89 protein-coding genes and 2 pseudogenes (1 of these 91 running past the window's edge) are annotated in these 115,343 nt (G+C 65.3%); 48 read left to right on the top strand and 43 right to left on the bottom strand.

The window, feature by feature from the left end:
• The 5 genes from A5634_RS22990 to A5634_RS22970 form a co-directional block, all read left to right on the top strand.
• On the top strand, positions 1–425 hold the 3' end of the coding sequence (locus tag A5634_RS22990; protein ID WP_065146331.1) for a mechanosensitive ion channel domain-containing protein. 979 nt of this gene lie to the left of the window's left edge; the window shows 425 of its 1,404 coding nt (coding positions 980–1,404); the start codon falls outside the window, past its left edge; its stop codon occupies positions 423–425.
• 250 nt (positions 426–675) lie between these two features.
• Entirely contained in the window at positions 676–1,071 is a 396-nt protein-coding gene (locus A5634_RS22985) for a hypothetical protein (RefSeq protein WP_155769673.1), read from the top strand.
• A gap of 42 nt (positions 1,072–1,113) precedes the next feature.
• A complete protein-coding gene (locus A5634_RS22980) occupies positions 1,114–2,373 on the top strand; it encodes a glutamate-5-semialdehyde dehydrogenase (RefSeq protein WP_065146329.1) in 1,260 nt (419 codons plus the stop codon).
• Positions 2,374–2,406: 33 nt separating this feature from the next.
• Entirely contained in the window at positions 2,407–3,282 is an 876-nt protein-coding gene (locus A5634_RS22975) for an AAA family ATPase (RefSeq protein WP_065146328.1), read from the top strand.
• Positions 3,282–4,727, top strand: a complete 1,446-nt coding sequence (locus tag A5634_RS22970) for a vWA domain-containing protein (protein WP_065146327.1) — start codon at positions 3,282–3,284, stop codon at positions 4,725–4,727. Before A5634_RS22975 ends, A5634_RS22970 begins: the two co-directional genes overlap by 1 nt.
• 36 nt (positions 4,728–4,763) lie before the next feature.
• Here A5634_RS22970 and A5634_RS22965 read toward each other — a convergent pair whose 3' ends face one another.
• A complete protein-coding gene (locus tag A5634_RS22965) occupies positions 4,764–5,756 on the bottom strand; it encodes a class I SAM-dependent methyltransferase (protein ID WP_155769678.1) in 993 nt (330 codons plus the stop codon).
• A gap of 252 nt (positions 5,757–6,008) precedes the next feature.
• Between A5634_RS22965 and nadD the strand changes: the two genes are divergently transcribed.
• From nadD to A5634_RS22940, 5 genes are read left to right on the top strand one after another with little or no spacing between them, the layout of a single operon-like run.
• Positions 6,009–6,671: a nicotinate-nucleotide adenylyltransferase gene (gene nadD / locus A5634_RS22960; protein ID WP_081290605.1), complete on the top strand. Its 663-nt coding sequence runs from the start codon at positions 6,009–6,011 to the stop codon at positions 6,669–6,671.
• Positions 6,668–7,051: a ribosome silencing factor gene (gene rsfS / locus A5634_RS22955; protein ID WP_065146325.1), complete on the top strand. Its 384-nt coding sequence runs from the start codon at positions 6,668–6,670 to the stop codon at positions 7,049–7,051. Before nadD ends, rsfS begins: the two co-directional genes overlap by 4 nt.
• Complete coding sequence (gene gpgP, locus A5634_RS22950; RefSeq protein ID WP_065146324.1) at positions 7,048–7,731, top strand: glucosyl-3-phosphoglycerate phosphatase; 684 nt, start codon at positions 7,048–7,050, stop codon at positions 7,729–7,731. The genes rsfS and gpgP overlap by 4 nt, the downstream gene beginning before the upstream one ends.
• Positions 7,721–8,479 carry a diglucosylglycerate octanoyltransferase gene (gene octT, locus A5634_RS22945; RefSeq protein WP_065146323.1) on the top strand — a complete coding sequence of 253 codons (759 nt, stop codon included), beginning with the start codon at positions 7,721–7,723 and terminating at the stop codon, positions 8,477–8,479. The genes gpgP and octT overlap by 11 nt, the downstream gene beginning before the upstream one ends.
• Positions 8,480–8,481: 2 nt before the next feature.
• Complete coding sequence (locus A5634_RS22940) at positions 8,482–9,312, top strand: DegV family protein (protein WP_065146322.1); 831 nt, start codon at positions 8,482–8,484, stop codon at positions 9,310–9,312.
• Between the two features lie 13 nt (positions 9,313–9,325).
• On the opposite strand, the gene A5634_RS30045 is transcribed toward A5634_RS22940, so the two are convergent.
• From A5634_RS30045 to A5634_RS22905, 7 genes are all read right to left on the bottom strand, one after another.
• Positions 9,326–10,852, bottom strand: a complete 1,527-nt coding sequence (locus A5634_RS30045; RefSeq protein WP_065146321.1) for a PecA family PE domain-processing aspartic protease — start codon at positions 10,850–10,852, stop codon at positions 9,326–9,328.
• 177 nt (positions 10,853–11,029) lie between these two features.
• Positions 11,030–13,936, bottom strand: a complete 2,907-nt coding sequence (locus A5634_RS22930) for an RND family transporter (protein ID WP_065146320.1) — start codon at positions 13,934–13,936, stop codon at positions 11,030–11,032.
• Positions 13,933–14,388, bottom strand: coding sequence for an MmpS family transport accessory protein (locus tag A5634_RS22925; protein WP_081290604.1), 456 nt, complete (start codon positions 14,386–14,388; stop codon positions 13,933–13,935). The genes A5634_RS22930 and A5634_RS22925 overlap by 4 nt, the downstream gene beginning before the upstream one ends.
• A 159-nt stretch (positions 14,389–14,547) precedes the next feature.
• A complete protein-coding gene (locus tag A5634_RS22920) occupies positions 14,548–15,618 on the bottom strand; it encodes an NAD(P)H-dependent amine dehydrogenase family protein (RefSeq protein WP_065146319.1) in 1,071 nt (356 codons plus the stop codon).
• 88 nt (positions 15,619–15,706) lie between these two features.
• Positions 15,707–16,807 (bottom strand): acyltransferase PE, encoded by a 1,101-nt coding sequence (gene pe, locus A5634_RS22915; protein WP_065146318.1) that lies wholly within the window; start codon positions 16,805–16,807, stop codon positions 15,707–15,709.
• A 44-nt stretch (positions 16,808–16,851) separates the two neighbouring features.
• Positions 16,852–19,842: an RND family transporter gene (locus tag A5634_RS22910; protein ID WP_301337125.1), complete on the bottom strand. Its 2,991-nt coding sequence runs from the start codon at positions 19,840–19,842 to the stop codon at positions 16,852–16,854.
• Between the two features lie 106 nt (positions 19,843–19,948).
• The gene (locus A5634_RS22905) at positions 19,949–21,370 is read right to left on the bottom strand and encodes a condensation domain-containing protein (protein WP_065146317.1); all 1,422 of its coding nucleotides are present in this window, start codon (positions 21,368–21,370) and stop codon (positions 19,949–19,951) included.
• Positions 21,371–21,746: 376 nt separating this feature from the next.
• Between A5634_RS22905 and A5634_RS22900 the strand changes: the two genes are divergently transcribed.
• Entirely contained in the window at positions 21,747–32,768 is an 11,022-nt protein-coding gene (locus tag A5634_RS22900) for a type I polyketide synthase (protein WP_065146316.1), read from the top strand.
• 4 nt (positions 32,769–32,772) lie between these two features.
• Here A5634_RS22900 and A5634_RS22895 read toward each other — a convergent pair whose 3' ends face one another.
• The 5 genes and pseudogenes from A5634_RS22895 to A5634_RS22875 form a co-directional block, all read right to left on the bottom strand.
• Positions 32,773–33,888, bottom strand: a complete 1,116-nt coding sequence (locus tag A5634_RS22895) for an acyl-CoA dehydrogenase family protein (RefSeq protein WP_065146315.1) — start codon at positions 33,886–33,888, stop codon at positions 32,773–32,775.
• Positions 33,889–33,895: 7 nt separating this feature from the next.
• Entirely contained in the window at positions 33,896–35,053 is a 1,158-nt protein-coding gene (locus tag A5634_RS22890) for an acyl-CoA dehydrogenase family protein (protein ID WP_065146314.1), read from the bottom strand.
• Positions 35,054–35,168: 115 nt separating this feature from the next.
• On the bottom strand, positions 35,169–35,426 hold the full coding sequence (locus A5634_RS22885; RefSeq protein ID WP_065146313.1) for a DUF3618 domain-containing protein: 258 nt from the start codon (positions 35,424–35,426) through the stop codon (positions 35,169–35,171).
• The gene (locus A5634_RS22880; protein ID WP_065146312.1) at positions 35,413–35,826 is read right to left on the bottom strand and encodes a phage holin family protein; all 414 of its coding nucleotides are present in this window, start codon (positions 35,824–35,826) and stop codon (positions 35,413–35,415) included. The genes A5634_RS22885 and A5634_RS22880 overlap by 14 nt, the downstream gene beginning before the upstream one ends.
• A 13-nt stretch (positions 35,827–35,839) precedes the next feature.
• A pseudogene (locus A5634_RS22875) lies at positions 35,840–36,618 on the bottom strand (SDR family NAD(P)-dependent oxidoreductase).
• Between the two features lie 144 nt (positions 36,619–36,762).
• Here A5634_RS22875 and A5634_RS22870 point away from each other — a divergent pair.
• The 3 genes from A5634_RS22870 to holA all read left to right on the top strand — a co-directional run bounded on the left by A5634_RS22870 (position 36,763) and on the right by holA (position 40,160).
• Positions 36,763–37,590 carry a ComEA family DNA-binding protein gene (locus tag A5634_RS22870; RefSeq protein ID WP_065146311.1) on the top strand — a complete coding sequence of 276 codons (828 nt, stop codon included), beginning with the start codon at positions 36,763–36,765 and terminating at the stop codon, positions 37,588–37,590.
• A gap of 40 nt (positions 37,591–37,630) precedes the next feature.
• Positions 37,631–39,067 carry a ComEC/Rec2 family competence protein gene (locus A5634_RS22865; RefSeq protein ID WP_081290603.1) on the top strand — a complete coding sequence of 479 codons (1,437 nt, stop codon included), beginning with the start codon at positions 37,631–37,633 and terminating at the stop codon, positions 39,065–39,067.
• A 127-nt stretch (positions 39,068–39,194) separates the two neighbouring features.
• Positions 39,195–40,160, top strand: coding sequence for a DNA polymerase III subunit delta (gene holA / locus A5634_RS22860; protein WP_155769677.1), 966 nt, complete (start codon positions 39,195–39,197; stop codon positions 40,158–40,160).
• Between the two features lie 18 nt (positions 40,161–40,178).
• On the opposite strand, the gene rpsT is transcribed toward holA, so the two are convergent.
• The gene (rpsT, locus tag A5634_RS22855) at positions 40,179–40,442 is read right to left on the bottom strand and encodes a 30S ribosomal protein S20 (protein WP_065146308.1); all 264 of its coding nucleotides are present in this window, start codon (positions 40,440–40,442) and stop codon (positions 40,179–40,181) included.
• A 144-nt stretch (positions 40,443–40,586) separates the two neighbouring features.
• On the opposite strand from rpsT, the gene A5634_RS22850 reads away from it, so the two are divergent.
• Genes A5634_RS22850 through A5634_RS22840 form a run of 3 tightly spaced genes read left to right on the top strand, consistent with a single transcriptional unit; the run spans position 40,587 to position 44,100 of the window.
• A complete protein-coding gene (locus A5634_RS22850; protein WP_065146307.1) occupies positions 40,587–42,275 on the top strand; it encodes a circularly permuted type 2 ATP-grasp protein in 1,689 nt (562 codons plus the stop codon).
• A complete protein-coding gene (locus A5634_RS22845) occupies positions 42,275–43,261 on the top strand; it encodes an alpha-E domain-containing protein (protein ID WP_065146306.1) in 987 nt (328 codons plus the stop codon). Before A5634_RS22850 ends, A5634_RS22845 begins: the two co-directional genes overlap by 1 nt.
• Entirely contained in the window at positions 43,261–44,100 is an 840-nt protein-coding gene (locus A5634_RS22840) for a transglutaminase family protein (protein WP_065146305.1), read from the top strand. Before A5634_RS22845 ends, A5634_RS22840 begins: the two co-directional genes overlap by 1 nt.
• Before the next feature lie 24 nt (positions 44,101–44,124).
• Here A5634_RS22840 and A5634_RS22835 read toward each other — a convergent pair whose 3' ends face one another.
• The 3 genes from A5634_RS22835 to A5634_RS22825 form a co-directional block, all read right to left on the bottom strand.
• Entirely contained in the window at positions 44,125–44,475 is a 351-nt protein-coding gene (locus A5634_RS22835; RefSeq protein WP_065146304.1) for a PE family protein, read from the bottom strand.
• Positions 44,476–44,592: 117 nt separating this feature from the next.
• Positions 44,593–45,951 (bottom strand): PE family protein, encoded by a 1,359-nt coding sequence (locus A5634_RS22830; protein WP_065146303.1) that lies wholly within the window; start codon positions 45,949–45,951, stop codon positions 44,593–44,595.
• A gap of 112 nt (positions 45,952–46,063) precedes the next feature.
• Complete coding sequence (locus A5634_RS22825; protein ID WP_065146302.1) at positions 46,064–46,906, bottom strand: ribonuclease Z; 843 nt, start codon at positions 46,904–46,906, stop codon at positions 46,064–46,066.
• 140 nt (positions 46,907–47,046) lie between these two features.
• Between A5634_RS22825 and A5634_RS22820 the strand changes: the two genes are divergently transcribed.
• Entirely contained in the window at positions 47,047–47,475 is a 429-nt protein-coding gene (locus A5634_RS22820; RefSeq protein WP_065146301.1) for a CBS domain-containing protein, read from the top strand.
• A gap of 85 nt (positions 47,476–47,560) precedes the next feature.
• Here the strand turns inward: A5634_RS22820 and A5634_RS22815 are convergent, their stop codons facing one another.
• Positions 47,561–48,172 carry a type II toxin-antitoxin system PemK/MazF family toxin gene (locus tag A5634_RS22815; RefSeq protein WP_065146355.1) on the bottom strand — a complete coding sequence of 204 codons (612 nt, stop codon included), beginning with the start codon at positions 48,170–48,172 and terminating at the stop codon, positions 47,561–47,563.
• Here A5634_RS22815 and lepA point away from each other — a divergent pair.
• From lepA to A5634_RS22800, 3 genes and pseudogenes are all read left to right on the top strand, one after another.
• Positions 48,166–50,125, top strand: a pseudogene (lepA, locus tag A5634_RS22810) (translation elongation factor 4). The gene A5634_RS22815 and the pseudogene lepA sit on opposite strands and share 7 nt — an antisense overlap.
• Before the next feature lie 14 nt (positions 50,126–50,139).
• Entirely contained in the window at positions 50,140–50,871 is a 732-nt protein-coding gene (locus A5634_RS22805) for a sensor domain-containing protein (protein WP_065146299.1), read from the top strand.
• Positions 50,872–50,899: 28 nt separating this feature from the next.
• Complete coding sequence (locus tag A5634_RS22800) at positions 50,900–51,664, top strand: sensor domain-containing protein (protein ID WP_065146298.1); 765 nt, start codon at positions 50,900–50,902, stop codon at positions 51,662–51,664.
• Positions 51,665–51,666: 2 nt separating this feature from the next.
• On the opposite strand, the gene A5634_RS22795 is transcribed toward A5634_RS22800, so the two are convergent.
• Positions 51,667–53,724 carry a glycoside hydrolase family 15 protein gene (locus tag A5634_RS22795; RefSeq protein ID WP_065146297.1) on the bottom strand — a complete coding sequence of 686 codons (2,058 nt, stop codon included), beginning with the start codon at positions 53,722–53,724 and terminating at the stop codon, positions 51,667–51,669.
• A 104-nt stretch (positions 53,725–53,828) separates the two neighbouring features.
• On the opposite strand from A5634_RS22795, the gene A5634_RS22790 reads away from it, so the two are divergent.
• The 5 genes from A5634_RS22790 to A5634_RS22770 all read left to right on the top strand — a co-directional run bounded on the left by A5634_RS22790 (position 53,829) and on the right by A5634_RS22770 (position 58,203).
• Positions 53,829–54,032, top strand: a complete 204-nt coding sequence (locus A5634_RS22790; protein ID WP_155769672.1) for a hypothetical protein — start codon at positions 53,829–53,831, stop codon at positions 54,030–54,032.
• Between the two features lie 418 nt (positions 54,033–54,450).
• Positions 54,451–55,446: a sulfate ABC transporter substrate-binding protein gene (locus A5634_RS22785; RefSeq protein ID WP_065146296.1), complete on the top strand. Its 996-nt coding sequence runs from the start codon at positions 54,451–54,453 to the stop codon at positions 55,444–55,446.
• On the top strand, positions 55,443–56,324 hold the full coding sequence (gene cysT / locus A5634_RS22780) for a sulfate ABC transporter permease subunit CysT (protein WP_065146295.1): 882 nt from the start codon (positions 55,443–55,445) through the stop codon (positions 56,322–56,324). Before A5634_RS22785 ends, cysT begins: the two co-directional genes overlap by 4 nt.
• Positions 56,321–57,133, top strand: coding sequence for a sulfate ABC transporter permease subunit CysW (gene cysW / locus A5634_RS22775; RefSeq protein WP_065146294.1), 813 nt, complete (start codon positions 56,321–56,323; stop codon positions 57,131–57,133). Before cysT ends, cysW begins: the two co-directional genes overlap by 4 nt.
• A gap of 26 nt (positions 57,134–57,159) precedes the next feature.
• Positions 57,160–58,203, top strand: coding sequence for a sulfate/molybdate ABC transporter ATP-binding protein (locus A5634_RS22770; RefSeq protein ID WP_155769676.1), 1,044 nt, complete (start codon positions 57,160–57,162; stop codon positions 58,201–58,203).
• 128 nt (positions 58,204–58,331) lie between these two features.
• On the opposite strand, the gene A5634_RS27700 is transcribed toward A5634_RS22770, so the two are convergent.
• The 4 genes from A5634_RS27700 to A5634_RS22755 are packed head-to-tail and all read right to left on the bottom strand — an operon-like array spanning position 58,332 to position 61,719.
• Positions 58,332–58,568 carry a DUF6480 family protein gene (locus tag A5634_RS27700; protein WP_081290602.1) on the bottom strand — a complete coding sequence of 79 codons (237 nt, stop codon included), beginning with the start codon at positions 58,566–58,568 and terminating at the stop codon, positions 58,332–58,334.
• Between the two features lie 36 nt (positions 58,569–58,604).
• The gene (locus A5634_RS22765) at positions 58,605–59,333 is read right to left on the bottom strand and encodes a sirohydrochlorin chelatase (protein WP_081290601.1); all 729 of its coding nucleotides are present in this window, start codon (positions 59,331–59,333) and stop codon (positions 58,605–58,607) included.
• Positions 59,312–60,052 (bottom strand): phosphoadenylyl-sulfate reductase, encoded by a 741-nt coding sequence (locus A5634_RS22760; RefSeq protein ID WP_065146291.1) that lies wholly within the window; start codon positions 60,050–60,052, stop codon positions 59,312–59,314. The genes A5634_RS22765 and A5634_RS22760 overlap by 22 nt, the downstream gene beginning before the upstream one ends.
• Positions 60,049–61,719, bottom strand: a complete 1,671-nt coding sequence (locus A5634_RS22755; protein WP_065146290.1) for a nitrite/sulfite reductase — start codon at positions 61,717–61,719, stop codon at positions 60,049–60,051. Before A5634_RS22755 ends, A5634_RS22760 begins: the two co-directional genes overlap by 4 nt.
• Positions 61,720–62,087: 368 nt before the next feature.
• On the opposite strand from A5634_RS22755, the gene hemW reads away from it, so the two are divergent.
• On the top strand, positions 62,088–63,260 hold the full coding sequence (gene hemW / locus A5634_RS22750; RefSeq protein WP_065146289.1) for a radical SAM family heme chaperone HemW: 1,173 nt from the start codon (positions 62,088–62,090) through the stop codon (positions 63,258–63,260).
• Between the two features lie 38 nt (positions 63,261–63,298).
• Here the strand turns inward: hemW and A5634_RS22745 are convergent, their stop codons facing one another.
• Positions 63,299–63,508 carry a hypothetical protein gene (locus tag A5634_RS22745; RefSeq protein ID WP_065146288.1) on the bottom strand — a complete coding sequence of 70 codons (210 nt, stop codon included), beginning with the start codon at positions 63,506–63,508 and terminating at the stop codon, positions 63,299–63,301.
• A 317-nt stretch (positions 63,509–63,825) separates the two neighbouring features.
• Here A5634_RS22745 and A5634_RS22740 point away from each other — a divergent pair, with 317 nt between their 5' ends.
• Both A5634_RS22740 and A5634_RS22735 read left to right on the top strand, forming a co-directional pair.
• Entirely contained in the window at positions 63,826–65,175 is a 1,350-nt protein-coding gene (locus tag A5634_RS22740; RefSeq protein ID WP_155769670.1) for a salicylate synthase, read from the top strand.
• A 210-nt stretch (positions 65,176–65,385) separates the two neighbouring features.
• Entirely contained in the window at positions 65,386–66,402 is a 1,017-nt protein-coding gene (locus tag A5634_RS22735) for an acyl-ACP desaturase (protein ID WP_065146353.1), read from the top strand.
• A gap of 1 nt (position 66,403) precedes the next feature.
• Here the strand turns inward: A5634_RS22735 and A5634_RS22730 are convergent, their stop codons facing one another.
• The 5 genes from A5634_RS22730 to A5634_RS22710 all read right to left on the bottom strand — a co-directional run bounded on the left by A5634_RS22730 (position 66,404) and on the right by A5634_RS22710 (position 71,877).
• Positions 66,404–67,318, bottom strand: coding sequence for a MerR family transcriptional regulator (locus tag A5634_RS22730; RefSeq protein ID WP_065146286.1), 915 nt, complete (start codon positions 67,316–67,318; stop codon positions 66,404–66,406).
• Positions 67,315–68,805: a flavin-containing monooxygenase gene (locus A5634_RS22725; protein ID WP_065146352.1), complete on the bottom strand. Its 1,491-nt coding sequence runs from the start codon at positions 68,803–68,805 to the stop codon at positions 67,315–67,317. The genes A5634_RS22730 and A5634_RS22725 overlap by 4 nt, the downstream gene beginning before the upstream one ends.
• Before the next feature lie 14 nt (positions 68,806–68,819).
• Entirely contained in the window at positions 68,820–69,728 is a 909-nt protein-coding gene (locus tag A5634_RS22720; RefSeq protein ID WP_065146285.1) for a reductase, read from the bottom strand.
• A gap of 51 nt (positions 69,729–69,779) precedes the next feature.
• A complete protein-coding gene (locus A5634_RS22715) occupies positions 69,780–70,637 on the bottom strand; it encodes an SDR family NAD(P)-dependent oxidoreductase (protein WP_065146284.1) in 858 nt (285 codons plus the stop codon).
• A 163-nt stretch (positions 70,638–70,800) separates the two neighbouring features.
• Complete coding sequence (locus tag A5634_RS22710) at positions 70,801–71,877, bottom strand: WD40 repeat domain-containing protein (RefSeq protein ID WP_081290600.1); 1,077 nt, start codon at positions 71,875–71,877, stop codon at positions 70,801–70,803.
• A gap of 54 nt (positions 71,878–71,931) precedes the next feature.
• On the opposite strand from A5634_RS22710, the gene A5634_RS22705 reads away from it, so the two are divergent.
• Positions 71,932–72,951, top strand: a complete 1,020-nt coding sequence (locus A5634_RS22705) for a serine/threonine-protein kinase (RefSeq protein ID WP_172831760.1) — start codon at positions 71,932–71,934, stop codon at positions 72,949–72,951.
• 4 nt (positions 72,952–72,955) lie between these two features.
• Here the strand turns inward: A5634_RS22705 and A5634_RS22700 are convergent, their stop codons facing one another.
• From A5634_RS22700 to A5634_RS22680, 5 genes are all read right to left on the bottom strand, one after another.
• Positions 72,956–73,555: a hypothetical protein gene (locus tag A5634_RS22700; RefSeq protein WP_155769669.1), complete on the bottom strand. Its 600-nt coding sequence runs from the start codon at positions 73,553–73,555 to the stop codon at positions 72,956–72,958.
• Positions 73,556–73,616: 61 nt separating this feature from the next.
• A complete protein-coding gene (locus A5634_RS22695; RefSeq protein WP_065146280.1) occupies positions 73,617–76,460 on the bottom strand; it encodes an RND family transporter in 2,844 nt (947 codons plus the stop codon).
• Positions 76,457–76,855 (bottom strand): MmpS family transport accessory protein, encoded by a 399-nt coding sequence (locus A5634_RS22690; RefSeq protein ID WP_065146279.1) that lies wholly within the window; start codon positions 76,853–76,855, stop codon positions 76,457–76,459. The genes A5634_RS22695 and A5634_RS22690 overlap by 4 nt, the downstream gene beginning before the upstream one ends.
• Before the next feature lie 41 nt (positions 76,856–76,896).
• Positions 76,897–77,325 carry a hypothetical protein gene (locus tag A5634_RS22685; RefSeq protein ID WP_065146278.1) on the bottom strand — a complete coding sequence of 143 codons (429 nt, stop codon included), beginning with the start codon at positions 77,323–77,325 and terminating at the stop codon, positions 76,897–76,899.
• Positions 77,326–77,527: 202 nt separating this feature from the next.
• The gene (locus A5634_RS22680; RefSeq protein ID WP_253861835.1) at positions 77,528–79,162 is read right to left on the bottom strand and encodes a (2,3-dihydroxybenzoyl)adenylate synthase; all 1,635 of its coding nucleotides are present in this window, start codon (positions 79,160–79,162) and stop codon (positions 77,528–77,530) included.
• Positions 79,163–79,350: 188 nt separating this feature from the next.
• On the opposite strand from A5634_RS22680, the gene mbtG reads away from it, so the two are divergent.
• Together mbtG and A5634_RS22670 are read left to right on the top strand one after the other, a co-directional pair.
• A complete protein-coding gene (mbtG, locus tag A5634_RS22675; RefSeq protein ID WP_065146276.1) occupies positions 79,351–80,634 on the top strand; it encodes an NADPH-dependent L-lysine N(6)-monooxygenase MbtG in 1,284 nt (427 codons plus the stop codon).
• Positions 80,615–80,818: an MbtH family protein gene (locus A5634_RS22670; protein WP_065146275.1), complete on the top strand. Its 204-nt coding sequence runs from the start codon at positions 80,615–80,617 to the stop codon at positions 80,816–80,818. Before mbtG ends, A5634_RS22670 begins: the two co-directional genes overlap by 20 nt.
• Positions 80,819–80,843: 25 nt before the next feature.
• Here A5634_RS22670 and nbtC read toward each other — a convergent pair whose 3' ends face one another.
• The 4 genes from nbtC to A5634_RS22650 all read right to left on the bottom strand — a co-directional run bounded on the left by nbtC (position 80,844) and on the right by A5634_RS22650 (position 86,718).
• Positions 80,844–83,903 (bottom strand): nocobactin polyketide synthase NbtC, encoded by a 3,060-nt coding sequence (nbtC, locus tag A5634_RS22665; RefSeq protein WP_301337126.1) that lies wholly within the window; start codon positions 83,901–83,903, stop codon positions 80,844–80,846.
• Positions 83,904–83,920: 17 nt separating this feature from the next.
• Positions 83,921–85,231: a polyketide synthase gene (locus A5634_RS22660; RefSeq protein ID WP_065146350.1), complete on the bottom strand. Its 1,311-nt coding sequence runs from the start codon at positions 85,229–85,231 to the stop codon at positions 83,921–83,923.
• 2 nt (positions 85,232–85,233) lie between these two features.
• Complete coding sequence (locus tag A5634_RS22655; protein WP_065146274.1) at positions 85,234–85,992, bottom strand: thioesterase II family protein; 759 nt, start codon at positions 85,990–85,992, stop codon at positions 85,234–85,236.
• A gap of 138 nt (positions 85,993–86,130) precedes the next feature.
• Complete coding sequence (locus A5634_RS22650) at positions 86,131–86,718, bottom strand: GNAT family N-acetyltransferase (RefSeq protein WP_253861832.1); 588 nt, start codon at positions 86,716–86,718, stop codon at positions 86,131–86,133.
• Between the two features lie 212 nt (positions 86,719–86,930).
• Here A5634_RS22650 and A5634_RS22645 point away from each other — a divergent pair, with 212 nt between their 5' ends.
• From A5634_RS22645 to A5634_RS22625, 5 genes are all read left to right on the top strand, one after another.
• The gene (locus A5634_RS22645) at positions 86,931–87,890 is read left to right on the top strand and encodes a methionyl-tRNA formyltransferase (protein ID WP_065146273.1); all 960 of its coding nucleotides are present in this window, start codon (positions 86,931–86,933) and stop codon (positions 87,888–87,890) included.
• Between the two features lie 43 nt (positions 87,891–87,933).
• On the top strand, positions 87,934–92,937 hold the full coding sequence (locus A5634_RS22640; RefSeq protein WP_065146272.1) for a non-ribosomal peptide synthetase: 5,004 nt from the start codon (positions 87,934–87,936) through the stop codon (positions 92,935–92,937).
• 9 nt (positions 92,938–92,946) lie between these two features.
• Entirely contained in the window at positions 92,947–97,506 is a 4,560-nt protein-coding gene (locus tag A5634_RS22635; RefSeq protein WP_065146271.1) for a non-ribosomal peptide synthetase, read from the top strand.
• Positions 97,503–100,976, top strand: coding sequence for a non-ribosomal peptide synthetase (locus A5634_RS22630; RefSeq protein WP_065146270.1), 3,474 nt, complete (start codon positions 97,503–97,505; stop codon positions 100,974–100,976). Before A5634_RS22635 ends, A5634_RS22630 begins: the two co-directional genes overlap by 4 nt.
• Before the next feature lie 171 nt (positions 100,977–101,147).
• A complete protein-coding gene (locus A5634_RS22625) occupies positions 101,148–101,648 on the top strand; it encodes a hypothetical protein (RefSeq protein WP_065146269.1) in 501 nt (166 codons plus the stop codon).
• A 46-nt stretch (positions 101,649–101,694) separates the two neighbouring features.
• Here the strand turns inward: A5634_RS22625 and A5634_RS22620 are convergent, their stop codons facing one another.
• Positions 101,695–102,027, bottom strand: a complete 333-nt coding sequence (locus A5634_RS22620) for a type II toxin-antitoxin system VapB family antitoxin (RefSeq protein WP_065146268.1) — start codon at positions 102,025–102,027, stop codon at positions 101,695–101,697.
• Between the two features lie 307 nt (positions 102,028–102,334).
• On the opposite strand from A5634_RS22620, the gene hrcA reads away from it, so the two are divergent.
• From hrcA to era, 7 genes are all read left to right on the top strand, one after another.
• On the top strand, positions 102,335–103,366 hold the full coding sequence (gene hrcA, locus A5634_RS22615; RefSeq protein ID WP_065146267.1) for a heat-inducible transcriptional repressor HrcA: 1,032 nt from the start codon (positions 102,335–102,337) through the stop codon (positions 103,364–103,366).
• 83 nt (positions 103,367–103,449) lie between these two features.
• On the top strand, positions 103,450–104,598 hold the full coding sequence (gene dnaJ / locus A5634_RS22610) for a molecular chaperone DnaJ (protein WP_065146266.1): 1,149 nt from the start codon (positions 103,450–103,452) through the stop codon (positions 104,596–104,598).
• Between the two features lie 13 nt (positions 104,599–104,611).
• Positions 104,612–105,397: a 16S rRNA (uracil(1498)-N(3))-methyltransferase gene (locus tag A5634_RS22605; protein WP_065146265.1), complete on the top strand. Its 786-nt coding sequence runs from the start codon at positions 104,612–104,614 to the stop codon at positions 105,395–105,397.
• A 119-nt stretch (positions 105,398–105,516) separates the two neighbouring features.
• Positions 105,517–106,575 carry a PhoH family protein gene (locus A5634_RS22600; RefSeq protein ID WP_065146264.1) on the top strand — a complete coding sequence of 353 codons (1,059 nt, stop codon included), beginning with the start codon at positions 105,517–105,519 and terminating at the stop codon, positions 106,573–106,575.
• Between the two features lie 18 nt (positions 106,576–106,593).
• On the top strand, positions 106,594–107,130 hold the full coding sequence (gene ybeY, locus A5634_RS22595) for an rRNA maturation RNase YbeY (RefSeq protein ID WP_065146263.1): 537 nt from the start codon (positions 106,594–106,596) through the stop codon (positions 107,128–107,130).
• Positions 107,127–108,419: a hemolysin family protein gene (locus tag A5634_RS22590; RefSeq protein ID WP_065146262.1), complete on the top strand. Its 1,293-nt coding sequence runs from the start codon at positions 107,127–107,129 to the stop codon at positions 108,417–108,419. Before ybeY ends, A5634_RS22590 begins: the two co-directional genes overlap by 4 nt.
• Positions 108,412–109,311, top strand: coding sequence for a GTPase Era (era, locus tag A5634_RS22585; protein ID WP_065146261.1), 900 nt, complete (start codon positions 108,412–108,414; stop codon positions 109,309–109,311). Before A5634_RS22590 ends, era begins: the two co-directional genes overlap by 8 nt.
• Here era and A5634_RS22580 read toward each other — a convergent pair.
• On the bottom strand, positions 109,308–109,622 hold the full coding sequence (locus A5634_RS22580; protein WP_065146260.1) for a hypothetical protein: 315 nt from the start codon (positions 109,620–109,622) through the stop codon (positions 109,308–109,310). The genes era and A5634_RS22580 overlap by 4 nt on opposite strands.
• A 3-nt stretch (positions 109,623–109,625) precedes the next feature.
• Entirely contained in the window at positions 109,626–110,282 is a 657-nt protein-coding gene (locus A5634_RS22575) for a DJ-1/PfpI family protein (RefSeq protein WP_065146259.1), read from the bottom strand.
• Positions 110,283–110,358: 76 nt separating this feature from the next.
• Between A5634_RS22575 and A5634_RS22570 the strand changes: the two genes are divergently transcribed.
• Positions 110,359–111,303, top strand: coding sequence for a GlxA family transcriptional regulator (locus tag A5634_RS22570; RefSeq protein WP_065146258.1), 945 nt, complete (start codon positions 110,359–110,361; stop codon positions 111,301–111,303).
• Here A5634_RS22570 and A5634_RS22565 read toward each other — a convergent pair.
• Positions 111,300–112,808 carry an amidase gene (locus A5634_RS22565; RefSeq protein ID WP_065146257.1) on the bottom strand — a complete coding sequence of 503 codons (1,509 nt, stop codon included), beginning with the start codon at positions 112,806–112,808 and terminating at the stop codon, positions 111,300–111,302. The genes A5634_RS22570 and A5634_RS22565 overlap by 4 nt on opposite strands.
• A gap of 61 nt (positions 112,809–112,869) precedes the next feature.
• On the opposite strand from A5634_RS22565, the gene recO reads away from it, so the two are divergent.
• From recO to A5634_RS22550, 3 genes are read left to right on the top strand one after another with little or no spacing between them, the layout of a single operon-like run.
• Positions 112,870–113,676 (top strand): DNA repair protein RecO, encoded by an 807-nt coding sequence (gene recO / locus A5634_RS22560; RefSeq protein ID WP_065146256.1) that lies wholly within the window; start codon positions 112,870–112,872, stop codon positions 113,674–113,676.
• Entirely contained in the window at positions 113,669–114,559 is an 891-nt protein-coding gene (locus A5634_RS22555; protein ID WP_065146255.1) for a decaprenyl diphosphate synthase, read from the top strand. Before recO ends, A5634_RS22555 begins: the two co-directional genes overlap by 8 nt.
• Positions 114,559–114,957 carry a hypothetical protein gene (locus A5634_RS22550; RefSeq protein WP_065146254.1) on the top strand — a complete coding sequence of 133 codons (399 nt, stop codon included), beginning with the start codon at positions 114,559–114,561 and terminating at the stop codon, positions 114,955–114,957. Before A5634_RS22555 ends, A5634_RS22550 begins: the two co-directional genes overlap by 1 nt.
• Positions 114,958–115,000: 43 nt before the next feature.
• Here A5634_RS22550 and A5634_RS22545 read toward each other — a convergent pair whose 3' ends face one another.
• Positions 115,001–115,339 (bottom strand): Fur family transcriptional regulator, encoded by a 339-nt coding sequence (locus tag A5634_RS22545; protein ID WP_065146348.1) that lies wholly within the window; start codon positions 115,337–115,339, stop codon positions 115,001–115,003.
• Positions 115,340–115,343: the final 4 nt, after the last annotated feature.

Raw genomic sequence — 115,343 nt, 5'->3', positions numbered from 1 at the left:
CGTTGCGCACCGTGGTCGCCCCAGAACTGCGACTGACGCTGGCCGACCAACAGCTGCTGTCGCCCTACGCGCGGATCGTGCGGTACGGCGCCGGGGAAGTCGTGCAATACGCGGGCGCGGTGCCCACCGCGATGACATTTTTGGTGTCGGGCAAGGTGGAGATGACCGTGACCGACGAGGCCGGGGCCACGGTTCCCCTTGCCACCCTCAACGAGGGTTCGTTCATCGGGATCACCGCACTGACCCGGCAGCGCAACGTGGCCGGCGCCTATGCGCTCGAGGAAGTGACCGCGCTGGAAATCGAGCGCGAGCATCTCGAGAAGATCGTGATGGACAAGCCGATGCTGCTCCAAGACCTCGGACGCCTGATCGAGGAGCGTCAGAGCAAGGCGCGAAGCATCACCCGCCGGGAGCGCGTCAGCTAATCTCGCCAGGAGTCGTCCGGAGAACTTTTTCCGCGAAAGTATCGCGTTCCTCCGGCAGCGCGCGCTACCGTTTGCTGCAGACGTCAGCGGCCCAGGATGTGGCCTGATGTCCGCTTGCGCCTGAGTTAGGAGGCGGTTAGCCATGTCTATTTTCACATGCGTCACAAGAACGTTGTTTATTGCCGCGACCCTAGGTGCCGGAGTGGGTGTTTCCCCTGCGGCGACGGCCGCCCCCGGCAAACTGATGGGCATGCTGCCCGAGGGCTTCTCGTCGAGCAATTGCGAAACGAAGACGCCGAAGCCACCCGCGATCGAGAAGGTGGCGTGCGGCCAGAGCACCGTGTCAGGAGGACCGGCTGTGGCCTCGTTCGGGCTGTTTCAAAATGTCACCGACTTGGAAACGGGGTTTGGCAACGTCCCCGACGGGGTGACCAGCGTGGCCTGTCCGGGCAACAAACCGTCGCCGGGTCCGTGGACGTATTCGAACGGTAATACCGGTGGCCAAGTGCAGTGCGCCACGGGGACTGCCGATTCGGGCAAGTTCGCAATGATTGTCTGGACGAACAGAAACAAGCTCAGAATTGGCGCAGTCCGGAGCACCGACGGTGCGGGCCTTTATCGATGGTGGCAGTCCAACGCCGGCTGACCCAAGCCGACTGAGCGGCTTCAAGCCCGATACCCTGGGCTAATGAGTCTGCAAGCTCCGGCGCTGCCTGATCTGCGTCAAGCGGTGCACGACGCCGCCCGGCGCGCCCGGGTCGCGGCCCGCGTCCTGGCGACGCTGCCGACGGCGGTCAAAGACCGCGCGCTGCACGCCGCCGCCGACGCGCTGTTGACCCAGGCGGGACAGATACTGGCTGCCAATGCCGAGGACCTCACCGCGGCACGCGCCGCTGACACTCCCGAGGCCATGCTCGACCGGCTGGCACTGAACCCGCAGCGCATCGACGGCATTGCCGCCGGCCTGCGCCAGGTCGCCGGACTGCCCGACCCGGTCGGCGAGGTGCTGCGCGGCGCCACCCTGCCCAACGGGTTGCAGCTGCGACAGCAGCGCGTTCCGCTCGGCGTGGTTGGAATGATCTACGAGGGTCGTCCCAACGTCACGGTCGACGCGTTCGGGCTGACGCTCAAATCGGGAAATGCGGCGTTGTTGCGCGGCAGCTCCTCGGCCGCGCGGTCCAACGAAGCGCTGGTCGCGGTGCTGCGCGGCGCGCTGATCGAACAGGGGTTGCCCGCCGACGCGGTCCAACTGCTGTCCTCGGCCGACCGCTCCACCGTCATCCATCTGATCCAGGCTCGCGGCCTGGTGGACGTCGCGATCCCGCGCGGGGGAGCAGGCTTGATCGAGGCCGTCGTGCGGGATGCGCAGATACCCACGATCGAGACCGGTGTCGGGAACTGTCACGTCTACGTCCACGAGGCCGCCGATCTCGACGTCGCCGAGCGCATCCTGCTGAACTCCAAGACCCGGCGGCCCAGTGTCTGCAACGCTGCCGAGACTCTCCTGGTCGACGCGGCGATTGCCGGCCAGGCGATGCCCAGGTTGCTCAACGCGTTGCAGCAGGCCGGTGTTGCCGTACACGGTGCCATCGGGAAAGACGCCGACGAAGACGATCTGCGCCGCGAATACCTGGCCATGGACATCGCGGTGGCGGTGGTGGACGGGGTGGACGCCGCCATCGCACACGTCAACGAGTACGGCACCGGCCACACCGAAGCCATCGTGACCACCAACCTTGCTGCGGCCCAACGGTTTACCGAACAGGTGGACGCCGCCGCGGTGATGGTCAACGCGTCCACCGCGTTCACCGACGGCGAGCAGTTCGGCTTCGGCGCCGAGATCGGGATCTCCACCCAGAAGCTGCACGCCCGCGGTCCGATGGGGCTGCCGGAACTGACCTCGTCCAAGTGGATCGTGTGGGGTGACGGCCACACCCGTCCGGCCTAACCCCTCCCTCCTGCCATCCAAGGAGTAGTTGCCATGAGCGTTCCCGCGCGGCCCGCGCCGTTGTTCGCCGACATCGCCGACGTTTCGCGACGTCTGGCCGAGACCGGCTATCTGCCCGACACCGCCACCGCAACCGCGGTGTTCCTGGCCGACCGGCTCGGCAAGCCGCTACTGGTCGAGGGGCCCGCCGGGGTCGGCAAGACCGAACTGGCCCGCGCGATTGCCCAGGCCACCGGTTCCGGGCTGGTCAGGCTGCAGTGCTACGAGGGCGTCGACGAAGCCCGTGCGCTCTACGAGTGGAACCACGCCAAGCAGATACTTCGTATTCAGTCCGGCTCCGGCGACTGGGAGGCGACCAAAGACGACGTGTTCAGTGAGGAGTTCCTGCTGCAGCGCCCGTTGCTGACGGCGATCCGGCGCACCGAGCCGACGGTGCTACTGATCGACGAGACCGACAAGGCCGACATCGAGATCGAAGGCCTGCTGCTGGAGGTGCTGTCGGACTTCGCGGTGACCGTCCCGGAACTGGGCACCATCACCGCCACCCGCACACCGTTGGTCGTGCTGACTTCCAACGCCACCCGCGAACTGTCCGAGGCGCTCAAGCGTCGCTGCCTGTTCCTGCACATCGACTTCCCGAGCCCCGATCTGGAGCGGCGCATCCTGCTGTCGCGCGTCCCCGAACTGCCCGAGCACCTGGCCGAGGAATTGGTACGCATCATCGCCGTCTTGCGCGGGATGCAGTTGAAGAAGGTGCCGTCCATCGCCGAAACCATCGACTGGGGACGCACCTTGCTCGCGCTGGGCATGGACACCATCGACGACGCCGTCGTCGCCGCCACCCTCGGCGTGGTGCTCAAACATCAGTCCGATCAGCAACGCGCCACCGGTGAGTTAAGGCTGAACTGATGGCCTCCCGGCGCATCCGTCCCTCCCGGCCGCTCGCCCCCCACGGTCTGCCCGGGCACCTGGTCGGATTCGTGGAAGCCCTTCGGGCAAGCGGGATTTCGGTCGGTCCATCAGAGACGGTGGACGCCGGGCGGGTGATGGCGACTCTGGGCCTGGGTGATCGCACGGTGCTGCGCGAAGGCCTGGCCTGCGCGGTGTTGCGCCGCCCCGACCACCGGGACACCTACGACGCCATGTTCGACCTGTGGTTCCCGGCGGCACTGGGCGCACGGGCGGTCGTGTCGGAGGACGGCGACGGCGAGGCCGATCCGGACGCTCTGCCGCCCGACGACGTCGAGGCGATGCGCCAGATGCTGCTGGACCTGCTTGCCGACAACCCCGACCTGGCCGACATGGACGAGCGATTGGTCCGGATGATCGCCCGAATCGTGGAGGCATACGGCAAATACAACTCCAGCCGCGGCCCGTCGTTTTCCTCCTACCAGGCGCTCAAAGCGATGGCGCTGGACGAGCTGGAAGGCAAGCTGCTGGCAGGACTACTCGCGCCCTACGGCGACGAGCCCTCGCCGAGTCAGGAACAGATCGCCAAAGCCATGGCAGCGCAGAAGATTTCGCAGCTGCGCAGGATGGTCGATGCCGAAACCAAGCGGCGCACCGCCGAGCAACTGGGCCGCGAGCACGTCCAGATGTACGGCATCCCACAGCTTTCCGAGAACGTCGAATTCCTGCGCGCGTCCGGTGACCAGCTGCGCCAGATGCGCCGCGTAGTGGCCCCGTTGGCGCGCACGCTGGCCACCCGGCTGGCGGCCCGACGGCGTCGGTCCCGGGCCGGCACCATCGACTTGCGCAAGACGCTGCGCAAGTCCATGTCCACCGGCGGGGTGCCGATCGACGTGGTGTTGAAAAAGCCGCGCCCGGCACGCCCGGAGCTGGTGGTGCTGTGCGACGTGTCCGGCTCGGTCGCCGGCTTCAGTCATTTCACGCTGCTACTGGTTCATGCACTGCGCCAACAATTTTCGCGCGTGCGGGTGTTCGCCTTCATCGATACCACCGACGAGGTGACGCACATGTTCGGGCCGGAAGCAGATCTGGCCGTAGCTATCCAGCGGATCACCCGGGAAGCCGGCGTCTTTTCCCGCGACGGTCACTCCGACTACGGCAATGCGTTCGTCTCGTTCGTGCAAGCCCACCCGAACGTGCTGTCGCCCCGCAGTTCGCTGCTGGTGCTCGGCGACGGGCGCACCAACTACCGCAACCCGGCCACCGACGTGCTCGAAGACATGGTGAAAGCCGCCCGGCACGCGCACTGGCTGAATCCCGAGCCTAAACACCTATGGGGCAGTGGGGATTCGGCGGTGCCGCGCTATGAAGAGGTCATCACGATGCACGAATGCCGGTCGGCCAAGCAGCTTGCCGCGGTGATCGACCAGTTGCTGCCGGTATAGCCCGGCTTGCGTCTGCTCGCCTCCAAACTCGCGCCGCTAGCCGGTCTTGCGAAAGACCAACCACCGCAATTCGATCGGACTCTTGTCGCGCCCCACCGGGAACACATCGAGACCACTGACCCAGTCGGCGTACCAACTGGTCGGAGGCCACCCGCCGGGCGGCAGATTCGTCTTCTCGAAGTCGTACACCGAGTCGTCGGCGACGAGTTCCAGCGGCAATCCGGCTGCGGCCGTATTCATTTCCTCCCAGGTGAACGTCCCGGTGTAGGCCTGCTGCCCGAATTCGCGTGCGGCGCCGTCGAGTTCGTAGCCGTGCCGGGGCAGGAAGGTGTTGAACACCAGTTTCGCGCCAGGGGCCAAGCAGCTGGCGGCCAGCTCGAACAGGTTGCGCAGTTGCCGCGTCGTCCGGAAGTCGGGCACCACCTCCGACAGCAGGATCAGTTGATAGTCCTGCCGCAGATCGTCGGTGGTCTCGAAGACGTTGCGCACGATGACGCGCAGGTCCAGGCCTTCTTGCCGGGCCTGCGAGCGGATGATCTCGGCGAACTTCGGGGTCAGCTCGACCACGTCGACGGGATGTCCGCGTCGGGCCAGCGGCAGCGCGTTGCGCCCGGTGCCCGCGCCGATGTCGAGCACCCGGTAAGTGGCCGGATCAGCGGCCTCGTTGGCCAGCGTCCACACCCTGGCGTCGGGTTCGGTGCCGAACAGCGGTGGTTCGCGGGTCGCGATCCAGTTCTCGTAGGCCTCGGCGATGGTGAACCACCGGGCATTGACCTGGTAGTGCAGCGTCGGGCCAACCGGAGCGTTGTAGGAGATGACGATGTTGGACCGCTGGGAGATCGAGTACGCCTCGGCCAACTGGGATTCCAGCACCGACCGCAGGTGGGTGAGTTCCTCGTCGTTGAACTTCCTGCCCACTCCGGCAAATATGTTGCTACACATCTCCACGTACTCGTCGAGCAGGCTCGGCACGGCCGGCAGCGAAATCTCGCCGGTGACCACGGATCGGCTGTAGAACCGCCGAACCATGGCGTCTTTCCACTCTTGCGTCTGGTCTAGCGAGGCGGGCAGCGAATTTTCCACAGAACTCCTTCTACACGATCGACCCGGTTATTTCGGAGCATTCAGCCAACGGCATTGCATCTTTAATAAGTCGGAACGTCGCGAAACCACCACGTGCCGCCTGCTGCATACGGACCTGCCGCGTCCGCCCGGCTTGTGGCCATGCCCACAGTAGCGCGTTTACGCTGGTCGACAGCCCCTCCAGTAAGCTGGCAAACCATGCAAAAGCAGCCGCGCAGGTTGGGAGTGATGGGTGGGACGTTCGATCCCATCCACTACGGCCACCTGGTTGCTGCCAGCGAGGTGGCCCACAACTTCGAGCTCGACGAAGTGGTGTTCGTGCCCAGCGGCCAGCCGTGGCAGAAGGACCGCAATGTATCGGCCGCCGAAGATCGGTACCTGATGACGGTGATCGCCACGGCCTCCAATCCCCGCTTCTCGGTGAGCCGGGTCGACATCGACCGCGGTGGGCCTACCTACACCAAAGACACCCTGCGTGACCTGCGCACGCTCAACCCAGACGCCGAGCTGTACTTCATCACCGGCGCCGACGCGCTGGCGTCCATCCTGACGTGGCAGGGGTGGGAAGAATTGTTCGAGTCGGCGCGTTTTATCGGTGTCAGCCGGCCCGGCTACGAGCTTCGTCGCGATCACGTCGCAGATGTGCTTGCGGACCTGCCGGATCACGCGCTGACCCTGGTCGAGATCCCGGCGTTGGCCATCTCCTCGACCGACTGCCGCGAGCGCGCCGCCAAGCACCGGCCGCTGTGGTACCTGATGCCCGACGGTGTCGTGCAGTACGTCTCCAAGCGACACCTCTACCGACCTCCCGAGAGGAGCGAAAGCCCGGCCCCCAGTGCCACCGCCGGGAAGAGCACATGAGCGCAAACCAGGAAGCGATCGAGATGGCAACGGTGGCCGCCGCCGCCGCTGCCGCCAAGCTGGCCGACGACGTCCTCGTCATCGATGTGTCCGGACAGTTGGTCATCACGGACTGCTTCGTCATCGCCTCGGCGTCCAACGAGCGGCAGGTCAACGCGATTGTCGACGAGGTCGAGGAGAAGATGCGCCGGGCCGGTTACAAGCCCGCTCGTCGCGAGGGCGCCCGGGAAGGGCGCTGGACGTTGCTCGACTACCGCGACATCGTGGTGCACATCCAGCACCAGGACGACCGCAATTTCTACGCGTTGGACCGACTGTGGAGCGACTGCCCGGTGGTGCCGGTGGACCTCGATACCGCAGCAGAGGCGGACGGGCCATGAGGACGCGCCGGTTGGTGATGCTCCGGCACGGTCAGACCGACTACAACCTGGGCAGCCGGATGCAGGGACAGCTCGACACCGATCTGAGCGAGCTGGGCCGCGCCCAGGCCGTGGCCGCCGCCGAGGTGCTGGGCAAGCTGCAGCCGGTGTTGATCGTGTCCTCGGATCTGCGGCGCGCGTTTGACACCGCCACCAAGCTGGGCGAGCAGACCGGGCTGTCGGTGCAGGTCGACGCGCGGCTTCGGGAGACCCATCTGGGTGAGTGGCAAGGCATGACGCACGCCCAGATCGACGCCGACGTCCCGGGGGCAAGGCTGGCGTGGCGTGAGGACGCCAGCTGGGCACCGCACGGAGGCGAGAGCAGGGTCGACGTGGCCGCTCGTAGCGTGCCGCTGGTCGCCGAGCTGGTCGCGGGCGTACCGGAATGGGGCGATGCGGACGCACCGGAGCGACCGATCGTGTTGGTGGCGCACGGCGGACTGATCGCCGCGCTGTCGGCCGCCCTGCTGAAGTTGCCGGTGGCCAACTGGCCGATCCTGGGCGGTATGCGCAACTGCAGTTGGGTGCAGTTGAGTGGCCATTCGAAGGATCCGGCGGGCTGCACGGCCAGTTTTGAGGACATCCGCTGGCGGCTGGACGTGTGGAACGCTTCGGCGCAGGTGTCCAACGATGTCCTCTAAATCTGAACAGTCCTCGGAGAACCCCAAGCCGACGCTGCTGATCTTCGCCGATTCACTGTCCTACTACGGCCCCACCGGCGGCCTGCCCGCCGACGATCCCCGAATCTGGCCCAATATCGTTGCCAGCCAATTGAATTGGGATGTAGAACTGATCGGCCGGATCGGATGGACCTGCCGCGACGTGTGGTGGGCGGCGACCCAGGACCCGCGGTCATGGGCGGCCCTGCCCCGAGCGGGGGCGGTGATCTTCGCGACCAGCGGAATGGACTCGCTGCCCTCGGTGTGGCCGACCGCTGTCCGAGAACTCATCCGCTACGTGCGCCCGCCACGGCTGCGGCGCTGGGTCCGCGACGGTTACGGCTGGTTGCAGCCGCGGTTTTCACCGGTCGCCAGGGCGGCACTGCCTCCGCACCTGACCGCGCATTATCTCGAGAAGACGCGCGGCGCAATCGATTTCAACCGGCCGGGCATCCCGATCGTGGCGTCACTGCCCTCGGTGCACATCGCCGAGACATACGGAAAAGCGCACCATGGCCGCGAGGGCACCGTGGCGGCGATCACCGCATGGGCACAGGAGCACAACGTCCCGTTGGTGGATCTCAAAGCCGCTGTCGCCGAACAGGTGATGAGTGGACGCGGAAATCCCGACGGGATCCACTGGAACTTCGAGGCGCATCAGGGAGTCGCGGACCTGATGCTCAAGGCGCTAGCCGAAGCCGGAGTGACGCCGAACGAGAAGTCCCACTGACCGTGCCAGTCGTGGTGGTCACCGATACCTCGTCGCGGGTGCCGGCCGAGTTACGGGACAAATGGGCGATTCGTGAAGTCCCGCTGCACATCCTGCTCGATAGCGCCGACCTGCGCGACGGCGTGGACGACGTCCCGGAGGACATCCACAAGCGGCACGCCACCACCGCGGCGGCTACCCCCGCCGAACTATGCGCCGCCTATCAACAGGCGTTGACCGATAGTGACGGCGATGGCGTTGTGGCCGTTCATATTTCGTCAGGACTATCGGGAACCTGTCGTGCCGCCGAACTCACCGCCGCCAACCTCGGGCCCGCGGTGCGGGTAATCGATTCCAAGTCCACGGCGATGGGCACCGGATTCATGGCGCTGGCCGCCGCCCGAGCCGCTGCCGCCGGGCAGGATCTTGATGCCGTCGCCCGCGCCGCGACCTCCGGAATCGACCGCACCCACGCCTACATGGTCGTGCACCGATTGGACAACCTGCGCCGCAGCGGACGCATCGGCGGCGCCAAGGCATGGCTGGGCACCGCGCTGGCACTCAAGCCGCTGCTGCACATCGACGACGGCAAACTCGTACTGGCGCAACGGATCCGGACCGCCAAGGGCGCCGTCACGGCGATGGTCGACCAGGTTTGCGAGATTGTGGGGGAGCATCCGGCCGAACTTGCGGTGCACCACGTCGCCAACCCCGACGGCGCGCAGGATGTCGCGGCCGCGCTGGCCGACCGGCTACCCGCGTGTGAACCTGCGATCGTGACGCCGCTCGGACCGGTGCTTGCGTTGCACGTCGGCGACGGCGCGCTCGCAGTGTGCCTGCAGCTGGCCGACTGAGTTTCGGCGCGCCTCAGATCTGTCGCACGAAGACGGTGGTGCCCACTGCATCGTTGTTCCAGAAGTAGATAGGCATTTGCGAGAAGGGGTAGGACCCCGTATTGAACACGTAGAAGTTGTTGGCCGTCGCCGATGACACAACAAAAGGCGTGTGATCGGCGGTGACAACCTGCGTGTAGAGCGGCACACCATTGATCGTGGTGACGGTGATGACCGTGCCCGCCGGCAGGTGGTTACCTAGCGCCAGGCCCGGCACCAATGACTGCGGGACGGCTCCCAGCTCACCGCCGGAGTCGATGAAGGCGCCCACGGTTTGCGGCAATCCATTGTTGATCTGCACTTGCACAACGGTTCTCGGGGCCCCGTCCATTTCCACAATGGGTGGCAGCGGGTTGGGCCCGAACTGCGCGATGCCGCGCGGCAGGTTGACCAACGTTCCCTCACTCATGTTGCCCGGCAACGTCGCAGTTACCGGCGAGCCGAATGGGAAATCGTTGTTCTGTCCCACACCCAGATAAGGCGTTAGCGAGTTGACCGGGATATTGGCACCCGAGCTCACTAAGAATGCGTTCTTCGCGACGCCGACCGTGGTCGGCCCCGAGACGATTCCATTCCCGAAGTTCAACGTCGTCTGATAGGTGTCGAAATCAACGTGAACCGCGCCCCCGTAGACGATGCTGCCCGACCCATTGGGCACACCGAGGGTCGCGAAATCGACGTAGCTCGGCGGGACCACAAGGCCGCTGGCGCCGGAGTCGAGAGTGACGGGCAGCCGTGGTCCGCTGCCAACCGAGATATCCAATATCGGGCTGCCCCACTGACCGGGATGAATAAGCGTTTGGTTCGGGCCCAGGGCCGTGCTGATCCCTGCGGTGCCCGGCAGTCCCAGCAGGCCACCGCGACCGCCCGCGCCGCCCACACCGCCGGGTCCACTGGCCCCGCCGGTACCGCCGATGCCGATCAGGCCGGCTGATCCGCCGGCGCCCCCGGGCATGCCGCCGTACAGGTTGTCACCGCCGGTGCCGCCGAGACCCAGCAAGAATCCGCCGGCCCCGCCGGCGCCGCCGGCGGCTCCGTATCGGACGCTGGTTCCGCCGGTACCACCCCTGCCGATCAACCAGCCACCGGGCTCGCCGGGCGTTCCCACGCCGTCAGCGGTGGTGTAGCCGTTAGCGCCGTCACCGAACAGTGGGCGCCCGGTCACGTCCACGAATGGGTCGTTGACCAGGTGTGACGCGGTCGAGGTGAGGTGCTGGGCGATGGCGATCTCGGCGAGGACAAACTCGCGGGCACTCTCGAGCATCCTGAGCTGGAATTGCTCGTAGGACGTGGCGAACTGCTTGGCGACGGTTTGATATTGCAGCCCATGCTCGGCAAAGAACGTCGCGACCGCGGTCGAGATTTCGTCGGCGGCGGCCGGAATCAGAGCACCGGTAGGAAAGGCGGCGGCTCTGTTGACCGCGTTCAGTCCCGCGCCAAGATTTTCCAAATCCGTTGTCGCCGAAGCCAACACCTCGGGACGCACGAGCACCAACGACATGTAAGCCCTCTCCCGTACCTGCCGCTTTCAGCGGCACCCGACACCGACTGTTAACGGAGTCGAGACGCGGTCAAAGCATACCGTCGAGCAAATGCTCTGGGATGCGAATTGAAAAGCTACCCGGTGACGGCGCCCATGTATATGCCGCCGTATATGCCGCTCAAATTTCGGTGGCGGTCAGGCTCTTGTTCGCGCCCCGACACGTAGTGCGTTGTCGCCCCTGGGATGCACAACTTGCGGCCACCAGAACCAACGGCCGAGCAACGTGGCGATCGACGGCATCAACAACGTGCGCACGATCAGCGTGTCCAGCAGCAGACCGATACAGACCGTGGACCCAAACTGGCCCAGGACGCGCAGATCGCTGCCGAGCATCGAGGCCATGGTGAATGCGAACACCAGTCCCGCGGCGGTCACCACGCCACCGGTTCCGGCCATGGAACGAATGATTCCCGTCTTGAGACCGGCATGGATCTCCTCCCTGAATCGGGAGACCAGCAGCAGGTTGTAGTCGGATCCGACAGCTAACAGGATGATCACCGACAGTGCCATCACGATCCAGTGGATCCTGATGCCGAAAAGGTCCTGCCAGATCAGCACCGAGAGCCCGAACGACGCCGCGATCGAGCTGGCCGCTGTGCCGACGATGACCAGCGCGGCGACCACGCTTCGGGTGAGCAACAGCATGATCATGAAGATCAGCGTCAGCGCCGACACCACCGCAATCATCAGGTCGTACTTTGCGCCGTCGTGCATGTCCTTGAACGTGGCTGCCGTTCCGCCCAGATAGACCTTGGCATCGGCCAGCGAGGACTGTTTGAGCCCCTCCTGCGCGGCGAGCCGTTCTGAGTCGACGCGCGAAATCCCTTCCGGCGTCATCGGATCGCCCTGGTGGGTGATGAAGAAGCGGGCCGACTTCCCGTCTGGTGACAGGAACATCCGCAGACCGGTCTGAAAGTCCGGGTTGTCGAAGGCTTCCGGTGGCAGGTAGAAGAAGTCGTCGTTCTTCGACGCATCGAAGCTCTGCCCCATAACGATCGCGGTATTGCTCAGCTCGTCCATCTGGTCGAGCATCGCCGAGAAGGTCGCCTGCATCGTCAGTGTCAGGGCCTTGGTCGTTTTCATCGTGGTGATCATCGGTGGGATCAACACCAACATCTGATGGGTGGCCGCCGCGGTGCGCTGAATGTCTTTGGTGAGTTCGTCGAATTGGCCGGCCAATTGGTCAAACCCATCCAACGACTCGAACAGCGATCGCAACGACCAGCAAATCGGGATGTCGAAACAGTGTCGCTCCCAATAGAAATAGCTGCGTATCGGGCGCCAGAAGTCGTCGAAGTCGGCGATGTGGTCGCGCAGTCGGTTGGTGATCTCGGCGGTGTCGGCCGTCGTCTTGGCGCTGTCGTCGGCGGCGCTGGAAAGTTCCTTCGTCACCGTGTACATGCGCTCCATGGTCTCGATCATGAACTGCATTTGGTCGGCCATCGTGGTGATGTCGGCCATCCGGTCCTTCAGGAACTTCATGTTCTGCATGGTCGTCTGGCTTTGCATGCTGTTCTGAAATGGTATGGAGCTGTGCTGAATTGGAATGCCCAGCGGACGGGTGATGTCCTGCACCATGGCAATGCCGACGGTGCGCATCACGTTCTTGGCCACCCGGTCCAGCACCAGCATGTCGGCCGGGTTGCGCATGTCGTGGTCGGCTTCAACCATCAACATGTCCGGATTCATCCGCGCCTGGGAGAAGTGCCGGTCGGCGGCCTCCTGACCGAGGTTGGACGGCGCGGACGTCGGCAGGTAATAGCGGTCGTTGTAGCTGGTGTGGAAGCTGGGCAGCGCCACCATGCCGATCAGCACGATTGCGGTGCTTACCGCCAAAACCGGTGCGGGCCAACGCACCACCGCGGTGCCCACCCGCCGCCACAGTCGCCCTTGCTTGCGTGCCCGCTTGGACTCGAACAGGTGCAACTTGCTGCCCAGGAAGACCACCGCGGGGCCCAGCGTGAGGCCGGCCAGCACCACGACCAGCATGCCGATCGCCACCGGCGCGCCCATGGTGTTGAACCAGGGCAGGCGCGCGAAGCTCAGGCAGTAGGTAGCGCCCGCGATGGTCAGTCCCGACCCCAGGACGACGGGGGCCACCCCACGAAATGTGGTGTAGTAGGCCGTTTCTCGGTCCTCGCCGGCTCGCAGCGCCTCTTGATATCGGCCGACAAGGAAGATTCCGTAATCGGTTCCGGCCGCGATCGCCAGCATGGTCAGGATGTTGGCCGCGAACGTGGTCAGTCCGAATGCGTTGTTTTCGGCGAGAAACGCGACCAGCCCGCGCGCTGATGCCAACGCGATGAACGTCATGAACAACTGCACCAGGGTGGTGACGATCGATCGGTAGACCAACAGCAGCATGATCGCGATCGCGCCCAGGGTGAACAGGGTGATCTTGGCCAGACTGGCATTGCCGATGACGTGCATGTCGTCACTGAGCGCGGCCGGACCCGTGACGTAGACCTTCAGCCCGTTCGGTGGCGGGTTCTTGTCGATGACCTTTCGCACGGCCTCCACCGAGTCGTTGGCTTCGGTAGTGCCCTGGTTGCCGGCCAGGTTCAACATGACGTAAGCGCCCTTGCCGTCGGCGCTCTGGGCTCCGGCCGCCGTCAGCCGGTCGCCCCAGAAATCCTGGATGTGCTGAATGTGCTTGGGCTGTTCGCGCAGTTGACGGATCAGGTCGTCGTAATACCGGTGGGCGGCATCACCGAGTGGTCCCTGACTTTCCAGCACAATCATCACCGTGCTGTTGGAGTCGAATTCCTTGAAGTTGTGACCCAGCCGCATCATCGCCACCATGGACGGCGCGTCCACGGGAGTCATCGGCGCGGAATGCTGTTCGCCGACGGCTTCCAACGATGGAACGAAGACGTTGAGCACCACGGTGATCAACACCCAGCCCAGGATGATCGGCACCGCCAGGATGCGGATCAGGTGCGGGATTAAAGGCCGGTGGTGCTTGGCCGCGGGGCCGTCGGCGACCTGGATCGGCGCCGTGTCGTCAGTGCTCGCGCGCGTCGTGCTGTTGAGGTCGCTCATGCCGATTTCACCAGGCAGAAGGTCTGCGGGTTGACGCCGTCGGACTTCTTTTCTTCACGAACCACCCCGTCGACGGTGATCCGGCAACCAATGCGGCTGCCGTCGGTTTGCGCCATGATGTTGGCGCTCACCGACGGCAGTGTCGTCGAGACGGTGAACGACCAGGGCAGCGGCGCGTTGTTGACCTGGTGGGTGTTGGCATCGGCGTCCCAGTAGTTGATGTTGGCGGTGGCGCCGGCCGAACCGTAGATCTCGTAGAGCACCACTTTCGGGTTGAACTGCACGATCTCGATGCCGGCACCGGCGTTGGCATTGAGGTCCTCGGAGCCGAAGATTTTGTGCAGCCGCGACACGACAAGCGCGGAAATGGGGAGAACCACCACCAGAACCAGCGGTATCCAAAGCTTTTTCAGGAAACGAAGAGTGGGACCCGCGACCGGAACAGTCCTCATCGCCACCTCGCTAACGGTTTGCACATACCGACCCCGGACACAACGCGAGATCGCGGAGCTTGCTTCCCGCGCGGCGGGATACTAGCTCGGCTAAGTATGCTAGCCCGGTAGTGGACGATAGCGTTCCTCGGGGTGGCTGCAATGTGCCGAACGACACTGTTAGCGCGCGACCCTGCCGGTGACCGGCGGTAGGTCGGCCAGTGTCACGATGCCGGGGCGGGCGGCCACTACCGCAGGCACCGCATTGGTGACCGGCAGCGCGGTGTAAATCATGCCGAGTCCCATGAACCCGGGTTCTTTCCAATCCCGCGGCGGGAGACAGTGCAACACCGTGCGCATGTTGGGCAGGCCGAAGACCTGGATGACATGGCCGTGCTCGAGCGGTTTGGGTGGGATCACGTGATCGCCCATGGTCCAGTTGAATCCGACGCTGACGACGTTGCGGTCGCCCTCCCAGCCGCGGTGGTAACCGTGCACGGCGCCAACGGTTCCGGCCGGGATCTTCATGAAACCCAGGTCCGTGTCGCCGGTGGCGGCGGTGAAGGTGACGTCGAAGGTCATCCGGTCCAGTCGGGCGCCGATCGCGTCGGCCATCATCGCGGCGGACTCGGCGAATACCTCACTTTCGCGCCGCACGCTCTCGGCCAGACCCGGCGTCTCGGGATCCTGCGAAAAGCCCATCGCCGTCTGGGTTCCCGCGGATTCGTAGGTCGAACAGTCCACTGATTCGGTGATGCGGATCTCGTCGACGCGCTCGCAGCAGCCGCTGAGCACCATGCCGACCATGTTCGTTATGCCCGGGTGGGCGCCGCTGCCGAAAATAGAGGAGTTGCCTTTCGCGCAAGCCTGCAGAATGCGCTCGCGGTCCTGCGGCGTCTGCTTGCCGCCGGTGATCCACGCCGCGCTGGAGCACACGTTGACCCCGGACTCCAGCAGCCGCACCAACTCGTCGATGTTGGGCCACAACGGGTTATAGCAACACGCATCCGCGCCCAAGGCGATCAGCGCGTCGATGTCGCTGGTGGCCTGCACACCCGTCGGCTCCGGCCAGCCCGCCAGATCGGCGGCGTCGACACCGACCTTGTCCGCGCCGTGCGCATACACCCCGACGAGTTCCATGTCTGGCCGGCCGATGATCGCGTGCAACGAGCGTTGTCCGATGTTGCCCGTCGTCCATTGGATGACACGCAGCGGACGGTCTGGGCTGGCCGTGCTCGTGGGGGAGCTCATCGGGTACTCCTTGCTGCCAGCGCCGAACGTGCGGCCAGTCGCACCCTCGGCGTCGAACGTGCGGCCAGCCGCACACTCGGCGGGACTATCAGTGACCGGCCCGGTTCAACACCGACATCGCACCGGACAGAATCTGCGAAAACGGATCGGCGCCGCCACCGAAGGTGGCCTGCGTGGCCGGCGCGGTGACGGCCGCCGGGTCGTAGCCGTTGACCGGATCCACCTGGACCGGAGCGGTCAGCGGGTCGTCGTTGCGGGAGTAGCCCGCGTTGACCGACGGCAGCATCACCGCGTCGAGCTTGTTCAACGTTTCCTCATCGACCCCGAGGTATTGGAAAGCAAGTGTCAGTGGCAGATGCCGTTCGGGAATCAGGAATGTGGTGGTCTTCGCGCCGCGGGAGTTGACCGTCGTACGGATGTTCTGCGGCGGCACCATGCTCGCGTTGGTGAAGGCGACCGCGGTGTGCCCGGTCATCAGCCCCACCAACGTATTGGCGAGCGACATCAGGTTGTCCGGCCGGTCGGGGAAGTCGGCGATCGAGTCGTAGGCGGAGATGAACATCCTGGTGTCGTACTGACTCTCGACCGGCGGCGGCACCTCATAGTCGAGTGCGGGGACGATGCTGCCGACCGGGAACATGGCGGTCAGGAAACTCTCGCCGAACGCATGTCGGGCTACCGGATCGCCAAATGTGTTGAAGGTCAAGTGCTCTGGCGGCGGAGCGTTCGGATCGGTGGCGAGCCTGGCCTGAAGTTCGTCGAGCACCAACGCACCTTCGGACAAGCCGATGACGGTGCCGGGACCGCCCGCGCTGATCGCCGCGGCGAGATTGTCCGCACCGACGACGACCGACTCGCCGACACTCGGGCCGTCCGCGCCCAACCCGGGCAACATTTCGTCCAGCCTGGCGATGCCGGGGAACAGCCGTCCCAGTACGTGCCCCTGGACCTGCCCTGCGGGGTAGTCGACGATCTGCCGGCGACGGGTGGGCAGCCATTCGGCGCCTTCGCGGCGAATGTACTCGTCATAGGGAATGCCCAGGACGTGCGCGCCGCCCAGCGCGTAGGCCATCTCGTCGGTCGGCGACGGGACCAGCGGCGATTCGTCGGCTTTCGCGACCCCGGTGCCGAAACAACCTGTGGTGCTAGCCATTACCAGCGCGAAAGCCGCCGCGAGTAGTTTCTTCATCCCTACACCTCGCCTGCTCGACTCGATTCGTAGTCTGTCACACGTCATCCACCCGCGCCGACCCGGCGCTCTCGCGGCCGCGACGGCCACCAACTGGCCTGCCCCACCAGGGCGGCCACCGCCGGGACCAGGATGGTGCGGACCACGAAGGTGTCGAGCAGTATGCCGACACCGATGATGAAGCCGCCCTGTACCACGGTGCTGATGCTGGAGAACAGCAGACCGCACATCGAGGCGGCGAAGATCAATCCCGCCGCCGTGATCACACCGCCGGTCGAGCCCAGCGCGCGTATGACGCCGTAGCGCATGCTGCGCGGAGATTCGTCACGCATGCGCGAGACGAAAAGCATGTTGTAATCGGCACCCACCGCGACCAACACTACGAATGCCAAAGGCGCCACGCTCCAATGCAATTGCTGATGCAGCAGGTACTGGAAAAACAGGACGCCGATACCCAGCGCGGACAGGTACGAGATCACTACGGAGCCAACGAGGTAGAGCGGCGCGATCACCGCACGCAGCAGCACCATCAGGGTCAGCAGCACGACGAGGATGGTCACGGCGATGATGAAGCGGATGTCGTGGTCGTAGTAGGCGCGGGTGTCGCGCAGCGTCACGGTGTATCCCGCCATCGAGACCGTGGCGTCCGCGAGCGCGGTATTCGGTTGGGCCCCCTGGGCGGTGGCGGTGATGGCGTTGATCTGATCCATCGCTTCGGCACTGAACGGGTTGAGTTTGGTTTGCACCAGGTACCGCACCGTGTGGCCGTCCGGGGAGACAAACATCTTGGCGGCCTTCTTGAACTCGTCCAACTGCAGCAGCTGAGCCGGGATGTTGAAGCCCGCCATAGACGGTTGTGCCGCTTCGTCTTTCATCGCCAAGAGAAACGCTGACGCCTCACCGAGTCCGGCACCCAGTTGTTTGACTTGGTCGACGAGCTGTTCTACTCCGTCAGCCAGTTGCTGGCTGCCGCCCGCGGAGCGATCGGCTCCCTGTTGGAGTCTGGTCAGGCCGCCCTGCAGGCCGCCGGGCTGATCGAGGCCCACCGCATGCAGCGCCTTGGTCAGCTGAGCGAACGTCGCGCGCAACCGGTTCACGGTCGCCTCCAGGGTCTGCCGGTCCTGGAAGGTCTGCATCTGTTGGGCCAGCTCGTTGATTCGCTCGATGCTGCCGTCGCCGCTTACGTTGACCATTCGCTCGAACTGGGCCCGGGTGTTGCTGCAGGACGGATCGGCGTTGCACACCATATTGTTCTGCAGGGCCGCCAGCACCGGACCGATCCAGCCGAACATGTCTTTGACGGCCGTGAAGTTCATCCCCATGGCTCTGCCCAGCGCATTGACGCTGTTGACGAGCTTGGTCGCGGTCTCGACTTCCGCGACCAGCCTGTCGCCGCCGTATTGGCTTCGCATCGAGGTGAAAGCGTCGATCACCCCTTGGAAACTCGACACGATCTGGCTGACCTGTCCGCGCGCCTCCCGGAGGTTGGTTGCCAGTAGGTCGGCGCCGTTCACCAGGCGGTTGAGGTCGTCGGTGTGATCGCTGATCAAGTCAGACGCGCCACCTAGCCGGGCCCCGATGGCGCCGGCCTGGTAGGTGGCCCGCAACTCTTCGGGCACCACACCGGTGGGTCGGGTGATGCCGGTGACCGCGGCGACATTCGGTAGTTGGCTGACCCGCTCAGCGAGTTGTTCGAGATCGGCCAAGGCGCGCGGGGTGCGCAGGTCATGCGGTGACCGAATCAGGATGAACTGGGGAATGGACTGATTGACCGGGAAGTGGTTTTCCAAGGCGGCATAGCCGATCGAGCTGGGCGCTGATGCCGGCACGGCCTTGCGGTCGTCGTAGTTGTAGCGCACCAATCCCGCACAGGCGGCCAGGATCGCCAGGACCAGCAGGCTGGCCACCAGATGCGCAGTCGGACGGCGCACGATGCGAACGCCGGACCGCCGCCACAGCCGGGCGGTGAGCTCACGACGGGGCTTGACCCAGCCGCGGGGACCCGCAATCACCAGGATCGCGGGCAGCAGGGTCAACGCCGCCAGGAATGCGACGCCGATTCCGATCGCCGACGCCACACCGACGGTCGAGAAGATCCCCATCCGCGAGAAGCTGATCCCGAGGAAGGTGATTCCCACCGTGGCGGCGGATGCCGTGATCACCTTGCCTATCGAAAGCAGCGCGTTGCGGACGGCTTCGTCGAAGTCCGCGCCCGATCGCACGTAGTCGTGATAGCGGCTGATCAGGAACACCGCGTAGTCGGTTCCCGCGCCGGCGATTATCGCGCTGAGAAACACGATCGACTGATTCGATACGCCCAGGCCGGTCAACTGGGAGACGCCGGCCACCACGGCTTGGGCGATCACGAGCGAACCGCCGATTGCGATCAATGGCAGCAGCATGGTCACCGGATTGCGGTAGACGAGCAGCAGCACAAGCAGGACCAGGACGCCGATGGCAATCTCGATCGGCAGCCGGTCGTGTTGACCGGCGGCGGTCAGGTCGGCGACGGTGGCCGCGGGTCCGGTGAGATGTGCTTTCAGCGGCGTTCCGCTCGTCTGGTTCACGGTGTGCTCGACGATGTCAGCGACGCGGTTGAACGCGGCGTAGGACTTCGGAGTGCCCAGTTCGCCGGCCAGGCCGACCGGCAGCACCCACGACTTGTGGTCCTTGCTGGTCAGCGCGGGACGTAAGGCCGGGGTGGTCACGAAATCCTGCACCATCACGACATTGCGGGTGTCCTGACGCAGCGCGTCGACCAGCTTTCGGTAGACGGCTTCGTGGGTGGGTCCGAGACCGTGCTCGTCGGTTAGGACCACCAACAGCAGGTCTTCTGAACCCGATTCGCGGAACGCCTCGGTCATCTGTCGGGCGGCGACGCTCGACGGGGCATTGGGGGGCAGGATGGTTATCGGATGCCGCTGGGCCATCTCGTTGAGGGAAGGAAATGTCAGCGGAAGCGTCACCGCGATCGCGGCCCACAGCCCGATCACCAGCCAGGGCCACCGCACCACTACATCGGCTAGCCGTCGCAACTCGTCCCCACCTCCGGTACTCGCAGTCGTGCGCCACCGCCCGCGACACCGACCCGGACGCGAATCGCGCGAGTGCGAGAAACCGCAGTCTTCGAGTCACCCCACACTATGCAACGCGTCCCCAGTTTCCACTGTCGGCGACTTGGGCACACACCGCTTTCATCGCCTCCATGTAGCGGGCAACGGATTTCTGGGCGACCGGGTTGTCCGGATGCATCACCGCCATCGCGGTGCCCTCGCCGTATTTGAAGATGTAAACCGTGAGCTGGTACGAATACCTGCCGTCCCCATAGATACCGATGCTGTCCGCATAACCCATGTCGGCGGCGGCGAGGACGGCGTTGAGCGGGGCGGCGTCTGCGTGCAGGAAGTTCGTCACGGGAAAGTTGGGGCGAGGCCAACTCAGCGACGGCACCAACTCCAACGCGCGGTAGTAGGGCACCCTGGCCATGTCCAGACCGGAATCGAAGGACGCCTGTGCTGCCCACGCCGCTTCCGCGAACGAAGTCGCGGCTATCGGCACGGTGATCGGCACCAGGCCGGTAAACCAGCCCTGGGTCATGAAGTTGTCCGAACTGGTGCGGGAGTCGCGTGGGGTGAGTCCGTAATAGGTGGTAGCACCGGTGAACTCGTGTTCGACCTGAGCGATGCACGCGAACAGGCCCCCGACGAAGCGGGCACCGGCGGCGGTGCAGGCCGAGTCGAACCGGGCGGTCTGGTCGGGGTCCATCAGGATCTCGGTGACCATGTCGCTGTTGCTGGGGGTCGACGGGTCGCCCAGCGGCAGCGGGAAGTCGGGAAGGCTGCCGTCGTTGTTCTCGGCGAAGTCGATCCACGCTTTGATTTGCGGTGTATCGACCGTCAGCGTCGAGGTGTATTCGCGTTCCCGGACGCAGAAATCGTCGTAGCTGCCGGCTTCGGGCAGGGCGAGGGCTTGGCCGCTTGCCGTCAGTGTGGTGTACATGCCGTGCGATTCGAGCATGGTGATGCCGATGAGCGTCGCATCGCCGTGGACGTGGTCGATGCACGCGTAGAAGGTGAAATGGCTTTCGCTCTGCACGATTCCGAACGTGAAGCAACCCCATTCGAATGCATTCGGGGTAGCCACGACATGGTCATGTATCTGTGGGACGGTCATAGCACCGTGGTCGATCGGCATGAATTCGATATCGTCGGGATCGCTGATGGTTCGCCTGACGATGTCGCCGTCCGGTCTGTATTCGAACCAACTTCGGTAGGTGTCATGCCGGCGCAGATATGCGTTGAGCGCACGATCCATCACGCTGATGTCGCATTCACCCGGAACTTCACAGGTGGCGATGATCTGCCGTGAATAGTCGAGTCCGGCTGCGGGACGGTCATGGCAACCACGAAGATGCTGAGCCTGCATGTAGCTGACCGGCACCGAACTGACCGGCGCGTGCCGGGCCTTCTCGCGTGCCTCGGCCGTCGGATGCCAGGAGATGACTGTGCCTGGGCGCACCGTCCAATCGTTGATTGAGCCGATCGTAATTTTCCCGATACGCAAGATTTCTCCTCGACGTGGACCGCCCTGGTGAGGTCCGCTGCTAGCGCCATCAAGATAACCCGCGGCCATACACCGTCGGCGAAGTGCGTGATCGGGACACAGCCGCTCGGGTAGGCGGCGGATGGTTAAAGTGGACCAGCGGCTTGGTGTGGGGACCGGGGCGGCACCGCTTTGGTGACCAATACCCCATGTCAGCCCCGAGCAGGGTTCTTCCTTGCAATACTTGCGTCAAAGATAATTTTGCGGCGCAACCGGGCGGTGGGTGATGCTGCCGGCTAGGGCTCGGTTGGAGCCACGGCGGGGGCCGCCCGACGCGCCATATTGGCCAGCCCAGGGCGATCGAGCGTTTGCGGTCGAGTCAGAGAGGACACGCGCAATGGCAACAGCCGACGACCGGTCGGAGCAGACGTCGCGGTTTGCGGTCGTCGGTTACGCGGTGCGCTTTCCGGGCGCTGCCAATGCCGATCAGTTCTGGGACGTGTTGCGCCAGGGACGCGAAGGCATATCGGAGGTACCCGGAGACCGCTGGGATGCCGACGAATTCTTCGACCCGGATCCCGACGCGCCCGGCAAGGTTGTCACTCGCCGCGCAGGTTTCGTCGACGACGTCACGGGCTTCGACGCGCCGTTCTTTGGTCTGTCGGCCCGCGAAGTCAGGTTGATGGACCCTCAGCACCGATTGCTGTTGGAGACGGCGTGGCACGCGGTGGAGCATTCGGGCACCGCACCAACGGCTCTGGCGAACACCAACACCGGGGTGTTCATCGGTCTGTCCACCCATGACTACCTGGGGATGGCTTCCGACGAGCTGGATTATCCCGAAATCGAAGCCTATATGGCGATCGGGACGGCGGCGGCCGCGGCGGCGGGCCGGATCAGCTACCGGTTGGGACTGCAGGGCCCGGCGGTCACCGTGGACACCGCATGTAGTTCGTCGCTGGTGGCGATTCATCAGGCGTGCCAGGCGTTGCGGTTGGGGGAGTGCGATTTGGCACTGGCCGGGGGCGCGAATGTGCTGCTCAGTCCGGCGACCATGATCACGTTCTCGCACGCGCACATGCTCGCTCCGGACGGCCGCTGCAAGACGTTCGACGCCGCCGCGGACGGCTATGTGCGCGGCGAGGGCTGCGGTGTGATCGTGGTGAAGCGACTCGAGGACGCGGTCCGCGACGGTGACCACATCCGGGCGGTGATCCGGGGCAGCGCGGTGAACCAAGACGGCGCATCGGGCGGCTTGACGGTGCCCAACGGGATCGCTCAGCAGCGGGTGATCACCGAAGCCATGCAACGGGCCGGTGTCGCGCCCAGCGAAGTCGGATATTTGGAGGCCCACGGCACCGGGACATCGTTGGGCGACCCGATCGAGGTCCAAGCCGCGGGTGCCGTACTCGGCGCGGGCCGCGATGCCGACCGGCCACTGTTGATCGGTTCGGTCAAGACCAACATCGGTCACCTGGAAGCGGCTGCGGGGATTGCCGGCGTGGTCAAGGTGATCCTCTCGCTCGAGCACGAAGTGCTGCCCAAGCACCTGAACTTCCGCGATCCCTCGCCGCACATTCCGTGGGACCGGCTCGCGGTGCACGTGGTCGATGAAACCACCGGCTGGGAACGAGACGGACGGCCTCGGATCGCGGGCGTCAGCTCGTTCGGATTCTCCGGCACCAACGCACACGTCATCCTTGAGGAAGCACCGGCCGATGCCATCCCGGCGCCGCTCGAGCAACCCGCCGATCGCCGATTCAGCGTGCTTCCAATATCGGCCCGCACCCCGGCTGCGTTGGTGCAGGTTGCCGAACGCTACCGAAGCTGGCTCAGCGAACATCCGGAAACCGCTTTGTCCGACGTGTGCTTTACCGCCGGAGCGGGACGGGCGCACTTCGAGCACCGCGCTGCGTTGGTGGTCAATTCCACCGAGGTCGCCGGCGAATTGCTCGAAGCCCTCGCCGACGACCGACCGGCTCCCGGATTGGTTCGGGGAGTGTGCGCTGACACCCCGAAGACCGCGTGGCTGTTTCCGGGCCAGGGTAGCCAGTACACGGGCATGGCCAAAGAGCTGTTCAAGACCGAGCCCGTGTTCGCCGAGACCGTGCTGCGGTGCGCCGAGGTGGTTGACCCGGTGCTCGAAAAGCCGTTGCTGGACGTCATTTTCGCTGCGGATGACGACGACACGCTGCGCCAGACCAGCTACGCCCAACCCGCGTTGTTCGCAGTGGAGATGGGGCTGGCCCGGCTTTGGCAGTCATGGGGTTTCGAACCCGATGTGGTGCTCGGGCACAGCGTCGGGCAGTATTCGGCCGCCTGCGTCGCCGGGGTGTTCAGCCTCGAGGACGGCGCGTTGCTGCTCGCCGAGCGCGGCCGCCTGTTCGGCAACCTGCCAGCCGGCGGTCGGATGGTAGCCGTGTTCGCCGACGCCGAGCGGGTCGAGCGGTTCACCGACGAATACCCGCGGCTATCGGTGGCCGCCTACAACGGGGCCAATACGGTGCTGTCGGGGCCTGCGGAGGATCTGGACGGCGCGGTGGCCACGTTGACGGCCGACGGCGTCCGCTGTGATTGGCTCGACACCAGCCACGCCTTCCACTCGGCGCTACTTGACCCCGCGCTCGACGAATTCGAGACGTATGCGAGCCAGTTCGAATACCGTGCGCCGCAACGAATTCTGGTGTGCAACCGGACTGGTGCCGCGCTGGGCAGGAACGTGAAGCTCGACGGCGCTTACTGGCGCCGCCACGCGCGGCAACCGATCGAATTCGCCAAGAGTGTGACCACCCTGGCCGATGTCGGATGTGCGGTGCTGCTCGAGGTCGGACCGCAACCGGTGCTCACCGCCGCGGCGCTGCGCGCCTGGCCGGACCCGGCGACCGCACCGCGGGCCATCGCCTCCTTGCGCCGAAATGCCGGCGACCGCCGCCAGATCGCCGAAGCCCTCGCCAACGCATATGTCCTGGGCCATGTGCCGAATTTTGCTGCTGTGCAACCGGTATCGGCGCACAAGCTGGACCTGCCGCCGTATCCGTTCCAGCATCGCGAGTACTGGTATAAGGAAAAGCGCACCCGCCCCACCTTTAGCGCCGGCGAATCGGACGGGGTCCGCACCGAGGCCGTCCGGTTGCTCGAAGACGGCCGCGTCGAGGAACTCGCGGCGCTGCTCGACGGGGGGAGCGGCGACCAGCAAACCATCGATACGTTGAACAAGCTTGCCGCACAACACAACCGGCAGCGCAGCGCCCGGTCCATCGCCGATGCGCGCTACGAGATCCGCTGGATAGAAGCTACTTCGGGGCGGGCCGGCGAGGAATCCTGCTGGCTGGTGGTCGGTGACGACGCCGAGGTGACCCAGCCTTTGGTCGAGGCATTGACCGCCCGCGGCCACCGGTACCACGTTGTCGGGTTGCCCGCCTCCGACGCCGACGAGCAAGCTTTGCAACAGGTCTTGCGCGACTTGGCTGCCGAGGAATCGTCGTTGGGAATCCTGCATCTGGCGGCGCTGGAATCTGATACCGCACCATCGATGCGCTCGCTGCTGCGGATGCAACACCGGGTATTGGCCGGGACGCGTCGACTCTTCCGTGCCGCGGCGGCGGCCGAACTGCGCACCCCGATCTGGCTGATAACGCGAGGCGCACAACGGGTTACCGACACCGACACTGTTTCGCCGGTGCAGAGCTGCTTGTGGGGGTTCGGCCGCGCCGCCTCCCTGGAACATCCGCACGTGTGGGGCGGACTGGCAGATTTGGCCGCGGGCGGGACCGACGACTGGTCGCGGCTGGTCAACCAGTTGGCCGCGCCGGGCGGGGAAGACCAACTCGCGCTGCGGGATCAGGCGATCTACGTGCCGCGGCTGACCCGGTGCACCGGCCTGCCGACCGCTGCACAGCTGGAATTACGCTCTGACGCAACGTATCTGGTGACTGGCGGCTTGGGATCAGTCGGGCTGGAGATCGCCGGATACCTGGCCGAGCACGGGGCCCGGCAACTGGTGCTGACCAGTCGCCGCTCACCGAGCCCGGAAGCTCAGCAACGCATCGACGCGATGGCCGAACAGTTCGGCTGCGAAACAAGGGTTGTCGCGGCTGATGTCGCCAATCCGCATGACGTGGCGCGTCTGTTGGCCACGGTGGAGTCCGAGCTTGCGCCGCTGGCCGGAGTCGTGCACGCGGCGGGCGAAATGGGCACCACCGTGCTGCGTGATCTGGATGACGCCGAAATCGACCGAGTGTTCGCCGGGAAGGTTTGGGGCGCTTGGAATTTGAGCGAGGCCACGGCGGGGCTGCGGTTGGATTTCTTCCTCAGCACCTCCTCGATCGCCTCGGTGTGGGGCAGCTTCGGCCAAACCGCCTACAGCGCGGCGAACGCCTTCCTGGACGGGTTGTCCTGGCGGTTGCGTGAGCAGAATGTCCCAGCGGTCAGCATCAATTTCGGTCCCTGGCTGGCGGGATCGACCGGCATGGCCGACGAGGAAGCTCGTGCGCGGCTGGATCAACGTGGGGTCAAGGCGATGACGCCCGCTGACACCTTGGCCGGCATGGCCGAATTCATGACCGCCTCCGCACCGCAAGGTGTGGTCGCCCGCATCGACTGGTCCCGCTTCCTGCCGCTCTACCAGCAGGCAGGCAAGCGGTCGTTTCTGGCCGACCTGGAACGCGAGGTGCCTGATCTGGTATCCGCACCGACACCGTCGGGGACCACCCGCCTGGTCGAACAGCTGAAGGTCGCGCCCGTGCAACAGCGCAAGCGGATCGTGCTGGAACATCTGCGCACGGCCGTCGCGGAGGTGACCCATACCGACAGCGCCGAAATCCGGGAAGAGGCAGGGCTTTTCGACCTCGGCATGGACTCGCTGATGGCCGTGGAACTGCGCCGCCGACTCGAGCAGGCCGTCGGCAAGGAGTTGCCGGCGACCCTGGCGATGGACTACCCGCGCATCACCGACGTCGCGGAATACCTGCTCAACGACGTCCTCGGGCTCGGCGCATCCGCCGCTGCCACGGCGGAGGCGACCAGGGCCCCGGCCGCTCCGGCGGCGACCGCCTCGGATGAGCCGATCGCCGTCGTCGCGGTGGCGTGCCGCTTCCCCGGCGGACCGGATCCCGAGTCCTACTGGAAGGTGCTATTCGACGGCGTCGACGCGATCCGCGAAATTCCGGACGACCGTTTCGACATCGACGAGTACTACGACCCGGACCAGGAGACGCCGGGCAAGATCTACACCCGCTACGGCGGATATCTCGACGGCGTGGACGGATTCGATCCGGAGTTCTTCGGCATCTCCCCGCGCGAAGCGGTATGGATCGATCCGCAACAGCGGCTGATGCTCGAAATCGCGTGGGAAGGCTTGGAGCGTGCCGGGTATTCACCGGCGGCGTTGCGCGGCAGTCGAAGTGGCGTGTTCGTGGGGGTGGCCGCCAACGAATATTCGCACCTGCTGTCCGGCGACTCGGTGGACAGCATCGAAGCCCACTTCATCACCGGCAATGCGCTTAACGCCATCGCCGGTCGGGTTGCCTTCGCGCTCGGACTGGAGGGTCCGGCGGTGGCGGTAGACACCGCGTGCAGTTCCTCGCTGGTGGCGGTCCATCAGGCCTGTCAGGCCCTGCACTCCGGTGACTGCGACCTGGCGCTGGCGGGCGGGGTGAACGTGTTGTTGAGCCCGGCCTCCATCGTCGCCGCATCGCGTGCCCGGATGCTTTCACCCGACGGCCGATGCAAGACCTTCGACGCCGCCGCCGACGGCTATGTGCGCAGTGAAGGCTGCGGCATCCTGGTGCTCAAGAGGCTTAGCGACGCGCAGCGCGACGGCGACCGGATCGCCGCCGTCATCCGCGGCACCGCGGTCAACCAGGACGGCGCGTCTAGCGGTCTGACCGTACCCAACGGCGGTGCGCAGCAACGACTTATCACTTCGGCGCTGACGCGCGCCGGCATCGGCGGCCGCGACGTCGACTACCTCGAAGCGCACGGCACCGGCACCGCGCTGGGCGACCCGATCGAAGTGCAGGCCGCCGCGGCGGTCTACGGCCCCGGCCGCGACCCGGACCGTCCGCTGCTGATGGGATCGGTAAAGACCAACATCGGGCACCTCGAGTCGGCCGCCGGAGTCGCCGGCTTAGTCAAAGTCGTATTGGCACTGCAGCACGAGGTGCTGCCGCAGAACCTGCATTTCGAAAATCCCTCGCCGCACATCCCCTGGCACACCCTCCCGGTGCGGGTCGTCGACACTGCGGTGCCCTGGCAGGCCAATGGCCGGACCCGGCGGGCCGGGGTAAGTTCATTCGGCTTCACCGGAACCAACGCCCACGTGCTCATCGAAGAGGCGCCGCCACCGCTGGCCAGTCCCGACGAATACTCGCCGGAGGACGCCAGTTCCGACCGCGCGTCGGCACCCGACACCCAACAGGTCAGCGTGTTGCCCCTGTCGGCACGGTCTGCTCAGGGCCTGGTGGCACTAGCGCAGCGGTACGGGGACTGGCTGGACGCGCATCCGAAGGTCGATATCGCCGATGTGTGCTTCACCGCCGGGGTCGGGCGCTCACACTTCGAACACCGGGCCGCGCTGGTCGTCGATTCGGTGCAGGAAGCCCGAGACTTGCTGGGCGAGTTGATCGAGAACCGGGTGCGCCCGGGGGCGGTACGTGGCGAGTGCACTGACCCGCCGACGACGGCGTGGCTGTTCACCGGACAGGGCAGTCAGTACCCGGGGATGGCACGCGAATTGTTCGACACTGAACCGGTTTTCGCCGAAACGGTGCGAGCGTGCGCGGAAGCCGTCGACGGGCTGCTGCCGCGCCCCTTGCTCGAGGTGCTCTTCGACACCGACCGGGAACTCGGTGGCGAAGCGACGGAATCAGCCGCCGCAACACTGCGGCACACCTCTTACGCCCAGCCCGCGCTCTTCGCTATAGAGATGGGCTTGGCCCGACTGTGGCAGTCGTGGGGTCTCGAGCCTGACGTGGTGCTCGGACACAGCGTGGGCCAGTACGCGGCCGCGTGCGTGGCCGGAGTGTTCAGCATGCAGGACGGAGCGCGATTGATCGCCGAACGCGGCCGGCTGTTCGGCAGTCTGCCCGACGGCGGCCGCATGGTCGCGGTGTTTGCCCCCGCCGAGCAGGTGGAGGATGTCGCCGAGGCCTACCCACAGGTTTCGGTCGCTGCCTACAACGGTCGCAATACGGTCCTGTCCGGTCCGGGGGAGGACCTGCAACAAATCGTCGCTGCCTGCGGCGATGACGGAATCCGTTGCACCTGGCTGGAAACCAGCCACGCGTTCCATTCGGCACTGCTGGACCCGGTGCTCGACGAATTCGAGTCCTTTGCCTCGGGATTGCAGTTCGCCGTGCCGACCCTGCCGCTGGTCTGCAACCGCACTGGCGCGGTGCTGACCTCGGAAACCCCACTGGACGCCCAGTATTGGCGTCGGCATTCCCGCCAGCCGGTGCAGTTCGCCGAAAGTGTGCGCACCGTAGCGGCAATGGGCTGCTCGGTGGTGGTCGAGATTGGGCCGCAACCGATTCTGACGGCGGCGGCGTTGCAGGTTTGGCCGGAGTCCTCGGCACCGCCGCGCGCCATCGTTTCGCTGCGCAAGGGCACCGATGCCGGACGCCAGCTCGCTGAAGCACTGGCCGCGACCTATGTCAGTGGACATCGGCCGAATTTCGCTGCGGTACAACAGGTTTGTGGGCGCAAGCTCGAACTGCCGACCTATCCGTTCCAGCGCCGCCGGTACTGGCCGAAGACTTCGGGCATCCGCACCGACGGGTCTGCCGTCTCCGGAATCCTCGGCAGTGCAAAAGATCTCGCTTCCGGCGACGCCGTCTACACCAGCCGCCTGTCGGTCAAAACACAGCCGTGGCTGGCCCATCACGTCATCTACGGCACCGTGGTAGTTCCGGGTGCGACGTATGCCGCGATGGCCCTTGCTGCGGTCGGGACACCGGCGCGGGTGCAGGAGGTGTTCTTCTACGAGCCAATCATATTGGGCGAGAAGAATTCTCGTGAGGTGCAGCTGACGCTGCATCCGCTCGAGGACGGCAGCGGCTGGAAGTTCCGGGTGCACAGCCGGCCATACGGGGTGCGTGAAGCCGAATGGTCGCTCAACGCCGATGGCACCGCGGTCAGCGGTGATATCGACACGCACGAAATCGCCGACGAAAATGCCGCCGGTCCCACGGATTCCGTCGAGGTGGCGATCGAGCGATTGAATCGCACTCGTCCTCAGCAGCTTTTCGAGACCTTCACCGACATGGAGCTGTCCTGGGGCCCGACCTGGTCTACTTCGCTGAAGTCGCTGTGGGTCGGCGACGGTGAGGCGATCGGGGATGTCGCGGTCGGCGATGAACTCGCCGAGCATCTCGGGAGCGAGCCGATTCATCCAGTGCTGCTTGACTTGTGCACCGGCGTTGCCTTCCCGGCCTTCCCGGCGCTGCTGGCGGCCGAACACGGCGTCGCCGACCTGTACCTGCCGCTGCGGTATGGACGAGTGGACGTAGCCGGGCGGATGCCGCGCCGCTTCTACTGCCGGGCGCGCTGGCACGGTGGCAGCCTGGACAGCGAAACGCAGGTTTTCGACCTCGATTTCCTGGATCGCGATGGTCACCGGTTGGGCGGTATCCGCGAGTTCACCGTCAAGCGCGCGCCGCGAGAGGCGTTGCTGCGCGGGCTCGGTGGCGACACGACCCGCCTGCTGTACACCGTCGGCTGGCACGAGGTGCCACAGCCGGCCCAGGGCGGTGGAGACGGTGAACCCGCCGACCAAGTCAACGGCGCCTGGCTGGTCGCCGGATTCGACGAACTCCTGGCCGATCTGCCCAACGGCATCTCCGTGCAACGCAACGCCGATCGCCAGCACTGGCAGCAGGCTTTCGCCCAAGTTCAACAGCGCGGCGCGCCGATCTCCGGGATCGTCTGGCGCGCTGGCGGACAACCCGACGACGCGCAGTCCAGCGCCGAGTTCACCGCGCGGCTCGAGACCGAGATCGGCGCCTTGCTCGACGCCGTGCATCGCCCACTGGCAGACGAAACGATCAAACTCACCGGCGGTTTGTGGATCGTCACCGAGCGTGGCGTCGCGACCGAACCGGGCGAGCGGGTCGATCCGGTGCAGACCGCCCTGTGGGGCCTGGGCCGCACCATCATTGCCGAACAGCCGATCCTGCGTTGCAGGCTCGTCGACCACGACGGGTCCGACGATGCCGTGCGATGGCTGGTTAGCCTACTCGGCGCACCGGCGACCGAACCGGAACTCGCACTGCGCCAAGGGAAATTCCTGGTGCCGCGGTTGCTGCCGTGGGCACGCAGCGGTCACCTGCCGATGCCACGGACGGCCGACTACGTGCTGGCACCGACCGAACGCGGCGCGATCGACAACCTTCGCCTCACCGAGCTGGAGCTGGCCGCACCCGAGCCGCACGAGGTCCAGGTCCGGATGGAAGCCGCCGGGTTGAACTTCCGCGATGTGCTCAACGTACTCGGCCTGTACCGGGGCGATCCGGGCCCCATTGGTGGCGACCTGTGCGGTGTCGTGTGTGAAATAGGCTCTGCCGTAACTGGTTTCGAACTCGGACAGCGTGTGTTCGGCTTCATGCCCGGGGCGTTCGCCAGCCGGGTCAACGTGCCCGCGCAGTTGCTGGCTCCGGTGCCCAAGGGACTGGGGGCAGTAGACGCGGCGAGCATTCCCGCCGCGGCACTGACCGCGCGGCTCGCGTTCGACTGGGCGAAGCTACGCGCCGGCGACCGGGTGCTGGTGCACGCGGCCAGCGGCGGGGTCGGACTGGCCGCAGTCCAGTTGGCCCGACAGTGTGGCGCGACGGTCTTCGCGACCGCCAGCAACTACAAGCGGGCGATGCTACGCAAGATGGGCGTGCAATACGTCTACGACTCGCGCACTACGGATTTCGCGGACCAGATCCTCGTCGACACCGACGGAGCCGGCGTCGACGTGGTACTCAACAGCCTGACCAACGAGGGCTTCGTCGCGGCAACGGTACGGGCGACCGCGCGAAACGGCCGGTTCGCCGAGATCGCCAAGCGCGACATCTGGACTCCCGAACAGATGGCTGCGGCACGACCCGACATCGCTTATGAAATCGTTGCCCTAGACGGCACGATCGTGGCCGACCCCGCGCACATCCAACGACTGCTGGGCGAGTTGTCCGACGGGCTGGCCAGTGGCGAGGTCGCGCCGGTGCCCGCCGAAATCTACCCGCTGACCGAGGCTAAGACCGCGTTCCGTCGGATGCAGCAGGCGCGCCACATTGGCAAGATCGTGCTGCAGATGCCCAGCCCGCTGCAGCCGCGCGCCGACCGCAGCTATCTGATCACCGGTGGGCTCGGCGCACTCGGGTTGCACACCGCGGCTCACCTCGCGCAACTTGGGGCCGGCGACATCGTGTTGACCAGCCGGCGGGCGCCCGACGCAGGGGCGCTGCGGGCTATCGCCGACATCTCCGAGCGTTTCCACTGCCGAATCCACACTTTCGCGGCCGACGTCGGCGATCAAACCCAGGTCGCGGCGCTGCTGGAGCGGATTCGGTCGGAATTGCCGCCGCTTGGCGGTCTGGCCCATCTGGCCGGAGTGCTCGATGACGCGCTGCTGCCCCAGCAGAACCTGGACCACTTCCGTACCACCTTGGCGCCCAAGGCTTTCGGTGCCTATTACCTGCATCAGTTGACCAAGAACGACGATCTCGATTTCTTCGTGATGTACTCGTCGGCTTCCAGCGTGCTCGGCTCACCGGGCCAGACGAACTACGCGACCGCTAACGCGGTGCTCGACGGGCTGGTCGCCTACCGCGCCGCGCTCGGTCTGCCGGCCACCGGCGTCAACTTCGGTCCCTGGGCGAAGGGCGGCATGGCCAGTTCGCATGCCGCGCAAGCTAACTTGAGTGCGCAGGGCATGATGCCATTGGAGCCCACCGCGGCGGTCAACGCGCTCAGCGAAATCATCTCGCACGGCAGCGCGCAGGCAACCGTCATCAAAGCCAACTGGCAACGCGCGGCCAAGATGCTCGGTGGCACTCGTCCGCCGCTGCTGGACCACGTGCTGCCCAGCGCGGTCGCCGGGGCAACGGGGGACAGCGAGGTGCTGCGCCAGCTGCAGGAAGTGCCCGAATCGCAGCGTGCCGACTTCCTCACCGAATATCTGCAACGGGAAGTGCAAAGTTTCCTGCGGCTTGCGCAACCGCCGGCGGCCAGCAGCCGGTTCCTGGACCTCGGCACGGATTCACTGATGGCCGTGGAACTGCGCAACCGGTTATATGCCCAATTCGGCGGCGCGTTCACGATCAGCGCCACAGCGGTATTCGACTATCCGACGATCAGGTCGCTCGCTGAGTACCTGGCCGAGTTGGTGCCGGGTTTGGTCGGGGACTCAGCGCTACCGGCACCGGCGGCTGAGGGCTAGCGGGTCAGAGCTTGGCCAGTTCGTAGTCGCCGATCTGATCGGCGAGCACCCGCAACTGGTCCTGCGTCGAACCCAGCGTGTGGTCGATCGCGGTCAACCGGGCCGTGTAGTGACCCACCGGGTACTCGGCGGTCATACCGATACCGCCGTGCAGCTGTATCGCTTCCTGGCCGATGTGCCGGCCGGACCGGCCGATCTGCAATTTGGCCCGAGCGGCGATCACCGGGTCGTAGTTTCCGTCGGCGATCGACATTGCGGCGTAAAGGTTCATGCTGCGGGCCAGTTCCAGCGACACGTACATGTCGGCGGCGCGCTGGGTGAGCGTCTGAAACTTGTTCAGCGTTACTCCGAATTGCTTGCGCGTCTTGAGGTAATCGGTCGTCAGGCGCAGTGCTTCCTCCATGGCTCCGAGAGCCTCGGCGCACAGCGCCGACTGGATCCGAATGATGGCGTTGCCGATGGCCTCGGAAGCGTCGGCCGCGTCCGTGCCCAGCGGTTCGGCGACCGCCTCGTTGAGGTCGATCTGGGCGCCGCGCTGGCCGTCGAACGTCGAATACGGCGTTACGGTGATGCCGTCCTGCGCGGGGTCGACGAGGAAGAGTCCGGTACCGCCATCCGGTAGCGCGGCGCTGACGACCAGCGTCTCGGCGCAGTCACCGGCCAGCACCGGATTCTTCTGCCCGCTAATGGCCCACGAATCACCTTGCCGCACAGCGTGAGTGGAGTCCGCGCTGGTCGCGGTGCGGCGACCCGGCTCAAGATGTGCAAAGGCCAGCAGCCGTTGGCCCGCGGCGACCGCGTCCAACAGTTCCTTTTGCGCATCGCTGCCGAGTTCGGCGATCAGCGATCCGGGCGCTAAAGCCGCGTGCACGATCGGTTCGGGCGCTAGCCGACGTCCGACCTCGGTGAGTACCGCCATGATCTCGAGTTGTCCGGCCTCCTGCGGCTCGAAGCCGAGGCCAAGAATTCCTATTTCGGCCAATTGATTCCAGACGTCGCGACTCCAGCCCAGGTCGGTGCCGATCACCTTGTTGCGGCTTTCGGCGTCGTAGCTGCGCGACAGCAGTTCCCGGGTGGTGTCGCGCAGCAGGGCCTGCTCTTCGCTCAACTGAAAGTCCATGACTGCCTCACAATCCGAGAATGGTCGACGCGATGATGTTGCGTTGAACTTCGTTGCTACCGCCGTAGATTGACGTCTTTCGGTAGTTGAGATAGGTCGGTGCACTGGATTGTGCCCACTGCGGTGAAGCGATTCCGTCACCGTTGACCGGCAATGCGTCGGCGCCGGCCACCTCGACCAGCAACTCGGTCGCGATCTGTTGCAATTGGCTGCCGCGCAGTTTGAGCACCGACGACGCTGGATTGGGTTTACCGCCCGAGGAACCCGACACTACCCGCGACTGCGTGAGTTCCAGTGCCAGGACATCGTTTTCGGCCTCGGCCAATCGTGCCGCAAACAGCGGATCGTCGAGCAGTCCGGTCTGCGCGGCGTACCGCTTGACTTCGGCCAGTCGCACTTTGGTGCGTCCCACCTGGGCGATGCCGGTGCGTTCGTTGCCGAGCAGGAATTTGGCGTAGGTCCAGCCTTGGTTCTCTTCTCCGACAAGCTGATTGGCCGGCACCCGGACGTCGGAGAAGAACACCTCGTTGACCTCGACGCCGCCGTCGATCAGTTTGATCGGCCGCAGCGTAATGCCCGGGGTGTCCATGGACATCAGCAGGAAAGAAATGCCGGCCTGCTTTTTGGGAGCCTGCGGGTCGGTGCGCACCAGGCAGAAAATCCAGTCCGCGTACTGCCCGAGCGTCGTCCACGTCTTCTGGCCGTTGACCACGTAGCTGTCGCCGTCGCGGACCGCGGTGGTGCGCAGCGAAGCGAGGTCGGAACCGGCTTCGGGCTCGGAAAAGCCCTGGCACCACCAGATGTCCAAACTGGCTGTGGGCGGTAGGAAACGTTCTTTGACTTCCTGCGAGCCGAACTCGGCGATCACCGGACCCACCATCTTGGTGTTGAAGTTCAACGGTTCCATCACGCTGGCCAACTGCATTTCGTCGGTCCAGATCTGGAACTGGGTGGGTGTCCAATCTTTCCCGCCCCATTCCACCGGCCAGTTCGGTACCGCAAGTCCGTGCTCGTGCAGCAGTTTGTGGTTGGCGACGATCTCCGCACGGCTCAGGTGCTGGCCGTGGCGGACCCGGTCCCGGATCTCGGCGGGGATTTTCGTGGTGAAGAAAGTGCGAAGCTCGTCGCGGAACGCGGCTTCATCAGGCGTGAGTGCCAGCTTCATCGGCAGCCTCCTTAGTCTTCAGGTGACCGCCGATACCGTCGCCCGGGCAGTCCTGCACTGCACGTTAGGCGTTAAGCGGCGGCAATCTTCAACCGGGTCGGCGCGCGTCGGGACTTCAGCTTCGGCGACGCCGCCACCACAGCAGCGCTGCCAGCGCTACAGCGGCGCCGGCCGCTGCGAGAGCAAGCGTGGGTTTGGCGGCTTGGGCCTTCTCCCGGGCCCGCGCGGGGACGTCGACCTTGGCGGAGAGCGCTTGCACGGTGGCACCCAGTTCGGCGCGGGTCTGCTCGATATCGGCCTTGATGTCGGCGACCTCGGCATCTGGTCCTGGCTCGGGTGTGCTCGGTTTCGGGGTTCGCTCAGCTCCGGTCATGACGGGCGTCCTTCACTTCCTGGATGTCTTTCTTGACGCTGGCGACGGCCTGCGGTGCCGCAGGAGTTATCTCCTCGGCCTGGCGTCGGCTGATCAATGCGGCCCCTCCGGCTGCGGCGAACAGCGCCGCGGCCACGATCAGCGCGGCGGCCCAAGTCGGCAGTGCCAGCGCCAATGCGGCGACCAGGGCGGTTATCACGCTGGCCAGGCCGAAGAAGGCCAACAGCCCCGCCGCCCCGAACAGGCCCGCACCCGCCCCGGCGTGCTTGGCCGATTCGACGAGTTCCTTTTGCGCCAAGCGCATTTCGTCGCGGACAAGTCTTGACGTCTGAGCGGAGAGCTGCGCCATCAACTCCCCGATCGAGGCATCGGGGGCATTGGGATCGGTGTTTAAACTCATCGGTTCACCTCCGTCAATTTCGCAGCGGTCTCGACACCAGCCGGCTGGCAGCTGCCTTGACCGAGTCGGGCAGCACTCTGTTGCCGATGCCCATGGCCTTGGTGAGCAGTGATTCCGCGACGACTCTGCGGTTACCGTTCATCAGTGCGTCGAAGCCGTCCTTTGCCACCTTGGCGGGATCGTCCTTCTGATTCATGCGACCCATCCGGCTGTTCGCCAAACCGGCCCGCCGGAAGAAGTTGGTGTCAGTTGGGCCGGGCATCAAAGCCGTGACTGTGACGTCGGTTTCGCGCAATTCGTCATGCAACGCTTCGGCGAGCGATTGTACGAACGACTTTGACGCGTTGTAGACCGCCTGATAAGAGCCGGGCATCATCGAGGCGATCGACGAGGTGAACAGCACCTTGCCGTTGTTGCGTTGCACCATGTCCGGCAGGATCAGCTTGGCCAGATAGACGGTTGATCGTACGTTCAAGTCGACGACGGCCAACGTGTCCTCGAGGGCGCTGTCGACAAAGTGCCGCCGAGGCCGACGCCGGCGTTGAGCGCCGCCGCATCAAGGTACTGGTCCGCACCGGAGACGTGTCGATACAGTTCTTCCACGCCTCCGGCGGTGCGCAGGTCCACCCGAATCGGTCGAATGTCGACGCCGGCGCCCGCAAGTTGTTCTGCCGCCTGTTGAATGCCAGCGTCCTCGGCGGCAATTACCAGGTCATATCCGTGTTCGACAAACCGCTTGGCGAGTTCGAAACCGATACCGCTGGATGCGCCGGTAACCAATGCCAGGCTCATGCGATCCCGGCTACCCCCGGGGTGGGCTGCCAAACCTGCTCGGCGAGCGGCATTTACCCACAGACTCGAATTCATCCACAGACCGCCCTGGTGGCGCGTCAGCGGACACCGGTGGTGACGGCGCCCGCGCCTACCGTCACGGGCATGCGTACCGAACTTCCCGCACAACGATTGCACCGACGGCTGGCCGATCCAGATCCAGAATGTGAAAGTCCGGAATCCGATGAGGACGACCCGAACTCGCTGCTTCCGCGTTGGCTGCCAGACGGTTCGGGGCAGCAAGGGTGGGTGTCCCGGTTGCGCGCCGATCCTGGTCGGACCGGTGCCATCGCGCTGGCGGTTATAGCCGCACTCGCCGTGCTCATCACGATCTTTACCATGGTCGGCGATCGGCCGGCGCCGGTCACCTCGGCGAAACTGCCACCGGTGGAACGGGTTTCGACGACGGGGCCGCGGGCGTCGGCGAGTCCCGGCGCGCCGCCGGGCGCGGACCACCCAGTCGTGGTCAGCGTCGTCGGCTTGGTGCGCAAACCCGGGTTGGTCACGCTGGCGCCGGGCGCGCGGATCGCCGATGCACTGCAAGCCGCCGACGGCCCGCTCGACGGTGCCGACACCATCGGGCTGAACATGGCCCGCCCCGTGGGCGACGGTGAACAGATCGTGGTCGGGTTAGCGCCGACGTCGGGGAAGCCGAGCGTGCTGGGAAGTTCGGTCGGGACAGGCAGCCCCGCTGCGCCGGCCACGTCGAGCGGACCGACCGCAACAGGCAAACCCAGGAGCGGGCCGTTGGATCTCAACACGGCGACTGTCGAGCAGCTGGATGCGTTACCCGGGGTCGGGCCGGTCACCGCCGCGGCCATCGTGGCATGGCGCCAGTCCAACGGCCGGTTCACCACTGTTGACCAGCTCGCCGAAGTGGACGGCATCGGCCCGGCGCGGCTGGACAAGCTGCGTTCCCTGGTGCGTGTCTAAGTGCCCGGGAGCAACGCCGGGGCCGCCAGAGCGTCTGGACGTGCGGCTGGTGCCCGCCGCGCTGGCCAGCTGGCTCGTCACGGCAGCGGGCACGCTGCGACCGATCGGGAGCACATTGGCCGGGTGTTGTGTCGTGATCGTCGCCGTTTGCGGTGCGCTGTGCTGGTGGGCGCGACGCCGACGGGCCGCGCGGCTGGCGGCGATCAGCGCCGGGTTGTTCGCGGTGGGTTTGGTGGGTACCGGATACGGGCTCGCGATCGCGTTGCGCGCCGACGAGGTCGCTCACCACCCGATCAGGGCGGCATTCGGCACCGGCGCGCCGGTGACGGTGGTACCCACTGAAAGCGCGCTAGCTGCCGGGAGCAGTCGGTTGATGTTCCGGGCTAACCTGCTGATGCTGCGGGACACCGAAATATCCGGTCGGGTAACGGTTTTCGCGCGTACCTCGGATTTCGACGAGCTGACCGTTGGCCAGCCGGTGCGGTTTGCCGCGCGCATCTCTCGTCCCACCCGGCACGATCTCACGGTCGCGGTGCTCACTGCGACGGGACAGCCAACCCTGGGCCGCGCCGGGCCGGTGCATCGGGCCGCGAATATTGTCCGGACGGAATTCACGGCGGCGGTGCACCGGGTGTTGCCGGCCGATCAGGCCGCGATGCTGCCCGCATTGGTACTCGGCGACACCTCGCTGATCAGCACCGGGACCAGCGGCGAGTTCCGGGCGGCGGGGATGACGCATCTGATGGCGGTGTCCGGAGCCAACGTCACCATCGTGTGCGCAGCCGTGCTGCTGTCGGCGTACCTGATCGGGCCGCGGGCGGCGGTGCTGCTGGCCGGGCTGGCCCTGACCGGCTTCGTCGTCCTGGTACAGCCGACACCCAGTGTGTTGAGAGCCGCGGTGATGGGCGCCATCGCATTGGTGGCAATGTTGACTTCGCGTCGGCGACAAGCGATTCCGGCGCTGGCAACGACGGTGTTGGTCTTGTTGGCCGTGGCGCCGCACCTGGCCGTCGACCTCGGTTTCGCGCTGTCGGTGGTGGCCACCGCCGCGCTGGTGGTCGTCGCGCCGACGTGGTCGCGCGGACTGGTAGTTCGGGGCTGGCCCAAGCCGATGGCCGACGCGGTCGCGGTCGCGGGAGCAGCTCAGCTGGTGACCGCGCCGCTCATCGCCGCCATCTCCGGCCGGTTCAGCCTGGTGGCGGTGGTCGCCAACCTGGTTGCGACGCCGGTGGTCGGGCCGATCACGGTGCTGGGCAGTGCGGCGGCGGTGCTGGCCCCGTTCTGGCCGGCCGGCAGCCAGCTACTGATCCGTTTCACCGGTCCCGAGGTGTGGTGGGTGCTGCGCGTCGCACACTGGTCGGCCGCAGTGCCCGGAGGCAGCGTCGCGGTGCCGCGAGGTGTTGCGGGATTCCTGGTCGTCGGTGGCGTCACCGTGCTGGTTGTCGTGGCATGGCGAAGGGCATGTTGTCGCAGTTGAGTCTGCGTCCAGGGTGCAAAAGTACGAGTGGACTAGCACTTTTGCTGCCGCCAGCGCCGAGTCGACGCTCCCACGCGCGGACGTCGGGGCCGCATGACACCATCTTGGGGTGAGTGAGGCTTCGTCGTTGCACCTGGTGCTGGGGGAAGAAGAACTGCTGATCGAGCGGGCAGTCGCACAGATCCTGCGATCAGCCAGGCAGCGGGCAGGCACCGGCTCGATCACCGAGTCCGCAATAGCCGACGTACCGGTGAATCGGATGCGCGCTGGGGATGTCAGCACCTACGAGCTCAGCGAGCTGCTGAGCCCCTCGCTATTCGCCGAGGAGCGCATCGTGGTGCTCGAGTCCGCCGGCGAGGCGGGCAAGGACGCGGCGGCGTTGGTCGCATCGGCCGCCGCCGACCTGCCCGCGGGAACGGTCCTGGTGGTGGTGCACTCCGGTGGCGGGCGCGCCAAGGCACTGGCCGGCGAGTTGCGGTCACTGGGGGCGCAAGTGCATCCCTGTGCCCGGATCACCAAGGCCAGCGAACGCAGCGATTTCGTCCGGGGCGAGTTTCGATCACTCCAGGTCAAAGTCGGCGAGGACACCGTCCGGGCGCTGCTGGACGCCGTGGGCTCCGATATCCGGGAACTCGCCTCGGCCTGTTCACAGCTGGTCGCCGATACCGGCGGGGAAGTGAATGCCGCCGCGGTGCGCCGCTACCACAGCGGAAAAGCCGAGGTGAAGGGCTTTGACATCGCCGACAAGGCCGTCGTGGGGGATGTCGCTGGGGCTGCGGAGGCGTTGCGGTGGGCGATGATGCGCGGTGAGCCCCTGGTGGTGCTGGCCGACGCACTGGCCGAAGCCATCCACACGATCGGCCTGGTGATGCCGTTGTCCGGCGACCCCTACCGGCTGGCGGGGCAGCTGAAGATGCCGCCCTGGCGGGTACAGAAGGCCCAGAAACAAGCACGGCGATGGTCGCGGGAGCGGTTGGCCCACGCGTCACGGCTGGTAGCCACGCTCAATGCGAACGTCAAGGGTGCGGTGGTGGATGCGGACTACGCGTTGGAATCCGCGGTGCGGCAGGTGGCGGAGCTGGCCGGGGATTAACCGGCGAAAGCTGGGCGGTCAGCCCAGCTTGTTCAAAGCGTGCGCCAGGGCCGACTTCTTGTTGGCGGCCTGGTTCTTGTGGATCACACCTTTGCTTGCGGCTTTGTCCAGCTTCCGGCTGGTCGACACCAGCAGCTCGGCCGCCTTGTCCTTCTCGCCGGCGTGAGCGGCCTCCCGGAACGCGCGGATAGCCGTACGGAGCGAAGACTTCACCGACTTGTTGCGCAGCCGGGCCCGCTCGTTAGTGCGGTTGCGCTTCTGCTGCGACTTGATGTTGGCCACGCGTGTAGTTCCTCAGTTCGTTTCGAATTGGCTTTGCTCGGGGTACCCGTGCATCCCGACAGCGACTGCCCAGGTTATCAGTCGGTTACGTTTTCGCCCAAAAGCGGAGTTCTGGGTCTGCCCGAGCGGGGGAATTGAGGCAGCATGACACAGGTGAGTCTTCCGAGCCAGATCGACGCAGCTAGACAGCGGTCGCGCGCCCGTTCCGAGCGCATTTTCGAGGGCTACAACACCTCAGATGCCTACGCGAACGCCTTCGACGAGATGTTCGACGCCCAGGGCAACGTACGCGGGCCCTATAAGGGCATCTACGCCGAATTGGCGCCCACCGACGCCTCAGAACTCAAGGGCCGGGCCGACGCGCTGGGCCGGGCGTTCATCGACCAGGGCATCACGTTCTCCCTGTCCGGCAAGGAGCGGCCGTTCCCACTGGACCTGGTTCCACGGGTTATTTCGGCCGCCGAATGGACTCGCCTGGAACGTGGCATCACCCAGCGGGTGAAGGCCCTGGAGATGTACCTCGACGACATCTACGGGGACCAGGAGATCCTGCGCGACGGCGTCATCCCGCGTCGGTTGATCACCTCCTGCGAGCACTTTCATCGGGAAGCCGTGGGAATCGTGCCGCCCAACGGGGTGCGGATTCACGTCGCCGGTATCGACCTGATCCGCGACGAGAAGGGCGACTTCCGGGTTCTGGAAGACAATCTGCGCTCGCCCTCGGGAGTGTCCTACGTGATGGAGAACCGGCGCACCATGGCGCGGGTTTTCCCCAACCTTTTCGCCACCCACCGGGTGCGCACCGTCGACGACTACTCCTCGCATCTGTTGCGGGCATTGCGCAATTCGGCGGCCACCAACGAAGCCGACCCCACTGTCGTGGTGCTTACCCCCGGGGTCTACAACTCCGCGTACTTCGAGCATTCGCTGCTGGCCCGGCAAATGGGCGTCGAGCTGGTCGAGGGCCGTGACCTGTTCTGCCGTGACAACCAGGTCTACATGCGCACCACCGAGGGTGAACGCCAGGTCGACGTCATCTACCGACGCATCGACGACGCGTTCCTGGACCCGCTGCAGTTCCGGGCGGATTCGGTGCTCGGGGTGGCCGGGCTGGTCAACGCCGCGCGCGCCGGCAACGTCGTCATCTCCAGCTCGATCGGCAACGGCGTCGGCGACGACAAGCTCGTCTACACCTATGTGCCCACCATCATCGAGTACTACCTCGGCGAGAAACCCCTGCTGGCCAACGTGGACACCTATCGCTGCTGGCTCGACGAGGAACGCGAGGAGGTGCTCGACCGGGTCGGCGAGCTGGTGATCAAGCCGGTCGAGGGGTCCGGCGGCTACGGCATCGTGTTCGGCCCGGAAGCTTCGGAGAAGGAACTGGCCGCGATCAGCAAGAAGATTCGCGAAGATCCGCGTAGCTGGATCGCGCAGCCGATGATGGAGCTGTCGACGGTGCCGACCCGCATCGAGGGCAACCTCGCGCCGCGCTACGTCGACCTGAGGCCGTTCGCGGTCAACGACGGCAACCAGGTGTGGGTGTTGCCCGGCGGGCTGACCCGCACCGCTCTGGTGGAGGGCTCCCGGGTGGTGAACTCCAGCCAGGGCGGCGGGTCCAAGGACACCTGGGTGCTGGCGCCGCGCACGTCTGAGGACGCCCGCGAGTTGGGTCGCGCCCAGGTGGTGCGGTCGCTGCCGAGACCAGTGCCCGAGCAGCACCCCGACACCGTTCTGCCGGCGCAGCCGATACAGCAGCCGCGCGAACCGCTGGTCGATCCGCCTCCACAGGAACAAAAACAACAGCAGCAACAGCAGAAGGCGGGTCGCTGATGCTTGCCCGCAATGCCGAAGCGCTGTACTGGATCGGTCGTTACGTCGAGCGCGCCGACGACACGGCCCGCATTCTCGATGTCGCCGTTCACCACTTGCTCGAGGACTCCAGCGTCGACCCCGACCAGGCGTCTCGGCTGCTGCTGAAGGTGCTGGGCATCGCACCGCCCGAGCACCGGCTCGACGTGTGGTCGTTGACGGACCTGGTGGCGTTCAAACCCAACACCGAGGGCGGCTGTTCGATCGTCGCCGCGATTTCGGCGGCGCGGGAAAACGCAAGGTCGGCAAGGGAAGTCACGTCCAGCGAAACCTGGGAGTGCATCAACACCACCTACCACGCCCTGCCCGAGCGTGAGCGTGCCGCCAAACGCCTTGGGCCGCATGAGTTTCTGGCATTTATCGAGGGACGTGCCGCGATGTTCGCCGGTTTGGCCGACTCCACGCTGTCCCGCGACGACGGCTACCGCTTCATGGTGCTGGGTCGCGCGATCGAGCGGGTCGATATGACGGTGCGCCTGTTGTTGTCGCGGGTGGGGGACAGCGCCTCGTCTCCGGCGTGGGTGACGCTGCTGCGTTCAGCAGGTGCGCACGACACCTATCTGCGCACCTACCGGGGAGCGTTGGATGCCGGCCGAGTGGTCGAATTCATGTTGCTGGACCGGCTGTTTCCGCGTTCGGTGTTCTACTCGCTGAAGTTGGCCGAGCACAATCTCGAAGAGTTGCTGCACAACCCACAGAGCCGCATCGGGGCGACCACCGAAGCGCAGCGACTGCTCGGACAGGCGCGCAGCGAACTGGAGTTCGTCCAGCCCGGGGTGCTGCTGGAAACGCTGGAGCATCGCCTGGCCGGCCTGCAACGGACCTGCCGCGACGTCGGAGATGCGTTGGCACTGCAGTATTTCCACGCCGCGCCGTGGGTGGCGTGGACGGATGCGCGACAGCGCGGAGCATTGATCGACAGTCTTGAGAATCGAGGTGAAGCCTGATGTGGCGGATGCGGGTGGTGCACACCACCGGGTATGCCTACCAATCGCCAGTGACCGCGTCCTACAACGAAGCTCGGCTGACGCCGCGGTCCAACACCCGTCAGAATGTCGTGCTCAACCGTGTGGAAACCATTCCCGCCACCCGGTCCTACCGCTACATCGACTACTGGGGGACGGCGGTCACCGCGTTCGACCTGCATGCGCCCCATGCCGAGCTGACCGTGACATCGTCGTCGGTGGTCGAAACTGAGCGCCCGGAGTTTCCGATCGAGAAGACCAATTGGGAAGAGCTGGAGTCGATCGCCGTCATCGATCGCTTCGACGAGGTGCTGCGGCCCACCGACTACACGCCTGCCAGCAAACGTGTTAGCGCCGTGGGCAAGCGGATCATCAAGAACCATGAGCCCGGCGAGGCGGTCGTGGCGGCGGCGCGCTGGGCGCGCAACGAGTTGGATTACCTGCCGGGTACCACCGGTGTGCAATCTTCGGGCCTGGATGCGCTGGAGCAGGGTAAGGGTGTGTGCCAGGATTTTGCTCACTTGACCCTGATCTTGTTGCGCAGCATGGGAATTCCCGGCCGCTACGTCTCCGGGTATCTGCACCCCAAGGCCGACGCGGTGATTGGCAAAGTAGTCGAGGGCCGCAGTCACGCCTGGATACAGGCGTGGGTCGGTGGCTGGTTGAACTACGACCCCACCAACGACACCGAGATCACCGAGCAGTACATCAGTGTGGGGGTCGGCCGTGACTACGCCGACGTGTCGCCGCTGAAGGGCATCTACTCGGGGCTGGGGGCGACCGACCTCGATGTCGAAGTGGAGATCACTCGGCTCGCATGAAAGGCGCTTTGGCGCCGCTCAGCCCTACGGACCGCCCAGCAGTCCTCGCGCGGGCGCATTGATCGCGTTCAACGTATCCCGCAGCCCCGATGCGGCGGCCGCTTCGGCGTTGGCGTATGCCGATCCAGCGCCGGTCACACCTTGGACGAACTGTTCGTGGAACGCCGACATCTGCTCGCTGATCTGCTGGTAGCCCTGCGCGTGCGCACCCCAGAACGCCGCCACCACGGCGGACACCTGATCGGCTGCGGCCGCCGGCACGCCGGCCGTGTGCTGGGCCGCGGCGGCGTTGGATTCGGCGATTGTCGATCCGATACCGGCCAGGTTGTTCGCCGCAGCCGCCATCGCCGCTGGTCCTGCGGAAAACCACGACATCCGGCAACCTTAAGTCAACTGACGGCGGACACGAATCAAAAGATCGTACCTTCGCCCCGCTAATTATTACCCCTAGCGGAGGGCTGCCGATGCACGAATTGGTAATTCGGCACCGGATCAGCCGCTGGGCCCCGGGCTGCCGTTGAGGCCGATGAGGCCACCGATGCCGCCGGCACCGCCCTGACCAGGCGTGCCGGCGTTGCCGAACTTGGTTCCGCCGGCCCCGCCGTTGCCACCGTTGCCGATAAAACGCGCGTCTCCGCCGGCGCCGCCCTGACCGCCGGCGACGGCAACGGCGATGCTCGCACCGCCGGCTCCGCCGGTCCCGCCGCTGCCGAGAATGAACGCGCCCTGACCGCCCGCGCCGCCAAATCCGCTACCCGAGCCGCCGTTGCCGCCGTGGCCGGCGAAGCCGAGCAGCCCGGAGCCGCCGCCTTCGCCGCCGCTGCCGCCGGAGCTGATGGTTTGGAACAAACCGGCACCGCCGTTGCCGCCGTCGCCCGCCCAGCCGAAGATCACCGCCGAGCGGCCGCCCCCGCCGCCATTGCCGCCGAAGCTGACCAAGTTCGTGTTGCCATTACCACCGGCGCCCCCGCCGCCGCCATTGCCGAACCCGAAGCCAGACGGGCCGCCGTCACCGCCCTGACCGCCGAAGATGTTGCCCGTGCCGCCGCCACCGCCGAGACCGCCGTTGCCGAGCAGGGCGCCGGCGCTGCCGCCGTTTCCGCCGGGACCTCCACTGCCCCCGAGGAGGCTGTTTCCGCCGGCCCCACCGATGCCGCCGTTACCGAACAGGAGAGCATCACCGCCGATGCCTCCGGCGCCGCCGCCGCTCACCAGGGCCCCGGTGGCCGCACCGCCTGCACCGCCGGCACCACCGTTGCCGTACAGCCAGCCGCCCGCCCCGCCGTTGCCGCCGGTGCCGCCGGTCAACGCGGTGGCGGCACCACCGGAGCCACCGGCGCCGCCGTTACCGAGTAGGCCTGCATCGCCGCCAGCTCCGCCAGTGGCCCCGGCCGCTGTGCTGTTGCCGCCGCGCCCGCCGTTGCCGAACAGGAGTCCGCCGGCCTCTCCGGCCGTCCCGATACCGGCCGCGTTCGTCACGCCGTCAGCGCCGTCGCCGATCAGCGGGCGGCCCAGCAGTTGCCGGACGGGTGCGTTGATGGCGTTGAACAGGTCCTGCAACGGGCCCGCGGCGACGACCTCGGCGGCTGCGTAGCTGGCTCCGCTGCCAGTCAGCGCCGCCACGTATTGCTCGTGGAACCTCGACATCGAAGCGCTGATCTGTTGGTAGCCCTGCGAGTGCGCGCCCCAGAACGCCGCGATGGCCGCCGAAACCTGGTCCGCCGCGGCCGCCGGCAAACCGGCCGTTTGCAGGGCCGCGGCCACGTTGGATTCGGCGATATTGGATCCGATGCCGGCCAGGTGGCCCGCCGCAGAGGCCATAGCCTCTGGTCCGGCGGCAAACCACGACATCAGTACCTCTTTGCTAGCAAACGGCAGGAGCGGATCGTACCGCGTCCGAGGCTCGAAAGCACAGGCTCGGGCCCGTGCCGATATTCGGTGTCGATAGTGGCTAGCGAGCTGCTCAGCGCCGGGCGTTGACCTCGACCCGGTGCAGATCGTCGCCGAGCTCGATCTGGCCGCCGAACTCACTGGCCGCCAACGCCCGCCACTGTTCCTCCTGGCCCGGCGCGATGGCTGGCACGTAGTGCGTGAGGATCAATGTCTCCACGCCGGCCCGGGCCGCGGTCGCGCCTGCCTCCTGCACCGACGAGTGGTAGTCGCAAATATCGACGAGGCGTTGCTGCGGAACATGGGTCAGGACGTCCTTGCGAATCACGGTGTGCACCAAAGCGTCTGCGCCAGAGGCTAATTCGTCCAGACTGGGGCAGGGCACCGTGTCACCGGCCAGCACCACCGAGGCGCCGTCGAACTCGACCCGAAACCCTATCGTCGGCGCTACCGGACGGTGATCGGTGGGAGCGACCCGGATCGTCACACCGTCGCGGTCCCATACCGTGCCCTCGGTGTGCTCATGGACTTCGACCGGCGGTGGCGCGTTGAGATCGGCGTGGTGGGCGATGCGGTAACCAATGTCGTGTCCGAATGCCTTGAGCATCGCGTCTACAACTTCCGCGGTACCGGGCGGTCCGATGATCTGCAGCGGCGCCGGATCGGGCGTGAAGTTGGTGACCCAGCTGGTGATCAGCACGTCGCCGAGTTCCGCGATGTGGTCGCTGTGCAGGTGGGTGAGTAGCAGCGCCGACAGGCCGGCCGCGCCGACTCCGACGGCCGCAGCCCGCTGCAGCACCCCGCGTCCGCAGTCGATCAGGAACACCTGGCCGCCGGCCCGAACCAAAGTGGCGGGTCCGGCGCGGTTGGGGTCGGGGATGGGGCTTCCGGTGCCAAGCAGGGTGACCTCGATCATGGGCCCATCTTTACCAGCCCTGGTCAACCTGGAATGACGATTCGGCCGCTCTGCATCACGGGTTCGGGTTGCTGGCGTTGTCGTCGCAAACGTTTGGCGTAGCCTGATGTGAATCGGATCACAATCGGCAGGAGGACTTAATGCGCATCGCGGACGTCTTGCGGAACAAGGGTGCGGCGGTGACGACGATCAACCCCGATGCAACGGTCCGAGAATTGTTGGCGGGCCTTGCCGAACAGAACATCGGCGCCATGGTGGTGATGGGCGCCGACGGGGTGGTCGGCATTGTCTCGGAGCGCGACATAGTCCGCCAGTTGCACGTCCACGGTGCCAGCGTGTTGTCGCGTCCGGTCTCCAAGATCATGACCGCCGCGGTCGCCACCTGCACGAAGTCCGACACAGTCGACAGTATTAGCGTCCTGATGACCAAGAACCGGGTCCGGCACGTGCCGGTGCTCGACGGCAAAAAGCTGATCGGCATCGTCAGCATCGGCGACGTGGTCAAGACCCGCATGGGTGAACTCGAGGCCGAGCAGCAGCAGTTGCAGTCCTACATCACCCAAGGCTGAACGCACCGCTCCGCGAGCCCAACGTGGCTGCGAAATCCGCGGCCGAAAATGACAGCCAGGTTCGGCTCGCGGAACTAGAGGACAACTAGCGCCAGGAGTATTCGGTCCGCAGTCGGGCGGCGACCACTTCGAAGGTTTCGCGTTCCAGGATCGCGCCCTCGCGGCGAATGCCCTCCTCGGGCACGTCGAGCACCCGGTCCAGCCGCACCCAGCTCTCTCGTCCCTCGTAATCCCAAGCGCCGCACCCGATTCCGACCCAATCGCGGTCGCTGGCGTGGCGTTCCTGGCTGGACAGCATCAGCCCGAGCAGGACGCTGCGGTCCCGGCCCACGACGAGCACCGGCCGATCCTTGCCTCGGGTCGGGTCGTCCTCGTAAACCACCCAGGTCCACACGATCTCGCCGGGATCGGCACGGCCGTCGAGGTCCGGTGCATACACGATTTTGCGGGCCCGCTGCGCGGTCGGGAAGCTCGTCTTGGTCACCGGCCGCCCAGTGGTGATCTCGTTTGGTGGGGCGGGCAGACCCATCGTCATGATGTTCGCGGTGACCTTGACGGCCTGCTGGATGGTGCGCAGCGTGTCCTGCGTGTTCTGCAGGCGCTGAACCACCTTGGGGGCCTCGTTGACCAGGTTCTCGGCAAATCGCTGAAACGTTCTCCACTGCGACTTGCCGGACGACTTCTTACCCGGTGCCATGTTCGCAGCATAACCGCGTGTCCGGACCAGCAGCAGACCAGCAATTGTGTCCCGGCAGTGGCGCACCGATACGCTGGACAGACCCGCAAACCGCTCAACCAGGAGATTCCCATCAGCAGTTTCGCCGACAAGACCTTCACGCCGCCGGCGCAGATTCGGAACTTCTGCATCATTGCTCACATCGACCATGGCAAGTCGACATTGGCCGACCGCATGCTGCAGTTGACCGGGGTGGTCGACGAGCGCTCGATGCGTGCCCAGTACCTGGACCGGATGGATATTGAGCGGGAACGCGGCATCACCATCAAGGCGCAGAACGTCCGGTTGCCCTGGCGCTTGGATGACCAGGATTACGTCCTGCATCTGATCGACACCCCCGGCCACGTCGACTTCACCTACGAGGTCTCCCGCGCGCTGGAAGCCTGCGAGGGTGCGGTGCTGCTGGTCGACGCCGCCCAGGGCATCGAGGCGCAAACGCTGGCCAATCTCTACCTTGCTCTGGATCGCGACCTGCACATCATCCCGGTGCTGAACAAGATCGACCTGCCGGCCGCCGACCCGGACCGCTACGCCGGAGAGATCGCCCACATCATCGGTTGCGAGCCCAGCGACGTGCTGCGCGTATCCGGCAAGACGGGCGAAGGCGTCGCCGATCTGCTTGATCACGTGGTGCGCGAGGTGCCGCCCCCGCAAGGTGACGCCGACGCGCCTGCCCGCGCGATGATCTTCGACTCCGTCTACGACATCTATCGCGGCGTGGTGACCTACGTCCGGGTCGTGGATGGCAAAATCACGCCGCGCGAACGCATCTCGATGATGTCCACCGGCGCCACCCACGAATTGCTGGAAGTTGGGATCGTTTCGCCCGAACCGAAGGCCAGCGAGGGCCTGGGTGTCGGGGAGGTCGGCTACCTGATCACCGGGGTGAAGGACGTCCGTCAGTCCAAGGTCGGTGACACCGTCACGACGGCGCGCAACGGCGCCAAAGAGGCGCTGACCGGCTACCGCGAACCCAAGCCAATGGTGTACTCGGGGCTCTATCCCGTCGACGGCAGCGACTATCCGAACCTGCGCGACGCTCTGGACAAGCTGCAACTCAACGACGCGGCATTGACCTATGAGCCGGAAACCTCTGTGGCACTGGGCTTCGGGTTCCGGTGTGGGTTCCTGGGCCTGTTGCACATGGAGATCACCCGCGAGCGGCTGGAGCGCGAGTTCGACCTGGATCTGATCTCGACTTCGCCCAACGTCGTGTACCGGGTCGAGAAAGAGGACAATTCCGAGATTGTCGTGACCAACCCGTCGGACTGGCCCGAGGGCAAGGTCCGCACCGTCTATGAGCCCGTGGTGAAGACCACGATCATCACGCCCAGCGAGTTCATCGGCACCATCATGGAACTTTGCCAGTCACGCCGCGGCGAGCTCGGCGGCATGGACTACCTGTCGCCCGAGCGGGTGGAACTGCGCTACACAATGCCGTTGGGGGAGATCATCTTTGACTTCTTCGACTCGCTGAAATCGCGGACCCGCGGTTATGCCAGCCTCGATTACGAGGAATCCGGCGAGCAGGAAGCCCAACTGGTCAAGGTCGACATCCTGTTGCAGGGCGAGGCCGTTGACGCGTTCAGCGCGATCGTGCACAAAGACGGGGCATCGGCCTATGGCAACAAGATGACCACCAAGCTCAAGGAGCTGATTCCGCGCCAGCAGTTCGAAGTGCCGGTGCAGGCCGCCATTGGCTCGAAAATCATTGCGCGGGAGAACATCCGAGCGATCCGAAAAGACGTGTTGTCCAAGTGCTACGGCGGTGACATCACGCGTAAGCGCAAGCTGCTGGAGAAGCAGAAGGAAGGCAAGAAGCGGATGAAGACCATCGGGCGGGTCGACGTGCCGCAAGAGGCTTTCGTGGCGGCGTTGTCCACCGAAACTTCGGGGGACAAATCCAAGAAGTAACACAAGCATCAGCAATGTTTTTCGCCCGCGCCGTCGCCGTGCTGATCCTGGGGTTGTCGGCGGTCGGGTGCACTGGTGACGTGGACGGCACCGCGCAGCGCGTGTCGCCGCGTTCCGGCACCACCACCACTCCGTTGCTGCAGATCATGCCGACCGACGAGGAAATCCGCGCCGCGGTCGGCAACGACCTGCAGCAGAACCCGCCACCGCGGACAGGCGGGATCGAGTTGCTACCGGACGGTTTTCGCAGCAATCGCGACGCGTCACCGATCGAGTGCATCGGACCCGCCAACCCGGCACTTCACGTCGTCTACGAAAAAGGCCCGGTTCGCGACGTGGCCGTGCAGGACTACTGGAACTACGGTCTGGATGTGGCGGCCTCGGGCGCGACGGCGGCAGCGGTCAGGCTGGCCACGGTCGCCGATGCGCAACGCCTGTTTGAATCCTTTGTCCCGCAATGGCAGAACTGCATCGGCACCACGGTCACCATGTCCACCTTGGACTCCAGCAAGACCCAGTGGTACGCCAGAGTCGACCGTGTTCAGGCCCAGGGGTCGATGCTGTCGGCCACCGTCATGAGCTGGGACAGCCACCAAACCCCGCCGTCCCCGGTCGAGCGGGCCGTGGGGGTGCAGTCCGATGTCATCGTCGATGTGCACGTCGCCCTTCGTCCCGACGTCCAAACCAGCAGCAGGGCAACCGATCTCGTTAAGGCCATGCTGCGCAAGCTATCCGGCACGAGTTGACGCCCCAACCACCAGAAAGGCATCGAAAATGAAATGGCGCTGGTCTGTTTCGCCAACGCTGCTTGTCGCCGCGGTCCTCCTGTTGGCCACCGGTTGCACGAACGCGATCGACGGCGCCGCACACCCCGCGCCCGGACTGAAGCCGAACCCGTTGCTAGGGGAGGTCATCAAGCAAGTGTTGCTCGACGGTACGGCGCTGAGCAGCATGCTCAACCAGCCGTTCAAAAGCGACGCCAACCTGCCGCCACGTTTCGGTGGCCCCGAAAAGTTGCAGCCCGGTCTGGGCGACATGTCGCCGCCGGAGTGCGCCGGCGTCACGACAATGACCCTGCGCAGCACCTATGAGAATGCCCCGGTCAAGAACCTGGCACGCGAGACATGGTGGGCCGCAGGTACTTCCGGACGAGTGATCAACGTAGCCGAGGCGGTGGTGGCAATGCCTTCCGTTGCCGAGGCCGCAACGTGGTTCGCCAAGTTCAGCGAGCAGTGGAAGAAGTGCAATGGCACTACCGTGACCATCTCCGGCGGACAATTCAACTACAGCGACGAGATCTCCAATGTGCGAGTTGAGAATTCGGTCGCCGCAGCAACGGTGTACGTCCAGGCGGCCGGCGCCTCGGGTGGACGCAGACCCGAAGCTCACGCCATCGGGTTACGCGCCAATTGCCTTATCGAGGTGGAGGTTACGTTCTTCAGCGTGCAACGTGCGTCGGACCCGGGGACAGCCGATCTCAACACGAGCGCCATCGACATCACCCGCACGATGATGGACAAGGTGAGTTCGCGGAGCTGAACTCACACAGGCGCGTTAGCGGGCTGGAACGTGCCCGAGCCGTCGGCTTCCTCCTCGGCCCGGATCACGTGGACCACCGCGTTGATCAGCGCCAGGTGAGTGAACGCCTGCGGGAAGTTGCCCAGGTGCCGGCCGGTTCGGGGTTCGATTTCCTCGGCGTACAGATGCAGCGGGCTGGCGAACGACAACAGCCGCTCGCACAGCCGCTTGCCGCGCGCCAGCTCGCCGATCTCGACCAACGCAGACACCAGCCAGAACGAGCAGATGGTGAAGGTGCCTTCCTCGCCCGAGAGTCCGTCGTCGGTCTCGTGCACCCGGTATCGCAGCACCAGCCCCTCTTCGGTGAGTTCGTCCGCGATCGCCAGGACGGTGGCACGCACCCGCGGGTCATCGGGCGGTAGGAACCGGGTCAACACCACCAACAGCAGCGAGGCGTCCAGCGCGTCGTCGCCATAGCGCTGCGTGAAAACGCCGCGTGAGTCCACGCCGTGCTCGAGGATGTCGGCCTTGATCTCCTCGGCGATCGCCCGCCACTGCTGGGCATAACTCTTCTCGCCCTGCCGCTCAGCCAGCTTCGCCCCGCGATCCAACGCCACCCAGCACATCACCTTCGAAGAGGTGAAGTGCTGCGGTTCCCCGCGCACCTCCCAGATCCCGCGGTCCGGCTCGCGCCAGTGCTTGATCGCCTCTTCAACCTGCTTCTTCAACACCGGCCAGAGGGTTTCCGGAACCTGTTCGCGCGAGCGTGCGTGCAGGTAGAACGAGTCCAGCACCGATCCCCAGATATCGTGCTGGACCTGGTCGTAGGCTCCGTTGCCGATCCGCACCGGCCGCGCATGGTCGTAGCCGGACAGATGGTTCAGTTCCTCTTCGACCAGGCTGCGTTCCCCGCCGACCCCGTACATCACCTGCAGCGGGTGGCGCTCGTTGCTGTTGGCGCCGGACACGTCGGCGATGAAGGCGAAAAAGTCATCGGCTTCGCGGTCCAGCCCGATGGTGTAGAGGCCCCACAACGCGAAGGTCGAATCCCGAATCCACGAGTAGCGGTAATCCCAGTTGCGTTCGCCCTGGGGCGTCTCCGGCAGCGACGTGGTGCTGGCCGCCAGCAGCGCCCCCGTCGGCGAGTAGGTCAGGCCCTTGAGCGTGAGCGCACTGCGCTGCAGGTAGGCCCGCCACGGGTGGTCCGGGAAGTTGCCGATGTTGATCCACTGTCGCCAGCACTCGGTGGTCTGCCACATCTTCTCGGCGGCCTGTTCGTAGGTCTGCGGTGCCGGGTGCTTGGTCCAGCTCAGCGCGACGAACACGTCGTCGCCCTCTTTCATCCGGGTGCGGGCGCGTGCCTCCCGGCCCTCCAGCCCGATGTTGAGGTTGGTGGTGAGCCGCATCGTCGGGTGGGCGTCCGGTTGCCTGCTGGCGCGGGCGATGGCCTCGTTGTAGGCGTTGGCCGAGTATTCCCAGGTGGTGCCCACGCGGTGGTAGTCGAAGGCCGGTTCGCAGCTCATCATCAACTCGACGGTGCCGCTGACACAGCGGACGGTGCGAAGCAAAATATGTTCGGCGTCCCAGTCCATCGGGGTGCGACGGTGGGTGCGCGATCGGCGCTCGATGTCGTGCCACGGACCCATCACCAGCGCATCACGCACGATCAGCCAGCCGGTGTGGGTCTGCCAGGTGGTCTCCATGATGAGACTGCCGGGCAGGTAACGCCGCGCCGAGGGCACCGAAACGCCGTAGGGTCCCAACCGGAAATGCCCGGCGCTGCGGTCCAGGATCGCGCCGAACACGCTGGGGGAGTCCGGGCGGGGCACGCACAGCCACTCCACTGAACCGGCCGGCGAAATCAGGCAGGTTGTCTCCCAGTCGGACAAAAAGGCGTAGTCCGCGATCGGCGGAAACGGGTTGCGCGACGGCGAATTGGAGATGTAGGGCGTGGGCGTCTCGAGTTCGGCGGGCAACGCGGCCGCCGCGTCGAAGGGTTTGAGCTCCGTGCTGGTGGGGACCGCAGGCAAATCGTCGACCTGGTCGTTAGCTGAGTCAGCGGAATCGGCGTGCAAGACCATCGGAACATCATCGACTGTCGACCCGCTCTGCGTCCACCACCGCAACCGAGGTGTTACTCGGCCCGCAGCCGGCCACGTTGGCTTCGGATGGCAGGGCTAATAGGGTGGGCTCGGTGAACGGCTTCCTGAGTTGGTGGGACGGCGTTGAGCTGTGGCTCTCCGGGTTGCCTTTCGTGCTTCAGGCGCTGGCGGTGATGCCGGTTGTGCTGTGCCTGGCTTACTTTCTGGCTGCGGGGCTGGACGCGTTGCTCGGCGGGGGAATTCAGTTGTTGCGCCGCGTCCGGCACTCCGACGAAACGTCCGGGTAGCCGCGATGCCGCGTTCGCACGTCACCCTGGTCCTGCTCGCGCTGGTTGTGCTGGTGATCGCCACCTGGTGGATTACGCACTGATCGGGCTGTTCGCACCGATTAGCCTGTCGAATTGCTAGCCGCGTGAACTCTGTTAGGCTTCGCGACATGCGCGCAGCAGCCGCCCTTTTGGAACGCCACGTTCCGGCGTTCGGCTGCGCTATGTCTGTGATCGGCTGCGTTGCAGCCGACGTTCACTGTTGTCGCTGACTCCGAAATCCGTGCGTGGCTTGGTGTGGAGTTCGTGAATTTCGTCGAACCTGACTGACCGCCTTTTCACAGCACGGGACCGAATCCGATAGTCCCGCACCGAGAGGTAGTCAATGTCGCAGATGTTCTCCGAGCGCAGAAGGCGCAGGCGACAGCGCGTCGCGCGCATGCTTGCTCTCGGCTTACTGGGACTGGTCGCAGCCTGCAGCGGCGGCCCCAGCGATGTCGTCGGGGCCGGCAGATCAGGCGGCGCCAAGTCAAGTGTCACCCTGGTCGCCTATTCGGTCGCAGAACCGGGCTGGAGCAAGGTGATTCCGGCGTTCAACGCCTCCGAGGAAGGTAAGGACGTCCAGGTGATCACGTCCTACGGCGCCTCCGGTGACCAGTCGCGCGGGGTGGCCGACGGGAAACCCGCCGATTTGGTGAACTTCTCGGTCGAGCCGGACATCACCCGTCTGATCAAGTCCGGCAAGGTCTCCAAGGATTGGAATACCGACGCCACCAAGGGCATTCCGTTCGGGTCGGTGGTGACCTTCGTGGTCCGCAAGGGCAACCCCAAGAACATCAAGGATTGGGACGACCTGCTTCGTCCGGGCATCGAGGTCATCACGCCCAGCCCGCTGAGTTCGGGTGCGGCCAAATGGAATCTGCTGGCCCCATACGCCGTTAAGAGCGAAGGTGGCCGAAATGGTCAAGCCGGCATCGAGTTTGTCAGCCGATTGGTCAGGGAACATGTCAAATTGCGTCCAGGGTCGGGACGAGAGGCGACCGACGTTTTCGTCCAGGGCAGTGGAGACGTTTTGATCAGCTACGAGAACGAGGCCATCGCGGCCGAGCGCGCCGGCAAGCCAGTAGAGCACGTCACCCCGCCGCAAACCTTCAGGATCGAGAACCCGATGGCGGTGGTACTCACCGGAACCCACCTCGCCGCGGCAACCGCGTTCAAGAATTTCCAGTACACCGCGGCGGCGCAAAAGTTGTGGGCGCAAGCCGGTTTTCGACCGGTGGACCCCTCGGTGGTGGCAGCGTTCAGAGACCAGTTCCCGTTGCCGGCGAAGCTGTGGACCATCGCCGACCTCGGTGGGTGGAGCACCGCCGACCCGCAACTGTTCGACAAGAACTCGGGCAGCATCACCAAGATCTACACGCAGGCCACCGGATGACCGTGACAGTGACCCCAGATCCCGAAGCGATCCGGCCCGAACTCGACCAAAAGCCCGACGCCGAAACCGCTGCCCTTGCTCGCGGCCGGGCGGGCGGCACGTCCCTGCGCCTCGGTGTGGCAACGATATGGCTCTCGGTGATCGTGCTGCTGCCCCTGGGCGCAATCCTGTGGCAGGCCGTGGGTGGCGGCTGGGACGCGTTTTGGCTGGCCGCCACTTCGCACGCGGCGGTGGAGTCGTTCCGGGTGACGCTGACAATCTCGGCCGGCGTGACGTTGCTCAATACGGTCTTCGGCCTACTGATCGCCTGGGTGCTGGTGCGGGACGACTTCTTCGGCAAGCGACTGGTAGATGCGGTCATCGACCTTCCGTTCGCATTGCCGACGATCGTCGCCAGCTTGGTCATGCTGGCCCTGTACGGCAACCACAGCCCGGTGGGGCTGCACTTACAGCACACCGAATGGGGCGTCGGGATCGCGCTGGCGTTCGTCACGCTGCCGTTCGTGGTCCGTGCGGTTCAACCGGTGCTGTTGGAGATTGATCGGGAAACAGAAGAGGCGGCAGCGTCACTGGGAGCCAGTGGACCGAAGATCTTCACCTCGGTCGTGCTGCCGTCATTGCTACCCGCGTTGTTGTCCGGTGCGGGACTGGCCTTTTCGCGCGCCATCGGAGAGTTCGGTTCGGTGGTGCTGATCGGTGGTGCCGTGCCGGGCAAGACCGAAGTGTCGTCGCAATGGATCCGGACCTTGATCGAGAACGACGACCGCGTCGGCGCTGCCGCGATCTCCATTGTGCTGCTTTCGATCTCGTTCATCGTGCTGCTGATCCTGCGCATCATCGGTGCACGGGCGGCCAAACGCGAGGAGATGTCCCGGTGACTACGTCGCGCACCGTCCGCTACTTCCTTCGCTACACAGCGCTCGCGTATATCGTTGTGCTGCTGATCATTCCGTTGGTGCTCATTTTGTGGCGCACGTTCCAGCCCGGGCTGGGCCAGTTCTACGACTGGGTCAGCACGCCGGCGGCGGTATCGGCGCTGAACCTGTCGCTGTTGGTTGTTGCGATCGTGGTGCCGCTCAACGTCATATTCGGGATTCCGACGGCATTGGTGCTCGCGCGCAACCGTTTTCGCGGCAAAGGCGTCCTGCAGGCCATCATCGACCTACCATTCGCGGTGTCGCCGGTCGTCGTGGGTGTGGCGTTGATCGTGCTGTGGGGCGCCGGCGGAGCGCTGGGGTTCGTCGAGCGTGACCTGGGGCTGAAGATCATCTTCGGGCTGCCCGGCATCGTGCTGGCCAGCATCTTCGTCACGCTGCCCTTCGTGGTGCGTGAGGTTGAACCGGTGTTGCACGAACTTGGCACCGATCAGGAGCAGGCCGCCGCGACGCTGGGTTCTGGTTGGTGGCAGACGTTCTGGCGGATCACGCTGCCGTCCATTCGGTGGGGTCTGACGTACGGGATCGTGCTGACCGTCGCCCGCACACTGGGCGAGTACGGCGCGGTGATCATGGTGTCGTCCAACCTTCCCGGCCAGTCCCAGACGCTGACCCTGCTGGTTTCGGACCGCTACAACCGCGGGGCCGAATACGGGGCGTACGCGCTGTCGACGCTGCTGATGGCCGTTGCTGTATTGGTGTTGATCGTCCAAGTTGTGCTGGATGCCCGCCGGGCACGAGCGAGCAAGTAGGCCGGACAAGGAGAATTGATGTGACCGTGACCGACCAGGGCAAGCACGCGATCGTGGTGCGCGACGCTTACAAGAACTACGGCGACTTCGTCGCACTGGACCATGTCGACTTCGTCGTGCCGGCGGGTTCATTGACAGCGCTGCTGGGCCCCAGCGGTTCGGGCAAGTCGACGTTGCTGCGTACCATCGCCGGCCTCGATCAGCCCGACACCGGAACCGTCACGATCAACGGTCGCGACGTCACCCGCGTACCGCCGCAGCGCCGAGGTATCGGGTTCGTGTTCCAGCACTATGCGGCGTTCAAGCACCTGACGGTGCGCAACAACGTGGCCTACGGGTTGAAGATCCGCAAGCGGCCCAAGGCGGAGATCAAAGAGAAGGTCGACAACCTGCTGGAAGTGGTGGGGCTCAGCGGGTTTCAGAACCGCTATCCCAACCAGCTGTCCGGTGGGCAACGCCAGCGCATGGCGCTGGCGCGGGCGCTGGCGGTCGACCCGGAAGTGCTGCTGCTCGACGAACCGTTCGGCGCGCTGGACGCCAAGGTGCGTGAAGACCTGCGGTCCTGGCTGCGCCGGCTGCACGACGAGGTTCATGTCACCACAGTGCTGGTCACCCACGACCAGGCCGAGGCGCTGGACGTGGCCGACCGGATCGCGGTGTTGAACAAGGGCCGTATCGAACAGGTCGGCTCTCCGACCGATGTGTATGACGCTCCCGAAAACGCGTTCGTGATGTCGTTTTTGGGCGCGGTGTCGGCGCTGAACGGCGCGCTGGTCCGGCCGCACGACATTCGAGTTGGCCGCAACCCGGATATGGCGATCGCGGGTGGCGACGGTACTGCGGCGTCGATCGGTGTCGTGAAGGCCACGGTCGATCGGGTCGTGACGCTGGGCTTCGAGGTCCGGGTTGAGCTGACCAGCGCGGCTTCCGGTGGGCCCTTCACCGCCCAGATCACCCGCGGCGACGCGGAGGCGCTGGCGTTGCGGGAGGGCGACACCGTCTATGTGCGTGCGACGCGGGTCCCGCCAATTGCCCACCCGGTCAACGAGTCTTCGCTGGCTTCGGCCTAACTCTTCCCCGCGAGCCGCCACCCGTTTGGCCGCGAGCCGAACCTGGCTGCGATTTTCGGCCGCGGATTTCGCAGCCACGTTGGGTTCGCGGCACGTCAGGCCTCGCGCGGCGCGCGGCGGGGGGCGCGTCAGGGGATGTGCGCGATTATCCCGAGCGCGACGACCACGAATACCACCGCGAAGATGACCACCGCGACGATGCTCGCCACCGCCAGCGGTGTCAGTCTTCGTTTGGGACGCGGTTGATTTTCCGACAGCCCGGACGTTTGCGCGGAATCGGGCGGAGTGGAGCCGGGCGAGACGCCGCCCCCAGGCTCTAGACCTGGTGTCGCGGCTGGATCGGGATCCGGTGGCATCGCGGTCATGGCCCGCGGGTACCCCGTGAGGCCCGAGTCACACCGTCAGGCAGCGAGGCGCTGGGCCGCGGCGCGGTCGAATCGATCCAGCACCGTCGCGGCCACCAGTCGGTGCGCGCCCAGCGGCGCGGCCATCCCGATACCGGCTTCCTGAGCGAATCGCTGCACCCGGTCTGGGATGCGTCCCGGCGCCAGGAACCACGGCGCGATGACGATCCGGCGAGCACCGCGGTGTCGCAGCCGTTCGACGGCTACCGGCAATGGAGGCTCCGGACGGGTGGCGAAGGCAGTGGCCACCCCGGCCCATTTCGTTCCGTCGGCCAGCCGGGATCCCACCTCTGCCGTACGGGCATTCGCCTCCGCATTCGACGAGCCGATGGCCACCACCAGGACGCCGACGGTGTCGTCGAGGCGCGAAACTCCTGCCTCGGTGATCCGCTGACGCAGCACCGACACCAGTCGTTCGTCTTCGCCGAGTACCTCGGCCTGCAGCACCCCAGTGGCGCGGCTCTCGGCGATCTGGCGCGGAATGTCGATCCGCGCGTGGTAGGCGTCGGCCAGTAGCAGGGGAGTCACGACAACCCGGCCCGGACACTCGTCGAGAACCTCGACCAGACCCGGTGAATTGTGTTCGCAGAACGCAACCCGCACATCGAGGTCCGGGCGCATCCGCGTCACCTGCCGCGCGACGGCCCGGGCGTTAGCCGCCGAGCGAGGATCCGCACTGCCGTGCGCGGTCAACAACAGTGTCGTCACGACGCGTGCAGTCCGCATTCGGTCTTGGACAGGCCCTGCCAGCGGCCGCTGCGCGGATCGGCGCCCTCGACCGGCTTGGCCGTGCAGGGGGCGCAGCCGATCGACGGGTAACCCTCGTAGACAAGGGGATTCACCAGGACGTCGTGCTTGTCGATGTAGTCCTGCATGTCCTGGTCCGACCATGCGGCGAGCGGGTTGATCTTCACCAGCTTGAACGCCTCGTCGAAGCTGATCAGTGCGGCGTTGGCGCGGGTGGGCGCCTCCACCCGGCGTAACCCGGTCACCCAGGCGGAGTAGCCGCGCAACGTCTTGCCCAGCGGGAGGACCTTGCGCAGTCGGCAGCACTCGCCCGGGTCGCTGGCGAACAGATCCTTGCCCCTGTGCTCGTCCTGCTCGGCCACCGTTTCCTCGGGGGCGACGTTGAGAACCCTGATGTCGTAGACGGATTCGACCGCATCGCGGGTCCCGATGGTTTCGACGAAGTGGTAACCGGTGTCCAGGAACAGTACCGGCACGCCCGGGCGAACCTTGGCGGCCAGGTCGACCAGCACGGCGTCCTGCATATTGGAAGCGACCACGTAGTTGCATGTCGCCCAGCCGCGGGGTCCGTTGATGCCGCCGAAGTTCTCCTCGGTCCACTGCAGCAGTTCGGTCGCGCTGGCACCCTCGAGCTCGGCGGCTCCGCGGGCGGCCAGCTCGCGTAGTTCAACCTCGGACGGCTTGGTCCCCTCGCTCATCGCAGGTCTTCCTCCTCGGCGCGAATCGCCCACTGCGCGAAGCGTTCACCCTCGTTACGGTGCTTGAGGAAGTTGCGGGTAACCCGGTCGATGTAGTCGCCGAGCTCGTCGCTGGTGACCTTGTGCTGGCGCAGTTTGCGACCGAACCCACTGTCCAGACCGAGGCCGCCGCCCAGGTGGACCTGGAAGCCCTCGACCGAGCCGCCGTTACCGTCGTCGACCATCTGGCCCTTGAATCCGATGTCGGCCACCTGAATTCGGGCGCACGAATTGGGGCAGCCATTGATGTTGACGGTGATCGGCACGTCAAGGGTCGAGTTGATGTCGTCCAGCCGCCGCTCCAGCTCAGGCACCAAAGACTGTGCCCGGACCCGGGTTTCGGCGAAGGACAGCTTGCAGAACTCAATCCCGCTGCACGCCATCAGGTTTCGACGCCAGTGCGACGGCTGGGCGGTCAGGTCGAGCGCCTCGAGGCCGGCGAGCACCTCGTCGAGCTTGTCGTCGGGGACGTCGAGAACGATCAGCTTCTGGTATGGGGTGAACCGGATTCGGTCCGAGCCTGCCCGCTCGGCCAGGTCGGCAACCGCACACAGAATGGTGCCCGAGACCCGCCCGGCGATCGGGGACACCCCGATAGCGTTGAGCCCGTTCTTCAAGCGCTGCACGCCGACGTGATCGATCGCGTGCGCGAGCGGCGCCGGCGCCGGGCCGTCGATCAGCGGGCGCTTGAGGTACTCGGTTTCGAGGACCTCACGGAATTTCTCGACACCCCAGTCCTTGACCAGGAACTTCAACCGCGCCTTGGCCCGTAGCCGCCGGTAGCCGTAGTCACGGAAGATCGAGGTCACGGCTGCCCAAACCTCGGGCACCTCTTCGAGCGGCACCCACACCCCGAGGCGTTGGGCCAGCATCGGGTTGGTGGACAGACCGCCACCGACCCACAGGTCCAGGCCTGGCCCGTGCTCTGGGTGGTCGACGCCGATGAACGCGATGTCGTTGATTTCGTGCGCGACGTCCTGCAGGCCCGAGATAGCGGTCTTGTACTTACGCGGCAGGTCGGCGTAATCGGGCTTGCCGATGTAGCGACTCACGATCTCGTCGATGGCCCAGGTTGGGTCGATCACCTCGTCGAGGGATTCACCGGCCAGCGGCGATCCCAACACCACGCGGGGGCAGTCACCGCACGCCTCGGTGGTCTGCAGGCCGACCTCGTCGAGTCGCCGCCAGATCTCCGGGACGTTCTCGACCTCGATCCAGTGGTACTGGATGTTCTGCCGGTCGGAGATATCGGCGGTGTCGCGGGCGAACTCCTTCGAGATCTCGCCGAGCGTGCGCAAGGCGGTCGTCGAGATTGCGCCGCCGTCGCAACGCACCCGCATCATGAAGTACTTCGCCTCGAGCAGATCCATGTTGTCATCGCCGGTGAACGAGCCGTCATAGCCCTGCTCGCGCTGGGTGTAGAGACCCCACCAGCGGAACCGGCCGCGCAGATCGCTCTTGTCGATGCTGTCGAATCCGCCCTTGGCGTAGATGTTCTCGATGCGCTCCCGCACCTCGAGCGGCGCGCCCGCCTGCTTCATCTCCTCGTTGGGGTTCAGCGCCTCGCGATTACCCAGCGCCCACTGGCCCTCATTGCGGGGGGCCTTGGCGGGACGTGCTGTGGTCATGCGGCAATCTCCTTCGCGAACAGGCTGGGCCTGAATCATGCGCAGCGCTCACCGATCGTCCCGGCGGCGCAGATCCGGCAGCCAGGTTGGGGTACAGATGGGCTGGGTCTACGACATCAAGGCAGACAGCTACAGCTGCAAACGCGCTTGAGGTCGATATACCGCCGCGCCACCAGCACCACACGCAGGTTCGAATTGGCGACGGTCACGGGTGCCATTCTGCCATGGATCGCACCCAACCGTGTCACCAGGTCAAATTTCTTTTCACGGTGATTAAAACTATCTGGTAAAGCTGGGTGGAGAGGCCAGAAAAACCGGGAATAACGTGGGAAAACTGCCTCAGCAGCCACGGCGTGCCAAGATTTGGCATGGCATCTCGCGAGCTGCCGGTGGACTTGCCGGTATTGGCGCCCACGTCGGAACAAGCATTCGGCCTCTACGTCCACGTCCCGTTCTGCATAACCCGTTGCGGCTACTGCGACTTCAACACCTACACACCGGCCGAACTCGGCGGTGTCAACCCGGACGGTTGGCTGCAGGCACTCGGGGCTGAACTCGAGCTGGCCGCCGCGCGGCTGGACGGGCCGACGGTGGACACCGTGTTCGTGGGCGGGGGCACACCGTCACTTCTGGGCGGAGCGCGGCTGACGACGCTGCTGAACATGGTGCGCGACCACTTCACGCTGGCCCCCGGCGCGGAAATCACCACCGAAGCCAACCCCGAGTCGACGTGGCCGGAGTTCTTCGAGGCGATCCGGGAGGCCGGGTACACGCGGGTGTCGCTGGGGATGCAGTCAGTGGTGCCCCGACTGCTGGGGGTGCTCGACCGCGTGCACACCCCGAACCGGTCAGCAGCCGCGGCCCGCGAGGCCCTGGAGCTGGGTTTCGAACACGTCAGCCTGGACCTCATCTACGGCACCCCGGGAGAGTCCGACGAGGACCTGCTTCGCTCGGTGGACACCGCGATCGAGACCGGGGTCGACCACGTGTCTGCCTACGCGCTGGTCGTCGAGGAGGGCACCGCGATGGCCCGGCGGGTTCGTAGTGGTGAGCTGGCTCCGCCCGATGACGACGTGCTGGCGCACCGCTACGAGTTGCTCGACGAGCGCCTTTCGGCCGCCGGGCTGGCCTGGTACGAGGTTTCCAACTGGTCCCGGCCGGGTGGCGAATGCCGGCACAACCTGGGCTACTGGGATGGCGGCCAGTGGTGGGGCGCGGGACCGGGTGCGCACAGCTACGTCGGCGCGACGCGATGGTGGAATGTCAAGCATCCCAACGCTTATGCGAAGCTGCTGGCGGATGGGGCGCTGCCGGTGGCCGACTACGAACAACTCGGCGCGGACGCGTTGCACACCGAAGAGGTGTTGCTGCAGATTCGGCTGCGCCAGGGGTTGCCGCTGATCCGACTCGATGACGCCGAACGCGGACGTGCGGAAGCGGCGGTGGCGGACGGATTACTGGTATCCGACGGCGACAGCCTGATCCTCACCGACCGAGGTCGCCTGCTGGCTGACGCCGTGGTGCGAACGGTGCTGGGGTAACTGGGTATTCAGGTTCCGCGCGTTTTCAGCGGACTTTTTCAGCGGACTGAGGAAATGCGAGACGACTTCACGTCGATGTCGCGTTTGCGGTGCGTCACCCAGAGCCACGCGGCGGGCGAGTAGTGGGTGGTGGTCTCCTCGAAGCCGTCGACCGTGCGCACGCTGAGCACGCCGGTCTTCTGGTGCATGGTCAGGTTCTCGCAATCGCCTTTGATCTCTTGGCCGTCGGTCATCCGGATGACGAACATGCGATGGTCCTTCCGTGGAGTCGGTTCGGCTGTCACGTTGCGATGCTAGGAGCGCGCGGGGTTCGCGACTCATCAGGCAGGTTGCCGACAGCTAAATGGTGCGGAAACGTTTCGCGCCGAAGGTAAGCAGACGAGACACCGGCGTTGGCCTCATTTATGCCCAGCTAGCTGGGGAAATGGCGGCACTACGCGGCGGTGACCGATGAGCGCAGCCTATTAGGCACGTGTTAGATCCATTTGAATCTCATCGGCAATTCCCTACTCACCGGGGGTAGGGGGCGCGCTCAACGATAGGTTAGGCTACATTTACTTGCGTGATGGAGGCCGGCGTAGAGACGAGTTCTGTCAGGACCGCGTCACTGTCCTTTCCCGTCCCGGCCGGCATCGACCCGGCCGATCTGGCGGCCGAGTTGGCCGCGGTGTTGACGGATCCGGTGGACGAGGAATACCTGCTGTACGAGCAGGACGGCCGTTGGGTGTTGGCCGCCGGTGTGCAGGCCATCGTCGAGCTGGATAGCGACGAACTGCGCGTCATCCGCGACGGTGTCATGCGGCGGCTCCAATGGTCGGGACGCCCCGCTGCTGTCCTGGGCGAAGCGGTCGACCGCCTGCTGTTGGAGACCGACGCGGTATTCGGTTGGGTGGCTTTCGAATTCGGGGTGTACCGGTATGGGCTGCAAACGCGCCTCGCGCCACAAACCCCGCTTGCGCGGGTGTTCTGGCCCCGCATGCGCATTGTGGTGACCCAGGATGAGGTTCGGTTGTTCGGTGCCGGAGCCCGCGAGCGCGAGGCGGTGGACCGGTTGCTCGGTGCCGGACTGCCTGCGACGCCGCCCCCGCGCCCGGTCGACGTGTGCGCCGACCCATCCGATTACCGCGATCGGGTGGCGACGGCCGTTCGCGAAATCGGCGCGGGCGACTACCACAAGGTGATCCTTTCTCGTTGTCTGCAAGTGCCTTTCGCGCTGGACTTCCCGTCCACCTATCGACTGGGACGTCGGCACAACACGCCGGTGCGGTCATTTCTGTTGCAACTCGGCGGTATTCGCGCGCTGGGTTACAGTCCTGAACTGGTCACGGCGGTGCAGGCCGACGGTCTGGTGATCACCGAACCGCTGGCCGGGACCCGCGCATTGGGCCGCGGCCCCGCACATGACCGACAAGCCCGCGATGACCTGGAATCGGACTCCAAAGAGATTGTCGAGCACGCCATTTCAGTTCGTACCTCGTTGCAGGAAGTTACCGAGATCGCCGAGCCGGGGACCGCGGTCGTCACCGATTTCATGGCGGTTCGTGAACGCGGCAGCGTGCAGCACCTCGGTTCGACGATCACCGGCCGTCTCGACCCGTCCAGCGACCGGATGGATGCGCTGGAGGCGCTCTTCCCCGCGGTGACCGCTTCCGGAATTCCCAAAGCCGGCGGCGTCGAAGCCATCCTGCGCCTTGACGAAGGACCGCGTGGTCTGTATTCCGGTGCGGTGGTGATGTTTTCGGCTGACGGCGGACTGGATGCCGCGCTGACACTGCGGGCGGCTTATGAACGCGACGGTCGGACCTGGCTGCGGGCCGGTGCCGGCATCATCGCCGCCTCCGACCCAGAGCGTGAATTCGAGGAAACCTGCGAGAAGCTTTCCACGCTGGCGCCGTATCTGATCGAGCGGCAGTAGACCGCCAGGTCGTTTGTGACCTAAGGCACCTCCCGGGCAGGGACTTTCGGCTCTATTGGCGCCCGCGCCGGCCGACCAAGCTGATGTTCGGACGGCGTTGGATGCCGCCCAGAACAGAAGAAAGCGGGGTCGCCGTAATCCGCACCAGGACGAAAAACCCAGTGTGATCACCTGCCTGCCAGCGCGGGCCCACTAGCTTCGGAGGTGCTTGTGTCCAAAGAAATGACGGATCGCCAACTGCTCGGAGAACTTGAACCCGTTGCCGAGAAGCTGCTCAACCGGCACTTGTCTTTGTTCAAGGAGTGGCATCCGCATGACTACATTCCGTGGTCGGATGGCAAGAACTTCCACACCCTCGACGGGCAGGACTGGGAACCCGGGCAGAGTCAGCTCTCCGACACAGCCCAGGTGGCGATGGTGCAGAACCTGTTGACCGAGGACAATCTGCCGTCGTATCACCGCGAAATCGCCATGAATTTCAGCATGGACGGGGCGTGGGGGCAGTGGGTCAATCGATGGACCGCCGAAGAGAACCGGCACAGCGTGGCACTGCGCGACTACCTGGTGGTGACGCGAGCGGTCGATCCGGTCGAGTTGGAAAAGTTGCGGATGGAGCAGCTGACGCGGGGCTTCAGCCCGGGTCAGAATCAGCAGGGAGATATGTTCGCGCAGAGCCTATTCGACTCGGTGATGTACGTGTCGTTCCAGGAACTGGCCACCCGTGTCTCCCACCGCAACACCGGGAAAGCCTGCAACGACAGCATTGCCGACCAACTGCTGGCCAGGGTGTCGGCCGATGAGAACCTGCACATGATCTTCTACCGCGACATCAGCGCTGCCGGTTTGGATATCGCGCCGAATCAGGCGATGCGCGCGGTGCACCGAATCTTGCGCAACTTCAAGATGCCCGGGTTCACCGTGCCGGAGTTTCGGCGCAAGGCCGTCGTGATCGCCGTAGGCGGTGTTTACGATCCACGCATTCACCTCGACGAGGTGGTCATGCCGGTGTTGCGCAAGTGGCGGATCTTCGAACGCGAAGATTTCACCGGCGAGGCGGCGTGGATGCGCGACGACCTCGCGGTGCTGATCAAGGAACTCGAGCAGGCCTCGGACAAGTTCGAAGAATCCAAACAGCGCTATCTGGAACGGGAAGCGCGCAAGGCCGAGCGGATCACGGCCAGCCGCGTGCTGAAAACGGAAGGGACGCTGACCTTTAGCGGACGTTGAGCTATCCGTCCGGGGTGGACCCGGCTGACTTCTCCAGGTATTCCGAGAGCAGCCGGCTGACCAGTGACTCGATATTGGTCTCGATCGAGGACGCGAGCGTGGCGGTGACAGTCGAGACTGCTTGGGTGCGGAACCGGACCAGCATGGTAATCAGCTCGGCCACCTCGGCGTCGGCGGGCAACGCTTCGCCGGGCTTGATCCGGTCTGCGACGTGTTCGAATCCGGCCTGTACCAACAAATCGCTGATCTCGTCGACTTTGGGCAGGATCTGCTCGTGCAGGTTAATGAGCTTGTCTACGCTCACCCCGTAGCCGCGGACCTCGTTGAACGCTTCGATCAGTTTGGGCCGGGTGATGGTGGCCTGGTCGCCGTCGATGCGGATGATCTGCAAGCCCACCATGCGATCGAAAGCCGTTGTGTCATCGACGAGTTCGCGCGCCTCGGCCAGCGGCATGGTCTGTGACTTCTCGGTGGTCCAGGTGCCCACGATCGCTGATTCCAGCCCCAGCACGTCGCCCAGATTCTTGCCTTCTTCCCACGCGGAGAGCATTTCCCGCACGTGGGCGATGGTGTAGCCGCGGTCGAGCATGGAGGTGATCAGGCGCAGCCGGGTCAGGTGTGTGTCGTTGAATAGCGCAATCCGCCCGACCCGCAACGGCGGTGGTAACAGACCGCGGTCGCGATACACCCGGATGTTGCGGGTGGTGGTGCCGGCCAACCGGGCCAGTTCCTCGATCCGGTACTCACCTGAGCTGGCGCCGTGCGGGTGGCGCACCGCGGCGTCGAAGAGTTGCGTCACCGCCGCCTCGACGAACTCCCGCGATTGGCGACGAACCCGCTGCGGCGTGCGTCGCACGTTGTGCAGCACGCTGGCTATCGTGCCCGGCTCGGGTCGCGAGGATCGGTCGGGTGTCATGCGCCGACGCGGTCTGCGACGTCCCGGGTGACCGCGTCGTAGTGCCCGATCTTGAAACTGTGCATCTGGCGAAGATACTGGGTGGCGGTCCCGGGGTACATCGAGCCGTTGAAACCGTCCTTGGTGAGATACCAACTGCTGCAACCGGACATCCAGGTCGTCTTGGTCAGCCGGCGCTGGATGTCGCGGTTGTGGCGAAGCTGAATGTCTTCGCGCACATCGAGATAACGCAGGTCGCTGTCCAGGATGGTGGTGATCCCGCGCACCGCATAGTCGAGCTGGCCTTCGATGTAGACCAGCAGCGAGTTGTGGCCCGGCCCGGAGTTGGGGCCGGTCATGAAGAACAGGTTCGGGTACCCGTGCGCGTTGATGCTTTTGTAGGCCTGCCCGCCGCCGGCCCAGTCCTCGGCCAGCGACCGACCGCCGAGGCCGGTTACCTCGAACGGCGGCCCGGTGAGGTGCACGTCGTAGCCCGTGGCGAACACTATGCAGTCGAGGTGGTGTTCGATGCCGTCGCTGGTGCGGATCCCGACCGGGCTCAGCGTCGCGATCGGCCAGCTGATCAGCTTGCAGTTCTCCCGCTGCAGCGCGGGGTAGTAGTCGCTGGAGATCAGCATGCGCTTACAGCCCGGCGCGAAGTCCGGGGTCAGCTGACGGCGCAGCCACGGGTCCTTGACGGTCGCGCGGATATGGGCCTGGCCCAGGCGCGCCACCAGCGACGTGAGTGGGGTATTCCATACCATCGCCGTCGCGGTCGCCTCGTGTCCCCAGAACAGCATTTGGCGGGCAAGCTGTTGGCTGGCAGGGACTTTGGCGAACAACGCCTGTACCGCGGGCGGTGTGGCGGTATCCAGGCGGGGCAGCACCCAGCCGGGTGTGCGCTGGAAGACCTTGACGAACTCGGCTCGCTTCACCAGTTCGGGGATGATCTGGATGGCGCTGGCGCCGGTACCGATCACGGCGACCCGCTTGCCGGTGAAATCGTAGTCGGAATCCCAACGGGCGCTGTGGATCTTGTGTCCCTGATAGCTGTCCAGACCGCGGATGTCGGGAAAGCTGGCATCCGACAGCGGTCCCGAGGCCAGTACGACGGTGCGGGCGCGAAACCGCTTGCGGTTCTTGGTTGTTGCGGTCCAGACGCCGGCGGCTTCGTCGAACTTCAGGGCGGTGACTTCGTGGCCGAACCGGATGTGGCGACGAATATTGAACCTGGTTGCCATCTCTTCGATGTGCCGGTAGATCTCCGGGGCAGGGGAGTAGGTTCGCGACCACGTCGGGTTCTTGACGAACGAGTACGAGTACAGCAGCGACGGGACATCACAACTGGCGCCGGGATACTGGGTGTCACGCCAGGTTCCGCCCACCCGGTCGGATCTTTCCAGAATCACGACATCCTCGACTCCAGCTTCGGCCAATCGGATCGCCGCGCCCAGTCCGCTGAAGCCCGCGCCGATAATGAGCGAGGCGTAGATACGTTCGCCGGCCATGGCCTTGCCCATGATTACGCCGCCGGCTCGTGGGTCAGTTCCCGCGACCAGCTAGGCATCGGCCGCAGCAGCGGTTTGGGATAAAAGTCCGATAGCCAGACCATGGAATTGGCCAACAGCTGATAGGGGTGGCGCGGATTGACTACCCAGCCGCCGTGTCGTTTCAGCACCTTGTACGCGGGCACCCGCGGGGTACGTTCGCCACGCTCACCGAGTTGCTTGAACCGCTTGACGGCGTTGAAAAGACGCTCGGTCTCCATGCCCATGCCGGCCATCTCGTTGCGAATGCGGTTGAGCAGCGGCACGTACATCAGCGCCCCCAGGATCAGGCCCGGAGTGGCCACGGTGCCGACGAACTCGATCGCGAGCCGACGCGCCGTGGCATGGCCGATCATCTCCAGCACCGCGAAATCCACTGCGATGTGCCGTGACTCGTCGTTGTTGATTTTTTCGAACACCTGGTGACAGACTGGGTCCTGCACGGTATCCAGCAGGAACTTGAGCAACGCGCCGTCCAGTGCAACTTCCAGCATCGGAATCACGGTGCCCAGCACGGACAACGGCATGTCGTCGGAGTAGGCGTCGAGCCACTCGATGGCCAACCGGATGTTGACGTTGGGCGTGGGGACCTCGCCGTCTTCGAGCATGCCCCAGCGCTTCATCAACGCCAATTCCGCGTTGGCGTGGCGTTGCTCTTCGGCGTGGAAGTACCGGTAGATCTCGGCGATGGTCGGATTCGGTGCCTTCTTGGCCAACGCAGCGAAGCCGCGGGCGCCGATGTTCTCGATCCAGCACAGATCGGCCATGAACGCCTTGAGCTTGGGGCGCATTTCGGGTCGGATGGTTTCCGCCCCCGGCGCATCCCAGTCGATATCGGCGAGCGCCCACTGCCGATCCTTGATCTTGGCGAGCATTGCTTCCATGTCGATACCTTTTCGGGTCACCAGACCCTCCTTTCAGAGTTGACGGACGACTCAGCGACCGGTCACCCGCAGTGCCAAACCCGCCGCACGCGTATATGCGCCCGGCGCAAGTCGTTTGATGTTCCAGCCGAGCTTGGCCTCAAGCTGGGGCAGGCAATAGAGGTCGCCTCGATCGTGGGCGTCCAGGCAGACGCGCGCGACCTTCTCGGCGCTGTACCCGGTCCAGCTCATCAGTTTGGCGGCCAGCTCGCCGGTGTCGGTGCTGATCCGTCCGGATTCGACGATATTGGTCTTAACGAATGTCGGGCACAGAACGGTGACTCTGATTGCCGTGCCGGACAATTCGGCAGCCAGGGTTTCTGAGAGCGAAAGCACGCCGGCCTTGCTGACGTTGTAGGCGGCCATCCGGGGAGCCGCGCCGAATGCCGCGGCCGAGGCGACGTTGATGATGCCTCGCGGCGCGTGGGACGGACCGGCTTCGCGCAGGATGGGGGTGAATACCTGGCAGCCGTGGATCGGCCCCCAGAGGTTGACACCCAGCGTCCACTGCCAATCCTCAAGGGACACTTCACCGATGGGCGCGCCGCCGCTACCGACGCCGGCGTTGTTGATCACCAGGGTGGGCGGTGCCCCGAACCAGGCTTGCGCCTGTTCGGCCAAGGCGACGACGTCTTCGAACTGCGATACGTCGCAGCGCACCGCAATCGCTTTGGCGCCGGACTCGATGATCGCATCGGCCGTTTGTTGGGCGGCCGCCTCGTTGATGTCGCTACAGACGACCGCGCCGCCACGACGCGCGAGTTCGATGGCGAAGGCGGCGCCGATGCCGCTGCCGGCGCCGGTCACCACCGCCAATGCGCCCCGGGTGGTGACCTTCTTGTTCAGCAGCTTGTCCAATGGACCCAACATCAAAGCGCCTCCGCCGCAGTCGTATTCCGCACGGAGTCCACGATGAAACGCTTGACGTGGCGCAACGACCCGCGGTCGGGGACTTCGTCGTCCATGACAAAGGAGTCAATACCAAATGGTGACATTAGTCAATGGCAAGGTTGTGCGCGGCTGCGACGGTTATCTACTGCGCAGGCTCCCCCGGCTGGCCAGGCTGGGTGGTCCAGTCCAGCTTCCGTACCCGCAGCGTCCCGTCCTGCGAGCAGGTGACAGCTATCCGAGCGTCGGCGCTCAGGGCCACCGATTCCACCGATGCGGTGTGCTCGTCGAACTGCGTCACGCGTTGCCCGGATTGCAGATTCCAGAGTCGCGCGGTCCCGTCCGCACTGCCGGTCAGCACGATTCGAGAATCTGCGCTCACCGCGACCGAGCTGACTTTTCCGCTGTGCCCGACGAGCGTGTGCAGCAACTCACCGGAGTGCACATCCCATACCGTCGTCTTTCCGTCGACGCCTCCGATAACCGCGACGCCGCCCCGATAGGTCAGCGCGCTGGCCTGCCAGCAGTCGGTACGAACCGGAAAGGCATGCATCCGGTGTCCGGTGGCGGTATCCCAGACCCGGATGGTCTCGTCGGCCAGCGCAAACGCGTTGCGCCCGTCTTCGCTAAGGCGCACGATCCAGGCGATTCCGCCCAGCTTGTCGAGTCTGTGTAGCCGACCGCCGGTGCGAGCATCCCACATCGTCACCGCATCCCTGTTGCCGCACAACGCAATTGCACCGCTGCCGTCGACCGCGACGGAGTAGACCGGTCCGTCGTGCGGGCGCAGCGTCTGTAGGCGCCGTCCGGTTGTTGCCTCCCAAGTGCGCATCCGGCCGTCGTCGGAACCCGTTACGGCCGTTAGTCCGTCGGCTCCCAGCGCGACGCAGCGCACCCCTCGCCAATGCCCGCGCAGTACCTGAAGCAGCCGGCCGGAAACGCAGTCCCACAGTCGCGCATAACGGTCCCGGCCACCGGTGATCAAGACATCGCCAGTTCCGGAAAAGGCCCAATTCACGGTGTCTGCAGTGAAGTTGGGAATGGTCAGCACGCAGCGGCCGGATGCGCTGTCCCAGAGTCGCGCCGGATTGCTGTCGGCGATCAGAAAACGGCCGCTGGGGTCGACCCCCATACCCAGCGGCCACCGATGCGGCAGCACGTGCAAGTCGACAACCGCGCGCAGTCGCCTGCTCCCGCCTTGCTGCCCATCATCCGGCCACACAGGTTCACTTTAGGCGTCTTCCCGACGTACCTCGATACTTGTAACGTTGACGCGATGGTTACACCGCGCTGCGCCGTCTGCGGTTGTCTCGGCAACCGCGATGGTTCGCTGCAGCAGGTGCGGTTCGCTGATCGCGATGCGACGGCGTCCTTCTGCGTTGTCGACTACGAAAGTGCTTGGCAACTAAACGAATTAACTATGGCCGGCGCCCTCACCCGGCTCAAGGAAGAGTTCGACGCCGGCGGCGACTCCTTCTGCCGAGTCGGATCGCAGTTCGGGCCATACCGTCTGCTGCGCTTGCTGGGTCGCGGGCGGCTCGCCCGAGTGTACGAAGCGCAGCACACCGTCAGCGGTGCGAAAGTCGCGCTGAAGGTCATCTCTGCCCGGCATTCGGCGGATCGCTCATTTCGGCTGCGGCTGTCGCGGAACGTTCTGGCCATCGCGCGACTCCACGCTGCCGATCCTAACTTGGTGCCCATCCTTGATTGGGGCGAAATCGACGAACGGCCCTACGTCGTCATGCCGGTGAGCGACGCGCTCGATCTGGATCGCCTTCTCGCCCAACACACCCGGCTGACGCCCGCATCGGCGGTCGCTGTGCTGAGCCAGATCGCCGCGGCGTTGGATGCGTTGTCTTCGCAGGGTGGGATGCACCGAAATATCCGTCCGGACAACATACTTGCCGATCGAGATCGCGCAATTCTGCTGGCCGGTCTCAGCAAGCTGACCCTCGACGACCCTGGCGCTGCCCATCCGATGAACTACGCGTACTCGGCCCCGGAAACCGTTACCGACGACATGGTGACTTTCCGTGCCGACATTTACGCATTGACTTGTGTGTTCTACGAATGCCTGACCGGAGACCCGCCCTATCCCGTCGACAGCCTGGGTGCCGTAATCGGCGGCCACCTGCAGCAGCCAATCCCACAGCCCAGCGAGCGAGTCGGGGTCCCGGTTGGCTTCGACGATGTCGTCGCGCGCGGGATGGCGAAGAAGCCCGAACAACGCTACGACAGCGCCGGTGCCCTCGCGCTGGCGGCGCGTCAAGCTTTGGCAGCTGCCGGGTGGGCCTGAAAGGTCATGACGTTGAACGGATTTCCGGTTCGAACATTTCCGGCTTGTCCCGGACCATCGAGTAGGCCAGCCGCCAGGTGCTGTGCAACAAATCCAGCAGCGTTTCCAGCTGGTAGGGCAGCGGCCGGGCATCGGCGTCCGACCATTGCCGGTCCGCGCTGTAGGTGTTCCGCGGCCAGGCCGTAGGAAGATGCCATTGGCCGCGTGTGCGGTAGCGGTCCCTTTCCCTGACTCGGGCAAACGATTGGCCGTCACCTAGATGAACTGTGGCCATGATCTCGCCAACGCCGTAGTGAAAGGCCGGTTCGATGTGCAGCGAATGCTTGACCGGTTCATCCCGAGGGGGAAGCATCCGCCACAGTTCGGAGTGCGTCCAATCGGGTTCGGGCGGCCCTTCGCCTTCCGTCTTTATACCCGCCCAATCTCCGTTGCGCAGTCTCTGGTCGAAGTATTCGGGTGCCAGCCAAAGGTTTTCGGGGGGTTCGCCGGGCCGTCCGAAGCTGAACCACACCCGATTTCCGTCCCGTCGGATGTCATCGACAACACCGACCCCACTACGCCATAAACAGATCTCGACGTTTGGTCGGCCATCCGGTGTCTGCACAGGTCCACCGCCTTCCCTAGCGATTCGGCCATTATCGTCGGTTCTCGGGTTGCAGGCCAGATCAGATGGAGGCCGCCGCCGGTGCCGCCCGGGAGTGCTGCCGTAGGGGACGCGCCCGCACGAACGTCGGCCACCAAAACCACGGACCGAGGATGCGCACGATGCACGGCACCACGAACGAACGCACGATCAACGTGTCGAGCAGCAGGCCGATACATACCGTCGAACCAACCTGACCGATCGTTCGCAGGTCGCTGGAGAGCATGGCCAGCATGGTGAACGCGAACACCAGACCCGCTGACGTCACCACGCCACCCGTGCTTCCGAGCGCGCGGATCAGGCCGGTGTTCAAACCGGCATGGATTTCCTCCTTGACCCGGGCGATCAGCAGTAGGTTGTAGTCCGATCCCACCGCCACCAGGATGATGAACGTCAGCGGCAACACCAGCCAGTGCAGGTGCAGGCCGATCAGATGCTGCCACACCAGCACCGACAGCCCGAATGCGCCCGCATACGAGAAGGCCACGGTGCCCGGAATCACCAAGGCGGCCACCAGACTTCGCGTTAAGAACATCATGATCAAGAAGATCAGTACAAAAGCCGCGATGGCCGCGATCAACAGATCCGATGCCGCGTATTGCTTGATGTCCTTGTCATTGGACCCCGAGCCGCCGATATATACCCTCGCACCGGCCAACGACGTCTCCTTCAACGCCGTGGTGATCGCCTCGGGGAATGCCTCGACGTGTTCCACCCCTTCGGGTCCCATCGCGTCGCCCTCATGGGTGACGATGAATCGTGCGGCCTTGCCGTCGGGCGACATCATCAGTGTCATACCGACTTTGACGTCCTCGTTCTCGAAACCCTCTCTGGGAATGTAGAAGAAGTCGTCGCTGCGCGAGCGGTCGAAGTCGAGGCCCACGTTGATCATGTCGTCGAAGGTCTGATCGGTTTGGATGGACTGCAGATCGGCCGAACCGTAGGTGTTGACCAGCAGCGCCTGCAACGCCATGGTGTCGTCCCGCATGATCTTCATCTGCGTAATCATTTGCGGCAGTAGCTTGTCGATGACTTCCAAAGAGCCGACGGCGTCCTTGATGTCGGCAGCCATCTTGTCGATGCCGTCGAGTGCGTCGAACAGGGACCTGAATGCCCAGCACACCGGAATATCGAAACAGTGTCGCTCCCAATAGAAATAGCTGCGGATCGGACGGAAGAAGTCGTCCAGATTTGACAGTTCTTCGTCCAACTCCATGGTGACGTGTTGCATGTCCTCCATCGTGAGAACGGTTTGGTGCATCTCGTCGGACATGTGTTGGAACAGGCCGATCAATCGGTCCAGCAACTCGACGGTGTTCGCCTGAATCCTTGCCTGCTGATCGGTATTGGCGTTCTGCTCTCTGTTGAACGGGAGCTGCTGCCCGTTCCCGCTTCCTTGTGTGGTGAACAGGTAGGGCAGCGTGGCGTGTTCCAACGCTCGACCCATCGGCCTGGTGATGCTTTGCACCATCGCGACCCCGTGCAGGCGAATGAGCGCCTTGGCCACCCGATCCAACGAGATGAAGTCGGCGGAGTTGCGCATGTCGTGATCGGATTCCACCATCAGCATTTCGGAGAACAGTTTGCTCTTGGAGAAGTGCCGGTCCGCCGCGGCGAAACCCTGGTTGGCGGGTGCATCCGTGGGCTGATAGGCGCGGTCGTCATAGTTCACTTGGTAGGTCGGCACGAACACCGCTCCGATCATGACGACCGCGGCACTGGCAGCCAGGATCGGAACCGGCCAGCGCACCACGCTCGCGCCGATGCGGCGATATGAACGTGCCTTCGCCTGCTGTTTGGGGTCGAACAGCCCGAACAGGCTGCCCACGGTCAACAGCGCCGGGCCGAGCGTCAGCGCTGCCGCGATGGTGAACAACATGGTGATCGCGACTGCCGGCCCCATGGTGTGGAAGTAGTTGAGTCGGGCCAGAGTCAGGCAGTAACAGGCTCCCGCGATCGTCAGACCCGACCCGATGATGATGGGCGTGACGCCCTTGTAGGCGGTGTAATACGCATCCTCGCGACTTTCGCCCGCTTGCCGCGCCTCGTGATAACGGCCCATCAGAAAAATGCCGTAATCCGTTCCTGCACCGAGGGTCAACGCAATCACGATGTTTACGGCGAATGACGACAGTTCGATGTAACCCAGGTGTCCCAGGGTCGCGACGATGCCTTTGGCGACCAGCATCTCGATCAGCACCCCGGCCAATGGCACCAGTAGCGTGCTGAGCGAGCGGTAAACGAGCAGCAACATCGCGATGATCAAAAAGATCGTCACGATCGTGACGTTGTTCAGACTGGCGTTGGCGATCCCCAGCGTGTCGGAGGCCAGTGGCGCCGCGCCGCTGACGTAGACCTTGAGCCCGGGTGGGGGAGTGTCCTTCTTGACGATGTCCCGTACCGCCTCGACCGACTGGTTCGCCTGGATCTGGCCGATGTCACCGGCCAGACGTAGCAGCACGTAAGTGGCTCTGCCGTCTACACTTTGCGCTCCGGCCGAGGTGATCGGTTTGCCCCACAGATCCATCACGTACTGCACATGTTTAGTGTCTTGCTTGAGCCGGCGCATCAAGTCGTCGTAGTAGTGGTGGTCCTGGTCGCCCAGTGGCCGGTCGGCTTCGAATACGACCATGGTCAGACTGGTCGAGGTCGATTCGCGGAACTTTTCACCGATGTGCAGCATCGAGCGCTGCGACGGCGCGTAGTGCGGGACCATCGGGCCCGCGAGTTCCTCTGCGACTCTTTCCACTTGGGGCATGAAAGTGTTCGTCGTTATGGCGAGCAGGGCCCAGAAGACGATGATCGGTATCGCCAAAGCGCGTACCGCTCTTGGGATGAGGGGTCGTTTCGCCCGATGCTGGGTCATGCCGACTTCACCCGGCACATGACGTCGGCATCCTCGTGGGTGCTCGACTGCTCGTCGCGCACAACGCCGTTGACCAGAATCCGGCAACCGAGGCGGCCGCCACGACTGTGTGCCGAGACGCTGCCCGAGATCACGGTGAGGGTGGTGGTCTCGGTGTGCGACCACGGCAACGTCGCGAAGTCGAACTGATGCGGATGCCCGTCGACGTCCACATACACCAGCTTTCCTCCGTCGCCAACGGAGCCGAACAACTCATAGGTGAGTCGTTTGGGTGTGAACTGCTCGGGTGCCTGCGGGCCGTTGACCGTGATGACCGGCGCCGGCTCGGACATCTGGTGCACCTTCCACATGCCCAGCGCGCCTACACCGATCACCACGACCGCGACCAATGGCATCCAGGCTCGCGCCAGGACCGTCCTGCTCGTTGCACGCGTTCTCACGCGCGGGCTCGCAGACGTCTTTTCAGCCGTGCACTGCTGAGCATCCGCAGGGCGAGGCTGGTGGAGGTCAGCATCGGAATCAGACCGAGGAAAGTCCGCTCGGAAGGCGGTGCCCCGTGCAGGTGTTCGAGACTGCCGAAGACGTAGAAGGAGCCGAGCATGAACAGAGTGACCGGGATCGACAGGGCCAGCAAGGACCCGCGGTCGGCAACGACCTGCCTCGCATAACCCAGTTCGTCGTCAGACATCGGTTTCTGTTTGCGCAGTTTGTCCAGCACCATTTTCGCGCTGCCGATCTCTGTGCTGATCGGCGTTGGTGTCCGGTTGCTCAACCGTCGGACGTAGACAAAGGCCACCGACGCCGACACCAGCAGCAGCGCCAGCGACACCATCGTCAACAAACCGAATAAACCCACATCCCTCATCGCAGTCTTCCGCTCAGCCGCCCGAATTTAGTGAACATTACCGTCTCCTATTGCAAGTTCACAAGTGCTGTCCCGAGGTTGCGCGAGCTGTCCCGAGGTTGCGCGAGCAGACGCAGAATCGCGCTGGAGCAAAAGCTCCAACGCGATTCTGCGTCTGCTCGCGCAACTAGGCCGCGCACTAGCTCGCGCCACTAGGCGCGCACTAGGTGAGCTGCGCGACAATGGCTTTCTTGTCGACCTTGCCAATCGGCGTGGTGGGCAATGACGGCAGCACCACCAGCTGGTCAAGGCGCGCGTGAGTGGCTACGCCGCGCTGATCGAGGTACGCATTCAGCTCCGCGAGCGTTGCCGACGGGCCATCGAAAACCGCAGCGGCGCAGATTCTTTCACCGAGATCCGGATCGGGCACCGGCACCGCCGCGACCGACCAAATCGACGGGTGAGTCAATAAATGCTCTTCGATGTCTTGCGCGCCAATGGTTTCCCCGCCGCGGCAGATGACGTCCTTGACTCGGCCCGTGACCACCAGGTAGCCGTCGTCGCGGACTCGGACCAAGTCGCCGCTGCGGTAGAAGCCCGCGCCGTCGAAGCTGCGTTCGTTGTCGGCTGCGGCGCGGAAATAGCCGTTGATCGTGTAGGGACCGCGCACCAGGAGTTCACCTTCGTCGCCGGGTGCCACCGGCTGGCCGTCCGCACCGACGACGCGCACCTCGTCGGCCGGGCTGAGTGGGCGGCCCTGGGTATTCTCGACGCGCTCCGGAGGGTCGTCGAGCCGGGTGAAATTCAACAAACCTTCGGCCATGCCGAAAACCTGCTGCAGTCCCGGGGTCAACGCGTCACGCACCTGGCGAGCATCCTCGGGTTCCAGCTTGGCTCCGCCAACTTGCAACAGCCGCAGCGACTTCGGTGTGACCGGCTCCCAATCGCAGGCCTGGGCCCACAGTTTGGCCAGCGCCGGCACCAGCGCGGTGACCGTGACGCCGTGGCGCTCGATCGTCGCGAACGCCGACTCAGGGCTCGGATCGTTGGCGAACACGACCGTGGCACCGACGTTCAGCGCGCCCAGAATCCCCGGGCATGCCAACGGGAAGTTGTGCGCCGCGGGCAGCGCGACCAGGTAGGTGTCGGTCTCGTCGAGTCCGCAGAGCTGCGCACTGGCTACGGCGTTATAGACGTAGTCGTCGTGAGTGCGCGCAATCAGCTTCGGTAGGCCGGTGGTGCCGCCGGACACCAGCAGCAGTGCGGGGGAGGACGTGTCGACCGGCACGGTCGGGACGTCGCCGCTGGGTAGTGACGCCCAGGATCGGAACGGTCCCGGGTCTCCGTCGACGACGACATGGCGCAACTGGGGATGGGCCGCGACGAGCCGCTCCGCCATCGCGCGGTAGTCGAAACCTCCCGCGCTGTCGGCGACAACCAGTCCGACCGCACCGCTGACCTGTGCGAAGTGGCTCAATTCGGCCAGCCGATGGCCGGGCAGGCACATCACCGGAATCGCGCCGGCCCGCAACAGCCCGAAAAACGCGACGGCGAACCGGCACGAGTTGGGTAGTTGCAACAACACGCGGTCACCGGGGGCGATTGCCAGCGCGGCGAACCCAGCGGCGGCGCGGTCCGCCGCCGCATCCAGGTCGGCGTAGCGCAGGCTGCTGGTGGCATCGGCTACCGCGAGGCGATCTGGCCACATCGTCGCGGCGCGCCGTAACACCGAATCGAGCGGGCGGCCGGACCAGTAGCCGGCGGCCCGATATGCCGCCGCTCGTTGCGGATCGAATGCAACGAAGCCGTCCAGCGACGCGGAGCGCGGGGGGTGACCCCCCGACGGGCCAGCGGAAATAGGCACTTGAATCGCTTCCTCGGGGCAAGGGTGTGCGCCCCGCGGATATAGGGTAGCGTACTGAAAGTTAGGTGAGCCTGAGCTAAGCAAGGCGACGGAGGGAGGGGTAGTGGGAGGGGCATCAATCGCTGGCATGCCGGCGAGTGGGGGATGCCACCACGCGACCCCGGGCCGGTTTGCGGGGGGAAATGACTGAGACTCTCGCGATCGTCGGGGCGGGGGCGAAAGCGGTAGCCGTGGCCGCCAAGGCGGCGGTGCTGCGCGAGCTGGGCGTCGAAACGCCCGATGTCGTTGCCATCGAACGCTCCGGGGTTGCGGCTAATTGGATCGCCGGAGGCGGCTGGACCGACGGCCGCCAGCGCTTGGGTACCAGCCCGGAGAAAGACGTCGGCTTCCCCTACCGGTCGGCGCTGCTGCCCGGTCGCGATGCCGAAATCGACGAACGCATGATGCGGTGGAGCTGGCAGGCCTACCTGATCGCGATGGACCAGTTCGTCGGTTGGGTGGATCGGGGCAGGCCGGCGCCGACGCACGACACCTGGTCACGGTATTTGCGTTGGGTCGCCGACATGGTCGGCTTGAAAGTCGTTCACGGCGAACTGATTCAGATGGCGGTCGAGGGTCCGCGCTGGAAGCTGCACACCCGCGAAGAGAACCTGTTCTGCGATGCCGTGATGATCACCGGCCCCGGTCAGCCGCAACGGTCCATCCTCTCCGGTGACCCCCGGATGCTGTCGATCGCACAGTTCTGGGAGCGCACGTCGTCTCACGACCGGATCGTGGCCGAGAATGTCGCCGTCATCGGCGGCGGAGAGACCGCCGCGTCGATGCTCAACGAGCTTTTCCACCACCGGGTTTCGACTATCACGGCGATTTCACCGCAAGCGACACTGTTCACCAGGGGTGAGGGATATTTCGAGAACTCGCTGTTCTCCGATCCCACCCAATGGCGCACCCTGACGTTGTCCGAACGCCGCGACTGCATCGCCCGAACCGACCGGGGCGTGTTCTCGGCGCGGGTGCAGGAGCTGCTCCTGGCCGACGAGCGCATCAAGCACCTGCGTGGCCGCGTCGCGAACGTGGTGGACCAGCACGAGCGAATCCGGATCACGCTGCAAACCGAACACGGCGAGATGCGGGAAAGCGTGCACGAATTCGATCTCGTCATCGACGGATCCGGCGCCGACGCGTTGTGGTTCTTGCCGTTGTTGAGCCAGGATGCCCTGGACATGCTGGAACTGGGGTTGGGCGGACCGCTCAGCGGTGAACGCCTGGAAGAGTCGATCGGCCACGACTTAGCCGTTACCGGTGTGACCCCGAAGCTGGTGCTGCCCAACCTGTCTGGACTCAACCAGGGGCCGGGCTTCCCGAACTTGAGCTGTCTGGGGTTGCTGTCTGACCGGGTGCTGGGTGCAGACGCGGCCGCCGTGACGTCCCGAAGCGGGAGAAGCGGTGAGTATCAATCCGTTTGACGACGACAGCCGCACATTTCTGGTACTGGTCAATAGCGAAGGGCAGCACAGTCTTTGGCCATCGTCGATTGACGTTCCGGCGGGCTGGGACGTAGCTTTCGGTACGGACACAAGGTCGAACTGCCTGGACTTCGTCGAGCAGAACTGGACCGACATGCGTCCTGCCAGCCTGCGGGTCGACTAATCAAACGCCGACTAATGGACGCCGATTAGGCGTCGAGCTTGGCCAGAACTTCCGCGATCGACGCCCCGCCGAGCAGATCGGCAACCTCAAGATCGTGGTTGAGCTCAGCCTTGACCCGACGCCGAAACTCCAACGCCTGCAGCGAATCCAGCCCGATCGCAACCATCGGTACCGCGGTGTCGATCATGTCGGCGTTGGCGACGCCGATGGCTTGAGCGAGTAAATCCACCAACCGCCCCGCCAGACCGGGTTGTGCCTCGCTCGGTGCAACGGAGCGCTCAATCGGCCCGGACGCTGCCACCGACGCGGCACTGATCTGCGCCAACAATGAACTGCGACCGCAAGTTTCCAGCACCGACCGGGCTCGGTCGAGGTCGAAGGCGGCGACGATCGCGTTTCCGGGCAGCGTGCGCACATCCACCGCAAGCGCTTCGGCCGGACGCATCGGTACCACGCCGAGGCTGGACAGCGTGGCCAGACCAGACTCGTCCAGGTGCACATCCCAGTGGCCCCACTGCACGGAAATGCAGTCCAGGCCTTCCGAGCTGAGCTGTTGCGCCAGCGCGTCGAGCATCCGGTTGCCCGCGGCGTAAAGCGCCAACCCGCGACCGCCGACACTCGCCGAGATCGACGAGCACAGCAGCACCCGGCAGTTCTCGGTGCGGGGGAAAGTGTGCACCACCCGTGCGGCCCCGACGACTTTGGCCTGCAACGCCTGGTGAACCTTGTCCGCGGTGATCTCCTCTAGCTCGATCCCGGAATACTCCACGGCGGCATGGATGATCAGATCGGCCGGCGCCCCGCGCTGCGCCAGCGCCGACACCGCCGCTTCATCGGCCAGATCACAGGCCGCGACCTGTATTTGCGCCGACGTTGCCGAGCGGATGTCCGCTAGTCTGCCTGCAACGGCGGCGGTTTCGCCCGATCTGCTCACCAGGGTGATCCGGGGCGTGCCGGCACGGGCGAAGTGCTCGCAGAATTCCAAGCCGAGTTTGCCGGTGCCGCCGACGATGAGTACGTGCCGAGCGGGTCGGTCCTGGGGGCCGGACGCCGGAAGGTCGACGTCCACAACACGTTTGGCGTACAAGACGCCGCCGCGCAGGGCAAGTTCGGACTCCTGCGCGGTGTGCAGCGCCGCCAGAATCGTCACCGCTTCCACAGCGCCGGCCGGCAACAGGTCGAGATGCCGGAAACGTGTGCCCGGGTATCTGGCCCCTATGCTGCGAAAGCCGGCACTGGCTGCCGCGTGCACGAGATTCGGTCCCAAATCGTCGGCGACCACCGATTCGCCGCCGACGGTCACCAACCAGCAGTCGGTGACCCCCGCACCGACTCCGCGCCACCACGTCCGCTCCGCAAAGAAGTTCGCAAGCTCGGCCACGGATCCAGCGGCGTCAAGCTGCGCCGGGGGCGGAAGGAGAATGACGTAAGTATCGAAATCTGTTCTCGCAGTCGTGTTCTCATCGCCGACGAGGTGTGCCGTGGCACCGACATCGCCGGCCACGGCGCAAAGCGCCGCCGCGAGATCCGCGCAAGCACCGGTGTGGTCGATGATGCCGATGGTCCGTGGTGCCACCAGTGAACGCCGAGACAGTCGAACCCACTTCTCCGCAAGCAACCGTGCTGGCGTGCTTTCGGTGCCCGCATGCGGCGGTGGGGCCGGCTTTCGTGCGATGGACGAGGCGCCTTGCTCGTAGGGCATCCAGAGCGTGATCTCGTTCATCAGCGTATTGGGGAAGTCGCGCAACGGAAGTGGCGCGGGTCCGTCGGTTTCGGTGGCCAGGGCTTCCCAGGAGTAGTCCAGGTCATGCAGGGCCGCTCGCACCAGATTGCGGGTGAAGTCGTCGAGATCGTGTGCCGTTCGGTTGGACGTGCCAACCACAATCGTCGAGCCATCCGGGCTTTGGCCGCTCTTGGCCACCAGGTTTTCCTGGATTGCCAGCTGCAGCGTCGGATGTTCGGCGAGTTCGACGAAGGTGTCGCTGCCGATTTCCAGTGCCGCCGTGATCGCCTTGTCGAACCGAACGGTGTTACGCAGGTTCCAGAACCAGTACTGGTCGACCGGCACTTCTTGCGTGATGGGACCGCCGAGTGTGGCGCCGATGCAGGCAACGTCGGTGTCCAGGAACTTCGGGTTCTCCAATTCCCGTTGCGCGCTGGTGCGTATGCGCTCGTCGAGGTCGCTGATCAGACCGGTGTGGGCGGGGTACTGCACCGGGATGACCCGAGCGAAGATGCCGCGTTCGGTGCAGGTCGCGACGAGGCTCTGCACCGCTTCGCGACCACCTGAGACACCGGTCATGTTTGGAGAATTGACCACCGAAACCTGAGCCCATCCGGGACAACGAGCAAGTAGTTCTTCGCAGGTTTCGCGGTTGGCGGCGACCACGGCCATCGCGTAGTCACCGGGGGCCAATTCGTCTGCGGCGCGGGAACGTATCGCCACAATGCGGACCGCATCGGTCAGCGTGATCAGGCCGGAGACGTATGCCGCGGCGATCTCACCCTGGCTGTGCCCCACCGTGACAGCGGGTGCAACGCCGAATGACCGCCACATCGCGGCCAAACCGACCATCTGCGCGAACAACGCGGGCTGGACCGTGCTGGCATTGAATGTCGGGACGTCCTGGCTAGCTTCCGTGCTCGCAAAGCTCTCGCCCAGAAGGTAATTCAGGGGCGATTCGCCGCACAGGTCCGCAAAGGCGGCGGCGCAGCGGTCCACTTCGCTGCGGAACGCCGGGATGGCGTCGTAGAAAAGCTTTGCCATTCCGGGGCGTTGACTGCCCTGTCCCGGAAAGACATACGCCTGGCGGCGCGCGGTGGCCGCTGTTTCGGTGCGCATCACCGAGGGGTGTTCGAGTCCGTCGACCACCGCCTGCAGGGCGAGGATCAGTTCATCGCGGTCGTGCACCATCGCCAGCGCGCGGTGCTTGCGGGCGACTCGGGTGCGGAACAGCATGCCCGCGACGGCCTCTAACGTCACACCGAGGTGATTATCGACGTAGGCCAGCACGGCAGCGGCCTCGCCCGCGAGCAGGTCGGGCGAATCCGATGTCAGCAGAACGGGAATGGCGCCGTTGGGCAGCCGGTAGTCAGACGCTGTCACGTGTCACCCTCCGGGGTCTGGCAGGGCATCGCGATGATTGCGTGGGCATTGGCTCCGCCGGCGCCGAACGATGACGCGGCGCCGTAACGAACCCCGTCTTTGGGCTGCCATTCGGTCAGCTTGCTAGCCATGCGGATGCCGGTGAGATCCCAGTCCAACTTCTTGGTTGGGTTGTCCGAGAACAGGGTTGGGGGAATGTGGCCGTGCTCGCCGGCAAGCAGCAGCTTGATCAGTCCCAGGATTCCGGCAGCTGCCTGCGCATGACCGGCGTTCGATTTGATCGAACCCAACAACGCCTCGGATCCGCCCGCGCCGTACGTCTTGAACAACGCCAGCAGTTCCACGGGGTCGCCCGCGAGCGTTGCGGTGCCGTGCCCTTCGATCATTCCGATGTCAGCGGGATCGATACCCGCCGCATCGAGCGTCTTCTGAACCACCTGCTCCTGTGCTCGCACCCGGGGAACCAGGATCGGCTTGCCCTTGCCATTGTGGTTGGTGCGGACGGCCAGGATGCGTCCGTAGATCCGGTGCCCGAGTTGCCGCGCGCGTGATTCCCGTTCGACGAGAACCATTCCCGCGCCCTCTCCCCACACGGTGCCGGTGGCATCATCGGCGTAGGCGCGGCAGTGACCGTCGTCGGAGAGGGCATGCAGCTTGGCGAACTCGAAGAAGGCGGCCGGGGAGCCAAGCACACACACCGCACCGGCCAGCGCCCATTCGCACTCGTCCATCGCGATCGCGTTGGCCGCCAATTGCAGGGCGGTCAAGGAGGATCCACAGGCGGAGTCGATGCACATGGACGGGCCGGTCAATCCCAGACTGTGCGAGATGCGGCCCGCGCCGCCCAGTTGGCCCATGCCGACGGTCCGGTGACCCGTGTAGGAGTCGGCCACCGCAGTGCGGGTGCCGTACTCGGTCATCGACATTCCGATGTAGCAGCCGCCGAATTCACCCTCGAGTGAGGCGGGATTGATGCCCGCGTTTTCCAATGCTTTCCAGGCGACCCGCATCGCGACGCGCTGCTGAGGGTGCATGACGAGCGCTTCGCGGTGCGTGATGCCGAAGAACGGCGGATCGAATTTGGCTGCGCCGTCCAGGAATCCGCCGGAATCCGGTACTTGTCCCCAGCCGTCGAGCTCGGACAGCGACAGCAGTTCCTCGACCGGCCAGCCGCGGTCGCGGGGGAACGGCGACAGCAACTCGCGCTCGTCGCACAATGCATGCCACAGGGCGGCGGGAGTGTCGATGCCACCGGGCGCCTCGACGGCCAGTCCCGAGATGACGACCGGGTCGGTCGCGGCCGCCAGGGTCACGGCGTCTGCTCGCGGTGCGCGTACGTGGCCAATAACTCGGCGACGTCGTCGAGATGTTCGTTGATGAAGAAGTGCCCGCCGTCGAACATGGTGACTTCGAGGCTGTCGGTGTGCTTGCCCCAGCCGTAGAGGTCGCCGAGAGTGACGATCGGGTCCTGGTCGCCGCCGAGTGCGTGGATTCGGGCGGCAACGCTGACGTCGTCGCCGCAGGAGTAGGCGTCGCAGGCGCGGTAGTCGGCCTTGATGACCGGAAGCGCCAGGCGCATCAGATCGCGGTTGCCGAAGACGTCGGAGTCCGTGCCTTCCAGCGCCGTCAGGTGATTCAGAATCGACTCGTCGTCCGTCGGATGCGGCGGTTTGGTGATCGCATTGCCCGGCGCTACTGCCGCCGAGACGTTGAGTTGGTGCACATCGATGCCCCGGGATTCGGCGATCCGGACGAACTCGAACGCAACCCAGCCGCCCATGCTGTGCCCGAAAGCGACGATCGGGCCGCCTTGGTTGTGCTCCGAAGTGACGAATTCGTCGAACGCGCCGGACGCGATTTCGGGTAGTGAGAGCAGGGGTGGTTCGCCCGCCCGGTCCTGGCGCCCCGGGTACTGGAAAACCAGGACGCGGAAGTTCTTGCTCAGCGCTTTGGAGAAGGATCGGTACGCCGATGCTCCTGCCCCGGCGTGCGGGAAAACCAGAAGTGTCGGACTTTCGGGTGAATCGGCTTGATGGAACTGCCTGATCCAACCCAGTGGGCGCGGCATGCGGTCCTACCTCTCGTGTGCCCTCGCGTGCCCGGGCTGTAACGATCTCGTGAGCCAGCAACTTAGCGAAGGCTAACATAATTAGTCGAGGCTCGGCCTGCCGGGTAAGAGGGTCTGACCTCGGTATTCGTCCAGACGTCAGTCCCGCTCGCGGACCATTAAGGCCGCCCGCTTCGTTGGCAGCTCGATGTCCATGAGGCGCCGGAAGCCGGCAAGCTCACCCGCCCGGATCAGCCGGACGTTGGTGGCGTCGGGTTCGCCGACGATCCGGGTTGCCAACGGATCGGCGTCCAACTGCCAGGACGAGATCACCCGCAACAGGTCCACTGCCAGCTTCCGGCCGCGGTACTCGGCCGGTCCCAGCAGCATGTGGATTCCGATGTCGTGCGCGCGGGCTTCGTAGTACTTGGCCAGCTCGTCGAGATCGGCACGGTATAGCTCCCAGTAGCTCATCGCGATACCGTTCAGCTCGCCGATATAGGGAGTTGAGTGCGTGCTGAGCTGCTGGTCGCGCAAATAGGACGCAATTCGGTCCCTTGACCAGGGCTTTTTCCAGTACCTGGCCACCTCGGGATCGTTCATCCAGCAATGAATCAGGTCGAGATCGCGGTCGAGGTCCAGCGAACGCAGCGAGAAGGTGCCCGGAAATCCCGCAAAACCATCGTGTTCGGGTGTGGCGCGCCGGTACAGCAGACCCGGTGGGTTTGCTCGCGTCGCTTTTGCCACCAGCGCATTTTCCCGCACCGACGTCGTTCACGTCGCACTTGTGGGCAATTCACTTAGCCGCGGGCCAGTCGTGGTCTTGTTGCCGCGCTCACCGCGCCAGGCGCATGGCCGTGCCGCACCGGTCGCGCAACTTAGCGAAGGCTAACATAATCTGCTGACGGTCAGTGGTGCCCGCTGACGGGGCTGCGGGTGACGAAATGGAGGGGACAGCGATGCGCGTCGTGTCGTTCGGATTTCAGACCTGGGGACGCAAGACCCTGCAAGCTCTGATCGACCTCGACCACGACGTGGTACTGGCCGTGACACATCCGGCCAGCGAGCAGTCCTACAAGGCGATCTTCTCGGAGTCGGTGGAGGAGTTGGCGCGCCAGCATGCCATTCCGGTGCATCTGACCGACCGGGTCGACGCTGAAACCATCGAACTGGTGCGCCGAGCCGAACCCGACGTGATCGTGGTCAACAGTTGGTACACCTGGATGCCGCCCGAGCTGTACAACCTCCCGCCCCACGGCACGCTGAACCTGCACGACTCGTTGCTGCCGAAGTTCACCGGCTTTTCCCCCGTGCTGTGGGCGCTGATCAGCGGGGAGACGGAATTCGGGCTCACCGTGCACCGCATGGACGACGGGTTGGACACCGGCGACATCCTGGTACAACGCGCACTGCCCATCGGTCCCACCGATACCGGCACCGAGTTGGTGTTGCGCGGCATGGACCTCATTCCCGGCGCGGTTCGGGAGGCGCTGAGCGCGCTGGAATCCGGTGCTCCGGTATGGCGGCCGCAGGACACAGCGGCCCGCACGTACTACCACAAGCGCTCTGAGCGCGACAGTTTGATCGACTGGAACTGGCCGGCCGCCGATCTCGAGCGCTTCGTGCGCGCTTTGTCCGACCCGTATCCGCGGCCGTTTGCCTTCTACCGCGGTGAACGGATCGAGGTGCTGCAGGCGCGGGTCTCCGAAGCCCGGTACGGAGGCACCACGGGACGGGTGATTGTGCAAGAAGGGGGCGGCGCGGTGGTATCCGGGCCGGAAGCGTTTCGCGGCCACAATCATGCGCTGGTGATAACCCTGGTTCGAAGCGCTGACGGCGTAGAGCACAGTGGCGACAAGTTCTTTGCGCGCGGAGGCTATCTCACGTCGGAAAGTGCTTCCTGGCCACAGGCCGTGTGAGACAGATTAGAAGAGCGTCCCGATGGCAGGAGTGAGACCGACCATGGCACACGATGCCAAGACGATGCAGGAGCGCCGCCGCGAGTTGCTGCGCAAGCGCATCGCCGAAAGCGGGGCAAGCTCTGCTGCGTCCGAGGCTTCCGGTCTGCCCCCCAGTCTGACCGGCGCAGCGGCCGGACAGCACTACCCCCTGTCGGCCGGCCAGCGACGGATGTGGTTCGTGCAGGCCATGGATCCCGCCGACACGACGCTGAATATCTGCGTCGCCTACCGGCTGACCGGCGCCCTCGACGAGGCGCGGCTGCGCGCCGCATTCGCGACTGTCATTGCGCGGCACGCGATCTTGCGCACCACCTATGGCCTCGGCACCGACGGCGAGCCGTACCAGGTCTTCCAGGATGACGTCGAGATACCTTTTCGGATAGTCGGGCAAACAGTCGATTTGACCGGTAAGCCGCAAACTGTTGAGGGAATGGCGCAGCATGAATTCGGTCGTCCCTTCGATCTGACGACCGAATTACCGCTGCGGATCACGCTGCTGCTTACCGGTCCGACCGAGTTCGTCCTGCTGCTGGTGGTGCATCACATCTGCTGGGACGACGATTCCTGGGCCGTGTTGTTCGACGACCTGAATTCGGCGTACCACGCCACCGCATCGAATGGTCAAGCGGCGCAATATGTTGCCGTCGAAGTGCTGGCGGCTGCCGCCGGCACGTCCGACGCGGACGTCGATTACTGGCGTAATACATTGCTGCCGTTGCCCGATCCGCTGGAACTGCCCGGCTCGGCACCCCTGACCGCGTCCAAACGGGCGCAACGGCTAACCCGGGGGATACCCACCGACTTGGTCGGCCAGCTCGAAACTTTCGCTCGCGCCCGGTCCGCGACCCCGTTCATGGTTCTGCTGGCGGCGTACGGCGCACTGATTCGTCGCTATACCGGCGCATCGGACTTTCTGGTTTCCATTCCGGTAACCGAGCGACGGGCCGGCTCCGAAGGCGCGATCGGGTACTTCGGCAACACGCTGCTGTTGCGCATCACCGTGCGACCGCAGGACAGCTTCGCCGAACTGGTCGACGCGGTGCGCGAAACCTGCCTGGGAGCCTTCGCCCGTCAATCGGTCGGGCTGGATCGCGTGGTGCGCGAGCTGAATCCGCAGCGATCCGCCGGGCACGACGGGATGGACGGGCTGGTTCGGCTCGGCTTCAGCATGCGAAAGAGCGTGACGGGCTTGGAGTTCGACGGGGTCATCGCCGATCAGCTCGAGTTCGGCGCGGTCACCGCTCCGGTACCGCTCGCGCTGGCCGTGGTGCTCGACCCAGATGGCACCAAGGTCGAGTTCGAATACCAGACCGAGGTGCTGGCCGGCCCGCTCGTCGATCAGATGCTGTCGCACTATCGTCACCTGTTGGACAACGCGCTCAGCCAACCCGGACATCGGCTCGCGAGTCTGAACCTGCTCGGTCCCGGAGAGCGCGAAGACGTACTGGCGCAATCGCACGGTCAACTCGTCCCAACCCCGGCGAGCACCATCCTCGCCGCGCTGGAGTCGGCCGCAGCCACGTCCCCCGAGGCGGTGGCGTTGGCATCCGACAGTGTCGATCTCAGTTATGCCGAGCTGCACGCCCGGGCAAACCGCTTGGCGCACTGGCTGATCAGCCGGGGAGTCGGCGTCGAGGACATCGTCGGTCTACGCATGACCACCTCGGTCGAATTCGTCGTCGCCATGTTCGCCGTATTGAAGTCCGGTGCCGCCTACCTGCCGATCGACCCGGCGTTTCCCGACGATCGCATCGAGTACCTGGTCACCGATGCGCGCCCCAAACTGGTTCTCGGACAACCGGAATTGAGTGAGGCGGAATCAGCCGCGGCCGGGATGCCGGACAACGCGCCCACCGACGCCGACCGGATCCGCCCGCTGCGTCCCGAGCACCTGGCTTACGTCATCTACACGTCGGGTTCCACGGGGCAGCCCAAAGGCGTGGCGGTGCCACACCACGCGATCGCCGAGCACATGTCGGGCTTCCTCGCCGAGTGGGACCTGGCGGCCACCGACCGAGTGTTTCAGTCGTCCTCGGTGAGCTTCGATGCGTCGCTGATGGAGATCTTTGCCTCGTTGTCCATCGGTGCGCGCCTGGTGGTGCCCAAACCCAACGCGTTCAATGACATTCCGTACGTCGCCGACCTGATCGGCCGCCACGGCGTCACCGTGCTGCACATGGTGCCGTCGATGTTGAGCACCTTGTTGCTGCTGCCGCAGGTGAAAGAGTGGCGGCAACTGACCCAGGTGCCGGTCGGGGGGGAAGCGCTGGCCGGTGAGGTGGCCGATAAATTCTCCGGCTACTTCGACGCCAAATTACGCAACCACTACGGCCCCACTGAAGCGGTCATCTGCGCCACGCACATGCCGGTCGAGGGGCCGCAGGGCACGGGTGTGGTGCCGATCGGCATACCCAACCAGAACGTCTATACCTATGTGCTGGATCAGGAGTTGCATCCGGTGCCCGCGGAAGTCGTCGGCGAACTCTACCTCGGCGGGGCTCAGCTGGCGCGCGGGTACCTCGGCCGTCCAGCCCTGACCGCGCAACGCTTTGTGGCCGACCCATTCAACCCCGGTATGCGTCTGTATCGCACCGGTGATCTGGTGCGGCGCAACGGGACTGGACAACTGGAATTCGTCGGCCGCGCCGACGAGCAGGTCAAGGTGCGGGGCTTTCGGATCGAGCTCGGTGAAGTCGAGGCGGCGATCGCCACGCATCCGTCGGTGCGACACAGCCTGGTTCTGACCGAGGATTCGGCAGATGGGGTCGGGCCGAGGCTCGTTGCGTACGTGGTGCCCGTAATGGCAAGCGAGTCAGGCACCTTGCTGCAGTTGGATCTGGGCGACATACACGCACATGCCGCATCGCTGCTGCCGGAATACATGGTGCCTGGTGCGTTTGCGGTAATCCCGGAGATCCCGTTGACCGTGCACGGGAAGCTGGACAAGCGGGCATTGCCGACAGCGGTTCCGGTCGCGGCGCGCAGCTACCGTGCGCCGGCCACGGTCACCGAGCGACGGATGTGTTCGATCTTCGAACGGCTCTTCGGCCTTGAGCGCGTAGGCGTCGACGATTCTTTCTTCGACCTCGGCGGCCATTCGCTGCTAGCGGCCCGGCTGGTCGCGCAGATCCGAGCGGAATTCGACGCGGAGTGTAACGTCCGCGCCGTCTTCGACACGCCGACCCCGGCCGGGCTGGCCGGCCGACTGGTCGAATCATCAAGCACCGCAACGCATTCTCGACCGCCGCTGGTCGAAGTGGGTCGATCTGAGCGGTCCCCGTTGTCCTACTCGCAGCTGGCCATGTGGTTTCAACACCGGATGCGCGGTGCCAACGACGTATTCAATCTCGGGCTATCACTGCGCATCGACGGTCCGCTGGACACTGCCGCGCTCACCGCCGCCCTCAATGACGTGGTGGCGCGACACGAGGCGTTGCGCACGGTTTTCGTCGACCACGAAGGCATGCCGTATCAGTGCGTGCGGCCGAACGTAGAGTTGGATCTCGCGGTCACCGAGGTCGCGGCGGACCTGGTAGAGGACACCATCGCCGACCTGCGCCGCTATCTGTTCGACTTGGAAGCGGGGCCGATGATCAGGCCCACCCTGCTGGTGCTCGGCCCGCAAGAGCACGTTCTGGTTGTGCTTATCCATCACATCGTCACCGATCACAATTCGCTCGGTGTCATCTACGAAGACCTGATCACGGCCTACCGGACGCGACTGACCGGTCAAGCACCACAGTGGGATGCGTTGCCGTTTCAATTCGCCGATTACGCACAGTGGCAACGAGATACCTTCGATGTGCCGGGCGAGTGGGCGCAGTCCGAATTGGCTTTCTGGTGCCACGCGCTGCGCGGATTGCCCGCCGAAATCTCCATGGCTGCCGACCACGCGCGCCCACCGGTAATCGGAAGACGGGCGCAGATAGCGACATTCACGCTGCCGGCGCCTCGCCGTGGGCGACTGGCGCAGTTCGCGGATGCAACCGGAGCCAGTGAGTTCATGCTCTACGAGGCCGCGCTCGCGGTATTGCTGCATAGCGTCGGCGGCGGCACCGACATCGCCATCGGCAGCCCGGTCGCAGCCCGCGGCGAGTTGGCCATCACGAACGTCGACGGTCCATTCGCCAACGTGGTGACGCTGCGCAACGACCTGACGGGTGACCCGAGTCTGCGAACCATGCTGGCGCGTTGCCGTGAAATGGTGCTCGATGCGTTGGCGCACCAGGAATTGCCGATAGACCGACTGGTCGAGGCCCTCAACCCGCCGCGCTCGCGATCGCGCAACCACCCGCTGTTCCAAAGCTCCATTCATTTCCGGGCAGAGGACTGGGCGCTGGCGCCCCGCGACCTCACCGCTGGGGGTGGAACAGTGATCGTGGCGCTCCCGATGGAGTTCGATGTCTCCCTGCTGGATCTGAACGTCAGCATGAACGTGACGACGGGCGGAGAGCTTGAGGTGCGGATCGTCGCCAACGCCGACCTGTATGAACCAGCGACGGTTCACCATTTTTCCGATGCCCTCAATGCCGTGCTCGATGCGTTCGTGATGACACCGGACCGGGCGATCTCTGAGCTGCAGCTGCTGCCAACAGAAGTCATGGACAAACTCTTGGCACCGCCGACCCCCGCGCAGGCTGTTTCGGCACTCCCGGCCACGGGCGGTTCAGCGGAAACCGAGCGGGCGCTGATCGGCCTACTGGAGGAGTTGCTCGAAATCACCGACGTCGACCGCGAAGACAACTTCTTCGCCCTCGGTGGCGACAGCATCATCGCCGTGCAGATGTCGGCCCGCGCCAACGCGCAAGGTCTGGCGTTGGCACCGGCGATGGTGTTCGAGCATATGACCATCGCCGAGGTGGCTGCCGCAACCGATGCCGCCACCGCGGATACGGCGAAATCGTCTGACGAGCACGATGTTCCACCGTCGAGTGCCCCTATGAGCGCGTCGGGCCTGGACGCCGACGCGCTGGCCGCGTTAACCGCCTCCTGGCAGAACCATTAGCGGGGCCCGGTGAGCACCGCCCCGCCGCAGATCGAGGATGTCCTCGCGCTCAGCCCCTTGCAGGAAGGGCTGTTCGCGTTGTATCGCCTGGCGCAGGACAGCCTGGACATCTACACGATGCAGTTCATCGCCGATATCGACGGACCGCTGGATGTCGATCTGCTGCGCCGCAGCGCACAGATGATGCTGGAGCGGCACCCCAACCTGCGCGCCGCATTCTGGGACCGGGACGTACCCAAGCCCGTTCAGATCGTGCCCAGCCACGCTGAGCTGCCGTGGACTGAACGAGTCGCCACGCCAACGGAATTCGACCCCATCGCCCGCTCAGAACGACACCGGCCGTTCGATCTGAGCCGTGGCCCGGCGCTGCGGGTCGTACTGCTCACGGTGCCAGGCGAATCCAGACGCCGGATGATCTTCACCGCGCACCACATCCTGGTGGACGGATGGGGACTCGGCGTCTTCTTCACCGAGATGCTTGCGGTGTATCAGGCCGGGGGTTTGACCGACGGCCTGCCCAGCCCACGCCCCTACCGTGACTACATCGCCTGGCTGGGGACCCAGGACAGGGCGGACGCCACCGCGAAGTGGACGCAGTATCTGCAACGCGTCAGCGGCCCGCTCATCTTGGCGCAGGAACGCCATGACGCGGCAGGTGTGCCGGAAAAGTCGAGCCTGCTGCTCTCGGTGGGCGATACGACGAGGCTGCGCAAGTGGGCGGGGCGCAACGGGCTAACACTTAATACCGCAGTGCTTTTCGCCTGGGCGGTCGTGCTCAGCCGGTTGACCGACCGTCGTGACGTCGTCTTCGGCACCGTCGTGTCCGGCCGCCCCGAGTCGCTGCCGGGTGTGGAGACCATGGTCGGGATGTTCATCAACGCGGTGCCGGTGGTGCACCAGGTGAGCCCTACCGTATCGGTGGTCGAGCAATGCGTGCGGCTGCAACGCGAATCGTCGATGATGCGCGACATCGGATTTCTCGGCCTGTCCGAATTGCAACGCGGAGACGGCCGGGGCGCCCTGTTCGACACGATGTTCGTATTCGAGAACGCTCCGCTGGAGGACGCCATCCGGCCGGTGGTCACCGCCGACGGTGTTCAGTTCACGCCCGTGGCGGGTGAGAGTCTGACGCACTATCCGCTGACCGTGGTCTCGCACACGATCGAGGATCAACTGGTCGTGGTCGTCGAGGCCATTCAGCAAGCGCTGCCGCACTTTTCCGGAGCGCAGATCTGTGAGCGACTGGTCGCCGTACTGTGTCAGCTTCCTGACATCGGCGACCGGACCCCCGACCGGCTGGACGTGCTCACCGCCGCCGAACACGCCGAGTACCGCGACCTCGCCGATACAGCCGTCGTTGATGCCACGGTGTGGGAGCTGTTCGAGCGGCAGGCCCAGACGACACCCGAGGCGCTTGCCCTGTCTACCAGCGACGGCGAGCGCTACAGCTACGCACAGCTACATGCAGCCGCGGCGCGGCTGGCCGGTGAGCTAACGGAACACGGGATCGGTCCGGAAGCCGTTGTCGCGCTGGCGCTGCGCCGCTCGGCCCGTTCGATCGTCGCGATCCTGGGTGTACTTGGCGCTGGCGCCGCCTATCTGCCGGTGGACACCTCGTTGCCTGCGGCGCGTATCGAATCCCTGCTAGCACAAGCTAATCCGGTGCTGGCGATCACCGACGTGAGCACCGCGGCACTGGTCGAAGCTCGGCTTCCGGTCTTGGTGATCGACGATCACGATGTGAGCGAACGTATTTCGCGCCACCACATTGCCGCGCCTGCGGTTCAACGCCACCCCGGCAACAGCGCGTACGTCATCTTCACATCCGGCTCGACCGGGGAGCCCAAAGGCGTGATCGGCACCAACGCCGCACTACTCGGCTACTTCGCTGACCACCGCTATCGCGTCTACCGACCGGCGACGAAAAGCCTCGGTCGACCGCTGCGTATCGCGCACGCCTGGTCCTTGAGCTTCGATGCGTCGTGGCAACCGATGGTCGGTCTGCTGGATGGTCATGCCATCCACCTGTTCGACGCCGACCAGATGCGCGACGCGGATCAACTGGTCAAAGGCCTCGCCGACCAACAGATCGACATGATCGACACCACCCCGTCAATGCTCGTCCAGCTTCGGGCGGCGGGACTGCTGGACCACGATCTGGCTGTGCTCGCATTGGGCGGCGAGGCGATCAACAGCGTGCTGTGGGACAACTTGCGCTTCCTACCGTCAACTGCGGTCTACAACTGCTACGGACCCACCGAAACAACGGTGGAGGCCGTGGTGGCCGCGGTACAGGACTATCCGACGCCGACGATCGGGACGCCCAACGCCGGCACGTACGGCTACGTGTTGGATTCGGCGCTGCGGGTAGTGCCGCACGGCGCAGTTGGTGAGCTCTACCTGTCCGGCGCTCAGCTCGCGCGCGGCTACATCGGCCAGTCGGCGATGACTTCGGCTCGCTTCGTGGCGGATCCGTTCCGGCCTACGCAACGCATGTACCGCACCGGCGACCTGGTGCGTCGCCTACCAGACGGGGGTTATGCGTATCTGGGGCGGGGCGACAGCCAGGTCAAGATTCGCGGTTACCGGGTCGAGCTCGGCGAAATCGAGGCAGCGTTGCGGGGTCTGCACGCGGTACATGACGCGGCGGTATCGGTGGTCCGCCGGGAGGCCGGAGCCACCCTGGTGGCATTCGTTGTGTGGCAACGCGATAACGAGGACGACCCGGCTCGGTTGCGCTCAGCGCTCGCCGAACGGCTGCCCGCGTATATGGTGCCGGCCAGGATCGTGGTGTTAAACCAGCTGCCGGTGAATAACAACGGCAAACTCGACGGGCACGCGCTGGACCAACTGGCCAACGATGAGCTCGCACAGAACACTCGCGGTCCCGCGGCGCCGTCCACTGATACCGAACGGGAGTTGTGCGAGCTGTTTGCAGAACAGTTCAACGGCGCGACGCCGCACCTCGACGACGACTTCTTCACGTTCGGGTTGGACAGCATCGTGGCGATCTCGTTGGTACACAAGGCCCGACGACGTGGCCTGACACTGAGCCCGCGAATGGTGTTCACCGCCCCGACGATCCGCGAACTTGCCGCGGCGATCGACGCAGCCCTAGACTCCGATCCGACCGTCACCGGTGCCGAATACGGCGAGGTGCCCCCGCTGCCGATGGTGTCCTGGCTCTACGAGCATGGCAACTTCCGCCGTTTCACCCACACCGTGCTGCTGCGGCTGCCGACCGGCATAGATCGGCCCGCCATCGAGTCGATGTTGCAGCTACTGCTTGACGGTCACGACACGCTGCGATCAATTCTGATCGACACTTCCGCCGGTCCGCGCCTGGTGACGCGTGCGCCCGGGGTGGTCAATGCGGCCGACGTGCTGACCGAACAGCGGCTTACCGAGTCGACCGACGACGCACTGATTGCCTCGATCACCGCCGCCGGGCCGAGGGTGATGGACGAGATCGACCCCTACGCCGGCACCATGATGCGAGCAATCTGGTTCTCCGACACCGAGCCGGCCTCCCACGGGCGGGATGCGCTGTTGATCACCGCCCACCACCTCACCGTGGATGTGGTGTCCTGGCACATCATCCTGGGCGATCTCGCGGAGGCATGGCGCTGCATGCAGGCCGGTTCGGCGCCAAAGATGCTGCCGGAGTTTACTTCTTACCGGCGCTGGTGTGAGTTGATGTGGGAACGAGCCGCTACTGCCGAAGTGCAGGCGCAGCGCGATTACTGGGTGTCGGTGGTTTGCGAACCCGATGCCGCCTTGGGCGCTCGGCATCCCGATCCGCACCGGGATGCTTGGTCCACGTTGCAAGTCAGCCAAGCCGTCACCCCCGTCGATACCACCGCACGCGTGCTGGCAGCACTCTCCAAAGGTGAGGGAGTACGCGAATTCCTGTTGGCCGCAACGACGATGACGATGGCCAGTTGGCGGCGGGAACGTGGCCAGGACCCGGCGGCCGGGACGCTCGTCGCCCTGGAAGGTCATGGTCGCGCCGATGCGACCCTGGATACCGATACCACAAACACCGTCGGCTGGTTCACCAGCGCCTTCCCCGCCCGATTCGGAGTCGGCGCGGCGGCGGTCGAAATCGAGCAGGCCGAACGGGATCCATTGAGGGCCAGGGCTCTGGTCGATTCGGTGGTAGCCCATCTCGCCGAAGTCCCGCATGACGGTTTGGATTACGGGCTGCTGCACTATGTGGATCGCATCCCTGAGTTGCAGGACGCCGCTGAACCACAAATCCAGTTCAGCTATTTGGGTCGGTTGGACCTCGGCGGCCCCCCCGAACAGCAGCCCACCGAACAGCCCTGGTCACTGCTCCCGGGGGCTTTCATCGAGGCGCTGCCCAACGCGCCGGAACCCGATCTGCCACTGCGCTTCGCGATGAATATCAGTGCGTTCGTTGCCAATACCCCGGACGGCACGCAACTGATCAGCAACTGGCGCTGGAGCGAGTCCTTGTTCACGCCGTCCGACATCGAACGGCTGATGGTGTTCTGGCAGCGCGGTATCGCCGCCCTTGCTGCGGGCCTGACGAAGGAAGGGCAGTGAGCACCAAGGACTGGATCAGCAGAGACGAGATCAGGACCGCGATCGCGGCCCAACTCGGCTGCCCCGTCGACGAAGTAGCGGACCAGGATGATCTTATCCAATTGGGGCTCAACTCAATACGAATGATGGCGATGGCCGGAGGATGGCGCAAGCGCGGTGCGGCCATTACCTTTGCGGACTTGGCGGCCAATCCGACCGTCGACTCGTGGCATGTCCTGCTCACCGGGGATTCCGATCACGCACCGGCCGCCGCCCGGGCAGAACAGCGCGATGACGAGTCGGACGAAGACGCGCCGTTCCCGCTGGCGCCGATGCAGCACGCCTACTGGATCGGCCGATCCGACGAGCAGCAACTCGGCGGTGTCGCGGCCCACCTCTATGTCGAATTCGATGGTGGCGCAATAGATCCGGAACGATTGCGGCAGGCAGTGGCCGACTTAGTCGCGGCACATCCGATGCTTCGCACCCGCTTCCTGCCGGACGGAACCCAACAGACGCTGGCGCAGCCGGGCCGGTCGGTGTTCGAGGTCGTCGACCTGCGCACAAAGAGCACGGCCCTGGTCGAATCCGCGTTAGAAGAGTTGCGGGATCGAAAGACGCATCAGCGGTTGGCCATCGACGACGGCCAAGTCATCGACATCACGCTGACGCGCTACGACCCGGACCGTAGCCGATTGCATCTGGATATCGACATGTTGGCCGGGGATGCGATGAGCTATCGGGTGCTGGTGGCGGATCTGGCCGCGCTGTATCGGGGCGCGTCGCTGACGATTCCCGATTACAGCTACCGGCAATATCGGACTCGAAGCGGCCAGGATCGAGCGGTCGACGACCGCGATCGACAGTGGTGGCAGCATCGGCTGCCCGAGATGCCCGGCGCCCCCGAACTTCCCACCGTGCCGGTAGCGCAACGCAGCAACCCGCAGCGCACCGTGCGCTACGACCACTGGTTGTCTCCGGAGGCGAAGGACAGGTTGGTAAGCGGCGCTCACGCGCGCGGCGTCACCCCCGCCGTGGCGCTGGCCGCTGTCTTTGCCGACACCATCGGCGGCTGGTCGGCCCAGGACCGGTTCCTGCTCAATGTGCCGCTGTTTCAACGTGAACCGGTGCATCCTGACATTGACCGGGTGATCGGGGACTTCACGTCATCGATCATGCTCGAGGTCGATGTCAGCGAACGGATGTCGGTCGCAGAGCGCGCCCGCTCGGTCCAGCGCACCATGTACGAAAGCGGCTCGCACGCAGCCTATTCCGGGCTCGACGTACTGCGTGATCTGGGCCGGCACCGCGGTGAGCCGGTGCTGGCGCCGGTCGTCTTCACCAGTGCGCTGGACCTCGGTGAGCTGTTCGCGGAGGACGTCATCGAGACATTCGGCGAACCGGTATGGATCATCTCGCAGGGCCCGCAAGTGCTGCTGGACGCTCAGATCACCGAACTGCGCGGCGGTCTGCTGATCAACTGGGATGTCCGCGAATCCGCTTTCCCCGAGGACATGGTCGATGCCATGTTCGCCAGGTTCACCCAGGCGGTGCAACGCCTCGGTGACGGCGAGGTGGGCTGGGATGCCGAGGCGACCGTGCCGCTACCGTGCGCTCAAGCCAAGGTGCGCGCCGCGGTCAACGCCACCGACGGCCCCGTCACCGGACGCCGTTTGCATCAGGGGTTTTTCGAACATGCAGACGCTCGTCCTGATGATCCCGCGGTGGTGTGGGGACTCGGCGATGCGGCCGGGGTATGGAGCTACCGGCAACTGGCCGAAGGCTCGCTCGCGGTGGCCGGTGCGCTGCGCGCCGCCGGTGTGGGACTGGGCGACGCCGTCGCCATCCAGTTACCTAAGGGGAGAGACCAGATACTCGCCGTCCTCGGTGTGCTGGCCGTCGGTGCGACATATGTGCCGATCAGCATCGACCAACCGGATGCGCGACGCGCCAACATACTTCAGGCTGCCGAGGTCGTCGCGGCGTTGTCCGTCGAAGGGGCCGCATTCGACTCCGGCATCCCGGTCATCTCCATAGCGGCGGCGCGTGGCCACCAAGAGCCGTTGTCGGAGCCCGTCTTTCCGGATTCCGCCGCAATTGCCTACCTGCTGTTCACGTCCGGCTCGACGGGTCTTCCGAAAGGCGTGGAAGTTTCACACAGCGCCGCGATGAACACGATCGACGCGTTGAACCAGTGGTTCGACGTCGACGGCGCAGATCGGGCGCTCGCGGTATCCGCGCTCGAGTTCGATCTGTCCGTGTACGACATCTTCGGCATGCTCTCAGCTGGCGGCACTGTGGTGGCGGTGGCCGACGAGCAGCGCGCAAGTGCGGACGCTTGGGTGGAACTCATTGCCCGGCATCGGGTTTCGGTTCTCAATTGCGTGCCAAGCATTTTGCAGATGATCCTGGAGTGTGATGCGAACCGTCTGGGCGATTCGTTGCGGGCCGTGCTCCTCGGCGGCGACTGGGTGGGGGCCGAGTTAGCTCGTGCGTTAGCCGAGCGGGTCCCGGGCTGCCGGTTCGCGGGGCTCGGCGGTGCGACGGAGACGGCGATCCACAGCACGGTGTGCGAGGTCGTCGGCGAACCGCCGTCGCATTGGGCAACGGTGCCGTTCGGCGTTCCGCTGCGCAACGTTCGTTGCCGGGTGGTTTCGGCGTCGGGCCGCGACTGCCTCGACTGGGCTCCCGGCGAACTGTGGGTGGGCGGCGCGAGCGTGGCCGCGGGCTACCGCAACGACCCGGAACGTACCGCGCAGCGGTTCGTCGAACACGACGGCCTTCGCTGGTACAAGACCGGGGACCTGGCCAGGTACTGGCCGGACGGCACCATCGAATTCCTCGGTCGTGCCGACCACCAGGTGCAGATTCGTGGCTACCGCGTCGAATTGGGCGAAGTCGAGTGCGCACTTCGTACCGTGCCCGGCGTGCGCAACGCCGTCGCCGCCGTCGTCGGCGCCAGCGCACCAAAGCTGGTGGCGGCGGTCGCTGGTGACCCGGCCGGTGATGTCATCGCGGCGGTCGCCGAGGTGCTGCCGAGTTATATGGTCCCGGCCCGTATCCACGTTCTCGACCGAATTCCGTTGACTGCCAACGGAAAACCGGACCGGCGCGCAATCGTTGCGTTGTTTGAATCGGAAGCTGTCGACGGATCCCCGGACGGCGCCCCCACCAACGACCTCGAGGCCGCACTCGCCGCGATCATTGCCGAGGTGCTGGACGCTGAGTCGGTCGGCGTCCATGACGACTTCTTTGCCCTGGGCGGTGATTCGGTGTTGGCCACCGCCGTCGTCGCGCGCGTCCGCGACTGGCTCGACGTGGATCATGCGGTGGTCAGCGATCTTTTCGCCACCCGAACCGTGGCCGGTTTAGCCGAACGGCTGGACCGCCGCGAGGCGGGTCGAGGCACGTCGCACCGACTGGTCGTAATTGCACGTCACTACCTCGACGTCGTAGCGTTGACCGACGAAGAGGTACTCGCCGAGGGATGAGACCCTTGGCGCGAGCCATGCACGCTGGTTTCATAGCTGGTACACAGCTTCGGCACAGTCGCCGCACTCTTGCGTGTAGCAGCGTGGCTGTAACGCAACTCGGTCACCAAACGAAACATTAGTAACAGCGACCACACGCGCATTCGCGTGAGATTCAAGGGGGAGTAAGACATGACCATCAAGTCACTGGCCATCGGTGCCGCGGCCGTCGCCGCGATCGGTGCCGCCGCCGCAGGTGTGACGTCCATCGTCAGCCCGGTCGAGCACCAGGTGCAGCCCGTCGTCTTCGGTGCGCCGCTGCCGCTGGACCCGGCACCGGCGCCGGCAAATGTGCCAACCGTCAGCCAGCTCAACGGCATCCTCACCAGCCTCGCCGACCCCAACGTGTCGTTCTCGAACAAGGGCGACCTGGTCGAGGGTGGCATCGGCGGGACCGAGGCGCACCTGGCTGACCATCAGCTCAAGAAGGCGGCCAAGAACGGCCAGCTGCCGCTGTCGTTCAGCATCGCCAACATCCAGCCGGCCGGGAACGGTTCGGCAACGGCCGACGTCTCCGTCTCCGGGCCCAAGCTCTCGCCGCCGGTCACTCAGAACGTCACGTTTGTCAACCAGGGCGGCTGGGTGCTCTCGCGCGGTTCCGCGATGGAACTGTTGAAGGCTGCCTCGCACTAATTCTCGTCACCGTAAAGCCGCCAAAACCCGCCGGTTTTGGCGGTTTTTACGTCTCGGCGTAGGCGTGCGGCCCGCTGCCCATCGACATGTCCATGTCGAACACGCGTGCGTGCAGCACGATGCGGTTCCGCAGCGCCGCCCGCACCGCCCGGTGCAGGCCGTCCTCGAGGTAGATGATCCCGCGCCACTTCACCGCATGCGGGAACAGATCGCCGTAAAACGTGGAGTCTTCTGACAACAATCGGTCAAGGGCGAGCACCGTCGTGGTGGTAACCAATTCGTCGAGTCGGATCTGTTGCGGCGGGATCTGGGACCAGTCCCGGTACGACAACCCGTGTTCGGGATACGGCTTGCCCTCACGCACGCCTTTGAAGATCACCTGCAAAGGCTAGCGGTGTCGCTGTGAGCCGGGCAAATAGACAACCATGCCGGCCGAGTCTGCGAAAGATGAACCGGGGGACGGGTGTTTGAATGCCCGCCTCCGCGCGACACCGGTAGTCGCGCGAAGGCGGGCAAACAGACAACCATCCGCAGACCGGGGACGCGTGGGGCAGCTGTGACGCCGTCGCGGCCGCAACCGCGGCGCCAGCCACCGCATCGCACAGGTTGGCAGGTCAGATCCGCCGGAGACCGTAAAATGAACGCGGCCGGTAATCGACGAGCAGGTATGCAGGGAGGGGCGGGCGGTGGGTAGCGCAGACGAGCGGCGGTTTCAGGTGCTGCACGCAATCGTCGCCGACTTCGTCGCCACCCACGAACCGATCGGCTCGAAATCCCTGGTGGACCGGCACAACCTGGGCGTCTCCAGCGCAACGATCCGCAATGACATGGCCGTACTGGAGGCCGAAGGCTACATCGCGCAACCGCACACCAGTTCCGGGCGGGTTCCGACGGAGAAGGGCTACCGCGAGTTCGTCGACCGCCTTGACGACGTCAAGCCGCTGTCCTCGGCTGAACGACGGGCGATCCAGGGCTTCCTGGAGTCCGGCGTCGACCTCGACGACGTGCTGCGCCGCGCGGTGCGGTTGCTCGCCCAACTGACCCGCCAAGTGGCTGTGGTGCAATACCCGACGCTGTCCACCTCGACCGTGCGCCACCTGGAAGTGATCGCGCTGACCCCGGCCCGGCTGCTGATGGTGGTGATCACCGACTCCGGCCGAGTGGATCAGCGCATTGTCGAACTCGGCGACGTGATCGATGAGCATCAGCTCGCCCGCCTGCGTGAAATGCTCGGCCAGGCGCTAGTCGGCAAGCGACTCGCGGCGGCCTCGATCGCGGTGGCCGACCTCGCCGGAGGACTGCACGGCGGTGACGGCCTGGGCGACGCGGTAGGGCGTTCGGCCACGGTGCTGCTGGAGTCGCTGGTGGAACACACCGAGGAACGGCTGCTACTGGGCGGCACCGCCAACCTGACCCGCAACGCCGCCGACTTCGGCGGTTCGCTGCGCTCGATTTTGGAGGCACTCGAGGAACAGGTCGTGGTGCTTCGGCTGCTGGCGGCCCAGCAGGAGGCCGGCAAAGTGACGGTGCGCATCGGCCATGAGACCGAGGCCGAACAGATGGTCGGCACTTCGGTGGTGTCCACCGCTTACGGCACCAACGACACGGTTTACGGCGGCATGGGAGTGTTAGGGCCTACCCGAATGGACTATCCGGGAACTATGGCCAGTGTCGCCGCGGTTGCCATGTATATCGGTCAAGTGCTGGGTGCCCGATGACCGCGCACCCGCTACAGAAGTTTTGGACGGCCCCGTAAGGGGCGGGCGTAATAGGGCTTAGGCAAAGCCTGGAAAGGCAAATCGTGGCACGCGATTACTACGGGCTGCTCGGCATCAGCAAGGGCGCCAACGATGCCGAGATCAAACGCGCCTATCGCAAGCTGGCGCGCGAACTGCATCCCGACGTCAACCCTGATGAAGCGGCGCAGGCGAAGTTCAAGGAGATCAGCGTCGCCTATGAGGTGCTGAGCGATCCGGAGAAGCGCCGCATCGTGGACCTGGGCGGCGATCCGATGGAAAGCGCGGGCGCCTCGGCCGGTGGGTTCGGCGGCTTCGGCGGTCTGGGCGACGTATTCGAAGCCTTCTTCGGCGGTGGGTTCGGCGGCGGTGGCGCTTCCCGCGGCCCGAGCGGCCGAGTCCGCCCGGGCTCGGACTCGCTGCTGCGGATGCGCCTGGACCTCGAGGAATGCGCCACCGGGGTTACCAAGCAGGTCACGGTCGACACCGCGGTGCTGTGCGACCGGTGCCAGGGCAAGGGCACCAACGGCGATTCCGCGCCGATCCCGTGCGACACCTGTGCCGGCCGCGGCGAGGTGCAGACCGTCCAGCGTTCGCTGCTCGGCCAGATGTTGACGTCCCGGCCGTGTCCTACCTGTCGTGGCGTGGGCGTGGTAATCCCTGACCCCTGCTACCAGTGCATGGGAGACGGCCGGGTGCGTGCCCGCCGCGATATCACGGTCAAGATCCCCGCCGGGGTCGCAGAAGGGATGCGGGTCCGGCTCGCCGCCCAGGGCGAGGTGGGCCCCGGGGGCGGACCGGCCGGCGACTTGTACGTCGAGGTGCACGAGCAAGCCCACGACATCTTCACCCGGGAGGGCGACGATCTGCACTGCACGGTCTCGGTGCCGATGGTCGACGCCGCGCTGGGTGTCAGCGTCAGCTTTGACGCCATCCTGGACGGCGCGAGCGAGGTCGTCATCCCGCCCGGCACCCAACCGGGCGCGGTGATTTCCCTGCGCGGGCGCGGGATGCCGCATCTGCGGTCCAGCACCCGAGGAGACCTGCACGTCCACGTCGACGTGGTGGTTCCCACCCGGCTGGACAACCACGACGCCGACCTGCTGCGCGAGCTGAAGGGTCGGCGCAGCCGCGACGTGGCGGAGGTCCGTTCGGCGCACGCCAACAACGGCGGACTGTTCAGTCGGCTCCGCGAGACCTTCACCGGCCGCTAGCCTTCCCGCTCACATGGCGGCCACGCTGTTCTACGTCGACGCGCTGCCCGACCCCGGCGGACTCGCGCACGTCGACGGCGACGAGGGATTCCACGCCGCCACGGTTCGGCGGATCCGCCGGGGCGAAGAATTGGTGCTCGGCGACGGCGCCGGAGAACTGGCTCGCTGCACGGTCGAACATGCCGAGCGCGGCGGCTTGACCGCCCGCGTGCTGGAGCGCTGGACCGTCGCACCCGGTCGCCCGCCGGTCATCGTCGTGCAGGCCTTGCCCAAGTCCGAGCGCTCCGAACTCGCCGTCGAACTGGCCACCGAGGCCGGCGCTGACGCATTCCTGGCCTGGCAGGCGGCGCGCTGCGTCGCCACCTGGGAGGGGGCCCGGGTCGACAAGGGGCTACGGCGGTGGCGAGCCGTGGCGCGCTCGGCGGCGCGGCAATCCCGTCGGGCATACATCCCTCCGGTCGACGGCGTGCTCTCCACGAAAGCCTTGACCGCGCGGTTGCGGGAGGAGGCCGCCGCTGGCGCCACGGTGCTGGTGTTGCACGAGTCGGCGACCGAGCGGATCGCCGATATCGCTGTGGCACAGACGAACTCAGTGATGCTCGTAGTCGGCCCCGAAGGGGGCATCGCGCCGGACGAGATCTCCGCGCTGACCGCTGCCGGTGCGGTTTCGGTCCGCCTGGGCCCGACCGTACTGCGGACGTCCACCGCGGCCGCAGTGGCACTCGGTGCGCTAGGGGTCCTCACCGCGCGCTGGGCCCCGAGCGTCGACTGTGAATTTCACGACGGGACACGCCGGTGAAGCGTCGCTGGATTCACAGTGGGGATAAGGGATTGCGGGCAGATCGGCGGTAGACTCGAACTTGCGTATTCAGACAGCCCCTAGCCAGAAAGCAGACTCCCGAAGGTCTTGGTAACCACGTGACGCCCCGCGAGACCCGCGCTGCTGACGCTGACCTAGGCAAGCAGCCCGACGCTCAAGTTCGCAGCAGCATCGACGTTCCGCCCGACCTGGTCGTGGGCCTGCTCGGTTCGGCCGACGAGAATCTGCGTGCCCTGGAACGCTCTCTGAGCGCCAAGCTTCATGTGCGCGGCAACACCGTCAGCCTTTCCGGCGAACCGGCCGATGTCGCGCTGGCCGAGCGGGCAGTCTCGGAGCTGATCGCGATCGTCTCCCGCGGCCAGGTGTTGACGCCCGAGGTGGTGCGGCACAGCGTGGCGATGCTCGTCGGCACCGGCAACGAATCGCCCGCCGAGGTCCTCACCCTCGACATCCTTTCCCGCCGCGGCAAGACGATCCGGCCCAAGACGCTCAACCAGAAGCACTACGTCGACGCGATCGACGCCAACACCATCGTCTTCGGAATCGGCCCGGCCGGCACCGGCAAGACGTACCTGGCCATGGCCAAGGCCGTGCATGCCCTGCAGACCAAGCAGGTGACTCGCATCATCCTGACCCGCCCAGCGGTGGAAGCCGGTGAGCGCCTTGGGTTTCTGCCCGGCACGCTGAGCGAGAAGATCGACCCCTACCTGCGGCCGCTGTATGACGCCCTCTACGACATGATGGATCCCGAGTTGATCCCAAAGCTGATGTCCGCCGGGGTGATTGAGGTCGCACCGTTGGCATACATGCGGGGCCGGACGCTCAACGACGCTTTCATCGTGCTCGACGAGGCGCAGAACACCACGGCCGAGCAGATGAAGATGTTTTTGACCCGGCTCGGCTTCGGGTCCAAGGTCGTCGTCACCGGTGATGTCACCCAGATCGACCTGCCCGGCGGTGCACGGTCCGGTTTGCGGGCGGCGGTAGACATCCTCGAGGACATCGACGACATCCACATTGCCGAGCTGACCAGCCAGGACGTCGTCCGCCATCGCCTGGTCGGGGAGATCGTGGACGCCTACGCGCGATACGAGGAGCCGGGTTCCGGAATGAACCGGGCGGCTCGGCGGGCATCGGGGATCCGCAATCGTCGATGATGATCCCGTGAGCACCTTATGAGCATTGAAGTGTCCAACGAGTCGGGCATCGACGTGTCCGAGACCGAATTGGTCAGCGTCGCCCGCTTCGTCATCAACGAGATGGACGTCAATCCCGCCGCCGAACTGTCGATGGTGCTGCTGGACACCGCCGCAATGGCCGACTTGCACATGCGCTGGATGGACCTGCCCGGGCCAACCGACGTGATGAGCTTCCCGATGGACGAGCTCGAACCGGGCGGTCGTCCCGACGCACCCGACCCCGGCCCGGCCATGCTGGGCGACATCGTGCTCTGCCCGGAGTTCGCCGCCAAGCAAGCGGCCGCGGCCGGGCACAGCCTCGGCCATGAACTGGCCCTGCTGACCATTCACGGTGTACTGCACCTACTGGGTTATGACCACGGCGAGCCCACCGAAGAGCGGGAGATGTTCGCCCTGCAGGACCGGTTGCTCGAGGAGTGGGTCGCCCAGCAGGTCGAGGCCTACCAACATGACCGCCAGCACGAGCGGGACCGCCGACTGCTGGACAAGTCAAGGTATTTCGACCAGCCGTGACCAGCGTCTACCAACTGCTCGGTGCGATCGCCTTGATCGGTCTGGGCGGTATCTTCGCCGCGTTGGACGCCGCGATCAGCACGGTGTCGCTGGCCCGGGTGCGCGAATTGGTGCGCGCCGAGCGGCCCGGCGCACGGTCGCTGCTCAAGGTGATGGCCGACCGGCCTCGCTACATCAATCTGGTTGTGTTGCTGCGGATTACGTGTGAGATTACCGCCACGGTGCTCCTGGTCGTCTTCCTCTACGACAACTTCGGTTTGGACTGGGCGCTGCTGGGGGCGGCGACGATCATGGTGATCACCAGTTTCGTGGTGATCGGCGTCGGCCCGCGCACGCTGGGCCGGCAGAACGCATACTCCATCTCGCTGGCGACTGCCCTACCGCTGCAGGTGATCTCGTGGCTGCTGATGCCACTGAGTCGGGTGCTGGTGGTGCTGGGCAACGCGCTCACCCCGGGTCGCGGTTTCCGCAACGGCCCGTTCGCCTCCGAAATCGAACTGCGCGAAGTCGTCGACCTGGCCCAGCAACGCGGCGTCGTCGCGGCCGACGAGCGCCGGATGATCGAGTCGGTGTTCGAACTCGGCGACACCCCCGCCCGTGAGGTGATGGTGCCGCGTACCGAGATGGTCTGGATCGAAGCCGACAAGTCACTAGGGCAGGCGATGACCCTGGCGGTGCGCAGCGGGCACTCCCGCATCCCGGTGATCGGCGAGAACGTCGACGACATCCTGGGCGTTGTGTACCTCAAAGACCTGGTCCGACAGACGTTCTACTCGACAGACGGGGGCCGCGGAAGCACTGTCGGGCAGGTGATGCGTCCCGCGGTGTTCGTGCCGGACTCCAAGCCACTGGACGCGCTGTTGCGCGAAATGCAGCGTGACCGTAACCACATGGCGTTGCTGGTCGACGAGTACGGCGCCATCGCGGGCCTGGTCAGTATCGAAGACGTGCTCGAGGAGATCGTCGGTGAGATCGCCGACGAATACGACGAGGCCGAGACCGCGCCGGTGGAAGACTTGGGCGACAAGCGCTTTCGGGTCTCGGCACGGCTGCCCATCGAGGACGTGGGCGAGTTGTACGGCGTGAAGTTCGACGACGATCTCGACGTCGACACCGTCGGTGGCCTGGTGGCCCTGGAACTGGGACGCGTTCCGCTGCCCGGTGCCGAGGTGGTCTCGCACGGTCTGCGTTTGCAGGCCGAGGGCGGACGCGATCACCGCGGCCGGGTACGGATCGGCACCGTCCTGCTCAGCCCGGTCGAGTCGGAGACGAGCGACGACGATGACTGAGTTCCGTTCCGGCTTCGTCTGTTTGGTCGGCCGACCCAACACCGGCAAGTCGACGCTGACCAATGCTCTGGTGGGTGCGAAGGTGGCGATCACCTCGATGCGCCCCCAGACCACCAGACACACCATTCGCGGAATCGTGCATCGGGAGGATTTTCAGATCATCCTCGTCGACACCCCCGGCCTGCACCGGCCGCGCACCCTGTTGGGCAAGCGACTCAACGACTTGGTCCGCGACACCTACACCGAGGTTGACGTCATCGGTTTGTGCATCCCGGCCGACGAACCGATCGGTCCGGGCGATCGCTGGATCGTCGAGCAGATCGGCTCGGTCGCTCCAAAAACCACCCTGGTGGCGATCGTGACAAAGATCGATAAAGTGCCCAAAGACCGCGTCGCCGCGCAGCTGGTCGCGGTCAGTGAACTGGTCCCCAACGCTGCCGAAATCGTGCCGGTGTCAGCCGTTTCCGGCGCGCAGGTTCACGTTTTGACCGACGTGCTGGCGGCCGCACTGCCGCCCGGACCGGCCTACTATCCCGACGGGGAACTGACCGACGAGCCCGAAGAGGTGTTGATGGCCGAGCTCATCCGCGAGGCCGCCCTGGAAGGAGTGCGTGACGAGCTGCCCCATTCGCTGGCGGTGGTGATCGAGGAAGTCGAGCCGCGGGAGGGACGTGACGACCTGATCGACGTGCACGCCGTGCTGTTCGTGGAGCGGGACAGCCAGAAGGGCATCGTGATCGGCAAGGGCGGTACGCGGCTGCGGGAGGTGGGCACCGCGGCTCGCAATCAGATCGAAAAGTTGCTTGGCACAAAGGTTTACCTGGACCTGCGGGTCAAGGTCGCCAAGAACTGGCAGCGCGATCCCAAACAGCTTGGCCGGCTGGGATTTTAGCGGCGTGTGCCGGTTACCGCTGTGCGCGGTAACCGACCGGCGCGGGAATATCCGCTCATCACGTCGCCGTTGAGCACCACGTCGAAGTTCAGGTTGAGTCGTAGCGGTTTTCTCACCGATTGCCGCCAGGTCAACCGTGTTCCGTCGGCGGTCGGACTGGCTGAAATGTCCTGTAGTGCAACCGTTTCGTCCTGGTAGGTGGCGGTACCGGACAGGCCCGTCGCTTGCTGGGTGAAGGCATACTGCACTGCGAGTGTGCCGATCGGGGTCTTGATCGTCACATCCCAGTCGCCCTGCGGGTCGGAGAGCATTTTTCAAACCTCCATTGGTTCTCGTCCGGTATTGCGCCACACCACGCCGCGGCGTTCGTACTCGAAAAGCCCCTCGACCGCATGCGTCACGCGCGGTCCGTACCACCGATCCAGCAGGTGCAGCGCCAGGTCCAGTCCGGACGTCACGCCGCCGGCGGTGACCAGATCCCCGTCGTCGACCACGCGCGCTGCCACGGTGTGCACACCGGCCGCGTCCAGCAAGTCCATTCCGAGGTGATGGGTAACCGCGTTGCGCCCTTCGATCAGGCCGGCCATCGCCATGATCACCGACCCACCGCACACCCCTGCGACCGTGATGTCCGGATTTCCGAATGCCTGCTCCAACAACGGGATCAGCTTCGTCTGCGTTGCCCGCGCCAGCAACACCGGAATCGTTTCGACGCCGTCGTCGGGGTCGCCGTCGATAGGCCCGCTGGCGCCGGGCAGCAGCACCGCGCCGCTCTTGGCCGGATCAATTGCGGCGGTTGCCGATAGCGCCAGGCCGCGGGTGCCGCTGGTCACGCTGCGGGCACCCTCCGCCGAGACCAACGACACTTCCAATTCGCCGCCCACGAAATCGCTACCGGCAGCGAGCACTTCGAACGGCGCGATGACGTCGAGCGGGTCGAACCCGTCGTAAAGCACTAGTTGGGCATGCATGGCACACATGTTGTCCAGTCGGCGTGCGGACGGCTAGTGGCAGGATAGCCATGATGCGCCGGTATATTGCCAAGCTATGCACGCGGTAGCAGTACTCGCCGAGTCGGATGTCATCGCGTTCGATCTGGCCATCGCCATCGAGACGTTCGGGCGAGTCCGCTTGGGTGGTGGCGAGCCCGGCTATCGCATCCGGGTGTGCGGTGCCGAGCCCGTCGTGAGTGCCGGACCGATCGGTATCACCACCGACTTCGGCCTCGAGGAACTCGCCGCTGCCGACACCATCGTGGTGCCCGGTCGCAACGACGTGACGAAGGGCGTGTGCGACGACGTCATCGCCGCCTTGAAAGCCGCACACCACAACGGAATTCGCATCGCGTCAATATGCAGTGGCGCATTCACCCTGGCCGCTGCGGGCATCCTGGACGGCAAGCGTGCGACCACGCACTGGATGGCGGCCGAGCTATTCGCCGCGACCTACCCGGGCGTGCGGCTCGACGCCGATGCGTTGTACGTCGACGAAGGTCAGATCCTCACCTCGGCGGGGGCGTCCGCGGGCCTGGACCTGTGCCTGCACATGATTGCGCGGGACTACGGTTCGGCCGTGGCCGCCGACGCGGCCCGACTGGCCGTCGCCCCGCTACACCGCACCGGCGGTCAGGCGCAGTTCATCATCCGCAACCGCCGCGAAGCCAACACCGAACTCGATGCCGTGTTGGCCTGGATCGAGACCAACGCGCGACGGCCCCTGACCCTCACCGATATCGCACGGCACGCGTCCACCAGCGTGCGGACGCTCAATCGCAGCTTCAAACGCGAGACCGGGCAGACACCCATGCAGTGGGTCAACGGCGTTCGGATTCGGCATGCCCAGGAACTGCTCGAGGCAACCGATGACGGCATCGAAAGCATCTCGCGCCGAGTGGGTTTCGCCTCCGCGGCCAACTTCCGCGAACAGTTCCGACGCGTCGCGGGTGTGTCCCCGCAGAGCTATCGCAGTACATTCCACGAGAAATCAGGCTAGCGACGCCTCGGTAACGGTGTCGGGACGCTGTGAATCGGGGGAGTGCTGTTGCCGGTGTTCCACCACACCTCGGGCTGCTTGGCCGCCCAGCCGCTGACGGCTTCCAGTTCGGCGGCCAGTGAGATCAACATGCCTTCGCTGTTGGCCGGCCCCATCAGTTGCACCCCGATCGGCAACCCGTCGGAGGTGAACCCCGCGGGCACGTTGATGGATGGCCATCCGAGCACGTTCCACGGCCAGGTGTAGGGGCAGGCCGCGATGATGGCGCGGTCGGTGGCCACGCCGCTGAGACGGTCGAAGGCGCGGGCCTGCGGTGGCGGTTGCGCTGTGGTCGGCGCCAGCACCACGTCGACGATGTTGAAGATCGATCCGACCCGCCGCTGATCCGCAGCCTCGTGACGACGCGCGGTACGCAGGGTCGCCTGGGAAAGCATGTGGCCGGTGCGCATGTTGGACAACGTGCGGGCATCCCAGGTGACGTTCTCCCCGATGCGCTCCTGCCACGCCCACAGCGCGGAGGTGGACCGGGCCAGAAAGTCCCACGACAACCGCAGACCGTAGTCCGGGTTGCCTTTCACCACCGAGTGGCCGAGCTGTTCGAGCTGTTCGCCCACCTGCTGAATCGCCGCCAGAATCTCCGGATGCAGCTTGGCCCGAAAGAAGGTGTACGGCATTCCCGTCGACAGCGCGATCTTCAGCGGACCGGGCGCGATGCCGACGTAGTCCGATGCCGTCAGCGGGGGCGGCTTATGCAGGTCGCCCTCGACGTTCCCCGATGCCGCGTCCAGCACCAGCGCCGCGTCGGCCACCGTGCGGGCCAGCACGCCGTTGACGGTGATGCCGTTGAACGCTTCAGGATCCGGCCAGGTCGAGATGCGGCCGCGCTGCGGCTTGATGCCCACCAGATGCGTCCACGCCGCCGGGATACGGACGCTGCCGGCACCGTCGGAACCGATGGCGGCACTGACCAGGCCCGCGGCCACCGCCGCGGCGCTGCCGCCCGACGAGCCACCCGGAGTGTGCCGGCGCGACCAGGGGTTGCGGGTGTGTCCGAAGCCGGGGCCGCTGGTGAAGGGCCATTGGCCCAGTTCGCAGGTGTTGGTCTTGCCGACGATCACCGCGCCGGCCGCCTTGAGGCGGCGAACCACCTCGCTGTCGCGGGTGGCGGGGCGGACGTACCCGTCGGTGCCGAATGCGGTCGGCACCCCAGCAACGTCGACGTCGTCCTTGACCGCGATCGGAATGCCCAGCAGCGGCGCGGTGTCCCCGGCCGCCCGGCGCCGGTCGGCCGCGGCGGCATCGGCCAGGGCCGACTCGGTGAGCACCACCCGGAAGGCATTCAACGTGGACTGGCTCACGTCGATGGCGTGCAGTGCGCGGCGAGTCAGTTCGGCGGACGTGACCTTCTTGGTCGCCAGCTGGTAGAGCAGGTCGGTTAATGTGGGCAAGCGCCGGTTGCCGGAGCCGAAATCGACCCCAGAAACAGACCCAGAAGCGCCAACCACGGGGTACGAGACTATCGGCGCGGATACCCGCGATGTCGCGCTGGGGTGCAAAACTATTGTGATGCGGCTGTATCGAGACCGGGCTGTTGTGCTGCGTCAGCACAAGCTTGGCGAAGCCGACCGGATCGTCACCTTGCTGACCCGCGAGCACGGGCTGGTCCGTGCGGTGGCCAAAGGCGTGCGACGCACCCGCAGCAAATTCGGCGCGCGATTGGAACCTTTCGCGCACATCGACGCGCAACTGCACCCTGGCCGCAACCTCGACATCGTCACCCAGGTTGTCTCGATAGACGCGTTCGCCACCGACATCGTCAACGACTACGGCCGCTACACCTGCGGTTGCGCGATGCTGGAAACCGCCGAACGTCTTGCCGGTGAGGAACGCGCGCCCGCCCCGGCGCTGCACCGGCTCACGGTGAGTGCGCTGCGGGCAGTGGCTGACGGGCGTCGCCCCCGCGAACTGCTGCTGGACGCCTATCTATTACGAGCCATGGGCACCGCCGGATGGGCGCCGGCACTGACCGAGTGCGCCCGCTGCGCCACGCCGGGCCCGCATCGCGCGTTCCACATCGCTGCCGGGGGCAGCGTGTGCACACACTGCCGTCCGGCCGGAGCGACCACCCCGCCGTTGGGCGTGCTGGAGCTGATGTCAGCGCTGCACGACGGCGATTGGGAGGCCGCTGAGCAATCGCCCCCGGCGCACCGCAGCTACGTCAGCGGCCTGGTGGCCGCACATCTGCAATGGCATCTGGAGCGGCAACTCAAAACGCTGCCCCTGGTGGAGCGGGTCTACCAGCCAGATGCACGGTCTACCAACCGCGACCAGATGAGTGCCAGGCTGATCGGGCAGGATAGCGAGTGTGGCTAAAGCCGACCGAAAGCTGACGTCCACCGAATTTCCGCAACTCCCCCCGGCACCTGACGACTATCCGACGTTTCCTGATACCTCGACCTGGCCCGTCGTCTTCCCCGAGTTGCCGCCGGCCCCGGACGGGGGACCGCGTCGGCCGCCGCAGCACACGTCCAAAGCTGTCGCGCCGCGGATCCCGGCCGCTCAGTTGCCCAATCACGTCGCAATCGTGATGGACGGCAACGGCCGCTGGGCTACCCAACGTGGGCTGCGCCGCACCGACGGCCACAAGATGGGCGAAGCCGTGGTTATCGATATCGCTTGTGGCGCAGTCGAACTCGGAATCAAGTGGCTGAGCCTCTATGCCTTCTCTACGGAGAACTGGAAGCGGTCCACCGAGGAGGTCCGCTTCCTGATGGGGTTCAACCGCGACGTGGTACGACGACGCCGCGAGATTCTCAATCTGATGGGGGTCCGGATCCGGTGGGTGGGGTCGGCGCCGCGGTTGTGGCGCAGCGTCATCAACGAACTGGCGGTTGCGGAGGAAGTGACGAAGAACAACGACGTCATCACCATCAACTACTGCGTCAACTACGGCGGCCGCACCGAGATCGCCGAGGCCGCTCGGCGCATCGCCCGCGAGGCTGCCGCCGGGCGGCTGAACCCGGACCGGGTCAGTGAATCGACCATCTCCCGGCACCTGCAGCGACCCGACATTCCCGACGTCGACTTGTTTCTGCGGACCTCGGGCGAGCACCGGTCCAGCAACTTCATGCTGTGGCAATCGGCGTACGCCGAGTACGTGTTTCAAGACAAGTTGTGGCCCGACTACGACCGTCGCGATCTGTGGGCGGCGTGCGAGGAGTACGCGTCACGCAATCGACGATTTGGGAGCGCATGATGAAGTCTTTGCAGGATCGGTTGGCGTCGATACTGGGTGATGTTCTTTCCGTCGACGCCGAATCCGACGGCGCGCTTACCGTGCGACACAACGGGACCATCGCGTCGTTGCGGATAGTGCCGATCCTCGAGGACCTTGAGCTGGTGTCGCTGACCCAGGTGCTGGCGTGGGATCTTCCGCTGAGCAGAAAGATCAGCGATCAGGTGGCCAGGCAGGGTCGGGAAGTGAACTTCGGCTCGGTTGCATTGCTGGAAAAGGGCAAGGGTTCTGCCAAGACGGCCGACGTGATGCTGCGGTACAACTTTCCCGGCGCGGGGTTGACCGACGACGCACTGCGCACGCTGATCCTGTTGGTGCTGGACTCCGGCGCCCAGATCCGCGGCGAGTTGACGGTCTGACTCGCGCCGAACGTGTAGCCAGTTTCACGTTCGGCGGCGTAAGTCAGCGGCAATCCGAGCAGGTGCCGAAGATCTCGATGGTGTGGCTGACGTCGGAATATCCGTACTTGGCAGCAACTTCGGCCGCCCAGGCCTCGACCTCGTGGTCGCCGACTTCGATGGTGGACCCGCAGCTGCGGCAAACCAGGTGATGGTGATGCTGATCCGAGCACCGGCGATAGACCGACTCGCCGGTGTCAGTGCGTAGCGTGTCGACCATTCCGGCAGTAGCCATGGACTGCAGTGTGCGGTAGACGGTGGTCAGGCCGATGTTCTCGCCGCGGATCTGGGCGCCGGAGTCCAGCACCAACAGGATCAGCGTGCGCAGTGCGTCGTCGGTCAACCCC

This window comes from Mycobacterium asiaticum (assembly GCF_001673365.1).
Taxonomy (GTDB): Bacteria; Actinomycetota; Actinomycetes; order Mycobacteriales; family Mycobacteriaceae; genus Mycobacterium; species Mycobacterium asiaticum_A.
The sequence above is the reverse complement of the archived record's forward strand: the minus strand, read 5'-3'. Positions and strand labels throughout refer to the sequence as shown.

Bases quoted from the DNA above. Each gene is read 5' to 3' on its own strand.
- A5634_RS22985 (WP_155769673.1), top strand. From the start codon at position 676: ATGCTGCCCGAGGGCTTCTCGTCGAGCAATTGCGAAACGAAGACGCCG.
- A5634_RS22980 (WP_065146329.1), top strand. From the start codon at position 1,114: ATGAGTCTGCAAGCTCCGGCGCTGCCTGATCTGCGTCAAGCGGTGCAC.
- A5634_RS22975 (WP_065146328.1), top strand. From the start codon at position 2,407: ATGAGCGTTCCCGCGCGGCCCGCGCCGTTGTTCGCCGACATCGCCGAC.
- A5634_RS22970 (WP_065146327.1), top strand. From the start codon at position 3,282: ATGGCCTCCCGGCGCATCCGTCCCTCCCGGCCGCTCGCCCCCCACGGT.
- A5634_RS22965 (WP_155769678.1), bottom strand. From the start codon at position 5,756: ATGGTTCGGCGGTTCTACAGCCGATCCGTGGTCACCGGCGAGATTTCG.
- nadD (WP_081290605.1), top strand. From the start codon at position 6,009: ATGCAAAAGCAGCCGCGCAGGTTGGGAGTGATGGGTGGGACGTTCGAT.
- rsfS (WP_065146325.1), top strand. From the start codon at position 6,668: ATGAGCGCAAACCAGGAAGCGATCGAGATGGCAACGGTGGCCGCCGCC.
- gpgP (WP_065146324.1), top strand. From the start codon at position 7,048: ATGAGGACGCGCCGGTTGGTGATGCTCCGGCACGGTCAGACCGACTAC.
- octT (WP_065146323.1), top strand. From the start codon at position 7,721: ATGTCCTCTAAATCTGAACAGTCCTCGGAGAACCCCAAGCCGACGCTG.
- A5634_RS30045 (WP_065146321.1), bottom strand. From the start codon at position 10,852: ATGTCGTTGGTGCTCGTGCGTCCCGAGGTGTTGGCTTCGGCGACAACG.
- A5634_RS22930 (WP_065146320.1), bottom strand. From the start codon at position 13,936: ATGAGCGACCTCAACAGCACGACGCGCGCGAGCACTGACGACACGGCG.
- A5634_RS22925 (WP_081290604.1), bottom strand. From the start codon at position 14,388: ATGAGGACTGTTCCGGTCGCGGGTCCCACTCTTCGTTTCCTGAAAAAG.
- A5634_RS22920 (WP_065146319.1), bottom strand. From the start codon at position 15,618: ATGAGCTCCCCCACGAGCACGGCCAGCCCAGACCGTCCGCTGCGTGTC.
- pe (WP_065146318.1), bottom strand. From the start codon at position 16,807: ATGAAGAAACTACTCGCGGCGGCTTTCGCGCTGGTAATGGCTAGCACC.
- A5634_RS22900 (WP_065146316.1), top strand. From the start codon at position 21,747: ATGGCAACAGCCGACGACCGGTCGGAGCAGACGTCGCGGTTTGCGGTC.
- A5634_RS22895 (WP_065146315.1), bottom strand. From the start codon at position 33,888: ATGGACTTTCAGTTGAGCGAAGAGCAGGCCCTGCTGCGCGACACCACC.
- A5634_RS22890 (WP_065146314.1), bottom strand. From the start codon at position 35,053: ATGAAGCTGGCACTCACGCCTGATGAAGCCGCGTTCCGCGACGAGCTT.
- A5634_RS22885 (WP_065146313.1), bottom strand. From the start codon at position 35,426: ATGACCGGAGCTGAGCGAACCCCGAAACCGAGCACACCCGAGCCAGGA.
- A5634_RS22880 (WP_065146312.1), bottom strand. From the start codon at position 35,826: ATGAGTTTAAACACCGATCCCAATGCCCCCGATGCCTCGATCGGGGAG.
- A5634_RS22870 (WP_065146311.1), top strand. From the start codon at position 36,763: ATGCGTACCGAACTTCCCGCACAACGATTGCACCGACGGCTGGCCGAT.
- A5634_RS22850 (WP_065146307.1), top strand. From the start codon at position 40,587: ATGACACAGGTGAGTCTTCCGAGCCAGATCGACGCAGCTAGACAGCGG.
- A5634_RS22845 (WP_065146306.1), top strand. From the start codon at position 42,275: ATGCTTGCCCGCAATGCCGAAGCGCTGTACTGGATCGGTCGTTACGTC.
- A5634_RS22840 (WP_065146305.1), top strand. From the start codon at position 43,261: ATGTGGCGGATGCGGGTGGTGCACACCACCGGGTATGCCTACCAATCG.
- A5634_RS22835 (WP_065146304.1), bottom strand. From the start codon at position 44,475: ATGTCGTGGTTTTCCGCAGGACCAGCGGCGATGGCGGCTGCGGCGAAC.
- A5634_RS22830 (WP_065146303.1), bottom strand. From the start codon at position 45,951: ATGTCGTGGTTTGCCGCCGGACCAGAGGCTATGGCCTCTGCGGCGGGC.
- A5634_RS22825 (WP_065146302.1), bottom strand. From the start codon at position 46,906: ATGATCGAGGTCACCCTGCTTGGCACCGGAAGCCCCATCCCCGACCCC.
- A5634_RS22820 (WP_065146301.1), top strand. From the start codon at position 47,047: ATGCGCATCGCGGACGTCTTGCGGAACAAGGGTGCGGCGGTGACGACG.
- A5634_RS22815 (WP_065146355.1), bottom strand. From the start codon at position 48,172: ATGGCACCGGGTAAGAAGTCGTCCGGCAAGTCGCAGTGGAGAACGTTT.
- A5634_RS22805 (WP_065146299.1), top strand. From the start codon at position 50,140: ATGTTTTTCGCCCGCGCCGTCGCCGTGCTGATCCTGGGGTTGTCGGCG.
- A5634_RS22800 (WP_065146298.1), top strand. From the start codon at position 50,900: ATGAAATGGCGCTGGTCTGTTTCGCCAACGCTGCTTGTCGCCGCGGTC.
- A5634_RS22795 (WP_065146297.1), bottom strand. From the start codon at position 53,724: ATGGTCTTGCACGCCGATTCCGCTGACTCAGCTAACGACCAGGTCGAC.
- A5634_RS22785 (WP_065146296.1), top strand. From the start codon at position 54,451: ATGCTTGCTCTCGGCTTACTGGGACTGGTCGCAGCCTGCAGCGGCGGC.
- cysT (WP_065146295.1), top strand. From the start codon at position 55,443: ATGACCGTGACAGTGACCCCAGATCCCGAAGCGATCCGGCCCGAACTC.
- A5634_RS27700 (WP_081290602.1), bottom strand. From the start codon at position 58,568: ATGACCGCGATGCCACCGGATCCCGATCCAGCCGCGACACCAGGTCTA.
- A5634_RS22765 (WP_081290601.1), bottom strand. From the start codon at position 59,333: ATGCGGACTGCACGCGTCGTGACGACACTGTTGTTGACCGCGCACGGC.
- A5634_RS22760 (WP_065146291.1), bottom strand. From the start codon at position 60,052: ATGAGCGAGGGGACCAAGCCGTCCGAGGTTGAACTACGCGAGCTGGCC.
- A5634_RS22755 (WP_065146290.1), bottom strand. From the start codon at position 61,719: ATGACCACAGCACGTCCCGCCAAGGCCCCCCGCAATGAGGGCCAGTGG.
- hemW (WP_065146289.1), top strand. From the start codon at position 62,088: ATGGCATCTCGCGAGCTGCCGGTGGACTTGCCGGTATTGGCGCCCACG.
- A5634_RS22745 (WP_065146288.1), bottom strand. From the start codon at position 63,508: ATGTTCGTCATCCGGATGACCGACGGCCAAGAGATCAAAGGCGATTGC.
- A5634_RS22740 (WP_155769670.1), top strand. From the start codon at position 63,826: ATGGAGGCCGGCGTAGAGACGAGTTCTGTCAGGACCGCGTCACTGTCC.
- A5634_RS22730 (WP_065146286.1), bottom strand. From the start codon at position 67,318: ATGACACCCGACCGATCCTCGCGACCCGAGCCGGGCACGATAGCCAGC.
- A5634_RS22725 (WP_065146352.1), bottom strand. From the start codon at position 68,805: ATGGCCGGCGAACGTATCTACGCCTCGCTCATTATCGGCGCGGGCTTC.
- A5634_RS22720 (WP_065146285.1), bottom strand. From the start codon at position 69,728: ATGGAAGCAATGCTCGCCAAGATCAAGGATCGGCAGTGGGCGCTCGCC.
- A5634_RS22715 (WP_065146284.1), bottom strand. From the start codon at position 70,637: ATGTTGGGTCCATTGGACAAGCTGCTGAACAAGAAGGTCACCACCCGG.
- A5634_RS22705 (WP_172831760.1), top strand. From the start codon at position 71,932: ATGGTTACACCGCGCTGCGCCGTCTGCGGTTGTCTCGGCAACCGCGAT.
- A5634_RS22695 (WP_065146280.1), bottom strand. From the start codon at position 76,460: ATGACCCAGCATCGGGCGAAACGACCCCTCATCCCAAGAGCGGTACGC.
- A5634_RS22690 (WP_065146279.1), bottom strand. From the start codon at position 76,855: ATGCCATTGGTCGCGGTCGTGGTGATCGGTGTAGGCGCGCTGGGCATG.
- A5634_RS22685 (WP_065146278.1), bottom strand. From the start codon at position 77,325: ATGAGGGATGTGGGTTTATTCGGTTTGTTGACGATGGTGTCGCTGGCG.
- mbtG (WP_065146276.1), top strand. From the start codon at position 79,351: ATGACTGAGACTCTCGCGATCGTCGGGGCGGGGGCGAAAGCGGTAGCC.
- A5634_RS22655 (WP_065146274.1), bottom strand. From the start codon at position 85,992: ATGCCGCGCCCACTGGGTTGGATCAGGCAGTTCCATCAAGCCGATTCA.
- A5634_RS22645 (WP_065146273.1), top strand. From the start codon at position 86,931: ATGCGCGTCGTGTCGTTCGGATTTCAGACCTGGGGACGCAAGACCCTG.
- A5634_RS22640 (WP_065146272.1), top strand. From the start codon at position 87,934: ATGGCACACGATGCCAAGACGATGCAGGAGCGCCGCCGCGAGTTGCTG.
- A5634_RS22625 (WP_065146269.1), top strand. From the start codon at position 101,148: ATGACCATCAAGTCACTGGCCATCGGTGCCGCGGCCGTCGCCGCGATC.
- A5634_RS22605 (WP_065146265.1), top strand. From the start codon at position 104,612: ATGGCGGCCACGCTGTTCTACGTCGACGCGCTGCCCGACCCCGGCGGA.
- ybeY (WP_065146263.1), top strand. From the start codon at position 106,594: ATGAGCATTGAAGTGTCCAACGAGTCGGGCATCGACGTGTCCGAGACC.
- era (WP_065146261.1), top strand. From the start codon at position 108,412: ATGACTGAGTTCCGTTCCGGCTTCGTCTGTTTGGTCGGCCGACCCAAC.
- A5634_RS22580 (WP_065146260.1), bottom strand. From the start codon at position 109,622: ATGCTCTCCGACCCGCAGGGCGACTGGGATGTGACGATCAAGACCCCG.
- A5634_RS22575 (WP_065146259.1), bottom strand. From the start codon at position 110,282: ATGCATGCCCAACTAGTGCTTTACGACGGGTTCGACCCGCTCGACGTC.
- A5634_RS22570 (WP_065146258.1), top strand. From the start codon at position 110,359: ATGCACGCGGTAGCAGTACTCGCCGAGTCGGATGTCATCGCGTTCGAT.
- recO (WP_065146256.1), top strand. From the start codon at position 112,870: ATGCGGCTGTATCGAGACCGGGCTGTTGTGCTGCGTCAGCACAAGCTT.
- A5634_RS22550 (WP_065146254.1), top strand. From the start codon at position 114,559: ATGAAGTCTTTGCAGGATCGGTTGGCGTCGATACTGGGTGATGTTCTT.